At 58.2% G+C, this 93,783-nt stretch carries 63 protein-coding genes and 5 tRNA genes; 42 read left to right on the top strand and 26 right to left on the bottom strand.

The features are described from left to right. The first annotated feature begins 321 nt into the window (after positions 1 to 321). From hydE to LHW45_02905, 13 genes are all read left to right on the top strand, one after another. Positions 322 to 1,377, top strand: a complete 1,056-nt coding sequence (gene hydE, locus LHW45_02965; protein MCB5284536.1) for a [FeFe] hydrogenase H-cluster radical SAM maturase HydE — start codon at positions 322 to 324, stop codon at positions 1,375 to 1,377. 93 nt (positions 1,378 to 1,470) lie between these two features. Continuing rightward, positions 1,471 to 1,719 (top strand): PqqD family protein, encoded by a 249-nt coding sequence (locus tag LHW45_02960; protein MCB5284535.1) that lies wholly within the window; start codon positions 1,471 to 1,473, stop codon positions 1,717 to 1,719. Next, the gene (locus LHW45_02955) at positions 1,719 to 2,798 is read left to right on the top strand and encodes an ATP-grasp domain-containing protein (protein MCB5284534.1); all 1,080 of its coding nucleotides are present in this window, start codon (positions 1,719 to 1,721) and stop codon (positions 2,796 to 2,798) included. Before LHW45_02960 ends, LHW45_02955 begins: the two co-directional genes overlap by 1 nt. Further along, positions 2,795 to 4,144, top strand: coding sequence for an alanine racemase (locus tag LHW45_02950; protein MCB5284533.1), 1,350 nt, complete (start codon positions 2,795 to 2,797; stop codon positions 4,142 to 4,144). Before LHW45_02955 ends, LHW45_02950 begins: the two co-directional genes overlap by 4 nt. After that, positions 4,141 to 6,348, top strand: coding sequence for an urea transporter (locus LHW45_02945; protein ID MCB5284532.1), 2,208 nt, complete (start codon positions 4,141 to 4,143; stop codon positions 6,346 to 6,348). Before LHW45_02950 ends, LHW45_02945 begins: the two co-directional genes overlap by 4 nt. Next, on the top strand, positions 6,341 to 6,943 hold the full coding sequence (locus LHW45_02940) for a hypothetical protein (GenBank protein ID MCB5284531.1): 603 nt from the start codon (positions 6,341 to 6,343) through the stop codon (positions 6,941 to 6,943). The genes LHW45_02945 and LHW45_02940 overlap by 8 nt, the downstream gene beginning before the upstream one ends. Before the next feature lie 4 nt (positions 6,944 to 6,947). Next, entirely contained in the window at positions 6,948 to 8,216 is a 1,269-nt protein-coding gene (locus LHW45_02935; protein MCB5284530.1) for a hypothetical protein, read from the top strand. Next, complete coding sequence (locus tag LHW45_02930; GenBank protein MCB5284529.1) at positions 8,167 to 10,938, top strand: hypothetical protein; 2,772 nt, start codon at positions 8,167 to 8,169, stop codon at positions 10,936 to 10,938. The genes LHW45_02935 and LHW45_02930 overlap by 50 nt, the downstream gene beginning before the upstream one ends. A gap of 701 nt (positions 10,939 to 11,639) precedes the next feature. Then, positions 11,640 to 17,183 carry a C25 family cysteine peptidase gene (locus tag LHW45_02925; protein ID MCB5284528.1) on the top strand — a complete coding sequence of 1,848 codons (5,544 nt, stop codon included), beginning with the start codon at positions 11,640 to 11,642 and terminating at the stop codon, positions 17,181 to 17,183. A 191-nt stretch (positions 17,184 to 17,374) separates the two neighbouring features. After that, positions 17,375 to 17,686 (top strand): YbaB/EbfC family nucleoid-associated protein, encoded by a 312-nt coding sequence (locus LHW45_02920; protein MCB5284527.1) that lies wholly within the window; start codon positions 17,375 to 17,377, stop codon positions 17,684 to 17,686. After that, entirely contained in the window at positions 17,687 to 18,283 is a 597-nt protein-coding gene (gene recR, locus LHW45_02915; protein MCB5284526.1) for a recombination mediator RecR, read from the top strand. Positions 18,284 to 18,287: 4 nt separating this feature from the next. Further along, positions 18,288 to 18,914, top strand: coding sequence for a riboflavin synthase (locus LHW45_02910; protein MCB5284525.1), 627 nt, complete (start codon positions 18,288 to 18,290; stop codon positions 18,912 to 18,914). After that, entirely contained in the window at positions 18,898 to 20,178 is a 1,281-nt protein-coding gene (locus tag LHW45_02905; GenBank protein MCB5284524.1) for an Ig-like domain-containing protein, read from the top strand. The genes LHW45_02910 and LHW45_02905 overlap by 17 nt, the downstream gene beginning before the upstream one ends. 1,055 nt (positions 20,179 to 21,233) lie before the next feature. Here LHW45_02905 and LHW45_02900 read toward each other — a convergent pair. From LHW45_02900 to LHW45_02795, 22 genes are all read right to left on the bottom strand, one after another. Beyond that, positions 21,234 to 22,877: a bifunctional serine/threonine-protein kinase/formylglycine-generating enzyme family protein gene (locus LHW45_02900; GenBank protein ID MCB5284523.1), complete on the bottom strand. Its 1,644-nt coding sequence runs from the start codon at positions 22,875 to 22,877 to the stop codon at positions 21,234 to 21,236. Positions 22,878 to 23,083: 206 nt separating this feature from the next. Next, entirely contained in the window at positions 23,084 to 24,910 is a 1,827-nt protein-coding gene (locus LHW45_02895; protein ID MCB5284522.1) for an SUMF1/EgtB/PvdO family nonheme iron enzyme, read from the bottom strand. 152 nt (positions 24,911 to 25,062) lie between these two features. After that, on the bottom strand, positions 25,063 to 29,070 hold the full coding sequence (locus tag LHW45_02890) for a S8 family serine peptidase (GenBank protein MCB5284521.1): 4,008 nt from the start codon (positions 29,068 to 29,070) through the stop codon (positions 25,063 to 25,065). Positions 29,071 to 29,246: 176 nt separating this feature from the next. Then, a complete protein-coding gene (locus tag LHW45_02885; GenBank protein MCB5284520.1) occupies positions 29,247 to 31,523 on the bottom strand; it encodes a C10 family peptidase in 2,277 nt (758 codons plus the stop codon). Between the two features lie 136 nt (positions 31,524 to 31,659). Further along, a complete protein-coding gene (gene rpsG / locus LHW45_02880; protein ID MCB5284519.1) occupies positions 31,660 to 32,130 on the bottom strand; it encodes a 30S ribosomal protein S7 in 471 nt (156 codons plus the stop codon). A 15-nt stretch (positions 32,131 to 32,145) separates the two neighbouring features. Next, positions 32,146 to 32,526: a 30S ribosomal protein S12 gene (gene rpsL, locus LHW45_02875; GenBank protein ID MCB5284518.1), complete on the bottom strand. Its 381-nt coding sequence runs from the start codon at positions 32,524 to 32,526 to the stop codon at positions 32,146 to 32,148. Between the two features lie 33 nt (positions 32,527 to 32,559). Further along, complete coding sequence (rpoC, locus tag LHW45_02870) at positions 32,560 to 37,041, bottom strand: DNA-directed RNA polymerase subunit beta' (protein MCB5284517.1); 4,482 nt, start codon at positions 37,039 to 37,041, stop codon at positions 32,560 to 32,562. A gap of 2 nt (positions 37,042 to 37,043) precedes the next feature. Then, the gene (gene rpoB, locus LHW45_02865; protein ID MCB5284516.1) at positions 37,044 to 40,832 is read right to left on the bottom strand and encodes a DNA-directed RNA polymerase subunit beta; all 3,789 of its coding nucleotides are present in this window, start codon (positions 40,830 to 40,832) and stop codon (positions 37,044 to 37,046) included. Between the two features lie 206 nt (positions 40,833 to 41,038). Continuing rightward, entirely contained in the window at positions 41,039 to 41,416 is a 378-nt protein-coding gene (rplL, locus tag LHW45_02860; protein MCB5284515.1) for a 50S ribosomal protein L7/L12, read from the bottom strand. A gap of 26 nt (positions 41,417 to 41,442) precedes the next feature. Continuing rightward, positions 41,443 to 41,973, bottom strand: a complete 531-nt coding sequence (gene rplJ, locus LHW45_02855) for a 50S ribosomal protein L10 (GenBank protein MCB5284514.1) — start codon at positions 41,971 to 41,973, stop codon at positions 41,443 to 41,445. Between the two features lie 11 nt (positions 41,974 to 41,984). Then, positions 41,985 to 42,689, bottom strand: a complete 705-nt coding sequence (gene rplA / locus LHW45_02850; GenBank protein MCB5284513.1) for a 50S ribosomal protein L1 — start codon at positions 42,687 to 42,689, stop codon at positions 41,985 to 41,987. A 39-nt stretch (positions 42,690 to 42,728) separates the two neighbouring features. Beyond that, a complete protein-coding gene (gene rplK, locus LHW45_02845; GenBank protein ID MCB5284512.1) occupies positions 42,729 to 43,160 on the bottom strand; it encodes a 50S ribosomal protein L11 in 432 nt (143 codons plus the stop codon). A gap of 12 nt (positions 43,161 to 43,172) precedes the next feature. Next, entirely contained in the window at positions 43,173 to 43,709 is a 537-nt protein-coding gene (gene nusG / locus LHW45_02840; protein MCB5284511.1) for a transcription termination/antitermination protein NusG, read from the bottom strand. 17 nt (positions 43,710 to 43,726) lie between these two features. Then, positions 43,727 to 43,927: a preprotein translocase subunit SecE gene (secE, locus tag LHW45_02835; protein ID MCB5284510.1), complete on the bottom strand. Its 201-nt coding sequence runs from the start codon at positions 43,925 to 43,927 to the stop codon at positions 43,727 to 43,729. A 51-nt stretch (positions 43,928 to 43,978) separates the two neighbouring features. Beyond that, positions 43,979 to 44,054 (bottom strand) — tRNA-Trp (locus tag LHW45_02830). 18 nt (positions 44,055 to 44,072) lie between these two features. Next, a complete protein-coding gene (rpmG, locus tag LHW45_02825; GenBank protein MCB5284509.1) occupies positions 44,073 to 44,219 on the bottom strand; it encodes a 50S ribosomal protein L33 in 147 nt (48 codons plus the stop codon). Positions 44,220 to 44,237: 18 nt separating this feature from the next. Next, complete coding sequence (gene tuf, locus LHW45_02820) at positions 44,238 to 45,422, bottom strand: elongation factor Tu (protein MCB5284508.1); 1,185 nt, start codon at positions 45,420 to 45,422, stop codon at positions 44,238 to 44,240. A 61-nt stretch (positions 45,423 to 45,483) separates the two neighbouring features. After that, positions 45,484 to 45,559, bottom strand: a tRNA-Thr gene (locus LHW45_02815). 34 nt (positions 45,560 to 45,593) lie between these two features. After that, positions 45,594 to 45,669 (bottom strand) — tRNA-Gly (locus LHW45_02810). Positions 45,670 to 45,687: 18 nt separating this feature from the next. Further along, positions 45,688 to 45,773 (bottom strand) — tRNA-Tyr (locus tag LHW45_02805). Between the two features lie 8 nt (positions 45,774 to 45,781). Continuing rightward, a tRNA-Thr gene (locus LHW45_02800) sits at positions 45,782 to 45,856 on the bottom strand. Positions 45,857 to 46,538: 682 nt separating this feature from the next. Continuing rightward, positions 46,539 to 49,241 (bottom strand): OmpA family protein, encoded by a 2,703-nt coding sequence (locus LHW45_02795; protein MCB5284507.1) that lies wholly within the window; start codon positions 49,239 to 49,241, stop codon positions 46,539 to 46,541. A gap of 302 nt (positions 49,242 to 49,543) precedes the next feature. Here LHW45_02795 and LHW45_02790 point away from each other — a divergent pair, with 302 nt between their 5' ends. The 20 genes from LHW45_02790 to LHW45_02695 all read left to right on the top strand — a co-directional run bounded on the left by LHW45_02790 (position 49,544) and on the right by LHW45_02695 (position 73,553). Beyond that, positions 49,544 to 53,758, top strand: a complete 4,215-nt coding sequence (locus LHW45_02790) for an endonuclease (protein MCB5284506.1) — start codon at positions 49,544 to 49,546, stop codon at positions 53,756 to 53,758. Positions 53,759 to 53,978: 220 nt separating this feature from the next. Further along, positions 53,979 to 55,085 carry a sodium ion-translocating decarboxylase subunit beta gene (locus LHW45_02785; protein MCB5284505.1) on the top strand — a complete coding sequence of 369 codons (1,107 nt, stop codon included), beginning with the start codon at positions 53,979 to 53,981 and terminating at the stop codon, positions 55,083 to 55,085. Next, complete coding sequence (locus LHW45_02780; GenBank protein ID MCB5284504.1) at positions 55,082 to 55,474, top strand: cytidine deaminase; 393 nt, start codon at positions 55,082 to 55,084, stop codon at positions 55,472 to 55,474. The genes LHW45_02785 and LHW45_02780 overlap by 4 nt, the downstream gene beginning before the upstream one ends. Beyond that, a complete protein-coding gene (locus tag LHW45_02775) occupies positions 55,471 to 56,418 on the top strand; it encodes a 4Fe-4S cluster-binding domain-containing protein (protein MCB5284503.1) in 948 nt (315 codons plus the stop codon). The genes LHW45_02780 and LHW45_02775 overlap by 4 nt, the downstream gene beginning before the upstream one ends. Next, the gene (locus LHW45_02770) at positions 56,408 to 57,547 is read left to right on the top strand and encodes an N-acetylmuramoyl-L-alanine amidase (protein ID MCB5284502.1); all 1,140 of its coding nucleotides are present in this window, start codon (positions 56,408 to 56,410) and stop codon (positions 57,545 to 57,547) included. The genes LHW45_02775 and LHW45_02770 overlap by 11 nt, the downstream gene beginning before the upstream one ends. A gap of 7 nt (positions 57,548 to 57,554) precedes the next feature. Continuing rightward, positions 57,555 to 58,820: a DUF512 domain-containing protein gene (locus LHW45_02765; GenBank protein ID MCB5284501.1), complete on the top strand. Its 1,266-nt coding sequence runs from the start codon at positions 57,555 to 57,557 to the stop codon at positions 58,818 to 58,820. A 49-nt stretch (positions 58,821 to 58,869) separates the two neighbouring features. Then, positions 58,870 to 59,799, top strand: coding sequence for a phosphate/phosphite/phosphonate ABC transporter substrate-binding protein (locus LHW45_02760; GenBank protein MCB5284500.1), 930 nt, complete (start codon positions 58,870 to 58,872; stop codon positions 59,797 to 59,799). Positions 59,800 to 59,805: 6 nt separating this feature from the next. Then, positions 59,806 to 60,546 carry a phosphonate ABC transporter ATP-binding protein gene (phnC, locus tag LHW45_02755; GenBank protein MCB5284499.1) on the top strand — a complete coding sequence of 247 codons (741 nt, stop codon included), beginning with the start codon at positions 59,806 to 59,808 and terminating at the stop codon, positions 60,544 to 60,546. Positions 60,547 to 60,918: 372 nt separating this feature from the next. Further along, the gene (locus LHW45_02750; GenBank protein MCB5284498.1) at positions 60,919 to 61,188 is read left to right on the top strand and encodes an acylphosphatase; all 270 of its coding nucleotides are present in this window, start codon (positions 60,919 to 60,921) and stop codon (positions 61,186 to 61,188) included. Further along, positions 61,169 to 62,365: a LysM peptidoglycan-binding domain-containing protein gene (locus LHW45_02745; protein MCB5284497.1), complete on the top strand. Its 1,197-nt coding sequence runs from the start codon at positions 61,169 to 61,171 to the stop codon at positions 62,363 to 62,365. The genes LHW45_02750 and LHW45_02745 overlap by 20 nt, the downstream gene beginning before the upstream one ends. Positions 62,366 to 62,387: 22 nt before the next feature. Next, a complete protein-coding gene (locus tag LHW45_02740; GenBank protein MCB5284496.1) occupies positions 62,388 to 63,263 on the top strand; it encodes an RNA polymerase sigma factor RpoD/SigA in 876 nt (291 codons plus the stop codon). A 26-nt stretch (positions 63,264 to 63,289) separates the two neighbouring features. Next, positions 63,290 to 64,192 (top strand): phosphate acetyltransferase, encoded by a 903-nt coding sequence (locus LHW45_02735; protein ID MCB5284495.1) that lies wholly within the window; start codon positions 63,290 to 63,292, stop codon positions 64,190 to 64,192. Then, positions 64,189 to 64,653, top strand: coding sequence for a 23S rRNA (pseudouridine(1915)-N(3))-methyltransferase RlmH (locus tag LHW45_02730; protein MCB5284494.1), 465 nt, complete (start codon positions 64,189 to 64,191; stop codon positions 64,651 to 64,653). The genes LHW45_02735 and LHW45_02730 overlap by 4 nt, the downstream gene beginning before the upstream one ends. An 18-nt stretch (positions 64,654 to 64,671) precedes the next feature. Beyond that, a complete protein-coding gene (locus LHW45_02725) occupies positions 64,672 to 64,827 on the top strand; it encodes a hypothetical protein (GenBank protein ID MCB5284493.1) in 156 nt (51 codons plus the stop codon). Beyond that, complete coding sequence (porU, locus tag LHW45_02720; protein MCB5284492.1) at positions 64,824 to 68,669, top strand: type IX secretion system sortase PorU; 3,846 nt, start codon at positions 64,824 to 64,826, stop codon at positions 68,667 to 68,669. The genes LHW45_02725 and porU overlap by 4 nt, the downstream gene beginning before the upstream one ends. 10 nt (positions 68,670 to 68,679) lie before the next feature. Continuing rightward, positions 68,680 to 70,062 carry a cysteine--tRNA ligase gene (cysS, locus tag LHW45_02715; protein ID MCB5284491.1) on the top strand — a complete coding sequence of 461 codons (1,383 nt, stop codon included), beginning with the start codon at positions 68,680 to 68,682 and terminating at the stop codon, positions 70,060 to 70,062. A 9-nt stretch (positions 70,063 to 70,071) separates the two neighbouring features. Further along, the gene (locus LHW45_02710) at positions 70,072 to 70,893 is read left to right on the top strand and encodes an SMP-30/gluconolactonase/LRE family protein (GenBank protein ID MCB5284490.1); all 822 of its coding nucleotides are present in this window, start codon (positions 70,072 to 70,074) and stop codon (positions 70,891 to 70,893) included. Beyond that, positions 70,890 to 71,534, top strand: coding sequence for a phosphotransferase (locus tag LHW45_02705; GenBank protein ID MCB5284489.1), 645 nt, complete (start codon positions 70,890 to 70,892; stop codon positions 71,532 to 71,534). The genes LHW45_02710 and LHW45_02705 overlap by 4 nt, the downstream gene beginning before the upstream one ends. Before the next feature lie 58 nt (positions 71,535 to 71,592). Continuing rightward, the gene (locus LHW45_02700) at positions 71,593 to 73,308 is read left to right on the top strand and encodes a Na/Pi cotransporter family protein (GenBank protein MCB5284488.1); all 1,716 of its coding nucleotides are present in this window, start codon (positions 71,593 to 71,595) and stop codon (positions 73,306 to 73,308) included. A 14-nt stretch (positions 73,309 to 73,322) separates the two neighbouring features. Continuing rightward, entirely contained in the window at positions 73,323 to 73,553 is a 231-nt protein-coding gene (locus LHW45_02695; protein MCB5284487.1) for a hypothetical protein, read from the top strand. 1,613 nt (positions 73,554 to 75,166) lie between these two features. Here LHW45_02695 and lysS read toward each other — a convergent pair. Genes lysS through LHW45_02680 form a run of 3 tightly spaced genes read right to left on the bottom strand, consistent with a single transcriptional unit; the run spans position 75,167 to position 78,415 of the window. Beyond that, a complete protein-coding gene (gene lysS, locus LHW45_02690) occupies positions 75,167 to 76,663 on the bottom strand; it encodes a lysine--tRNA ligase (GenBank protein MCB5284486.1) in 1,497 nt (498 codons plus the stop codon). An 8-nt stretch (positions 76,664 to 76,671) separates the two neighbouring features. After that, positions 76,672 to 78,189 carry a S1 RNA-binding domain-containing protein gene (locus tag LHW45_02685; protein ID MCB5284485.1) on the bottom strand — a complete coding sequence of 506 codons (1,518 nt, stop codon included), beginning with the start codon at positions 78,187 to 78,189 and terminating at the stop codon, positions 76,672 to 76,674. Continuing rightward, the gene (locus tag LHW45_02680; protein ID MCB5284484.1) at positions 78,170 to 78,415 is read right to left on the bottom strand and encodes a hypothetical protein; all 246 of its coding nucleotides are present in this window, start codon (positions 78,413 to 78,415) and stop codon (positions 78,170 to 78,172) included. Before LHW45_02680 ends, LHW45_02685 begins: the two co-directional genes overlap by 20 nt. Here LHW45_02680 and LHW45_02675 point away from each other — a divergent pair. From LHW45_02675 to LHW45_02650, 6 genes are all read left to right on the top strand, one after another. Then, positions 78,398 to 79,663, top strand: coding sequence for a DUF4147 domain-containing protein (locus tag LHW45_02675; GenBank protein ID MCB5284483.1), 1,266 nt, complete (start codon positions 78,398 to 78,400; stop codon positions 79,661 to 79,663). The two genes, LHW45_02680 and LHW45_02675, sit on opposite strands and share 18 nt — an antisense overlap. A 15-nt stretch (positions 79,664 to 79,678) precedes the next feature. Continuing rightward, positions 79,679 to 82,069, top strand: coding sequence for an LPS-assembly protein LptD (locus LHW45_02670; protein MCB5284482.1), 2,391 nt, complete (start codon positions 79,679 to 79,681; stop codon positions 82,067 to 82,069). Next, positions 82,050 to 82,640: an HAD family hydrolase gene (locus tag LHW45_02665; GenBank protein MCB5284481.1), complete on the top strand. Its 591-nt coding sequence runs from the start codon at positions 82,050 to 82,052 to the stop codon at positions 82,638 to 82,640. The genes LHW45_02670 and LHW45_02665 overlap by 20 nt, the downstream gene beginning before the upstream one ends. Continuing rightward, positions 82,637 to 83,455 carry a TrmH family RNA methyltransferase gene (locus LHW45_02660; protein ID MCB5284480.1) on the top strand — a complete coding sequence of 273 codons (819 nt, stop codon included), beginning with the start codon at positions 82,637 to 82,639 and terminating at the stop codon, positions 83,453 to 83,455. Before LHW45_02665 ends, LHW45_02660 begins: the two co-directional genes overlap by 4 nt. A gap of 10 nt (positions 83,456 to 83,465) precedes the next feature. Next, entirely contained in the window at positions 83,466 to 84,257 is a 792-nt protein-coding gene (locus tag LHW45_02655) for an XdhC family protein (GenBank protein MCB5284479.1), read from the top strand. Between the two features lie 85 nt (positions 84,258 to 84,342). Then, the gene (locus tag LHW45_02650; GenBank protein MCB5284478.1) at positions 84,343 to 84,777 is read left to right on the top strand and encodes a hypothetical protein; all 435 of its coding nucleotides are present in this window, start codon (positions 84,343 to 84,345) and stop codon (positions 84,775 to 84,777) included. A gap of 214 nt (positions 84,778 to 84,991) precedes the next feature. On the opposite strand, the gene LHW45_02645 is transcribed toward LHW45_02650, so the two are convergent. Continuing rightward, complete coding sequence (locus tag LHW45_02645; protein MCB5284477.1) at positions 84,992 to 86,512, bottom strand: Do family serine endopeptidase; 1,521 nt, start codon at positions 86,510 to 86,512, stop codon at positions 84,992 to 84,994. A gap of 239 nt (positions 86,513 to 86,751) precedes the next feature. On the opposite strand from LHW45_02645, the gene recG reads away from it, so the two are divergent. From recG to LHW45_02630, 3 genes are all read left to right on the top strand, one after another. Then, a complete protein-coding gene (gene recG / locus LHW45_02640; GenBank protein ID MCB5284476.1) occupies positions 86,752 to 88,845 on the top strand; it encodes an ATP-dependent DNA helicase RecG in 2,094 nt (697 codons plus the stop codon). An 84-nt stretch (positions 88,846 to 88,929) separates the two neighbouring features. After that, positions 88,930 to 92,208 carry a S8 family serine peptidase gene (locus tag LHW45_02635; GenBank protein ID MCB5284475.1) on the top strand — a complete coding sequence of 1,093 codons (3,279 nt, stop codon included), beginning with the start codon at positions 88,930 to 88,932 and terminating at the stop codon, positions 92,206 to 92,208. Between the two features lie 76 nt (positions 92,209 to 92,284). Continuing rightward, positions 92,285 to 93,292: a radical SAM protein gene (locus LHW45_02630; protein ID MCB5284474.1), complete on the top strand. Its 1,008-nt coding sequence runs from the start codon at positions 92,285 to 92,287 to the stop codon at positions 93,290 to 93,292. The last annotated feature ends 491 nt before the right edge of the window (positions 93,293 to 93,783 follow it).

Raw genomic sequence — 93,783 nt, 5'->3', positions numbered from 1 at the left:
CTTTCGACATCATCCACAACACGCAATTTGAAAGCCATGCTGTAACGATTTACGGGTTTCTTGTCTTCCATTTTTCTCACTCCTTTAAGTTGATGGATGTGTCAACTTTTTTAGGACGAGACATCGCTCCCAATATCAATACGGTATCAATACGGAATCATTACGGATGAAATCCGTATTGATTCCGTATTGATACCGTATTGATATTGGGAGCCAAAGGTGGTTTTTTGCCAAGTATGGTTTATTATGTCATGTTTGGCGGTTGTTCCCTGTCCCAAGATCCGGATGGCTGCCCCATTCAAATGAAAAAGGATGATTTGCATGCGCCCCAACCGTGATGAACTGATAAGAATGCTCACTCTGACCGATCCGGCGGAGATGGAAGAGCTCTATGCACGCGCCTACGAGGTGAAAAAACAGCAGGTGGGAACCAAAGTGTATTTCCGGGGCCTGATCGAGCTGAGCAACATCTGCGCGAAAAACTGTTATTACTGCGGCATTCGCAGCGGCAATCCGCACGTGCGGCGCTACCAGATCAGCAGGGAGGAAGTTATCAGCGAAGCCCGCTGGTGCTGGGAGCAGCGTTACGGCTCGCTGGTGATCCAGGCCGGGGAGCGCGAAGACAAGGCCTGGACGGACTTCATCACAGAGATCCTGATAGCCATCAAAGAACTCAGCCGGGGCGAACTGGGCATCACACTGTCCCTGGGAGAGCAAACGGAAGATGTTTACCGCCAATGGTTTGAGGCTGGCGCTCACAGGTATCTGCTGAGGATAGAAGAATCAAACCCCGTATTATACAAGACCCTGCATCCTGCAGATCACTCTTTTAAGAATCGTCTGGAGTGCCTGCGGACGCTGAGAAGAGTTGGCTACCAAACCGGCACCGGAGTGATGATCGGGCTGCCGGGCCAGACGGCGGAACACCTGGCCGACGACATTCTCTTCTTTTATGATGAGGATATCGACATGATCGGCATGGGGCCTTTCATTCCCCATCACGAAACGCCTTTGGCGCATCTGATCCCCTCATACGATCCCCGGCAGGCGCTGGAGGCAGGGTTGAAGATGATCGCGGCCACCCGCATCGCCCTCAGGGACGTGAACATCGCCTCTACCACGGCGCTGCAGGCCCTGATGTCCAGCGGCAGGGAACTGGGGCTCATGGCCGGCGCGAACATCATCATGCCCAACGTGACCGACACCAGCTACCGGGACGGATACCAGCTCTATGAAGGCAAACCCGGGTTGGACGAAAACGCCCTCACCTCGCGCACCGCGCTGGAAGAGAGCATCCTGTCCATCGGCGAGAGCATCGGCTACGCTGAGTGGGGCGATTCGCAACATTTTAAAGCCAGGAATTGGAACAATTCTTGATGGCAGACACAAGCTTCGCAGTTATTATACCTTTGACGGGTATGAACTGTACGGGCTTGTAAATGAGTTTAAATCTGAACCGAGGAGTTCAACATGAACGTGGAAAACCTCAAACAGCTGGCAATGAACGAGAACGGATTTGTTTTCGATCCCAGCAGCGGCTATAGCTACACCGCCAACGAAACTGGCCTGGCCATCCTCAGGATGCTGGCCGCGGGCCACAGCAAGGACGAGATCCGCGCGGCGATCCTGGAAGATTACGAGGTCAGCGCGGACAATTTTGACAGCGATTTCGACCACTACACCCTGATGCTGGAAGCTTTCACCCTGGTGGAATTCTGATGCCGCGCAATCCTGACCTGAGCGCCCTGGACATTACCATCGCCGTGAGCGGGCTGAAAACCGGCGACAATCCCCAGCCGGGGGTTCCGGTGATCCGCTCGGTCAAAGCCGCCGGCTTCAACGGCAAGGTGGTTGGCTTGGTATATGACGCGCTGGAATCCGGGATCTATCTGCCCGAACTGGCAGACGAGATCTACCAGATGCCCTATCCATCATCCGGCGCCGACGCTTTTCTGGGCCGCATCGACCAGATCCTGGCCCGCACCGGCATCGACGTGATCATCCCCACCCTGGACGCGGAAATGATCCTCTATATCCGGCTGGAAAAGGAACTCGCCAAGCGCGGCATCCGCACCTTCCTGCCCGACGAACGCTGTTTCCTGCTGCGTGACAAGACCTCTTTGGCCACCTTCTTCCCGCCCCGGGGCGTCGAAGTGCCGCAAACCGTGATGGTGAGCGACCCGGGCCAGATCGCCAAACACGGCGAGGAACTGGGCTATCCGCTGATGGTGAAGGGCAAGTATTACGAAGCTTACAAGGCCTGGGACAAAGAGGAAGCGGTGAAATACTTCCACGAGATCGCCGAAAGCTGGGGCCTGCCGCTGCTGCTGCAGAAAGTGGTGCCGGGAGACGAATTCAACGTGGTGATCGTGGGTGACGGCCAGGGCGGCATGCTGGGCATGGTGCCACAGAAAAAGCTGGTGATCACGGACAAGGGCAAGGGTTTCGGCGGCGTTGTGATCCAAAACCCCGGCCTGGACGCCTTCGCGGAGAAAGTGATCTCGCTGCTGAACTGGCGCGGCCCCTGCGAACTGGAAGTGATCAAAGGAAACGACAACAAATACTATCTGATCGAGATAAATCCGCGTTTTCCGGCCTGGGTGCGCCTGGCCGAAGGCGCTGGGCAAAACCTGCCCGCGGTGACCGTGATGAAAGCCCTGGGCCAGGATTGCGAACCCCTTCCACCTTACAGATCCGGCACCCTGTTCATCCGCCACGCGGAAGACATCATCTCCGAGATCGGGGTGATGGGCCAGATCTCCGCCCAAAGCGAACTTATCCGAGGTAAAGAACAATGAAAAAAACATACACAGCGCCCCACATCGAGCGCAACTATTCCGGAACCATGAACAAGTACGGCGCCAAGAGCGTGGTGCGCCATCAGGACAGCATCGACGGCATTCCGGTGAAGAAACTGGTGGAGAGCTACGGCTCGCCGCTGCTGGTGTTTTCCGAAAGCCAGATCCGCAGGCGCTATCAGCGCCTCACCGAAGTGATGCAGATGAACTATCCGCGGCTGGAAATGGCGTGGTCCTACAAAACCAACTATCTGGGAGCGGTCTGCAACATCTACCATCAGGAAGGCGCGAAAGCCGAGGTGGTTTCCGGCATGGAATACACGATGGCGCGGCGTTTGGGCGTGCCGGGCAAGGATATCATTTTCAACGGCCCGGGCAAGCGGAAGGAAGAGCTGGAACTGGCCATCCGTGAAGGCGCGCGCATCCAGATCGACCATCTGGACGAGCTCTACCTGATCGAAAAGATCGCCACGGAACTGGACACCATCCCGGACGTGGCCATCCGGGTGAACATGGACACAGGTGTTTATCCGCTCTGGACGAGGTTTGGCTTCAACTACGAGACCGGCGAGGCTTACCGCGCCATCCAGCGTTTGCTGAGCGGCAAAAAGATGAACATCGTGGCCCTGCACACCCACATCGGCACCTTCATGCTGGACGCGAACGCCTATTACCTGGCGGCCAAAGCCCTCTTGGACCTGGCGCAGAAGGTGCAGGAAGATCTGGGCGTGGCGGTGAAATACATCGACCTCGGCGGCGGCTTTGCCTCGCAGAACACCCTCCACGAGCAGTATACCCCGGGCGAACTTTCCGCCCCCACCTATGACCAGTACGCCTCCGCGATCGGCGCGGCCTTCAACGAATCGCGCTTCGTGAGCGAAAACCTGCCCACCCTGGTGCTGGAAACCGGACGCGCCCTGATCGACGAAGCGGGCTATCTGATCACTTCCGTGATCGGCAAAAAGAACCTGCCCACCGGTGAACGCGCCATCATCCTGGACGCCGGCGTGAACACCGTGATCACCGCCTGGTGGTACAAATTGAAGGTGCTGCCCACCCGTCCCTTCCCCGGGGCATACCAGAACACCGTATTCTACGGCCCGCTGTGCATGAACATCGACGTGATCCGCCAGGCTGTGCCCTTCCCTGACCTCTATACCGGCGAACAGGTGATCGTGCATCCCGTGGGCGCCTACAACAACACCCAGTGGATGCAGTTCATCGAATACAGGCCCCGCGTGGTGCTGATCAGCGAAACCGGCAAACCGGAGCTGATCCGCGAAAAAGAAGAATTAAGCGACATCATCGAGCGTGAATCCATCCCCGAACACCTGAAACAGATATGAGCAAATTCACCGCGGCCGCGCTGCCTTTTCTGAAAGCCATACCTCACAGCTATGCCACCATCATGTTTTCGGACAACCTGTGGCTGGGGCTGGCGTTGCTGGCCCTCACCCTGGTGGCGCCGATCGTGGGGCTGGCCGGCCTGCTGGGACTGCTGGTGGCACTGGTGGTTACGCGGCTGACAGGCTTTGAGGACTGGCAAAGCGGCAGTGGGGTTTTGGCTTTCAACAGCCTGCTGATCTCCCTCACCATCGGCTACTATTATCCTTTGAGCGGGGTGCAGCAGCATCCGCTGGCCTTCGCGGGCATGATCGTGATCGCCTCGCTGGCCACGCTGCTGCTCTATGTGGTGCTCAATTACGTGACCACCAACGCGCTGAAACTGCCTTCCATGAGCCTGGCCTTTTCCATCATGGCCACCCTGGTCTGGTACTATCTGGTGCGCAGCGGCAATTTCAACGGCGAGGGTTTCCTGAAACCGCTGCTCTTCGATCTGAAGCTGGATCTGCCGTGGTTTTGGAAAGATTATTTCCTCTCCCTGGGCAGCATCATGTTTGTGCCGGATATCGCTGTGGGGATAGGCGTGGCGCTGATCCTGCTGCTGATAACCCGCATCGGCTTTCTGCTTTCGCTGCTGGGCTGGGCGATCTGCTGGTGGCTGCTGGGATACGCCAGCATTGGCACCACCTACGGCATGTTCTTTCCCGGCTTCAACCTCATCCTCATCAGCATCAGCGTGGGTTCAGTCTATCTGATCCCCGGCAAATCATCCTATCTGATGGCCGCCATCGCCACTGTCTTTGGCTTCGGGATCGCCTTCGCGCTGGCCGGAAAGTACTTCTACGCCGATTACATGCCCGGGCGCGGCAGCCACCTGACGGTGCCGATGTTTGCCTTTCCCTTCAACCTGGTGGTGCTTACCACCATCTTCGCTTTGCGGCAGCGCGTGGCGCACCGTTCACCGGTGCTCAACGAGGTGGGCATCCTGCATCCGGAAAAAGCGCTGGATGCCTACATGAGCCGTTACAAACGCTTTTCCAGCACCGGCATTCCCCAGCTGCTGCTGCCCGTGACCGGTGAATGGACCGTGACCCAGGGCCATAACGGCGCTTACACCCACCAAAAGGAATGGGCCAACGCCTGGGACTTTGAGATCGAGGATGTGAACGGCAAAAAGTATGCCGAAGACCCCACCAGCCTCAAAGACCACTACGCCTTCGGAAAGCCTGTCCACGCCGCCGCCGCGGGCTATGTGGCCAAGGTGGTGAACGGCATCGCGGACAACCCCGTGGGCATCACCAACACCCAGGACAACTGGGGAAACTACGTTAGCATCTACCACATGGCGGGCTACTACACGCTATACGCGCATCTGAAGGAAGGCTCGATCAAGTTCAGCGAGGGCGACTACGTGAAGCAGGGCGAAAAGATCGGCCAGGTGGGAAATTCCGGCCGTTCACCCCTCCCCCATCTGCATTTTCAGGCCCAATCAGGGGCGGAGGCCGGCACCGGAAGCGTCTATTGCCATCTGCTGAACTACAAGATCCACGCGAACAAAGACGTCCATAAACTCATCGGCAGCGGCATTCCCAAAGAGGGTGAGAAGATCTCGCCCCTGATCGCGGAAAAGGAACTGGCGAACCTGCTGCAGCTGGGATACCACCAGCGGCAGAGTTTCCTGGTGCAAAGCGGCGGGGCCGAATACACCGAAAACTGGGACGTGGAACTCGACCTGCTGGGCATCCACCGCCTCCATTCCGACCGCGGCGGCAGCCTGGAATTCTCCATCTACAACGGCATCTACAACTCCTTAAATCTTTCCAGCCGCCGCCTCAGCGCGCTGAGCGCCTTTGCCTTGGGGGCCTCACGCATTCCCTGGGCGGAAAAAGCTGAACTGGCCTGGGAAGACGAACCCAGCCTCTCCGTGGTGATGAATTCCTTCTGGAAAAACCTGACCCTCTTCCTGATACCTTTTTTCCAACCCATCCGGGTGCGCACCAATTCCAGGCTGGCCCAGGCGGACAAAGACCTCGTCCAGACCAGCGAAACCACCCTTAAAGTGCTGGGTATAACCGTCCGTACCAACCAATCGCGGATCATCCTGTCCCGCCGGGACGGCCTCAAATCCATTGAACTGGCGCAGAACGGCAAAACTTTGCTGACCGCCACCAAGCTCCAAACCCTTGAGGAAACCGACCATGCCTAAAACCATCCTCATCATCCTGGCCCTGCTGATCTCGGCCCTGCCGCTGCTGGCCCAGCGGGACATCACCGCTTCCTACCAGGCCGAGGCCCGCGGCGAATACGAAACCGCCCTGGCCATCTCGCGCGAACTGCTGGCCGCGGCCCCGAACGACGCGTTCTATCAGGTGCGCGTGGCCTGGCTGCTCTATCTGCAGGGAAACTACGGCGATGCCGCCAGCGCCTATGAAGCCGCCATCCGCCTGCAGGACAGCCTGGACGCCCAACTGGGCCGGCTGAATTCCCTGCTGGCGCTGGCCCGCTACACCGAAGCCCTTCAGCACAGCCGCGCCCAGGTCAAACTGCATCCGGAAAACGCGGCCCTGCTGGGCAAAGGGGCCTACGCGGCCTATATGCTCAAGGATTACGGCACCGCCGCGGAATTCTTCGCCCGCATCGCCGCCCTGCAGCCTTGGGACATGGAAAACCGGGGTTACCTGATGAACAACCTCTATCTCAGCGAACAGGAAGATGCCGCCCGCGAGCAGTATCTCTTCCTGAAGAAGTATTATCCCCAATCGCAGCTGCTGCCGAACTACCAGAGGATCTTCGAACCCTGAGCCAATGAAGAAAGCGCTGCCTCTCCTGCTGCTCATGCTGGTGGTGGCTGCCGCCACCGCTCAGGCGCAGGACTATCCGGAGCTGATCCGCAAAACGCAACGCTATCTGAGCGTGTTTCCGGAGAACAACGCCGAGCGGCTGGCCCTGGCTTGGTACTTCATGCAAAACGCCCAGCCGGACAGCGCCCTGGCCCGCTATCAGGAGGTGGCCCTGCGAGATCCGGCCAGCGCTGATGCCGCTTCCGGCAGCCTCTGGGCGCTGAATTCCCTGAACCGCTATCCCGAGACCCTGTACCGGTCCGCTGACCTGATCCGCGCTTTTCCCAAAAACCCCGACATCTTCAACCACCGCGGCCTGGCCCTGTTGCAAACCTACTCGCCGCTTTCAGCCAGAGCCAGCTACCGGTCCGCGCAGAAACTGGCCGCACCCAACAGCGTAAGCGCCGCCATTGCCGCTGACGGCCTGGCCTGGAGTTGTTTAAACTCCGGTGACTACGCCAGCGCGGAAGGCCTTGTCAGAAAGAACCCGGCATCTTTCAGTGTGACACCCTGGCTGGAAAAGACCCGCTCCGCTTTCAGCGCTGGATTCGGCTACAAGCAGAACGGCAACGTCTATTTTTTGGGCAAAGCCTCGCTGCGCCGGAAAACCCTCTCCCTAGCAATGGGTTTCGAGGAATACCGGATCGCCGGACAGCATTTCCGCACCGCCCTGGACCTCGAATTGGGCAAGCAATTCCACCCCCTGGACCTCGAACTGAGCGCCAAACTCCTCAGCGGCGTGGATGCCGGCAGCTATCCGGCCTGGCAGGGCAGCGCTTCCGCCACCGGCAAAGTCTATCTGGCCGGCCTGCGCCTGGGTCCGCTCCTGTCGCTTCGTTACACCTACGCGCCGGTCTTCTCAGCCGCTCAGGCCGACCTTGGGTTCAAAGTTTTGACAGACCGGCTGAACCTCCTGCTGATGTATTCGGCGCTCTACCGCGACTTCCTCTCAGCAAGCACCGACCAAAACGGCCAGGTGTTCACCGGGATCGCGGACCTGCGCCTCTATCGCTCTATGCGCCTGAGCCTCAGTTCCAGCCATGGCGACCTGGCCTGGTGGACCAATCCTTACGGAGTAACCCTCGACACCTTCTATCCCAACGCCACCAATCTCGGCCTGGGCCTCAGCCTTCCCCTCGGAAGCGGGTTTGGCCTCTCACTTTACGGCCAGTTAGGACTAATCGATGCCAGCCAAAACTACCTCCTCCAAAGCGTACTCAGCTACGCGCACTAAGCTTTTGGGAGCGCTGCTCCTGCTTCTGGCGGTGTTCGCGGCCTCCTGCAACCTGCGCGAGAACTCCCTTTTGCCGGAACATCTGGATCCCCTCCAATACGTCACATCAAACACGATCAAGGTTTACAAGGACCATCTGATCGGCTCCGAGAACGACAAGTCCTACCTCTACATCCCCAAGGAGAGCATCCACGATTACAAGCTCTGGTATAACGACGTGGTTCGCCTGCGCCGGGTGGACAGCCTGTTGGAGCGGGACAGCCTGGCTTTCGCGGAAGGCGTGGAGGCGGTCACGCGCTGTTACAGGATCAGCATCGAGCGGTACGGCACCGAGATCATCCTGGATTCCATTCCCGCCTTTGCCACCCTCTACACCGACCTTACCACCTCCGAAAGCGTCGCCGAAGCCTGGGTGGTGCGCAGCCAGTACATGCTCTACGCGGACAAATTGCCGCTGCAAACCTACGGCAACAACCGTGTTTATTTTGAGATCGACGGCAACGGCGACGTGGAGGCGCAGCGTCCCGGAAACGCCAATGTGTTCAACCTCCCAGCGGCCAACACGAACGTGGAGGCACTCCACTACTCCGATTCCGGAAGCCTGCAGATCTGGTTTCCCCAAGCCTACCTGACATCAGCGGGACAAACCAGGCTGGAGCTTCTGCCCCAGCTAGGCGATGCCGACGTGAGCGCTGTCCAGGCGGTTTATCCAGGTTTCGCGCTGAATACCGGGGTGCTTGATGTGCAGACCCAATCCGTCCCGGATGTGGTTTCACCTCCCATCCTGCACTGGTCCCAGCCTCCGGCGCGGAAATTCGTGCAGGAATGGGTGCGGCTGCAGGGCGGCCAGGTGTTCGGCTGGGCTCAGGGCCCGGAAACCTGGGTGGTGCAAAACAATGTTCTGATCAGCTTTCTGCAGGGCAGCGGCAAGTATTTCCTGCTCTCGCCGCTGGGCGAACAGACGGCGCTTGAACTCCCTCTGGACGGCAGTTTCGACCAACTTTACCTGCAGGATTTGTGGATGGATCTGCGCGACACCGCCCTGCCCAACCATTCCCTGCGGCTGGATACCGCTCCCAACCCAGCTTCCGTGATCTCCGCCTATTTCAGCGGCGCGCCCTTCACCCTGGGCGGCGCGCATCAGGCTTTCCAGCTGGATTTCCGCAGCGGCAACAGCACCGTGGAAACCCTGCCCGGAGACAACTGGATCGAGTTCGGCTTCCGCAACCAACTGGCGGAAAGCTCCAACGCCAGGCTGTTCAGGGTCTTCCGCTCCTCCGGCAACGACCACATCGATTTCAAAGCCCGCGGCGACGCTTACGACGCCTCCCACTACAGCCTGAGCGACGGTTTCGTTTACAGCGGCGTGAATTCCTCCGGCACCTATCTGCTGGGTCAGGTGGGCGAATCCGGCCAACAGCAAAGCTTTCCCTTTTTCAAGCCGGAAACCTCGATCCAGACCAGCCGTGGTTATGTTTCCTGGAACGATCCCGACACCGCCTGGGGTTCGCTGCTCCTCGAATACAGCGTGGCCATGCCGACCGGCCATCCCTGGCTGAGCGGGCAGCCCTACGTTTTTTCCGCCCAGAACGCCCTGCTGCGCGTCACGGCCTACACCCGGGGCAAAAAACGCTCCCCCAGCCTGCCGGACAACACCTTCCTGGTTTACAAGCATGCCTCGCCGCTGCAGAACCTGATCAATTTCAGCCCGGACGCGGACCATCCCCGCTTTGCCTGGTACAAAGCCGCGGCCGCGTTCGCGCACAACACCTTCATGTATCAGGACGGCGCCCTGAGCGTTTCTCCGGCCTGGTCCGGCTACCTCTTCAGCGGCGGCTCACTCGATCCCGGCACTGCCAGCAACCTGCGCCTCTATCCGCGCATGAGCTTCGACAATTACGACTGGGAATATTACGCAGATGCCAGCGCCGCGCCCTCCGGCACTCCGGTTTTGCAGATCGCCCGTTTGAACAGCGTTCCGGACACCCATGGCGTGCTGGCCAGCCAATATGACCTCAGCCCGCTTACGCCGGCCTGGTCCCTGTCCGTGAGCGGCTCCAGCGATTTCTACGTTTCTCAGTTGCCCTGGATCAGGTTCCGGCAGAACATCCGGCCTCAAAACCTGCTCTTCTCCGTCTACGAAGGTGAGTTTTACCGCGTTTATCCCTATTATCAAACAACCGGCGCCGATCCCTGGCATTTCACCTATGCCGACGGCCACGTGGGCTTCTTCCTTTCCAGCGACGCCATCTACGCCCCCATGATCGACTCCAACCCTCATCAGAGCGTGTCCACTCAGGTCACCTCCAACGTGGCTGAGCACATCGTTTCCCTCTACCAGGCGCAACTGAATCTGCCATCTTCCCTGATCGGAAACCCCGTGCCGCTCAATTCCAGGATCATCCTCAGCGAAGCTGTGGATTACGCCGTGCCCCACCTCAGCGCTTACTTCCTGGATTTCCGCACTGCCGCTGGAACGCAGTATGACCCCAACTTCTACACGCAGGCCGGAGCCGCAAGCCTGCCCTATATCTACATCCCCATCCCGGATTACGTTCCCGGCCAAAGCCACAGCCTCTTCTTCCGTTCCGTGGAGGGAACCCTGACGGAATTTACCCTGGTGGATGAATTTGGCGACAACGGCCTGGGCGAATACATCCTGGTTGGCAACTGCGCCGTGGCCTTGGTGGACGGCCCCGGCTGGTTCTACACCACCAACTGAGCCAAGCCAGGTTTCGGTAACTAAGTCCAGGGGCCTGTTGGTTTCTGTGGCGGATAAACAAGGTTGTGGAAATTTTGCCACAGCCTGCCCTGGCCCTTAGCTCCAGCTGATACGCGCCCTGTCTGCCTCCCGCATGCCCCTCTCCAAGCAGGCGGGGATCATTCGGGGGATGAAATAGGGCCGAACAGACGGGGACAAAGGACAAAACCACCCAAAGCCCGTTCCAGAAAGGCTTGGTGGCAGAGGGAACCAGACTACCGCAAGCTAGGCTAAGGTAAATGGACGGCAAGCTGAAAAGCGAGACAGGGCATGATCCGGCCCAAATAATACTTGACAACATTAAGCCGGAAGCAAAATAATGGAACCATGAGTTAAGGGCAAGGCTTTGATATGATATCACCGCCTTGGCAGGTTTCCGTCAGGTTCGGATTTAGAGAACCCTGCTGCGATAAGACCGGGCAGGGTTCGGATGTCCGGAAGAAAACGGAAAGGATTTTTTCATCGGCTGAATGGGACGGCAAAACAGGGTCGGGGCAGGGAGAAAAAATGATCGCCAGAGCGTTTCGGGGACGCGGCGATGGCAGGCTGCATATGCTTGGGACAGGAGCGTTCCTGGGAGGGCTTGAGCTGGAGCGGCGTTCAGCGAACAGAGCATTGAAAAACAATCACCCGGCAAGTTCCGCAGGAACAAAGGAGACAATATGCGACGCATGATCCTTCTATCGATGCTTTTGGCCCTCGCGCCTTTTCTGGCCGCAGAAGCGGTTAGCACAGGCACGGGGGTGAATTCTGCCACGGTGCTTTCCTCTACCTTGGCAGAAACAGTCATTCAGTATGAAATTGGCAAATACGAAAAACTTGAACAGGAGATCGACGGAGCCACTTGGTACCAGATCAGTCTGGCCAAGGAAGGCAGGCTCCTGAAACTGGGGTATCCCGACCTGCCGGTCTTCAACCGCAGCATCATCATCGACGGCAAGGCCAGGATGAAGGCGGAGGTTTACGATCTGGAATACATCGACACCGAACTGCCCGTAGCGCCCTCCAAGGGCAGCTTCACCCGCGACATCGATCCCGCCAGCGTGCCTTGGACCTTCGGCGAGATCTACGCCAGCGAAGGATTTTGGCCCGCGGAGGTGGCCACCCTCTCTGAACCCTACATAATGCGGGATTTCCGGGGCAGCGTGGTGCAGGTGGCACCCTTTGCCTATAACCCCAATACCCGCGTCCTGAGGCAATACACCAGCTTCAAGGTCCGGGTTTTCGCGGAAGGGCTGGACACCGTCAACACCCTTACCCGTGCACCGGTTGACATCTCACGCGAGTTCGTGGATGTGTATGCCAACCATTTCCTGAACTGGGGTCCCGACCGCTACACTTCGGTCAGCGAGACTATCGGCTATCTGATGATCATCTATGACCCGGATTTCTACGATCAGGTGCTGCCCCTCTACGAATGGAAAAGGCAAAAAGGCATCTTGACCTATCTGCGCTCCACGGACACGACCGGAGACACCGCGGCGGAAATCCAAACTTATATCCAGGATTTTTACGACGATTACCCTTCGCTCACCTTCGTATTGCTGGTTGGCGATCATGCCGAGGTGCCCGCCCTCATTCACCAAAATGGTGGGGCGGATCCCATTCTGGCTTTGGTGGACGGAACCGACAGCTACCCGGACATCTTTGTGGGCCGGCTTTCCGCCACCACTGACGCAGAGGTGGCCAACCAGGTAAACAAGATCATCCTCTCCGAAAAGAACCTTGGTAGCACCGCCACCTGGATCGACAAGGCCACCGGAGTGGCCTCCAATCAGGGTCCCGGAGATGACGGGGAGTACGATTACCAACATCTGAACAACATCCGCACCGACCTCCTGGGCTACGGCTATTTTACTGTGGACCAGATCTACGATCCCGGCGCCACCGCCGCCCAAGTGGCCACTGCCATCAACGCCGGACGCGGCCTGGTGAACTACACCGGGCACGGCAGCTCCACCGCCTGGAGCACCACCGGTTTCAACAACAACAATGTGGCAGCCCTCACCAACGGCAACAAGATCCCGGTGATCGTCAGCGTGGCTTGCTCCAATGGTTACTTCACCAGCACAACCTGTTTCGCGGAGGCCTGGCAGCGCCACACCAACGGCGGCTCGATAGCCTTTTACGGAAGCTCCATCAGCCAGGACTGGAGTCCGCCGATGGCTGCCCAGGACGAGATCGCGGACCTGCTGGTGGCCGATGCAAAGATCACCCTGGGCGGCCTGCTCTTCAACGGTGCCTGCAAGATGCTGGACGATTATCCCACCGACGGACCGGACATGTACAAAACCTGGAACATCTTCGGCGACCCCTCCCTGCTCTATCGGTCCGACAATCCCACCAACATGACGGTGTCCTTCGACAGCTACAGGGATGTAATCGACACGCCGTCCCTGACCGTGACCACCAACGTTCCCTACGCCTATGTGGGAGTAAGCCGGGGTACTACTATCCACGGACGGGGCTATGCCAACGCGGCCGGCATCGCCACCCTCTCCCTGTCCTCCCTGCCCAGCTTTCCCGCTGAGTTCACCGTAACCGTGACCGCCCACAACAAGGTGACCTATCAGGGCACCCTTTACCAGGGCTACATCTGGGAAGGAGACGTATCCACTGCTTGGAATACAACCGGCAACTGGAACGTGAACAGCTATCCGCAGTCCGACAACGATGTCCTGATCCCGACCGGCTGTCCGCTCTACCCGGTGACCTCAAACTACACCGCTTACTGCAACAACATGACGGTGGAAACCGGTGCCAGCGTGACGATCGGGACCTACGACCTGCTGGTGACAAACAATGCCACCATCAGCGGCCAGATGTTGATGACTTCCGCCACAGACTGGGAAGTGGGCGGCAACATCAGCTGGGAAAACGGCTCCAGTGCCTCCATCACCAGCACCTCGGCTGATATCTACTGTAGCGGAGATATGACCTTCAAGGCGGGTTCGAACGTCCAACTGGCCTTGGGCTATCTGGAATTCAACGGCTCCAGCAGTTGCTACATCTACAACTTCAGCCCCAATACCCGGCTCTATAACCTCCGCTCCGACCTCGACGCTCCCAATGCCGTGATCCTGCACGACTCCTCAACCTACGATTTCATCTTCAACGGCAGCATCTGGTGCTACGACGGCAGCAGCCTCTATTGTTGGTACACTGGCAACGTTACCGTCAAGGGGCCTTATTTCAGGGATTACAACACCGGCAGCAACGGCGTCAAGCTGTACTATGGCACCCTCATCATGGACGGCAGCACCCAGCAGCTCGATCTGCTGGGCAGCTCCTGCTATCTGAACAATCTGGTGATCAGCCCCACGACGAAAGTGAACCTGACCCAAAACCTCACCGTTGTGAATGACCTTGTGATGGAAAGCGGAATATTCGATCCCGGCGCCTGGGGGATCACCCTTGGCGGCGACTGGATCAGGACCGCGGCCACGGACGCCTTTGCCGAAGGAACCTCCACCGTCACCTTCAACGGCAGCGTCCATCAATACTGCAATCACAGCGAAAACTTCAACAACCTGGTGGTGAACAAAAGCGGCGGAGCGCTGAGGATCAACAACAGTAGCGCCGTGGTCACCTGCGCCAGCTACGACTGGATCGCCGGCGCGGTGGACGTCCTGACCGGAACCTTCACCGCCAACAGCCTGGCCGCCAACCTCATCGAAGGGACCTGGTATCTGAATGACACCGGCACCATCAACCTGTACGCCCTTGGCACCGGCAGAAACATCCACCTGAACGGCGAGTTGCACATCTTCGGCGGCAATTTCAACGTTTACGGCGGCTCAATCCGGTCCCGCTGGCCATATACCGATGACGCGTTGATCGAGATGAGCGGCGGCATCCTAGACTTCCATGACCAGGGGGTATGGATCAACAATAACGATCCAACTCTCAGTTTCACGGATACCATCTCCGGCGGCAGGATCAGGATGACCGGGTCCCTGTCCGTCACCCGCAGCGACTTCAACCCCAGCGGAAATATCTTCGAACTCTATGGCAGCGGGGACCATATCATCGCCCACGATCCCGGCTCCAGCCTCTTCACTCTCATCATCAACAAAGCCAGCTCAAAATCGGCCAGCGAAAGCTTGGCGGAAGACCTGGAAACCGGTCTAAGCCTGCGCGCCAATTCCATCACAGCCGAAAGTGACCTGGATATCAACGGCTTTTTCCAGATCCTTGCGGGCACTTTCATCGCCCCCGCGAATATGAACGTGAGAGGCAGCTGGTTTAACTCCCTCGGCGAAGCGGCCTTCACCGAAGGTACCGGGTTGGTAGTTTTTGATGGAAACGCGCTTAGTACTATCTATGCAGACGAGGTTTTCTACTCGCTGGAGTTGGCAAAAAGTACTTCCTTGGGTCTGCAGGTTGCCTCGGGTTATTCAGTGACCTGCTCATCCTATGACTGGACCCTGGGCACCCTGACTGTGAATGGCGGTTCCTTCACCGCCCTGGACCTGGTTGATGCCTACATCCTGGGCGTGATCAACCTTGGCGCCGGCACCATCCACTTCCACCAGGATGCAGGGCAGTATCTGGATATCCAGGCCGAGCTGAACATCAGCGGCGGCGAACTGCATCTCTACGGCGGGACTCCAGGCGCTTACACATATCTCCCCAACGGCGGCAACGCCAGCCTGACCATGTCTGATGGCCTGCTTTACAGGCATGATGACGCGATCTACGTCTATGCCGCTAACGTCCTCACCAGCAACGTCACCGGCGGCATCATCCGCACCGACACGAGTTTCTTCTGCCTTCGCACAGATTTTAATCCCACTGGCGGAACGGTGGAACTCACCGGAACTACAGATGCCTCGCTCGCCATGTATGCCGGCAGCCTGTGGAATGTGAAGATCCGCAAAGGCAGCTTGGCCAAGGCAAATGATGGCGACGGCCAACCTGTGACTGTAATGGATAGAAACGGCGAACCGGTCACCCTCACCCGCAGCCAGACAGCCTCCCTGCTCAGCAACCTTGACTGCAACGGCAATCTTACCGTGGAAAGCGGTACCCTGACCTGCAACACCTGGGACATCACCTGCGATCAGGACATCTTGGTTTACGGCATCTTCAACGTCGATGAGGGGGCCTGCGTCTGGCTGACATCTGCCGACGGGACCTATGTTTATGATGGAGGCAGGCTGGAGGTGCTCGGAACTTCAGCCGCCCCAACCCTGATCAGCACATCGGTGGGCCTGTCATACCTGAATGTGTACGCGGGCGCCACCATCGCGGCGGAATTTGGCATCTTCGAACTTCTCTCATCCAGCGGTGTGAACGTGCATGAATCAGCAAACGTGGACCCCATCCATTCCTTCGCAAACTGTGTGTTTAGAAACGGACCGGCCGGGGGTACCCTGCTGACCCTAAACAATTCTCAGAACCTGTTGATCGCCAACGCCTCCTTCCCCACCAACGCAGGCGGCGGAGCTACCAACGTGCGCAAGACGGTTAACGAGGGCATAGTGAACCTGGCCAACGCCACGGGTGGTTTTGCCGGCGAGACCTATGACAACGACGATTACTTCAGAATCTTCTGGACCACCGCCACGGCCAGCCCGGACCTGCGGGTTCTAAAGGCCGTCTGGTCACCAGCCACCCCTGACCCCTATCTGGGCGACAGCCGCCAGGTTCAGGTCACCGTGGTCAACGCCAGCACCGGCGCCCTGGCTCAGAGCTTCTATCTGGACCTCTATTACAACCAGTCTTCAGCGCCATCTTCTTCAATGGCTGGAGACCGCTGGATGCGGATCCCATCTCTTCCCGCGGGCCTGCCTGTTGACTACATATTCATGGTTGCCAATTATGATGCCGGGCTCACGGGCCAATGGTTTTCCTGGCTGCAGATAGACACCGACCAGGAGGTTGCGGAAGCAATTGAAACCAACAACGTCTACGGCGCTTTCACCATCAACTGGCAGCCCCTGCCTGTCATCGATCCCCTGTCGATCAGCTACAATGCCGGTGATGACGACGTTGTCCTGGGCTGGACCTATCCCATCAGCGTCAACCGCTTCAACGTCTATACCGACACCGATCCCTACGGGCCCTTCACCACTTTGCTGGGCTATTCCTTCACCACCGAGTTCGAGGACACCACTCCCGGCCCATTGCGGCGCTTCTATCGTGTCAAAGCCGAACGCTTTCCTGTAAAAAAGGAGGAAACGCCCATCCGGGAACACAATTAACCCTTCATCCACATCGCACATTACAAGTCCCGCCTTTCACGACGGGACTTTTTTGCTGGTTCGGAGGCTGGGCTGGTGTGTGGCCAGCCATTTCACCCACTAATCGCTTGACGGATTTCTGCCTGTGGGGAGGCTTGTTTTTCCAGGCCGATTTTATACCGGCTTTAACGACAGACAACAAAGGATCAGATATGCAAAACATGAATCAACTGATGAAACAGGCCCAGAAGATGCAGCAGGAGATGCTGAGATCCCAGCAGGAACTGGAATCCAAGGTCTTCGCCATTACCACCGGCGGCGGTGTGGTCAAGCTGGAAATGACCGGCAAATACGAAGTACGATCCCTCACCATCGATCCCGAGGCAGTGAGCCCGGACGACGTGGAGATGCTGCAGGACCTGATCCTGGCGGCACTTAAGGAAGCTCACGCCCAGGTGGCCATGGCCTCGGAAGAGATCATGGGCAAAGTTACCGGCGGCATGAAGATCCCCGGGCTGATGTAGATGCTCGTTTCCCCCGCTCTGGAACGCCTGATCCAGTCCCTGAACCGCTTTCCCGGCATTGGCCGCAAGACCGCGCAGCGCCTGGCCTGGTTTCTGGTGAGCCAAAACAAGGATTTCGCCCTGGAACTGGCCGCCACCATCACCAGCACGGTGGAAAGCTTCACCAGCTGCGGCCTCTGCAACATGCTGGCCGAAAGCGATCCCTGCCCCTTCTGCGCTTCCGGCGAGCGTTCCGACGCCCTCCTCTGTGTGGTGGAAAGCACGGCCGACATCCAGATCATCGAAAACATGAACGACTACAGGGGACGCTATTTCGTGCTGGGCCATCTGCTCTCCCCCATCGACGGCTACGGCCCCGAGCAGATCCGCTCCGAACAATTGCTGGCCCGGATCGCCGCGCTGCGCCCAGAGGAACTGGTGCTGGCCCTCAAACCCTCTCCGGAAGGCGAGGCCACCATCCATTACCTATCCGAATTGCTGAAAGACAAAGGCGTTCAGGTTACCCGCCTCTCCACCGGCATCCCCTTCGGCGGCGACCTGGAATACAGCAGCCAGCTCACCCTCGCCAACGCCTGGAAACGGCGCTATCCGGTTTAAAACCATGTTCACAGGCATCATCCAGGCCACAGCCAAGATCCTCCGCGTGGTTCCCTCCGGCGGCGTTAAGATAGTCGCCATCCAGCGTCCCGCCGTGTTGGCAGAACTCCGGGAGGGCGCCAGCATCGCCTGCGACGGCATTTGCCTCACCGTTATCAGCTTCAACCAAGCCAGCTTCGAGGTGGAGGTGATGGCCGAAACCCTGGCCAAAAGCACCGCCGGGGCCTGGAACACCAACACCCTGCTCAATCTGGAACCCGCGCTCAAGCTTGGTGACCGCCTGGACGGACACTGGGTGCAGGGCCACATCGACCGCGTGGCCAAGCTGCTGGAAACCAGCACGAGAAGCGGCACCACCCGGCTGCGCTTTTCCCTCGACCCCCGCGACCGCGAACTGCTGGTGCCGCAAGGCTCCGTGGCCGTGAACGGCGTCAGCCTCACCCTCGCGGAACTCGGCCCCACATCTTTCAGCGTGGCCCTGATCTCCCACACCCTCCGGAATTCCAATCTCGGCCAGCTGGCGTCCGGGGCGTCCGTCAACCTCGAATACGACGTGTTCGGCAAATATGTGCGCGCGCTGCGCCAAAGCGGCTCTCTGAGCCTGGAAGGACTCAATGAAAAAGGTTTTTGACCTTATCCTGCTGCTGGCGCTGCTTTTGCTGGCTTCCTGCGGCAGCAAAAAAAGCCCCACCGGCGGCCCCGAGGATCTGGACCGTCCCGCCATCCTCAGTTCCCTGCCCGCGCAGTTTGGCCAGATCACGAACGGACGCCTCGAGATCAATTTCTCCAAGCCGCTGGACAAGAGTTCCGTAACCCAGGCGGTGTATATCTATCCTCCGGTGCAGGACAAGAAGATCAGCGTGGACAAGAGCACCCTGCTCATCCGCTTCAACGAGGAGCTTTTGCCGGACACGAACTACTACGTGACCGTGAGCACCAGGCTGAAGGACATCCGCGGCAATTCGCCCCTGGAAAACCAGACCCTCGTCTTTGCCAGCGGCCAGCTCAACCAACTTCAACTGGCCGGCACCGTGAGCTTTGAAGATGAGGCGGACGCGGCCTTGCCGGTGCAGCTGCGGCTGCTTTCCGCCGATTCGCTGAACGTGATCAGCACTGTTTCCCGCGGCCCGGCCTACGCCCTGGAAACCCTCAATCCCGCGTCCTATCTGCTCCGCGCCTACATCGACAAAGACCGCAACAACCGCCACGACCCGGACAGCGAACCCTTCTTTTCCGCCAGCGTGAACCTGCGGCGTTCCCAAAACCTGGACATCACCCTGGCCTATGCCGACAGCACCCGGCCCGTGATGAAACTCGCCCAGGCCCGGCACCAGCGCGAAGTGGAGATACTTTTTTCCGAACCCCTGTCCGGCTACGACTCCGTGAAACTGAACCGCCTGGATAACGGCGGCGAGCTCCCTGTCCTGATCACCAGCCTTGCCGGAGACAAACTCACCCTGCTCACCGGGGTCCAGGAAGCCCAGGAATACCGCGTCGAGGTCCGCGGCGCGCGAGACGCCCGGGGCAACAGCACTCCGGTGGACAAGGCCGATTTCCGCTCCTCCCAGATCGCCGATACCGCCGCGCCTACCGTTTTATCCAGCACCCCCCGCAACGGCACTTCCGTGAATACCCTGGAACCAACTCTGGAAATACGTTTTTCCGAAACCATCCCCGCCTCCGCGCTGAAAGCCACGCTCAAGGCCGCGGAAGCCAACGCGGAAATCGCCATCACCCTTGGCGGCGCCGATACAGCCACCTACACCTTCAAACCCACGCGCGCCCTGCAAAACTACCGCTCCTATGTCCTCACCGTCTCCGCCGCCGATATCAGCGGCAACAAACTGGCCGAGGAATATAAACTGAACTTCCTGCCCCTGCTGAGAACCCCATAGCAGCTCTGTTGTCCCGCGGAAGGTCGACGTCCCCGTCGACCACAAACCCGCGAGGCTTTGCATAACACACATCCACACCTTGGTGGCATCCAGGGTTCCAGCATCAGAGAAAGCTCCTCCGGAGCTTGGTCGACGGGGACGTCGACCTTCCGATCCAGGGCCCGGTCTTCTTCTTTCTCCATTTTTCCCTGGACAAGCGGCTGAATGTTACCCACTATAGATAAAGAGCGGAAAGGGGTATGGGGCGTCAGAAATCTGGCGAATCCTGGGGGTTCGGCCCTTAGCCCCTTCCCCTTCGCCTCCCCTTGACTTCCCGCACACTTCCCGCCTGTTAGGCGGGAAGTGTGCGGGAGGCGGAAGAGGGGTGAACAGGCTGGGGCAAAGGGCGGGTCAAAGGATTTACCGGTGGCTGAAGCCCGCCGGAGATCGTCTATCTTGTTGTAACGCTGGAGGTAACGGTGGCTGAAGCCGCCGCCTGACATGAAAAGTATGGCTCATGTTCAAATAGAGTGGGTGCCGTAATCCCAGCGCAGGCCGGGATCCAGAAAAGCCCCGTGGCGCAAGATCCCGATCCTGCGAAAAGCCAAAACGCAGCATTGGCATGCTGCGCTACGAACCGGACAAAAGACCTGGATTCCAGCCTGCGCTGGAATGACGGATAGGATACTAGAGTTTACCCACCATAAATGAACTTGAGCCATAAGTATGGCTCTCTTTCCAACCGAGTGGCTTAGCCCGGAGGGCGACATACCAAAGCGAGGGTGTGAAGTGACCGGGGACCCCGCGGAGGAGCGCAGCGATGCCGTGGGGCGGGAACGAAACCACTCGTAAGAGTGATAAACGGAGGATCGAGCCCCTTGCGGGCGCCAGAACCGCGGGGATGGATTCCTGTCGCCCACAAGGGGCTTCTCACTTTGTTGTTGCTCTCGTTAAGAGGGGCTTACGCTCCCTCGCTATGATCTGTCGCCCTCCGGGCTGGATAACAACGAATTACCCACCCGGTTGGAAAAAGAGCCGAAGGGGCCAAAAACCAAGTACCAAGAGCCAAGAAGCAATCAATTTATAGTCCTGCAGACACGGAACCCGTAGTAGCTGTAGCCGTCGCACGGATCGCCGTTACCACGGTACGACACCCGGCAGCCAGTTGCACCGTTGTCCCAGAAGCCACCGCGCAACATACGGTATGAGCCCGTACTCGGACCCTGGGGATCATGGCCCGGACTTGTGGCATAGTAAGCGCTGTCATACCAATCCCAGCACCATTCCCAGACGTTGCCGCTCATATCGAAGAGACCCAGTTCATTGGCCTGTTTGGATCCCACCGGATGGGGTTGCCCTCCGGAATTGCCACTATACCAGGCAACCGCGTCAACTTGATCAGAGCCGGAGAATTGGAAACCGCGGCCATATTTCCCGCCCCGGGCCGCGTACTCCCACTCCGCCTCGGTGGGGAGCCTGAAACCGTTGGCCGACCAATCTGCCTCAATGATCTGTGACCGGAGACTGCCGCCTTCTCTCAGGGTTCGATAACAAGGCCGCAAGCCCGACTGGACGCTCAAGCGATTGCAGAATTCGACCGCATCATTCCACGATACTGAATCAACGGGAAGATCGTGGCCTCGAAACCGAGATGGGGAGACTCCCATGATTTTAATCCACTCCGCTTGCGTAACTTGATACATGCAGATATAATATGGCGACAAAGTCACCGCATGGACTGGTTTTTCATCAGTATTGCCCTGCTCTGAGCCCATCATGAAAGTGCCGCCTTCGATGAGGACCAGGTTGGTGTGCAGATTTTCGAATTGTTTAGGAATGGGGATCGTTGACGCTGGAGATAATGGCGGTAAAACTTGTAATGGTACTGATGCCTGAGGTATGGGAGCTACAGCATTTTCGCCAAATCCGGGCGGGCGCAGATTTCTGTCCTTGATGGTGCATGACCTCAGCAGAGCCATGGCCGCTTCGGAGATGTGGGGATAAACGGCCCGCGGGTCGGGGATCTCTTCCGTGACGATCTTGTGCTGGATCACGTATTCGCTGTCGGTGTCGGCATTGAAGGGCAGGCGGCCGCTGAGCATTTCGTAGAGCACCACGCCGGCTGAATAGACGTCGCTGCGGGCATCGATGTCTTTCACCGCCATCACCTGTTCCGGGCTCATGTAGTGCATGGTGCCCAAGCGTGTGCCGGTGCGGGTGAGGTGGCCTTCCGAAAGCAATCTGGCGATGCCGAAATCCATCATCAGCACGTGGTCGGCATTGGCGGGATCGACCATGATGTTGGAGGGTTTCACGTCGCGGTGGATGATGCCCTTGGCGTGGGCGGAGGCCAGGGCGGCGGCGATCTGGTCAAAGATCCGCAGGGCGCGCTGTTCCGGGACGGGGCCCGTGCGGTCGATCAACTCGCGCAGAGTGATGCCGGGAGCGTATTCCAGCACCATATAGTAGTCTCCGGCCTCGGCGAAAAAGGCGAGGATGCCCACGATGTTCGGATGCTTGAGTTTGGCCTGGATGCGGGCCTCGCTTTGGAAGCGGGCGGCGAAATCAGCGTCCTGGGTGAGCAGGTTGTTCAGCCGTTTGATGGCCACCTCGCGGTCCAGCATGTCATCCCGGGCCAGCCACACCTCACCCATGCCGCCGCTGCCGATCAGGCGCACGGCCTCGTAATCGCGAATTTTAACGCCGGGTGACAATTGCATGTCCCCTCCCTTTATGATTGGGGTTGATTATCCGCTGAGCGGAAAACCGTCAAGGAAAATCCCAGTTGGGGCTGCCGGTTGCTGAAGCCGTCGCCTTCCGTCTTGACAGGGAAAGGGATCGACACCCGGACAACTCCTGATGGATCGATCAATCTTTGGTTCCCTCTCAGGCAAATTGCGGATATTCCAGGCCGGACCGACTGGGATCACATCCGCGAACGCACCACCCGCAGCCCGAGATTGTAATATTTGGTGGTGCTAAGGTCCATGTTGCGGAAGGCAACGCGGTTGAGGGTGCTGTCGTAGTTCCAGGAGCCGCCCCGCAGGGTTCTCTGGGTGCCGTGGTCCGGGCCGCGCGGGTCGCTGTAGGCCCCCCAGCTGTAGTAGGCGGGATCATACCAGTCCCAGCACCATTCCCAAACGTTGCCGCTCATGTCGTAAAGGCCCAGCTCGTTGGGATCGCGGGAGCCCACGCGGTGGGACTTTTGGCCGGAATTATGGCTGTACCAGGCCACTTCTGCCAAAGAGTTGGAGCCAGAGAAGCTGAAACCCCGGCCCCGGGCACCTCCGCGGGCGGCATATTCCCACTCGGCCTCGGTGGGCAGGCGGTAGCCGTTGGCGCCGAAATCACAATAGAGATCGTCCATATAGCCTCTGTAACAGGGTTGGAGGCCTTCCCTGATGCTGCGGTTGTTGCAGTAATTGACGGCGTCTTCCCAGCTGATGCGCTCCACGGGATGGTCTGGACCCGCATTGTAAGCGGGATTGTGGCCCAGCACCGAGCTCCATTCGGCCTGGGTGACCTCGTGGCGGCAGATGTAAAAGGGGGAAACCTGCACCTGGTGCACCGGCTGTTCATTGGCGTTGACGCCGTTGGCGCCCATGTGGAAGGTGCCGCCGGCCACATAGATGAAATCCGGGCCCGCGGGCATGTATTTTTCCACCGTTTTGGCAGCCAGCGGCGCCACTTCCACTCCGGCCGTGTCCGTGCCAGCAACAGACCCGGGTTGGACGGGCCAGTCCGTTTGGACGGGTGAGGTGGCGTAACGGTAGAGCAGAAAGGCGATCAGGCCGATCAGGAGGAGGTAGATGTACCAAAAGTCCAGCCAGGTTTTGGCGCGTTTGGGGGGATCCTCCAAAACCAGATCCTCATCCGCGGCGGAGGGGAAATCCTTTCCCGGCGCGGACCCCATAACGCCCTGGGAGCCGTGATCCGCCAGATTCAGCGCGTTGGCGATCCTGGCGAGGCGGAAATCGCGGTTTTTCTGGGTGAGGCGACGCAGCAGAAAGACGGTGGCATCGCTGATGTAAGGATAAACTGAGCGGGGGTCCGGAAGCTCCTGGGATACGATCTTGTTCTGGATGCTGTAGTGGCTTTCGCTGTTCGGATCGAAGGGCAGGCGGCCGCTGAGCATTTCGTAGAGGACCACGCCGGCGGAATAGATGTCCGTGCGCTGATCAAGGTTTTCCTGCGAAAGCACCTGTTCGGGGCTCATGTAGGAAGTGGAACCCACCACCGATCCGGGCCGGGTGAGATGCCCGTCCTCCAGCAGCCGCGCGATACCGAAATCCATCACCTTCACGGCGTCGCTGTTTTGCGTGTCCACCATGATGTTGGCCGGCTTCACGTCCCGGTGGATGATCCCCTTGTTGTGCGCGTAAGCCAGGGCCTCCACCAGCTGGCGGAAAATGCCCAGAGCGCGACGCTCCGGGATGGGTCCGGTGCGTTCTATCAGTTCCCTGAGGGTGATGCCGGGCGCGTATTCCTGCACCATGCAATAATCGCCCCGCTCTTCAAAAAAGGACAGCAGGCCAACGATGTGGGGATGGCTGAGCCGGGCCTGGATGCGGGCCTCATTCTGAAAGCGGGCGGCAAAAGCCTGGTCCTGGGTGAGCCGAACGCTGATCAGCTTCACCGCCACCAGACGGTCCAGCATGGTTTCGCGGGCCAGCCACACTTCGCCCATGCCGCCGCTGCCGATGAGGCGGATGATCTCGTAATCGCGAATTTTGGCGCCGGGTAACAGTTGCATCTCCACTCCTTTCTGACTGGGCGTTGATTATCCATTGAAGGGAAAAGCGTCAAGGGAAAATCCTCAGGGTACTTTTACTGAGACCTTACACACCAGATGGAGAAAGCCCGGAACGAGGGGTCCCGGGCTTTGGGAGTGTCTTATGAGAAGGATTATTTGCAGAGCACCATTTTGCGGAACTGGGAGAACGTCCCCGCGCTCATGCGGTAGAGATAAACCCCGCTGGAGAGCGGCACCCCGTTGCGGTCGCGGCCATCGAAGGCAAGGCTGAATTGGCCGGGGGCACTATGTTCCTTGTGATAAGACCGCACGATCTGGCCGCGCTGGTTGTAGATATCGATCACCACCGGCGCGGGTTCCGCCAGGCTGTAAGACAGCGTGGTGCTGGGATTGAAGGGATTGGGGTAGGCCGGACCGAGCGCCGTGACCAGAGGAATGGAGGGTGTGCCGGAACCCACAGCCGCGTAAGCGATGGAAATGGGGCCGTGGTAGTCCACGGTTCCGTCCAGATCGGAGTTTTGCAGCCAGTAGTAATAGGTTCCGTCCTCTTGGATCTCTGCGTCCGTGAAGATGTAGGTCTGCTGCTGCGAGGTGTTGGTGGCCTGGATCAGTTCGCTGACCGTGGTGGCAGTGGCCAATTCCTCATTGCTGTTGCGCAGCACGTAAAAGCCCTGCACACCAGTCTCGGTCTGGGTTACCCAGGTGAGGTTCACATAGTTGTCCGCGGAGATGGCGGCGGTGAAGGAGGAAAGCTCGATGGGATTAACTGGTTCGTAGTAATCCCCGGCCACAAAGTCATCCACCATGAAAGCAAAGGCATCATTGGAAACACACTGAATGGCGATGTAGGCTGTCGTGTTCGCGCAGGACGGGGGCAGCGCGTATTCGTAGAGGGTCCACTCGGTGGGAGCTTCCACGTAGGTGGTAGCGCTACCGGCAAGATAGTTGGTGAAACTGGTGTAGGCGTTGCCGGTGGTCGAATAAAGCACTTTGAAGCGCTCCAAGCCGTACTGATCCGTGATGGACTTGGCAAAGAAGCTGATACGGGGCGAATCTCCGAAGCTGAGGGCGGGCGAGATCAACCAGTCGTTGTTGGGAGGGGTGGTGGCGGCAAAGCAAGCCGCGTATTTGGTTCCCGAATAGGGTTCGTAGTCTCCAGTCAACGCGGGAGTGGTACTGGCCGGATTGAAGATGATGTAGGATCCTGTGTATCCGGAGTTGGTGAAGGTAACGCCGTCGATGCCGTAGGTGGCGTATCCGTCTCCGTCATATAGAGTCCAAGGAGCAAAGGTCAGCGCGAAATTTGTGTAAGTGTCATAATAATCCTCGTGAACTTCTTCCACAGCAAATCCACGCAAGGGGATCGCGTAAGTCGCCTTGTCTTGCGCGCGGGGTTTCAGGTCTCGCACAAAACAGTCCGCGTGTTTGTGTCCTTCGGCGTGAGACCTTCCGATCCGGGTAGCACCGGTCAGGGTGTTGGTGAAATCGACTTGGGGGATAATCACACTCCCCTTGGCGGTGTTGTCCACGATCTGCAGATTGGCTGTTTTTTCACCGTAGGCCGAGGAGGCCTGAGGTTCGAATTTTACTGTCCAGGAGGCGGTTTGGCCGTGGATCAGGTTGATGGGATAAGTGTTGTCGTCGACGAGAGTAAACTGGCCAGGATCGATGCCGGTCAAAGAAACAGCACCAGAATTGATCGTCAGGGTCGAACCCGCCATGTTTCCCACCTCGAAAAGGTGCGGAGTGCAAACACTGCTGCCCTTAAGCGCCAAGCCGTAATCGAATTCAGTATCGGAGAACCCCATCAGAGGATTAGGCAGGATGCCGGAAATGCTGATGTCGTCCACCGCCGCGGGGGGTTGGTTCGCGGTTGAGTTGTTATTTTTCCAAGAGAATATCAACAACTGGACCGTGTCGGAGACATTGTTGTTCAAGGTGATGGCTGGGGTCTGCCAGGTCGTACCCTGTCCGTTGTATGGCCCCCCGATCCGGTAGGTGGTGCTGAAAGCGGTGCCTGCCGTGGGAAGAATGTTCAGGTCCAGATCCACCAGAAATACTTCCAGCACATCGTAAGTAGCCTGCCCATTGGATTTCCAGGCGAAATTAAGCTGGTAGCTGTTTCCGGGAGGGAAATAAACGGGAGCGTAGAGATGGGAAACAGAAGTGGCGGTGCGGGTGTAGGCATTTACCAACGTGCTGCTGCTGTTAGTGATGTAGGCGCAGTAGGGCGAGCTTCTATAGGTGGCGTTGGCGATGGTCCAGAAATTAGTTTGATTTGCCTGGGCCGCGTACCAGTCATTGAGGTCGCCGTCCCAGTTTTCCGCGAAGAAAGTGATCCGTTCAGTGCCGTCGGCCAAGGTGGTGGCCTGAGCTGTCACTCCTGGGGAATAGGCCACGGCTTTGGCGCTGTCGTCGCCCACGGACCAGGCTTTGTAATAGTAGGTGGTAAAGGGTGAGCGTCCGGTATGGCTGTAGCTGGTGTTACTGCCGTTGTAGAGAACGGTGCCGCCGCCGGTGATGCTGTTGCCGGCCGAATAAGTGGTCCCCGCGATAGGCGCTCCGAAAGTGCCGGTGGCGCTCCAGGCAACCATAACGTTATTATTGGCGGCGTTTTGGGTCCAAGCCAGATCTATCTGGGTAGTGCTGGCGGCTGTGGCCGTGAAAGTGATGGGGTCTTCGACCGATACAAGATTCAGACTGTTCAAAGCGGCTTCAAGATTGATCAATCCGTAGCCGGTGTACATGTCCCAACCCACGGAAGCGCCGATGGTCATGTCGGTGGCAGTGCTGGTGATGATGGTCCTGATCTCGGCCGGAGTGAGGGTGGGATCCTGGGAAAGCAGTAACGCCACGGCGCCGGCGGCATAGGGGCAGGCACAGGAAGTGCCGCCAAAATACCAGTTGTAATCGCCATTCGCCCATCCTGCAGTGCCTTGAATATCCGTGGAGGGAAGTTCAGTTGGGGCCATGATGTCCACAGCTAGCCGGTCGTCCTGGGTGGCGGAACCGTAGCAGGAGCCGTAATATAGCACTCCGTCCGAGGAGGTGAAGCTCTTTCTTTCGCCTTCCGGCGCGGCGGCACCCACGCTGATCACATACTGGTTGTTGGAGGGATAACCTATGGCGTTCTGAGTTTCATTGACTCCTGTACCCATATAGGCAGGATCATAATAGTTGCCTGATGAAGCGAGAATCACCACTCCAGCGTTGTTCGCGTAGGTGAGGGTCGGATCGACTGTGGGGTCGGATGAGATACCCTGGGCGCCCAGGCTCATGCTGATCACGTGGGCTCCGTTGTCCGCCGCGTGGGTTATGGCATTGGCGATTGCTGTAAAGGTCATGCCGCCGGTGGCGCTGGCCACCTTGAGGGGCATGATGCTGCAACCTCCGGCGCTGCCGACCACACCGAGGTTGTTGTTGGCCTTGGCAGCCGCGATTCCGGCTGCCTGGGTGCCATGGCCGGCATCCGGCGCATCGTCCATGGGGTTGTTGTCGCCCACGCCGTAGTCGTAACCCGCCACCAGAGTGAGATCCGGATGGCTGGTGTCCACTCCGGAGTCGATGATGGCGATCACGATACTGGAATTGCCGTATCCATAATTCCAAGCTTCCTCAGCGTGGGTGTCCCAGCCTGGGGTTCCCACCGCGGGACCGGTATAATCGTAGGTGCTTACTTGCCAGGAAGGGAACTGGCCGGTGTTGTTGTGGCCCCAGTTGTCACCGTAATAGGTATCGTTGGGCACGGCCTGAGTGTAGGCGTAGTATTCCAGGCTGGCGTCCTCAACCTCGGGATCGGTCAGGAAATCCGCCAAGGTTGTCTGCACATCCGTGCTGCCGTCCAGCATGATGATGAACCAGCGGTCGAAGCCGGTGGTTTGTTCCCAGGCGGTGTCATTCACCCGGCGGTGGGCCCGTTTGAGTTTGTTCCCGCCGTTGCGGGCCATTTTCTCGTCCAGGCTCCTGATGCCAAAGCTGGTTTTTTCGGTGTTCAGGTCCTGGGGCAGGTCAGCCAGGTTTTTGGCTTGAGTGGTGAGTTTGACCTTGATGCGGTCATTGGCAAAAGCCGGTTGTTCGCCGTCCTTTTGCATCCTTGCAGCAGCCGACAGAATCATACCCATGCAGATAAAAACCGAGAGTAGAAGCAACATCTTACGCATGGCGGTTCTCCTTGATAATCCTGAGGGTAGTGGATCTGGCTGTTTGATATCTGTCAAGGAAAAATTTCCAGCCCGAGGCCATCAAGAGAAATAAAGCAAAGGCGGAAGCCAAGTTCCGCCCTTGCATTGAATGGTGGGAAGCGCGCCAGCCGGGATCCAGTTGACGCTTTGCCATGCTATGGCAGAAGCAATATTTTCTCGCTTCCCGTGTTCTGGCCCTGGACCCAGGCAAGCAGATAGATGCCCGCCGCGAGGCGTTTCCCCGAGCCGTCTTTGAGGTCCCAGCTGTATTCCGTTCCGGATCTCACCTGGATGCTGTCGAGCAGTTGGCCTTTCAGGTTGAAAATCTTGAGTTCGGCTTCCTGTCCGGCTTTGCCGGAGAGGGTGAGCCGGGCCAGGTTCACCGCGGGATTGGGGTGGACCGACAACACCGGCACCGGCACGGCCAGATCGTCCTGAGCCGCGGTGGTGGGTGAGAGGATGAAATTGGCCGAACCGACGGAGTTGACCTGGGTGGCGTTGAAATAGAAGTTGGAGGGCACAACGTTGGTGACGGAGATGGCGGTGGTATTGCCAACAGCGGTGAAAGCCAGCTTCAGCAGGGTTCCGGACCCGGTGAAGCGGGGATCCGCATCGCAGCTGATCGACAGGCTGCCGGGTGAGTTCTGGACCACGCTGGGCTCCAGGCCTTCGCTGAGCGTTCCCGCGGCATCGCTGCCCGCGAATTCAAGCTTGGAGGGATCGTAGGCCAGATCGAACTGATAGTGGCCAACGTTCCAAGAGGGAAGCAAGTAGCTGCTGCGCAGCTCCGTGATGCCGGTCTGCTGATAGCCGAGATGCATCACATTGGTCATGCTGATCTGGCTTTGGGCCAAAGAGGCCACCGGCGCTGCCACCGCCACCATCAGATACTGGGTGTTGGTGACCGCGCTGCTGTTGTATTGCATGCCCAGAATGTCGAAGAGGAAATCTCCCGCGTCCCGGGGCAGGAAGGTGAAGGTGGCCAGATCTCCGCCTCCGACAAGGGCGGCGGCACCATTCCAGCTCACCAGCAAATTGCCCGGTTCCGTTTCGGTGACCGTAAGCGTTCCCTGCTGCGAGATGGTGCTGGCAGTGGAGGATGAGACGAAATCCACGTAAGTGTGGTCGTAAAAGAGGGTGAATTCGTAGTGGTTCACGTTCCAGTCCCCGAGGAGGGGATTGGTGTTTACGGAGAGGGTGAAGGGGTTCCCGACCGTTTCTCCGCCGGGGGTTTCCAGCTTCACGCGGGTATTGGCGATGCTGTAGTTTTCCGGGATGGTGTTCACGATGGCCGAGTTCCAGTCGTTGAAATCGCTGCCACCGGGATTGATGCCGTTCATGTAGTAATAGCCGTTGTACGAGCCGCTCCAGCCGAAGTTGAAGTGGTAATAGGCGGAGCTTTGATATCCGTCGATCACGAAGGCGTGGCCGCCGCTGCCGTGGCCGCTGTAGTAGATGGGGCTGCCGTTATCCAACTGGTCTTGCAGCAAGGAGTTCCACTGATCATCGGAGTAACTCGACCGGTTTTGGATGGTGGCCGCGGGGTAGCGGAAATTGTTGGCCATGGCCCAAGCGGCATCAGCGCTCTGAGCTCCGGAGCCGTCTGGCGCGTAACTCATGTCCACCGCCACTCCGCAGTGATAGAGCAGGGTGGCAACGGGGAGGTTGGAAGCGCCCACGGAATTGGGCATTTCGTCCCAGAGATAGGTGGTGGCACCGAAATTCGCGGTCTGATAGCCGTAGCCCTGTGCGTAATAGGTGTTGCTGCCCACACCGGTCTGAGGATGATTCCAGTATTTCATCACCATGCCCATGGCCGTGGCCACGCAGCCGGCATAAACGTGTCCGCCGGGACCAGCTTGATCCAAGGGGCAGAGCTCGTTGTAGGGCCAACCCTGGTCCCAGTCCGTGGCCATGAGGGGTTCCACAGAGCGATCCCGGTATCCTGAGATGGCAATGTTTCCCGAGGTCAGGTCCTGCCAAAGCTGACGGTTTTCCGGAATGACCAGGCCGCTTGCAGACAAAGCTTCGATCTGCGCGGCGTAGAGCGACGCCCATTCCAGAAAGGCAGGGGGGAATGTGCCGACCGAGGCCTGGGGCGCGCCGGAATAGGCCAGCACCGGAACGGAGTTGTCATCAGCCGCCAGCAGCACAAAACCACCATCGCTAAACTTGGCCAGATAGAGCTGGGGCAGAATTGCTGATTTGCTGTCATAACTCATGGCTGAGGGAGCAAACTCTCCAGCCCTGTAAGCCAGCAATTCAGCGGTCTGAGCAGGGACGCGCGTGCCCCGCATGGTGTTTTCCTGCCATGCCCGGACGGCAATGGCGGCCGTTTCCGGCTGGATGATATCAGCCCTGGCCGGAACGGACAGCAAGCCCGCCAGCAGGCACAGGAGCAGCATTTTGTTTATCTGTGTGAAAACGTTCATCGTTCCTCCATATCCATTATATGCAATTTGGCCGCCATAAAGACCATTAATTTCGGCTCTCTGTCAAACTGGCCATCATGCACAACAAGGCGGAACCGAAATTCCGCCTTGCAGTTTTGACAAGAGTTGAAACGGGTCAGAACCTCAGATGGGCGTAGGCTTTGTTGGCATCGGCCATCTTGTGGGTGTCTTCGCGTTTTTTGATGGAAGCGCCTTCTTTCTTGTAGGCGGCGATGAGCTCGGCGGCCAGGCGTTCGATCATGGTCTTTTCGCTGCGGGCGCGGGAGTAGCTGATCAGCCAGCGGAAAGCCAGGGCACGGCCGTTTTTCTCGTTCACTTCCAGAGGGATCTGGTAGTTTGATCCACCCACGCGGCGGGAAACGACCTTGACCATCGGGCGCACGTTTTCGAGGGCGGTTTTGAAGACTTCCAAAGGTGGCTGCTTGGTCTTTTCCGCGATGATGTCGAAAGCGCCGTAAACGATCTTTTCGGCTATGCTCTTCTTGCCTTGCTTCATCAGGCAATTCATGAACTTGGAGACGATCACGTCGTTATATTTGGGATCCGGAAGCACTACACGGACGACAGCTTTTTTCTTTCTGGGCATGGCTCATTCCTCCGTTTACTTCTTGGCCTTGGGCCGTTTGGTCCCGTATTTGGAACGCGAATTGACGCGTTTTTCGACTCCGGCGGAATCCAGGGCTCCGCGCACGATATGATAGCGAACGCCGGGGAGGTCTTTAACACGGCCCCCGCGAACCAGCACGATGCTGTGTTCCTGCAGGTTGTGGCCTTCTCCGCCGATATAAGCTGTAACTTCAAATCCGTTAACCAGACGGACACGGGCGACTTTGCGCAAGGCCGAGTTCGGTTTTTTGGGCGTCGTCGTGTAAACACGAGTGCATACTCCGCGCCTTTGCGGACATCCCATAAGCGCCCTGTTCTTCTTCTTCTTCTCGATCTCGGTTCTGCCTTTTCGAATCAGTTGATTGATCGTTGGCACTGATTTACCTCCATGGTGGTTGTATGTTTGGGTTTAGAAATTGTAAAAATCATCCGCTTCCTCATCCTGGCTGGGATGGGCAAAGTGATCGATGATCTGGGCGACCGTATCGCCGTTGTTCACGGCTTCCTCGATCTGGGTGTTGTAGATCCTGGTACCGGTTCCCACGGGGATGCGGTGGCCTAAAATGATGCTTTCCTTGAGGCCTTCGAGGCGGTCGATCCTGCCTTCGATGGCGGCTTTGGTGAGAACCTTGGTTGTTTCCTGGAAAGACGCGGCGGAAAGCCAGCTGTCTGTGAGCAGCGAGGTTTTGGTGATGCCCAGCAGCAGCTGTTCAAACTGCGCGGGCGTTTTGCCGAACTGGATGATCTCGCGGTTCTCTTTTTCCACTTGGATCTTGTCCACAATGTCACCTTCAAGGAAGGAAGTGCTGCCACTGTCTGTGATGCGAACTTTCTTGAACATCTGGCGGATGATCACACTGACATGCTTGTCGTCTATCTTCACGCCCTGCTTGCGGTAGATCTCCTGCACTTCGTTGAGGATCATCAGCTGGGCTTCGATGATACCCTTCACCAGCATGTCGTGAGGGTCGAAAGGACCGTCGGACAAGGCATCACCGCTTTCCACGTGGTCACCCTGGTGAACGATGATGCGTTTCCCGGAAGGGATGGAATATTTGCGGCCGGCCAAAGGCTGACCTTTTTTCACCATGTCTCCGTCGTTGACAATGCTTTCCTGCAGCGGTGGGATGGGCATGATCCTGCCACAGAGCGGGGCACCAGCTTTCACGCTGTCCTCGCTGTTCACGATGATCTGCAGTCCTTTGGGGATTTCATACACCGCGGGCTGCTTGGCATTGCGCTTGGCGACCGAGACCAACTTCTTCTTGTTTTCCTCGATGATGGTGACCTTGCCGTCCTTTTCCGTGTAAACGGTCTTGTCGGTGAGGATGACCACCTGATGCAGATAATCGTCGGATTGGACCAGCACCTTGCCGTCCACCGGCGCAACAATGCCGTTGGCCGGGGTCACGAAGATGTCGCGTCCAGTCTTTTTGAGTCCGCCGATGGTAACGATCCCCTCGATGTCAGAGATCTTGGCCTTGTCTTTGGGTACGCGGGCTTCGAAGAGGTCCTGCACGCGGGGCAGGCCACCCGTGATGTCGCGCTGTTTAATGGTCATGCGTGACGTCTGGCCCAAGATATCGCCGGTATGCACGAAACTGCCGTCCTCCACGCGCACCACCAGTCCGGCAGGCAGGGGCACCTGCACCGCGCTGCCGTCTTCGCTCACGATGCGGAACTGCGGTTGTTTCTTGCGGTCCTTGGATTCAATGATGGTGATGTCTCGGGAGAAGGTGATGTCGTTGTATTCCTCCCTGAAGGTGATGTCCTTGATGAAGTTTTCATAGTGGAGCACACCTTTGGCTGTGGAAATGAGAGGATTGTTGAACTGGTCCCAACTGAGCAGCTTGGTGTTGAGGGCTATCTTTTGGCCGTCGCGCACATGCACCGTGGCCGCGTATTCCACTTTGTATTCTTCCAGGACCTTGCTCTCGTTCTCTTCGTCCAGCACCAGGATGCGGCCCAGATGACTGACAGAGATCAGCTGGTTGTCGATGTTCGAAACCGTGTTCATCCTGTCGAATTTCACGATACCGTCGTGGTTGGAGGCCACTTCCGCCATCTCGGTAGCGGTGGAGGCCGCACCACCGATGTGGAAGGTGCGCAGCGTAAGCTGCGTGCCTGGCTCACCGATGCTCTGAGCGGCAATGATGCCCACGGGATCACCGATGGTGGCGGGCTTTTGGGTGGCCAGGTTGCGCCCGTAACATTTGGCGCAGATGCCACGCTCTGCCTCACAGGTGAGCACCGAGCGCACATGCACCGAGATGATGCCGTGGTTTTGAATGGTGCGGGCCATCTTGTTGCTGATCTCCTGGCCGCTGTGAACCAGGATCTTGCCGGTGACGGGATCGACCACGTCATCCACCGCAGTGCGTCCCTGAATGCGGTCGGAGAGAGTGGTCACCACTTCGTTCCCTTCCTTGAGCACGCTCATGTGCACGCCGCGGCCGGTGCCACAGTCGTCCAGGGTGATGATGGCGTTTTGGGCCACGTCCACCAGACGGCGGGTGAGATATCCGGCGTCGGCTGTTTTCAGGGCTGTATCGGCCAATCCCTTGCGGGCGCCGTGAGTGGAAACGAAGTATTCCAGCACGGTCAAGCCATCCCGGAAGTTCGACTTGATGGGGGTTTCGATAACGTCGGCCCCACCGGTGGAACCTATCTTGGAAGGTTTGTCCATCAGTCCGCGCATGCCGCCCAGCTGTTTGATCTGGTCTTTGCTGCCGCGGGCCCCGGACTTGAACATCATGTAGATGGAGTTGAGGCCGTTTCTGCTGTGGGAAAGGTCTTCCATCATTTCATCGGTGACCCGGACGGTGGTCTTTTTCCACAGGTCGACGATCCGGCCAAAGCGCTCGCTTTCCGTGATCCCGCCTTTTTGGTGGAGGTCGAAGACCTTCTTCACGTCTTCCTCGGATTCGGCGATGATCTCGTCCTTGCGCTTGGGCACCACGATGTCGCTGAAACTGAAGGTCACTCCGGCCCGGGTGGCGTAGCCAAATCCAACCTCTTTGAGATGGTCGAGGAACTGGGCGGTGCGCCACTGTCCCACGGCGTCGAAACAAAGCATGGCCAGATCGTTGAGTTTGCCTTTGTCATAGGTGATGTTTTGGAAGCCAACCTCGCGCGGTATCACCTGGTTGAAGATGACCCGTCCCACGGTGGTGACGATGAAATTGCCATCCACTTTGACCCGGATCCAGGTGTGCAGGTCCAGATTGCGCCTGCCGATCACCTCTCCCTTCACGGAGTAGTTTTGCTCCTCGGATTCATAGGCGGCGATCACTTCGTCTGTGTTGTAGAAATGGCGCATGGTGGAGACCTCCGCGGGCGGGGGAAACTCTTCCATGGTGAGGTAGTAGCAACCCAATACAATGTCCTGGTTGGCCGCCATGGCCAGCCTGCCGTTCGAGGGCAGCAGCAGATTGCGGGTGGAAAGCATCAGCACCCTGGCCTCGATCTGCGCTTCATGCGAGAGCGGCACATACACACCCATCTGGTCACCGTCGAAGTCGGCGTTGAAAGGAACGCAGACCATGGGATGCAGCTGGATGGCTTTGTTGTCCGTGAGCACCGGCATGAAGGCCTGGATACCCAGGCGATGCAGAGTGGGCGCGCGGTTCAGCAGCACGGGGTAATCGCGGATCACATCTTCCAGGATGGACCAGATCTCGGGTTGCTTTTTCTCGATGAGTTTCTTGGCGTTTTTGACCTTGTCGACCTCGCCCATTTTTTGCAGGCGTTCGATCAGATAAGGTTTGAAAAGCTCCACGGCCATATCTTTGGGTATGCCGCACTGGTAGAGCTTCAGTTCGGGGCCGACGGTGATCACGGAACGGCCCGAATAGTCCACGCGTTTTCCCAGCAGGTTCTGACGGAAGCGGCCCTGCTTGCCCTTCAACTGGTCGGTGAGCGATTTCAGGGGCCGGTTGCCTCTGCCCCGCACCGGGCGTGGTTTACGGGAATTGTCGATCAGGGCGTCCACCGCTTCCTGCAGCATGCGCTTTTCATTGCGCAGGATAACCTCGGGGGCGCGGATGTCCAGCAGCTGTTTCAGCCGGTTGTTGCGGGTGATCACGCGGCGGTAAAGGTCGTTGAAGTCCGCGGTGGCAAAGCGTCCGCCTTCCAGCGGTACCAACGGCCTGAGCGTCGGCGGCAGCACCGGCAGGGCTTGCAGGATCATATTTTCGGGCTGATTGCCGGATTTGATGAAGGCATCCACGATCTTGAGCTTGTTGATCAGTTTCTGCTTGTGCAGGGTGGCCTTCTCCATTTTCAGCCGGGAGCGGATGTTCAGGGCCTCATTGTGCAGGTCAATGCGGGAAAGCAATTCCCGAACGGCCTCAGCGCCCATCATGGCGATGAAATTATCGCCCACTTTATCCCGGATCTCGTAGTATTCGTCCACTTCGATCAGTTCATACTTTTCATAGGGGCTGTCGCCTGGGTCGATCACAATGAAAGATTCATAATAGAGGATGCGTTCCAGGTCTTTTACCGTCATGTCCAGCAAAGTTCCGATCTTGCTGGGCGCGCTTTTCACGAACCAGATGTGGGCGATCGGCACGGCCAGGGCGATGTGCCCCATGCGGGTGCGGCGCACGCGGGAAGTTGTCACCAGCACGTTGCAGCGGTCACAGACCGTGTTTTGAAAGCGTTTCTTCTTGTATTTGCCGCAGGCGCACTCATAATCCCTTTCCGGGCCGAAGATCCTTTCGCAGAAAAGGCCGTCCTTTTCGGGTTTGAGAGTGCGGTAGTTGAGTGTATCGGGTTTGGTTACCTCGCCATGCGACCATTCGTTTACGATCGTTTCCGGCGATGCCAGCTTGATGCGCACAAAGTCATATTCGTTGGGGCGGATCTCACGTCGGGTGTCTTTTAACATCTTTACCTCACTTCGCCCTTTTCGCTATCCTTGAGGAATTCGATATCGAAGCCCAGGGACTTGAGCTCACTGATGAGCACGTTGAAGGATTCCGGAATGCCCGGAGGGGGCGGGTTTTCACCGCGAGTGATTGCTTTGAAGGCATTGTTGCGGCCATCCACGTCATCGCTCTTGATGGTGAGCATTTCTTCCAGCAGGTGCGCAGCGCCGTAAGCTTCCAGCGCCCAGACTTCCATTTCCCCCAAACGCTGTCCGCCGTGCTGGGCTTTTCCACCCAGGGGCTGCTGCGTGATCAGGGAGTAAGGACCGGTGGAGCGTGCGTGCATCTTGTCCGCCACCAGGTGGTTGAGTTTCATCATGTAGATCACGCCAACGGTGACGCGTTCCTTGAAAGGTTCTCCGGATTTTCCGTCATAGAGGACCTGCTTGCCATCGGTGGGCAATCCTGCCTCCTGCAGCGCGGATTCGATGTCGTCCACCGAAGCGCCGTCAAAGATCGGGGTCTCCACTTCAAAGCCCAAGGCCTGCGCGGCCATGCCAAGATGGGTCTCCATGATCTGGCCGATGTTCATGCGGCTGGGCACACCCAGAGGATTGAGCACGATGTCCACGGGGGATCCGTCTTCCAGGAACGGCATGTCTTCGATGGGAGCCACGATGGAGATCACTCCCTTGTTTCCGTGGCGTCCGGCCATCTTGTCTCCCACCTCGATCTTGCGTTTCTTGGCCACATAGACCTTCACCATCTTGCGCACGCCGTATTGCAACTCATCTCCATGTTTGATGCGTTCGCGGGACTTGCGGTAGATGTTTTCACTCTGCTCCAGGGACTGCTTGACCTTCAGGATGATGTCGCTGTAGATTTGCTCGTTCTTCTCAGTGTCCTGCACCAGTTGGGCGTCCAGGTCCAGCTTCTTGAAGTTGATCCGGGCCACGTCCGTCTTGGTGATCTTTTTACCGGGGGCGATGAAATAGACGTTGGTCTTCTCGTCCCAGATGGTTTGGGCCAGCTGGCCCAGCAAGGCGGCGGAGAGCTTCTCTTCCTTGAATTCCTCCACCTTTTTGCGGCGCAGGTTAAGATCGCTTTTCAGCTTGTTGTATTTTTCGTCCTTGTCCTCTTCCTGTTCCATGCCCTCTTCCAGCCGGGAGAACATCTTTACGTCGATCACCACGCCTTCCATGCCTGGCTTGGCCTTGAGCGAACTGTTGGTGAAGTCTCCGGCCCGGTCGCCAAACAGCGCGCGCATCAGGTTTTCTTCCGGAGAGGGGTCTATCTCGATGCTCTTGGGGGTCACTTTGCCCACGATGATATCGCCGGCCTGGATCACTGAGCCAACGCGGATGATACCGGTCTTGTCCAGATTGCGCAGAGCGTGGGCGGGCACATTGGGTATGTCGTAAGCCAGTTCTTCGCGCCCATTCTTGACGTTGCGCACCAGCACTTCCATCTCTTCGATATAGATCGAAGTGAGGGTGTCCTCGCGGGCCACCTTTTCACTGAGGATGATGGCGTCCTCATAGTTGTAACCGTACCAGGGCATGAAAGCCACCAGCAGATTGGTGCCCAGCGCCAGACGGTTGTCTTCCACGCAGCCACCGTCCGAGATCGGCTGGCCTTTGCGGACCTTGTCGCCGATCCGCACCACGGGACGCTGGTTGTTGCAGGTGTCCTGATTGGTGCGCACGAATTTCTTGAGTTCGATGCGGTTGCCCGTGCTCAGATAAAAAGCTTCGTCCGTTTCGCTGAGGGGCTTGATCTCCACATAGGCCGAGGTTACGTTGGTCACAGTGCCGTCATAGGGGGCCACGGCAATGTTGGAGGTATCCATGGTGGCAATTTTTTCCATGCCGGTTCCCACCACCGGGGCTTTCGGATTGATCAGCGGAACGGCTTGGCGTTGCATGTTTGAGCCCATCAGGGCGCGGTTGGCATCGTCATGCTCGAGGAAGGGGATCATCGCCGCGGAAACCGAAACCATTTGCTGCGGGGCAACATCCATGTACTCCAGCTGTTTGGGACTCACCAGGATGAAATCGCCCTTGTCGCGGGCGAAGACCGCTTCGTCGGTTATCCGGCGCTTGTCGTCCAAGGTCACGTTGCTCTGGGCGATGATGAATTTCTCTTCCTGGGCGGCGTCCAGATATTCATATTCATTGGTGACCACTCCATCCACGATCTTGCGGTAGGGGGTTTCCATGAAACCGAACTTGTTGATCCGGGAATAGATGGAGGGCGACACGATGAGGCCGATGTTCGGTCCTTCCGGGGTTTCCACGGGGCAAACCCGTCCGTAGTGGGACGCGTGCACGTCGCGCACTTCAAAGCCGGCCCTGTCGCGGGTGAGTCCGCCGGGGCCCAAAGCCGAGAACGCGCGTTTGTGCCGCAGCGCAGCCAGGGGATTGGTCTGTTCCATGAACTGGGAAAGCTGTCCGGTAAGGAAGAACGACTGCACCACGGAGATCAGCGCGTTGCTGTTCACCAGATCGTGCACCGTGATCTCGTCGGTGTTGGAGATCGCCATGCGTTCCTGAATGATCCGGGCAACCATGGACAACCCTGTCTTATACTGCTCTTCCAAAAGTTCACCCACCGTGCGCACGCGCCGGTTGGAAAGGTTGTCGATGTCGTCAACCACATCCTGGTCGTGATAGATGTTCACCAGGGTCTTGAAGATGTGAACGAAGTCATCCACGCAGAGGGTGAGGAGGTTGGGGTCCACGTTGATGCCGAGGCGGGTGTTGATCTTGTAGCGTCCCACCTCATCGAGGTTGTAGCGTTTTTCGTTGAAAAACATCCTGTCCACCAAGGCCTTGGCGGTTTCCAAGGTGGCGTCTTCGCCGGGCCGGATCAGGCTGTAGATCTTTTTAAGGGCGTCTTCCTGGTTTTCGGTGGGGTCTTTGGCAATGGTGTTTTCCAGCACCTTGCGGGCGATCTCATACTCGTAGTCGATCACCTCGACCTTCTTGATGCCTTGCTCTTCCAGAATCTTGATCAGGGCGTCGGTCACCTGCTCGTTCACGGTTGCCAGGGGTTCGTCTGAGCCCTTCACTTTGATCTCTTCATAGAGATGGCGGCCCTTCGCCTCTTTCAGCTTCAGGGTCTCGCTGGCGTAAAACACCTTGCGCAGGTCCTGGTTGGTGGAAATGCCGATGGCGCGCAAAATGATGGTGACCGGAAGTTTGCGGCGCTTGTCGATGTGCACATACATCACGTCGTGGATGTCGATGTCGAATTCCAGCCAGGACCCGTTGTAGGGGATCACCTTGGCGGAATACAAAGTTTTACCGCTGGCGTGCTTCTCTTCCGAGAAAAAAACTCCGGGTGAGCGCTGCAACTGCGATATGACCACCCTCTCAGCGCCATTGACGATGAAAGTTCCCTGCTCGGTGATGAGGGGGATCTCACCTAAAAACACATCCTGTTCAATGGTGTCCTTGTGTTCCCGGACCCCTTCGTTCTGTTCGAAGATCGTAAGCCGCAGCTTGGCTTTCAGGGGTGCCTGGTAAGACAGGTTGCGTTCCCGGCACTCGTCGATGGAATACTTCTCCTGCAGGATGTTATACTCCTGAAATTCCAGCAGGAAATTGCCCTTGATGTCCTCGATCGGGAAAATGGCCTCAAAAACTTCCTGAAGCCCTTTTTTCTCCCGGCGCTTGGGATGGATGTCCTTTTGTAAAAAGTCATTGAACGAATCCACTTGCATAGCCAGCAGATTGGGTATTTCCACTTCCGGGATGCCCAGTTCGGCAAATCTTCCGGAGATCTTGGAAAAACTCTTGATCTTTCTCAAAAGCTCACTCCTTTGCGGTCTCTAACCGTTGCATGGTAAATGTGTTGCTTGCGCGGTACCGCCACTTTGCGGTAAAATAAGCCTGCCTTGGATGTGGGGACAGGGATGTCGCTCGGACAATGGATCGGGTTCGGGTTCTGAAACATAACAAGTCCAAAAAAAGTCCCACGGGACTTTTTTTGGACATTGGCTAGGGAGTGGTTACCCTATTTAACTTCGACAGAAGCACCGACTTCTTCGAGTTTCTTCTTAACAGATTCGGCTTCTTCTTTGCTGACTTTTTCCACAACCACCTTGGGGGCGCCGTCAACCAGGTCCTTGGCTTCTTTGAGGCCAAGCTTGGTGATCTCGCGCACGACCTTGATCACGTTGATCTTTTTCTCGCCAGCACTGGCCAGGACGACGTCGAACTCGGTCTTTTCTTCCTGAGCTTCGGCGCCACCGGCAGCCGGGGCGGCAGCCATGGCCACGGGGGCGGCGGCTGACACACCAAATTTCTCTTCCATTGCTTTTACGAGTTCAGAGACCTCAAGCAGGCTCATCTCTGAAACCAGGTCAATAACTTGGGTTATTTTATCGGACATTTTTTCCTCCAGGGATAATATTTTTTTTAGCTTGCCTTGGTTTTGGCAACGGCATCAAGCGCGTATACAAGCTTACGGGCGACACCTTGGGATACATTCATGAAGTTGGACAGAGGAGCGTTCAGGCTGCCCATGATCTTGGCCAGCATTTCTTCGCGGGACGGAAGTTTGGCCAGTTCCTGCAGCTGGGCCTGGTCGAAGACCTGCCCGGCCACCAACCCAGCCTTGAAGCTGGGAAACTGGGCTTCCTCCATCACATCCTTGATGAATTTGACGAGCACCTTGGCCGGGGCAACTTCCTCATCCTTGCAGATGGCGATGGCCGTGGGGCCTTGCAGGTATTCGTCGAGCTCGGTTATGCCCAGGTCATTGAGAGCTATCTTGACCAGGGTGTTTTTCTGGACCAGGTAATCCACTTTCGCTTCCCGGTATTGGTTGCGCAGTTGATTCACCTGCTCCACGCTGATCCCCTTGTAATCCACCAGTACGATCGCTTTGGCGCCTTCCATGCGTTCTTTAAGTTGTGCTACGATGTCATATTTTACACTTTGAACCATTGTTCTCCTCCTCAGCTCTTCGCTTCCAGAGTCGCGCTTGCGATTTGCAGCTTGATGCCGGGTCCCATGGTCGTGCACACGGTGATGCTCTTGATATAGACACCCTTCATGGTCGCCGGGCGGTCTTTGAGAACCGCGGCCAGAACGGCCTTGATGTTGTCCTTGAGCATTTCCGCGGAAAAGCTGATCTTGCCGGTCAGGATGTGCAAATTCGCGAATTTGTCCACCCGGTAGGCGATCTTGCCGCCCTTGGCTTCTTCAACGGCTTTTCCCACGTCCATGGTTACGGTACCAACCTTGGGGTTGGGCATCAGGCCACGCGGGCCCAAAACCCTGCCCAGTTTGCCGATCTTTCCCATCATCGTGGGTGTGGTGATCACGACGTCGAAATCGAACCATCCGCCCGATATCTTTTCCATCAGATCATCCAATCCCACGTGATCGGCACCGGCTTTCCTGGCCTCATCCGCCTTGTCGCCTTCGGCAAAAACCAGCACGCGCGAGACTTTGCCCGTTCCATGGGGCAAAACCAGCGAGTTGCGGATCTGCTGATCGGCTTTGCGGGGGTCGACGCCCAGATTGAAATGGATCTCAACCGTTTCGTCAAACTTGGAAGCCGGGTAAGATTTCAGGATCTTGATGGCTTCGTCGAGATCATAGCGTTTCTGGCGGTCATACATCCCGTAGGCAGTGTTGTACCTTTTGCTATGTTTCATTGACTCTCCTTCTGAATATTATCTCCTGCACAAGGTGGGTCAGTCGTCAACGACCACACCCATGCTCCTTGCAGTGCCAGCGATCATACTCATAGCAGATTCAAGGGTATTGCAGTTCATGTCCTGGATCTTCAGCTGGGCGATGGTGCGCAGCTGGTCCTGATTGATATGGCCAACTTTCACTTTGTTCGGGGTGGCCGAACCTTTGGCCAGACCGGCCTCTTTCTTGATCAGGATGGACGCCGGCGGCGTCTTGATCTCAAAAGTGAAGGATTTATTTTTGGCGACATAGATCACCACGGGGAAAACCATCCCGGGCTGGTCACCTGTTTTTTCGTTGAACTGGCGGCAAAATTCAGGAATGTTCACTCCCACCTGGCCCAACGCGGGGCCGACCGGCGGGGCCGGGGTTGCTTTTCCTGCGGGAAGCTGAAGCTTCAGTATCGCCGCTACGTCTTTCGGTTTTGCCATTTTGTTTACTTCCTATTTCCTTAAAATCTCCACCTGGTTGGAGTTCAGCTCCACCGGTGTGCGCCGGCCAAAGACCGTTACATCGATCACCAGCTTCTGGCCGTCGTCTGCAACCTTTTGCACGAGGCCTTCAAAATCCGTGAAGGGGCCGGCGGTGACCTTCACCATGTCGCCGGGCATGAAAGCGAAAACTTTCCCCGGCTCCTTTTCCCTGTCCGCGATGCCCAAAAGCCGGTTCACCTCTTCCTCATCCAAGGGGATGGGGTCCTTGTGGTCCTTGGTCTGGCCCAAAAATTTAGTGACCCCGGCGATATTCAAAATGTAGCTGCGCAGTTCCGGAGTGAGGTCGGCCTGGATGAACACATAGCTGGTGAACAGCTTGCGCTCCTGCTCGACCCTTTTGCCTTCGCGCACGATGAAGGCTTTTCTCAGCGGCACCAGCAACTGGCCGACGCATTCCTGCAGATCGGTGCCCTCCAGACCCTTTTCAATGGCTGTCTTAACCTTGTTCTCGTGGGACGAGTAGGTATGGATCGCGTACCATTGCATTGCCACTGCGAATATCCTTAGACGAGCTTGAACAGCAGGCCGAACAGCTGGCCAAAGCCGAAATCGACCAGGCTCAGAAACAACGCCACGATGCCAGAGATCACGATCACCACCACCGTGCCTTCCTTGATGTCGGCTTTTGTGGGCCAGGATACGGCTTTCATTTCGCTGAGCACGTCGTGGAAAAAGCGTTTGATTCTATCGAAATTGAGTTTCATGTTTTCACCATTTAACTTTGGGCCTGCAGCATCAGCTGGAGGATGAAAATGTGGCAGGACAGGCAGGAATCGAACCCGCAACCCCCGGTTTTGGAGACCGGTGCTCTACCAGTTGAACTACTGTCCTGCAACATATCGTTCAGCGTTAGCGCTGTTTATGCAGTGTGTGTTTCCGGCAGCTGGGGCAGAATTTCTTCAGCTCCATCCTGTTCGGATTCTTGCGTTTGTTGCGCGTGGTCGTATAATTACGGTTTTTGCACTCTTCGCAAGCAAGGATGATGATGTCTCTCATTGTTCCTTGTCCAGCAGTTTATTCGATGATATCGCCAACCACGCCGCTGCCGATGGTGCGGCCGCCTTCGCGGATGGCGAAGCGCAGTCCCTGCTCCATGGCGATCGGGGTGATGAGCTCACCGGTGATCTGCACGTTGTCGCCGGGCATGACCATCAGTACGCCTTCCGGCAGGGTCAGGGTTCCGGTCACGTCGGTGGTGCGGAAATAGAACTGGGGACGGTAGCCGGTGCGGAAGGGCTTCTGGCGTCCGCCTTCATCAGCGGTGAGGACGTAGGTTTGGCCAGAGAACTTGGTGTGCGGGGTGATGGATTTGGGTTTGGCCAGCACCATGCCGCGCTCCACGTCGGTCTTGGCAAAGCCGCGCAGCAGCACGCCGATGTTGTCGCCTGCCTGGGCTTCGTCCAGAAGTTTGCGGAACATTTCCACGCCGGTGCAGGTGGTTTCCACGGTCTCGCGGATGCCCACGCGCTCTACTTTTTCGCCAACTTTGATGGCGCCACGTTCCACGCGGCCGGTGGCCACGGTGCCGCGTCCCGGAATCGAGAACACGTCTTCGACGGGAAGCAGGAAGGGCTTGTCGGTGGCGCGGTCAGGCTGCGGAATGTAGCTGTCCACGGCGTCCATGAGTTCCTGGATCTGGGCTTCGCCTTCGGCATCGCCATTCAGCGCTTTCAAGGCGGAACCGCGGATCACGGGAAGGTCGCTGCCGGGGAATTCATATTTTTCCAGAAGCTCACGAACTTCCATTTCCACCAGGTCGAGCAATTCGGGATCGTCAACCAGGTCGCACTTGTTCATGAAAACCACGATGGCGGGAACGCCCACCTGACGGGCGAGCAGGATGTGCTCACGGGTCTGGGGCATGGGGCCGTCTGCGGCGCTCACGACGAGGATGGCTCCGTCCATTTGCGCGGCACCGGTGATCATGTTCTTGATGTAGTCGGCATGGCCGGGGCAATCCACGTGCGCGTAGTGGCGCTTGTCGGTTTCGTATTCAACGTGGGCTGTGGCGATGGTTATGCCGCGGGCTTTTTCTTCCGGAGCGTTGTCGATGCTGTCAAAGGAACGGAACGAAGCGCCGCCCTTTTTGCTCAAATACGAAGTGATCGCTGCGGTGAGCGTCGTCTTGCCGTGGTCAATATGACCGATCGTACCAACATTGACATGCGGCTTGTTACGTACGAATTTTTCTTTTGCCATTTTTCCTCCTGGGACCCGCTGGCGGATCCCACGTCGTGTTATTGTTTGTTCGAAAAGAAAGTGGAGCTCAAGATCGGACTCGAACCGATGACCTCCTCCTTACCAAGGAGGTGCTCTACCTGCTGAGCTACTTGAGCTGTTTATTATCTTTATTGGTGCCGGGCTTGAAAATGGAGCGGGAAACGGGGTTCGAACCCGCGACCCTCAGCTTGGAAGGCTGATGCTCTACCAACTGAGCTACTCCCGCTGGCATTCTCTAAAAACGTGGTGGACAGGGAAGGATTTGAACCTCCGTAGACTCGCGTCGCTGGGTTTACAGCCCAGTGCCATTAACCACTCGACCACCTGTCCACAATTCCTGGAGCCGATGAAGGGAGTTGAACCCCCAACCTATTGATTACAAATCAATTGCTCTGCCATTGAGCTACATCGGCGTCAAGTTTTTCCAAGCAATTTCAGCACCTGTTTTTTGTCAATCACTTTTCTTGCGTCACTCTATGTTGTCACCGAAAATCCCGGTTCGGTGCAAAAAATTCTCCACCCCATTTTTTGTCAAGCAGACCTTTGCAACTTTCCCGGATTTTTTCCCGGACGAGCGCGTGCGGATGCGCGCGTCAGCCTTTTTATGAAAACCTGCGCCAGCCCCGTCCGCAGTACTCCGGATTTCAACCCTGCCAACTGCTTTCCAGTTGTTGGGGCACCCCGCGCCGAACAGCCAGGACAGGCCGAAACTGGCCGCAACCACAGGCTGAAACCATTTGCGATTTATCCCATTTTGCCCGGCTCCCTCCCAATATCAATACGGTATCAATACGGAATCAATACGGAATCAATACGGATGAAATCCGTATTGATTCCGTATTGATACCGTATTGATATTGGGAGCTACTCGGGAAAAAGCTTCCTGGAAGATGGCATTTTGGGGATTACGGGGAAGCCTGCTCAAGCGCGCGAAGCCAGGGAATCCAGGCCTGACAGGAACAACCCAGTCCCAGCAGGAGACATCCGCTCTCCGCCAGGCCTGGATGAAAGCCAAACCTGAGCAGTTTCTAAACCTGAAAAAAGGGGCCCGCGTGATGCGGGCCCCGATTGGAGTGTTTATCCAGCAAGTGCTTCTTATTTGATGAGCACCATTTGGGCGCGGCGATTTTCCTGGCGTCCGGCCACGGTGTCGTTGGTGGCGACGGGGACCTTGGAGCCGTAGCCCTTGCTTTCGATCTGTTCCGCGTCCACGCCTCTGGCCACGAGGTAGTCTTTGACCACCTTGGCGCGGTTGTAGGATAGCGGTTCGTTGATCTTGTCATTACCAGTGGAATCCGTGTGTCCCTGGATCTCGATCATCACCTCGGGGAGCTGTTTGAGGGCTTCGGCCACGCGGTCCAGGAAGGGTTTGTCACTGGCGCGAATGGTGTAGAGGTTGGTGTCGAAGTGCACCATGTGCTTCAGCAGGTCTTCCTCCAACTGGTCCAGCAGAGGGTTGCCCGGAAGTTCGTCCGGAACACCGTCGGTATCCTCGAAATCGTTGTAGGTTTCCTTGGTGTTGATGCCCTGGGCCACGGTCTGATCTGTGCCGGGGGCCAGATCGCTCACGTCCGGGATGCCGTCCGCGTCGTTGTCCGGATCGGGGATGCCGTCGGTATCTTCAAATCCATCCTTGTCCTCGGGATCCATGGGGGCGCCGTCAAGTGCATCCGGGATGCCGTCCGCGTCGTTATCCGGATCCGGAATGCCGTCCGCGTCCATGAATCCATCGCGGTCTTCCGGAGCGAAAGGAGCTTTGTCGCGGTCGTCGGGAATGCCGTCGCCGTCGCTGTCCTTGGGTTCTTCGGGTTCTTCGGGTTGCTCGGGTTCTTCGGGTTCTTCAGGTTTAGGGGCTTCCTTAACGGTGCCGCTTACGGGCAGATTGAAGGTTCCTGCGCCAGGACTGGCGTGGGAGACGTTGCCGCTGAAGTTTCCTGCTTTGGCACCGGTGAGGCGCACCCAGATGTCTTTGTCGAATCCGGCCGGAACACGCATTGAGGTGGACCAGTTTTTGCCGCCGTCGAGGGAGAATTCGTAACCCGCGGGAGCGTCGATCACGATGTCACCGGTGAGGTTTTTGCCCACGATCTTGTAGCTTTGGGGCTCGGAGGGGGTTCCCAGATCGGTGGAAAAAGCGTTCAGGCTGCCGGATGTCAGAACGATTTCCGGCATTTCCGGAGCAGGTTCGATCACGGTTCCCGCCACAGGCAGGTTGAAGGTCCCGGCGCCAGGGCTGGCGTGGGAAACATTGCCGTCAAAGTTTCCGGCATCTGCCCCGGTCAGGCGCACCCAGATGTTGTCATTAAATCCTCCGGGCACGGTGACGGAAGGCTTCCAGGTCTTGCCGCCGTCGAGGGAAATCTCGTATCCTTGCGGCGCGTCGATCATGATGTCGCCGGTGAGGTTGTTGCCTTTGATCTTGTAGCTTTGAGGCGCGGAGGGAGTGCCCAGTTCGGTGGTAAAAGCGCTCAAATCGCCCGTCTCCAAACCGATTGAGGGAACTTGCGGCGCGGTTACGATGCCCATCACCGGAACGGTCAGATTTGGCACGCCCGGGCTGACGTGAGAGATGTTACCGCTGAAGTTGCCGGCCTTGGTACCGGGCATGCGGACCAGGATATCCCTGTCGAAGCCAGCCGGCACCCGCATGGATGTGGCATAGGTAGTTCCGCCGTCGAGGGAGAACTCGAAGCCCGCCGGAGCGTCGATCACGATGTCGCCGGTGAGGTCCTTGCCCCTGATCTTGTAGCTTTGGGCGGCTGAGGGCGTTCCCAATTCTGTGGTGAACGTGCCCAAACCGGATGATACCAAGCCCAGAGTTGGCAGGATGGGTTCACGCACCATACCGCTTACGGGCAGGGCGACCGCGGCCGCGCCTTTGCTCTGATGGCCGATGCTGCCGTCATAAGTTCCCACTTTGTCGCCGGTCAGGCGCACCCAGATGTCCCCTGCAAAATCCGCCGGCACGCGCACCGATTTGGCCCAAACCTGGCCGCCGTCAATGGAAAGCACAAAACCTTCGGGAGCCACCAGATCGATGTCGCCCTTGAGGTTTTTTCCCTGCAACTTGTAGGACTGAGCCGCGGAAGGAGTTCCCACCACAGTGCTGAAACCGTTCAGGGTGCCCTGATAGAGCAGCTCCGGCACGGCGATCGGGGTTCCGAAATGCAGGCCCAGTCCGATGTAGGGAGTAATCAGCGCGTCATTTTCCAGAAAATTGCTGGCGGGGCCGGTGAGGTCGAGGCTGTCAGCGTCGAAGTAGTCGAATTTAACGCCCAGATCCAAAGTGGTGTTCCATTTGGAAAGGATGGAAACGCCGGCCGCGGCGTGCGGAAGGGTCAAATGGCCTCTGAATCCAGGCTGTTCGCTGGGATTGCTGGCAACGCCGTTTTCATCTTTGCTGCCGTGGGTGGACCAGCCACCGCCGAGCGCCACGAACGGGGATATCCGTCTGATGAAAGACGCCTCGGGAAAATTGAGCGCGCCGGCCTTGGTGGGGCGCAGTTTCAGATACAAATTGATCCCTTCCAGCGAGGAAAAATACGATTCGGTAGGATCGGCGCCCTGAACTTCCACATTGGCGAACCAGGGGCTGAAACCCACGCCAAGCCAGTCCTTGATCATCCAGGCATCCCAGGTGAGGGCCCAGGCGCCTTTCATCTCGTTGGTTCCCTCAATGTCGTCGAGCGGAATGCCAACTCCCCCTTCTATTAAAAGGGTACTTTCAAAAGCGTGGATTGCCGGCAGCAGCGCCAGCAACAACAGGGTAAGAAGAAGACTTTTTGATAATTTGCTCATGTTCACCTCTATTTTATGTTTCTCCTAATGAAAACAATTTAAACATCCGGACTTATGATGTCAAGAACTAAATTTCCTTTTTCTTGCCAACTGTGTATTATTTTCCACAACATCGGTCAGAGCCTGAATCAGATGAGTTAATGGAACTGAAATTGCATCATCCATATTTTCCTGCTGGTCGCGTGACTGCGGACAATAGTCCTTCACAACGCTCAGCTGGATAATGATTTAACAAACCAGTGAAAGCCGGGCGATCGGATCTCTGAAGAGAGATCAAGGCTCGTCCCGCTTGTGGAGATATCATGAAAATGCTCACGCTCGCTTTGTCCCTCGTGCTGGCAGTGGCCGCCGGGTTCGCGCAAACGACTGTTTTTGCCGACGATTTTTCGGCAAATCAGGACGCAGGCTGGACAACCACAGGCCAGATCGGCTCCAGTGCCTGGTCTGCAAATCGCTCCGGAGATGACTGGGGCGCGCGTCGCAACCTGGACCCCGCCCAGTTGGAACTGACCAATGATGCCAGCGGAACCGCGAATGTTGCAGGCTGGATGTTTGCTTCGGTTCCCACCTCAGGATTTGGCGGCCCCTATAACGCGACCCTGGCCTTGATCGACGGCCTGGTGACCTGGTATGTGAACCTGAGGCAGATCAGGCCCGACCCCGCCGGATTTGGCAGTGGAAACTACGGGCTGGCCTTCATCCTGGCCGGTTCATCGACCTCTGCCTTCAACAGCGGCTCCGGCTACGCCCTGGCCTTGGGCCAAACAGGCTCCACCGACCCGCTCAGGCTGGTAAAGTACAGCGCGGGAATAGGTTCCTTTACGAACTTGATCACCAGCAATACCTCCGGCCTCACGGATTTTGGCAATGAATACCTGAGCGTCAAAGTTACCTACGATCCCTCCACCAACACCTGGGTAATGTTCCTGCGCAACGACGGAACCTCAGCTTTTTCCGATCCCATGTCCGGAACTCTGGTGTCTCAGGGAACCGCTGTGGACAACACCTACACTTTAGACGCGCTGGCCTTTCTGGGCGCTTACTGGCAGGGCTCCACCTCTGCCACCCAGACCGCGTTTTTCGACAACGTTACGGTGCAGGTTACGCCCAACATTGCCGTGTATGCCTATCCCTCAGCTCTGAGCGGTTTTTCCTACATGCAGGACCTGGGGCCTTCTGCCGAGCAGGCTTTCACGGTCAGCGGGGTTGATGTTGTCTCAGACATAAGCATATCAGCCCCAACGCATTATGAAATTTCCGCCAGCTCCGGCAGCGGCTTTGGCCCCACTCTGACGGTCTCACCTACCCGGGGCGACATTCCGCCCACCACGGTTTATGTGAGACTGAAAGCCGGATTAGGCGCGGGAGATTACAACTCGGAAGACATCAGCGTAAGCTCAGGTGGCGCCACCACTGTATATGTAACTTGCAGCGGATCTGTGCTGACGGGCGCTGTTCCGGCAACCCCGGTAGCCACCGCTGCGAGCGCTGTTGATCATTCTAGTTTCACCGCCAACTGGAACGCGGTACCGTACACCAGCAGCTACCGGCTGGATGTTTACACCGGTTCGGATGTCAGTGACCTCTTCTTCTCGGAGTATATTGAGGGAACCAGTTACAACAAGGCGATCGAGATCTACAACGGAACCGGCGCTGCGGTTGACCTGAGCAATTACAAATTGCATCTGTACTCGAATGGAGCTCCCACTGCATCCAACACGCTGGATCTGTCGGGAACTCTAACTAACGCTGATGTTTACGTGATCGCGCACCCAAGTGCCAGTGCCGGAATTCTCGCAGTGGCAGATCAGACCTCATCTGCTGTGATAAACTTTAATGGAGATGACGCGGTTGCTTTGTACAATGTATCCACAGCCAGCCTTGTGGATATCTTCGGAAGAATTGGCGAGGATCCGGGAGATTTCTGGGGTGTATCACCAAACATAACCAAAGACCAAACCATGATCCGCAAAGCCTCTGTCTCTGCTGGAATAAGCCAAAATCCGGATTCCGGCTTTCCCACCCTAACTTCGGAGTGGGATTTTTACCCGGTAGACACTGCTTCCGATCTCGGCTCCCACACCTACGGCAGCAAAGCCATCAGCTACGTGCCTGGCTACCAGGACCTCAATGTGGGCAACGTCACGAGTCACTTGGTGACAGGCCTTGATGAATCGACCGACTACCGCTACCAGGTGCGGGCCGTCAATCTGCACGGGACCAGCGGCAATTCCAACGAGATAGACGTGACCACCACTTCCAGCACGGCGCCGGTTATCTACGCCAGCCACACTTTCAGTCCCTTTTCCACCACCGAAGGAACCCCCTCCGCGTCTCAACACTACTACCTATCTTCATCCAACCTCACAGGCAGCATCAGCATGGCCATTCCCGCAGGGTTTGAGCTTTCCACCGATGGCGGATCGAGCTATCTCAGCAGCAGCACCAGCGTGGCATCATCCTTCAGCGGAAACATCCACGTTCGCCTGGCCGGAACAGCTGGCACCTGGATCGGAAACATCGTCCACTCCAGCCCCGGGGCCATCGACGTGAGCCTTTACGTATCCGGCCTGGTCACCAGCGAAAGCGTTACCACGCCAACGATCCAGGCGTCAGGAATCACCGGATACCCGGCCTTCACCTCCATCACGGCAGAATGGACACCGGGCAACGGAACTTTCCGCCTGGTTAAGGTGAACACCAGCAACAGCTTCAGCAATCCCACGGACGGATCCACATATACAGCAAACACCTATTACCTGGGTTCCGGCGAACAGGTGGTCTATAACGGCGCCACCGAGTACATCGAAGGCGAGCCCTACAACGGAGTTACGGTAACCAACCTGACCCCGGACACTGCTTACTGGTTCCGGGTGTATGAATACAACGGCAGCGGAATCGACACCAAATACCTCACCACCACTGCCGCCAACAACCCCAGATCGGTTTCCACAACCACCTCTTCCGGCAGCGGATACTACGCCGACATCTACGGTTACGGAATCACCATTAAAGGACTGCTGCACAGCCTCTTGCGCACCACCCACACCACAGAGTACTCCTACACAGCGACCACCACCCAACTCAAATACACAGACCAGGACCCGAACAACTCCAACAATGTGCTGGAGATCTACACTGGCTGGAGCATCGACGCAGATTCCTACGGCGGAGACGCCACCGACTGGAACAAGGAACACACCTGGAGCAAGAGCCATGGCGATTTTGGCGACACAGCCCCCGCCGGAACCGACCTCCACCACCTCCGGCCTTGCGACGCCACGGTCAATTCCTCCAAGAGCAACAAGGACTTCGACGACGGCGGAACCGCGGTAACGGACTCCTCTCCCCCGCCCGGATATACCGGCGCCACAGGCTGTTACCAAACCTACAACACCTGGGAACCCCGCCCGGATGACAAAGGCGACGTGGCCCGCATCATCATGTACATGGCGGTGCGCTATGAAGGCACGGACACCAGCTACGACCTGGAACTGGTCGATCACGTATATTCCGACGCAAGCGAAAACCTGCCCTATTACGGAAAGCTGGCCACCCTGCTCCAATGGCACGCAACCGATCCCCCAGACGCCTGGGAAGTCCGCCGCAACAACCGCATCGCCGAGCGCCAGGGCAACCGCAACCCCTTCATCGACCTGCCCGGCTACGCGGCCCGCATCTGGGCGCCCTGTCCGCTGTTCAATTCCGATATCACAACCACAGGTTTCACTGCCAACTGGAGCGTGCCCATCACAGCCACCAACTACTATCTGCAGGTGGCCACCGACAGCCTCTTCACCAATGTCGTGAGCGGCTACTCCAACTTCGACGTGGACCTGCTGACCTCCAAGGTGATCACTGGACTCAGCGCTGGCGGGACCTATTATTACCGGCTCCGTTCATATTTTGAGGACGATTACGGCATGTGGTCGCCCTATCTGCAAGTGGTGCTGGATAACCCCGTGACAGCCACAGCGACCATCACCCCCACGCAAACCCTGGAAGAGGTTAATCTGAACGGAGCCACCGTCACTTACACTCTCTCCGACGCCTCCTTCTCCGACAGCAGTCTGTCGGCATCCAATTTCACGCTTAACAACGCTCCGGCGGGACTCTCGATCCAGAGTGTCAGCCACGTGAACTCCACCACGGCGCTCATCACCCTGGCCTTTACGGGAACGGATTTTGACTCCAACTACGCGGATTTTTCAATTACTGTCGCGACGGCTGAGCTAAGTGTGGATTATCCCGTCACCAGCAATACTGATGTCATCCACGCCCACGTGGAAGGAACCGCCACCATCGCGCTGGAAGGAGCCGACATCAAGCTCACGCTCACGCCGGTGCCGGGAGCTGTTTCCTATGTTGTTTACGGATCTTCCGATCCCTATGGGAGCTATGAATTGATCAGTGACACAACTGGCTCTTTCGATCCCATGGAGCCCAACGTCTGGCGCGTCACTGCAAATTACTTCACAGAAAACAGACTCTTCTTCAAGGTTTCGGCGGTGCTCTGAGCACTGTTTGAATAACATAGGGGCTGCCGGTTGCGAAGCCAGCAGTCCGATTATCTGACTTTCCTGAAAGAGCGGATCGCGCAGTAAAAATAACCCCTGCCGGTAATAACCGGTGAAGAAACCTAACTGACTGCGTGATAGGATTGACGGATATAATCATTGACAAAGAGGACAGCGGCGGAATTAATGGGTTTCTTAGTGAAAACATCTGGAGTATTTGATGCAAGCATTATTTGGCGGTATCCTGGCCTTTGAATGGCAGCAGGCGGTGATGATCCTGATCGGCTTGGTGCTGATCTGGCTGGCGATCGCGAAGAAATATGAGCCGACCCTGCTGCTGCCGATCGGGTTTGGGACCATTCTCACGAACATACCCTTCTCCGCGGCCGTGGGAGAGCACGGTCCGCTGCAGATCCTGTTCAATGCCGGCATCGCCACCGAGCTTTTTCCGCTGCTGATCTTCATCGGCATCGGCGCCATGATCGATTTCTCGCCCCTGCTCAAAAACCCCTTCATGCTACTCTTTGGCGCGGCGGCCCAACTGGGCATTTTCGTAACCTTTGCCGCGGCCACCCTGCTCGGTTTCAGCCTTAAACAAGCTGGCGCGATCGGCATCATCGGCGCGGCGGACGGCCCCACCTCGATCTACGTGGCCAACCGTTTCGCCCAGGACCTGCTGCCGGCGATATCCGTGGCAGCCTATTCCTACATGGCCTTGGTGCCCATCATCCAGCCGCCGGTGATCAAACTGCTCACTTCCAAGGAAGAGCGCAAGATCCGCATGGATTACCACGCCGGCGACGTTCCCAAAGTGGTGAAGATCGTCTTCCCCATCGCCATCACGCTGATCGCAGGGATCTTCGTTCCCGCTTCCGCGGCGCTGATCGGCTTTCTGATGTTCGGAAACCTGATCCGCGAGTGCGGAGTGCTGGAAGGACTGTCCAAATCCGCGCAGAACGAACTGGCCAACCTGGTGACGATCTTTCTGGGCATCAGCATCGCCTCCACGATGCGGGGCGCGGCTTTTCTAAGGCCGCAAACCCTCTTGATCTTTGGCCTGGGTCTGGTGGCCTTCATTTTCGATACCGCCGGCGGAGTGCTTTTTGCCAAATTCCTGAACCTTTTCCGCAAACACAAGATCAACCCCATGATCGGCGCCTGCGGGATCTCGGCCTTTCCGATGTCCGCGCGGGTAGTCCATCAGATGGGGCTGAAAGAGGACCCCTTCAACTTTCTGCTGATGCCAGCCGTGAGCGTGAACGTGGGCGGCCAGATCGGCTCGGTGATCGCCGGAGGCCTCATTCTGGCTCTGTTGGGGAATGTATGAGCATCGATCTGGACATCCTGCTGGAGCAGGCCCAGGCCGCCTCTGAAAAGGCTTACGCGCCCTATTCCGGATTCCGGGTGGGCGCCGCCCTGCTCTGCGCCGATGGCAGCGTGGTCACCGGCTGCAATGTGGAAAACTCCTCCTACTCCCTGACCATCTGTGCCGAGCGCAACGCCCTCTTTGCCGCCGTGAACATGGGCAAGCGGGATTTTCTCGCCCTCGCCATCTATGTGGATTCCGACGAGATCTTTCCTCCCTGCGGGGCCTGCCGTCAGGTTTTGGCCGAATTCAGCCCCCACCTGCAGATCCTCTACGCCAACCGTCTGGGCAGCATTCTCAGCGACTTGGAAACCTTGCTGCCCCAGGCATTTGTTTTGCATGGACAATGAAGCTTAGCCACCCCGAACTGCTGGAATGCCGGATCTGCCCCCAGAACTGCGGGGTGAACCGCCGGGAGACCACTGGTTTCTGCGGCGCGGGGGTTTCCCTGCGCGTGAACGGAGCGCATCTGCACCATGGCGAGGAGCCCGTCCTTAGCGGCACCGGCGGCAGCGGAACCATCTTCTTTTCCCATTGCAACCTGTGCTGCGTTTATTGCCAGAATCACCAGATATCTCATCTGGGCTGGGGCCGGGAGATCAGCGAACAGGATTGCGCCCACATGATGCTGAGTTTGCAGGAAGCCGGGGCCCACAACGTGAATCTGGTCTCGCCGACGCAATTCACGCCCCAGCTGGCCGCAACGCTCAGGCTGGCGCGGGCCCAGGGCCTGAGTGTCCCGGTGGTTTGGAACAGCAACGCCTATGAAAAGCCGGACACGCTGAAAACCCTGTCCGGACTGGTGAACATCTATCTGCCGGACCTCAAATACGCCCATCCGGCCTATGCCTCAAAGTATTCCCAGGCGCTGGATTATCCCGCCCTCGCCTTGAAAGCGGTGCAGGAAATGCACGCGCAGGTGGGAAGGCTGGAGATCTCTGCCGCCGGACTGGCCTTGCGCGGCTTGCTGGTGCGGCATTTGGTGCTGCCAAATCGTCTGGCCGGCACCCGGGACCTGCTCTACCGCCTGCGTGAAATCCTGGGCGAGGGTGTTTGCCTGAGTCTGATGGCCCAATATTACCCCACCACCGCGGCCCGAAAACATTCCGAGCTGGCCCGCGGACTGCGTCCGGAGGAATACGCGGAAGCGCTGGAAGTGGCCCTGAACCTGGGATATGCCGAAGTTTACGCCCAGGAACTGGACCCCTCGCCAAACTGGACCCCCACTTTCTCTTCGGAGGCAACCGAAAATCCCATAACCCATTTTAACGGAAGGAAACACGATGCCATATAACGCAAGAAAAATATTGCTGGGCCTGATCCTGCTATCTTGCTGCGCCTCTTTTCTGAGCGCTGATATCAATCTGCTCTTCATGCCCGCCAAGATACCCAAGAAACTGCCCACCGTCACCCTGGAGAACCGCTCCTATGTGGCCCTGGAACAGATGAACGCGCTGCTGCAATCCATGCTCAGGGTGGAATACAGCGAATACAACGACCACCGCATCAACGTCTGGTACAATGGGCAGCAGTTCACATTCATCACCAACTCACCCTTCTACAGTTTCGCGGAAGGCGTGTTCAACATGCAGCATCCCTTTTTGCAGGTGGGGGCTGAATACTACGTTCCGGAAACCTTTTTCCTGCAAAACCTGCCCTTGCATTTTCCCAAGGATATCACCCTCAAAAACGGGGTTCTGCAGATACCCCGTCCGGTGGACAAAGGCGTGGTCCGCATCGTGCTGGACCCCGGCCACGGCGGCAAGGACCCCGGCGCGGTGGGGAAAAACGGAACCCGGGAAAAGGACATCAACCTCAATGTGGGCCTCCTGCTGAAAGCGATGCTGGAAAAGGAGCTGGGGGTGGAAGTGCTGATGACCCGCTCCGACGACCGCTTCATCCCACTTTCCGGGCGTACCAAATTCGCCATGGACAAAAAAGCCGACCTCTTCGTGAGCCTGCACACCAATGCCTCCCGAAACCGCAGCGCGAAAGGCCTGGAGACCTATTACCTTTCCACCTCCTCCACCTCCGATTCCCGCGCGGTGGAAGCCTTGGAAAACGATGTGGTGGAGCTTTACGAGGGAGCCGAGGCTAAAAGGAACTACGACGCGCTGGATTTCATCCTCAGCGACATGAGCCAGACGGAGTTTCTGGAGTACAGCAACGATCTGGCCACGCTGGTACAGCGCAACATGGTGTCGGGCGCCCAGGGCCAGGACCGGGGTGTGAAACAAGCCAGTTTTTACGTTCTGCGCGGGGCTTTCATGCCCGCCATCCTGATCGAGATGGGCTTCATCTCGAACCTTAACGAGGAAGCGGTGCTGTCCAACAAGCAGTATCAGGAACGCCTGGCCCGCACCATCTTTGAAGGCATCAAGCGCTTCAAATACAGCTACGACAGGATCCGCAAGACCAGTTGAGGCTTCCATGCCGCTGAAGGTGCTCAAAGTTCAACCCCGCAGCCCGGCTGCCAAAGCCGGGATCAGCGGCGGAGACACCATTCTCAGCATCAACGCCATGCCCATCCATGATTTTTTCGATCTCGAATATTACGGCAATGATTACCAGCTCGAGGTGGAACTGCGCGGCCCAGAAGGAGCCAGCAGAACGCTCACCGTGCTGCGGCAACCGAACAAAGCTCTGGGCATCGAGCCCGAACCCCACGAGGTGGCCACCTGCGACAACAGCTGTGTCTTTTGCTTCATCGACCAGTTGCCGTCCGGGCTGCGGCCCACTCTGTATCAAAAGGACGACGACTATCTCTTTTCCTACGTTTTCGGCAACTACATCACGCTGAACAATCTGCGCTCCCCTCAGCTCAAACGCATCGTGGACCAGCATATCAGCCCGCTCTACGTCTCCGTGCACAGCACCGATCCCGCGCTGCGGAAGCAGCTGATGCGCTACCGGGCGGATTTTGACGTGCTGCAAACCCTGCGCCACCTTTCGGACCAGGGGATCAGCTTTCACCTTCAGATCGTCTGCGTGCCGCGATACAACTGCGGCGACCAACTGCGCGCCACCCTCAGCGACCTGCTTGACGGCTCCGTGAACGCTTTGTCCATCGGCGTGGTACCCGTGGGCCTCACCGGTTTCCGGGCCAGACTTGCCGCCCTGGAACCCTTCACTCAGCCTCTCGCGGCGGAAACGATAGCGATCATAGACTCATTCAGGCAGCAGGATGCGGTTGTCCAGGCCGCGGACGAGATCTACGTCCAAGCCGGCCTGCCGGTACCCGGTGAAGATTATTACGGGGAATTTCCCCAGCTGGAAAACGGGATCGGCATGCTCCGTCTCAGCCGGATGAATTTCCGCCGGCGTCGCCGCGCCTTTGGCAAAGAGCTGGACAAGGCCGGGATCCCTTTTTTGATGATCACCTCGCGCTCGGCGGAATCCACCCTTAAAGACCTGGCCTGCGATCTTGGCCCCAGGCTGGATAAAGCCTCCGTGCGTGTCCAGGCCATATCCAACCGCTGGCTGGGAGGCCAGGTGAGCGTGAGCGGACTGCTGGCCGCGCAAGACATCCTGAACCAACAGGCAGCCAAGCCCAACGAAGGCCTGATCGTGCCTTCCAGTATCTTCAACCATGACGGGATCACCCTGGACGATCTTTCCCAGATCGAGCTCCGCGACCGCCTGAGCCGGCCCCTGCTGGTGGTGGACCAGTATTTCGAGGATTGGGAATGGATCTGACCGTTTTAACAACCATTATCAACCCACTTCATTAACGGGAGAATAACCCATGAAACAAGCTGCTCTGATAGTTTTGGCTTTCGCCCTGTTGCTCGCATCATGCATGAGCGAAGCCAACAAACTGGAAAAGGCTAATCTTGAACTCGGATCGAAGAAAAACCCGATCAAGATGTATTTCGTGCCCTCGATGGAGGCCTCCACCGTGGTTACCAGCGGGGAGGCGATCGCCGCCTGGCTGGAACAGGAAACCGGCTACAAATTCAAAGTGGCCGTGCCCACCAGTTACGCCGCCGTGGTGGAAGCCATCGGCGCCTTCCAGGCCGACGTGGCCTGGCTGCCCACCTTCGCCTATGTGCTGGCCGAGGAAAAATATGGCGCCGAGGTGGAGTTCATGACCGTCCGCAACGGTCTGAACAAGTATTGCGGGCAATTCGTGGCCCGCGCGGACAGCGGTATAGACAGCCTGCAGCACATTGAAGGGAAGGTGGTGGCCTACACCGACGCGGCCTCAACCTCAGGCTACATTTACCCTTCCGCCATCTTGAAGCAGAAGGGCATCGTCCCGGCCAGATACACCCTCGCGGGAGGCCATCCGCAGGCCATCACCGCCGTTTACAACGGGACCGCGGATGTTGCCTGCACCTACTGGTCACCTCCGGATGCCAGCGGAAAGCCGATGGACGCCCGGGAAAAGCTGCTTCAGACCTATCCTGACGTGTTTTCCAAGCTCAAGATAGTGGCCCTCACGGATTCCATTCCCAACGACACCGTCACCTTCCGCCGCGGTCTGCCGGCCGAAGTGCAAAACTCTCTGGTTTCCGCTTTGGAAAAGTTTTCCGGATCCAAGGACGGCCAGGCCGTCCTGCGTGAACTTTACGACATTGACGGGCTCACCCGGGCCACCAAAGCCGATTACGACATCGTGCGCCAGACCCTCAAAACCCTGGGCAAGGACCCCGGGCAGTTTTTCAAGAACTGAGGCAGGATGACCCAGCTCGAGATCAAAGACCTGCGCAAAAGCTACGACCAGAAGGTCTGGGCCCTGGACAAAGTATCCTTTGAGGTCCAAAAGGGGGATTTCATCATCCTGCTGGGCCTCTCCGGCAGCGGCAAATCCACCCTCCTGCGCTGCATCAACCGCTTGATCGAGCCGGATGAAGGCGACGTTTTGTACGAAGGCAATTCGGTGCGCGCCCTCTCCCCCACTCAGCTGCGCAGATACCGCCGCAACATCGCCATGGTCTTTCAGCAATTCAACCTGGTGAAAAACCTCAGCGTGCTAACCAACGTGCTCACGGGCCGGCTGGGTTATCACGGACTGGTGGACAAACACAGCGCAGCGGAACTCGAAGCTGCCCACCACAATCTGGGCCGGGTGGGCTTGAAGGACTATGCCAAACGGCAGGTGAAAAACCTCTCCGGCGGCCAGCAGCAAAGGGTGGCCATCGCCCGGGCCCTGATGCAAAACCCAGCCGTGATCCTTGCCGACGAACCCGTGGCCAGCCTCGATCCCGCCACCGCCGATTCCATCATGCAATACCTTGGCGAGATCAATTCCGAAGGCATCACCGTGCTCTGCTCGCTGCACTTCCTGTCCCTCGCCCGCCGCTACGGCAACCGCGTGATCGCGCTCAAGGACGGGCTCAAGGTTTACGAGGGACTGCCCGCGGAGATCGACAACACCCGCTTCAAACAGATCTACGGCCAGGACGCCGAAGAGATCTGAATCCAGCTGTGGAGCGCTCGACCCGCTCCCTGGTTTCCGCGTCCGGCGCCGCCCGATACGGCTCCTGACCAGCGGAGAAATGGTTTTTGTCACCAACCTTATCGGCCCTGAACCTCAACCCGAACGCCCCTTGCCCGCCTCCCGCTGACTTCCCCCCTGTCAGGCGGGAAGTTAGCGGGAAGTCATTGGGAGGCGGACGGGACAGGGATCAGGACGGGGCGACCCTGATTTATCTTGAATCCCAGAATCGCGCCCCCATATATAGTGGGTAACAATCAGGGTCCAAAACGGTCTGGGGAAGCACGGAAAACGAATCCTTGACAAATATCCGGAGTTGAAATATAAAGTTTTCTTCCTGAAATGGAGTAGAAAATGCTTACTTGGGAACTACGAGCCACGGGACGAGTCCAGTTTGTCGGTTTCCGCAGTTTCGCGCGAACCTGCGCGCTGCAGTGTTCTGTTACCGGCTGGGTTAGCAACCGGTCTGACGGCAGCGTGCTGATCGTGGCCAGCGGAGAACGGGACAGGCTGGAGCAATTCTGCGGGCTGCTGCGCTCCGGCAACAGGTTTGTTGACGTGCGGGAGCTGCAAATCAGGGAACAAAATGAAACGGTTGAATACGATGATTTTACGATACGATAAAAAGACCCGAAGCGGGGCCGGCGATCAGAGCCATGGCCACCGGCCGGGCTGGAAGCTTTTCATGGTGGCCTTGGCCTTGCTGCTGCCGGCCTGGCTGGCCGCGGAGCTGGTAACCCACAAGGTGCAAAAGAGTGAAACGCTCTACGGGCTCAGCAAGCAATACCAGGTGTCGATCGAGCAGATCTGGGAACTGAACGGCCTCAGCAGCAACAACATCCAGGTGGGACAGGTCCTGAAGATCAAGGAAGCTGATCCCATTAAACCTGATTTCAAGACACCTCCTGTAACTCCCACCCAGAGCGAAACCCCCACCCCTCCTCCAACTTCACCGGAACCACCTGATCACAGCCAACTCAAGCTTCCGGACGACTACTATTACACCGTGCAGGCAGGGGAAACAGCCTTCCGCATTGCCACGAACCACAAACTGGCTCCCGCAGATTTTCTGCGCTGGAACAACCTCCCCGCCGAAAATCCACCCATCAAACCGGGTGACCGGCTGATCATCAAGGACCCGGCCAGCTTTGATCCCGCGGTGGAAAAACCCGTGGAACAGGGACCCGCCATCCAGGCCGCCGCACCGGCCAAACCCGACACTCTGCTGCTGGAACAGGTTTACGTGGTGAAGAAAAAAGACACCCTGTTCAGCATAGCCAAAGCCCACGGGACCACCGTGGACGACATCAAGACCCGCAACAACCTCACTTCCAACGACATCAGCGTGGGCCAGAAACTATGGCTGACCGGCACTCCGCCCGCGGACCAGGCCTCCGGCTCAAGCAGCGCCAGCTCTTCCACCAAGGTCCGCACCGATTGCGTGATGCCCACCAAGGGCAAGGTGACCTCAGAATTCGGCATGCGCCGGGGACGCCCCCACAAGGGCATCGACATTGCCAACAAATCCGGAACTCCAATCTACGCCGTTTTGGACGGCGTGGTGGTCTTTTCCGGGGTGCAACGCGGCTACGGGAACGTCGTCCTGATCGAGCATCCGAACTTTGTGATGACGGTTTACGCCCATCACGAAAAGAATCTGGTGAAGGTGGGCGACCACGTTAAACGGGGGCAGCAGATCGCCAGAATGGGCTCGACCGGAAATTCCACCGGTCCTCATCTGCATTTTGAATACCGCGTCAAGGGGACGGCGATCAATCCCCGCAAGGTATTGCCATTTTGATGCTTAAAGCCAACGGGGCCGCATGAACCGGGAAAATGTATTTGCAGACCAAGCGCTGCAGAACTACCTAAAGGAAATCTCCAAGTTTCAGGCTTTGAGCCGCGAAGAGGAGCACGAACTGGGCATCCGGGCCCAGGCCGGTGACCACGAAGCGATCAACCGGCTGGTGCAGGCGAACCTCAAATTTGTGGTCAAGATAGCCTCCCGCTACCAAAACCGGGGCCTGTCCCTGTCTGAACTGATCAGCGAAGGCAACATCGGCCTGCTGAAAGCGATCGAAAAGTTCGATCCGGAAAAGGACATCAAACTGATCTCCTACGCCATCTGGTGGATCAAACAGCGCATCATGCTGGCTGTTTCGGAAAAAAGCTCCCTGATCCGTGTGCCGCTGGGGAAATCCAGCTCCGCGCACCGCGTGAAGGCAACCCAGGACCGCATCTACGCCGAGACTGGACTCACGGCCTCCAACGAGGAACTGAGCGAAAAGATGAACGTAACGGAAAAATCCATCGAACAGCTACAGGACCAGATGATCGAAACCACTTCGTTCGACGAACTGATCTCCAGCGGCGACTTCCAGGAGTTTTCCACCCGCGACATGATCGCGGACGAACATTTTGCCGACCCTCAGCAAATGTATCACCGGGAACGCCTGCAGGAAAAGATCAACCGGGCCATCGACAAACTGGACCAGCGGGAAGCGGACATCATCCGCACCTACTATGGCCTGAACGCGGAGCAGGAAACGCAGAACTTTGCCCAGATCGCCGAGACGATGGGGCTTTCGCGGGAAAGGGTGCGCCAGATCCAGAAAGAGGCGCTGAAAAAGATCCTCTCCGACCTCAAGCCGGAAGAAGATGCCCTGGTGGACGAATTCATCGAAAAATACAGCACCTGAGCCTGGCTCGGGAACCGGAGACTGACATGTACAAGAACTTCGACGAAATGGTGAGCGCCGTGAAAGCCAGCCGGCGCGGCACCGTGATCATCTCGGCCGCGCAAACTGAATCCGTGCTCGACGCGGCGATCCTGGCCCAACAGGATAACCTGGCCGACTGCCTGCTGGTGGGCGACAAGCCCCAGATCCTGGCCCTGCTGGAACAAATGGCTCCGCAACATGTGAATTCCTTTGAGATCGTGGATATCGGCCCGGACTCGGTGAAAGCCGCCAAAGTGAGCGTCCAGCTGGCCCGGGAAGGCAGAGGCGACATCATTTTGAAAGGCAAGACCGATTCCGGCCAGCTGCTGCGGGCTGTTCTGGACAAGGAAAACGGCTTGCGCGTGAGCGACGTGATCTCGGACGTGCTGGCCTATGAACATCCTGAAGGCCTGAAACTGCTTAGCGACGGCGGAGTGAATCTGGCCCCCGACCTGAAGGAAAAGGTTGCCATCGTGAAAAACGCCGTTCAGGTGGCCCACAGCCTGGGTTCCCCCGAGCCAAAAGTGGCCATGATCACCGCCGTGGAAACGGTGAATCCCAAGATGCCGGCTACGCTTGACGCGGCCCTCATCTCGCGGATGAACGCCCGCAACCAGATCACCGGCTGCATTGTGGAAGGTCCCCTCGCTTTCGACAACGCGGTCGATATCAATGCCGCGAAGATCAAGGGCATCGAATCCCCCGTAGCCGGGATCGCGGACGTCTTCATCGTGCCCAACATCGAGGCCGGGAACATCTTTGGCAAGATGCTCACCTACTATTGCGGCTGGCGCGTGGCGCACGTGGTGGTGGGCACCAAGGCCCCGATCCTGATCCCCTCCCGGGCCGACCGTGGCGAACTGAAAATGCTCTGCATGGCGATGGCCCTGGCCTGCATGAACAAGTGATCCTGCGCATCCTCCAGGTTGGTAAAACCCGGTCAGGCTGGCTAAAGGAAGGCATCGCCGAATACCTGATGCGCCTGGCCCCGATGGTGAGGCTGGAGGTGGCGGACATCGCGGACGTGAGCCTCAAAACAGCCGGCAGCCCGGACGCCGTGAAAGCCAAAGATGCCGCCCTCTGCCTCAAACGCCTGGCCCCAGATGATTTTGTGATCCTCTTGGACGAACGCGGAGAAGCGAAAACTTCGCTTGAATTTGCCGCGTTTCTGAATAACTTGTCTACAGAGAAGTCGGTTGTTTTCCTGATCGGCGGGGTGTATGGCATCCACGCCAGCCTGAAAAACCGGGCCAATGCCTGCCTCTGCCTGTCGTCGCTGACTTTCACCCATCAGCTGGCGCGGTTGGTTTTGATCGAACAAATCTACCGCGCGCTGATGATCAACCAAGGTAGAAGCTACCACCATTAAAAGTTTCAGAGGCCCCCAATGACCTACATGCTGCTCTCCATGATAGCGCAGAACTTCACACGGTCCCTGCTGATCCTGCTTCAGGGGATGGGAGGGATATTTGTGTTCATGGGCTTGTTTTATGGCCTGATCATTGCCCTGGAGAAGATCTTCAAGGAAAAGAAGGCACAGTGAGAAGGCTCATTTCCGCGCTGGCCTTTCTGCTGTTTGCCACCGCAGCCTTTTCTTCCGTGCGGGTGCTGGAAAGTTCGGCCAACCAACTCCTGCTGGAATTCCGGCTGGACGAATATGAACTGAGCGAGGTGGAGGATATGCTGCGCGTGGACGTGGCCGGGCTGGATTATGAAACCCGCCCCGGAGCTCCGCTGCTGCCGCTGGAAGAGGTCCGGGTGGCCCTGCCTCCTGGAGGCGGGGTCAGCGCCGTGCTGATCAGCTCCAGCCAACGCCAGGCCACTCTGTCCAAACGACTCTTGCCGGTGCCGGAAGTCCGCATGAACGAAGGTCTTTCCGAACACATTTACCTGATCGACGAAAGCCTCTATAACGCTGCAGGCATGCCGTTGCTCACCACCACCGCCGGATCCAGCTTCCGGGGCGTGGATTTCAGCGCTTTGGAGGTCCGTCCTTTCGCCTATGACGGGAGCTTTGGCTTGACCGTCACGGAACAGGCCCTGATCAGGATCGACATTGCCGGCGACACCTCCCACCGGAGCCTGCCCCAGAGCGACGAACTGCTGGACCTGTTCAGTTCCACCCTGCTCAATCCCAGGCAGGCCAGGCAGTGGCAAAACCAGACCCGGAACCCAGTTTACTACGCCGATTTCTCCAGGGCCGACTACTGGCTGCGCCTGGAAACCGACCGGGAGGGCATGTTCCGCATCGGGCCTGAGCAACTCACGGGATTTCCCCTCGCCGACATCGATCCCCGCTCTTTCCGCCTCTTCAGCAACGGCGGCAAGCTGCTGCCCTTCACGATCATCAATCCCGGCAACGAGTTCGCGGAGATCCCCATCCGCGTTATTGGTGAAGAGGACGGCAGTTTTGATCCCGCCGACTACATCGTGTTCCACGGCACCACCCGGGACGGCACGGACAAGAACGTAAGCCTGCAAAACAGCCAGACATATTTCAACCCCTATTCCGGAAACACAGTTTACTGGCTCACCTTTGCCGGTGAGTTCGGCGGAGACCCCCTGCGGATGGAAACGCTGCCCGCGCAGCAAAGCTGGTTCGCTGAGACCTCCAAATTCCGCGAACTGACCCGCCTGGAAACGGAAAGCCAGCGCCGCGAGATCATAGGCTTCGACTGGTACATGACGCGCATGTTCGGCAACGCCAATGCTGATTACGAGTTCGAGCTCCAGTTGCCCGACCTCGACCCCTCCACTTCCCAGGCCCTCAGTTTCACCATCCGCCAGGAAGAGGTGAACGACAGCATCTGGCACAACATCAACGTCTTCGTGAATGGAGTACCGGTACCTTCCGATACCCTGGGCTCAATCACTTTCAGCTGGCGGGGCACAGGCCAGTATCTCTTTTACAAAAACGTTTCCAGCTTCGTAAGCGGCCAAAACACCGTTCGGATAAGGGTTTTGAGAAATTCCACCGACAACCTGTTCCTGAACTGGATCACGGTGGACCACACCCGCGTCATTGCCAAGGGCAGCGTCCAGAGTTTCGTGAACCAAATGGCCCTCAATTATGAAGTCCCCGTCCGCTACAACCTTGCCGGCAGCACCGACACCCGCGTTTACCGGGTGAACGGCCTGACGGACGTGAAGATGGTGCCGCTGCAGAGTTCCGCCGGGCAGAATTACTTTGTGAGCGCGGGCTTTAGCGACACCAAGTATTGGCTCAGCAACGATTCTGAGCTCCACAGCCCGGTGAATTTCAGCTTGGTGGAAACCCCTGACCTCGCCCTCAGCCAAACGCAATGCGACAACGTGATCATCACCGCCGACGAGTTTTCTGCCCAGGCCCAGTCCCTGGCGGACATGTATCTCCAGGACCATGGCAAACGCAGCCTGGTGGTGAAGCAGAGCGACATCTTCAACCAGTTCAACGGCGGCCATCCCGATCCCGCTGCTTTACGCCAGTTCCTGCGCTACGCCTGGCACAACTACCCCTCGCCCCGGATCAGCTCCGTGACCCTGATCGGCCTCGGCACCATCGACTGGCGCAACAATTCCGGCCAGGCCCAGGACAAGAACAAACTGATCATCTATCAACGCAATGTGATCGCCTCGGACGATTACTTCGTGATGCTCACCCAGTCATCCCATCCTGAACTAGCCATCGGACGCTATCCCGTGACCAGTTCCACCGAACTGGCGAACATGCTCTCCAACCGGGAAAACTACGTGCGCAACCCCCAGAACGGCTGGTGGCGCAATTCCACCGTGCTGCTGGGCGACGATCTCTTCAACGGCAGTTCCACCGCCTATGAGAACATCCACACCCGCCAGACCGAGACCGCCGGAAACATCATCCATCCCAGCATCCTCACCGACAAGATCTTTGCCTGGGGATACGAATACGACGAATTTCAAAACAAACCCACGGCCCGGGATGACATGATGGCCGCCATCAATGCCGGCCGCCTGATCTGGCTCTACATAGGCCACGGCGCTTACGACAAGCTGGGCGCGGAGGATTACTTCAACGGCGCTTCGGACATGGGCCGCTTCAACAATCAGGACAAGCTGCCCCTGTTCATGGCCGCCTCCTGCTCGGTTTCCCACTTCGACTACTGGGGCTTTGAAAGCCTGGGCCAGAAGAGCGTGCTGCTGAACAACCTCGGAGCCATCGCCTCCTATTCCGCCAGCCGCACCAGCGCCCCTTACAGCAATGCCCCCATGATGGAGTTTCTGCTGGACAACCTCACCAACGGCCGCAACCCGCTGGGGCAATCCATCATGATGGCCAAGGTCCTCTTCACCCAGAGCAACGACAACGACGCCACCTACGTGCTGCTGGGCGACCCCCTGCTGAACGTGGTCCCACCCCTCAGAGACAGTCTGATGACCGTATCCGGACAGGCTTTGCAGGGGGAAACCCTGCACGCCAGGGACTTGGCCACGGTATCCGGATCCTTCCTCTCCTCGCCGGTTAACGGCACCGCTGAGATCAAGGCCTTTAATACGAAAACGGCATTCGAATTCGACGGACAGACCCACGTGACCCACCGCGGTGCGCCTCTCTTTTCCGGTAGCGTCACCGTGAACGGAGGCGCTTACCAAAGCGGGTTCATCGTTCCGGATGACGTGACCACCGGCAACACAGGCCTGATCGTTTCCTACCTTTGGGACCCCGCGCTGAAACAGGATTACACGAACTACCACCACCCCCTGGCCCTCAGCGACGCTGCCGTGACCGCCGACAACCCCGACGCTCCGGAGATCAAGCTTTATCTGGGCAGCTACGATTTCCGCCCCGGCGACACCGTTGGCACCCAAACCACACTCTACGCCAGGATCTCGGACAGCAACGGGATAAACGTGACAGGCAGCTCCGGACACAATCTGCTGCTGATCTTGGACAACGCGCTCCAGCCGGTGCCGGTTACGGATAATTTCAGCTACGACCTCGATTCCCACACTGCCGGCCTGCTCACCTATCCCTTGGCCGGGCTCAGCGAAGGCCCCCACACCCTGCAAGTGATCGCTTTTGACAACTTCAACCTCCCCTCCGTGGCCTCCACCGAGTTCAACGTGAAGGAGAGCGGCGAGCTCGCCATCGAGCGCTTCCTCATCTACCCGAACCCCATGCAAAGCTCCACCAGCTTCACTTTCATGCTCTCCCGCGATTGCGACCTCAGCCTGGACATCTATTCCGTCACCGGTAAAAAGATCCACAGCTTCCAGGCCAGCGGACGCCAGGGTTTCAACGCCATTCCCTGGGACGGCAGGGACAAGCGTGGCGACCGTTTCGCGAACAACACCTATTTCGTGAAGCTGCGCGCCTCCGCCGACGGCCTCAAAGCCGAGGCCACCGAACGCCTGGTGATCTATAAATAAGGACAGGACCATGCTTTTGTACAACACCGCCAAGCGCGCCAAAGAGGAATTTGTTCCCCTCACCCCGGGCCGGGTGAAAATGTATGCCTGCGGCCCCACTGTTTACAACTATTTTCACATCGGCAACGCCCGCGCCTTCCTCACCTTCGACGTCCTCCGCCGCTACTTTGAATTCCGCGGCTACAAGGTGGATTACGTGCAAAACATCACCGACATCGAGGACAAGATCATCGCCCAGGCGCTGGAGGAGGAGGTGCCCTTCAAGGAAGTCGCCGACAAATATGCCAAAGCCTTTCTGGAGGACAGCGCCGCCCTCGGCATCCGCAAGCCCACCCATCAGCCCCGGGCCACGGAAGTGCTGCCGGAGATCACCGCCGCCATCGCCGCCCTGGTGAAAAGCGGCCACGCCTACGAGGTGAACGGAGACGTCTATTTCGACACAGCCTCCCTGCCTGAATACGGCCAGCTTTCAGGCAAAAAGACCGAAGAACAGCTTCCCGGCGCCAGAGTGCTGGAAAACCACCAGAAACGCAATCCAGCCGATTTCACCCTCTGGAAAGCCGGAAAACCCGGAGAGCCAGTCTGGAACAGTCCCTGGGGCGAAGGACGGCCAGGCTGGCACACCGAATGCGTGGTGATGGGCCAGAAATATCTGGGCGAAACCTTCGACATCCACGGCGGCGGCACCGACCTCGTTTTCCCCCATCACGAGAATGAGCTCGCCCAGGCCCTCGCCCTCACCGGCAAACCCCTGGCCAGATACTGGATGCACAACGGCTTTCTGAACATCGACGGCGACAAGATGAGCAAAAGCCTGAACAATTTCTTCACCGCGCGCGACATCCTGGCCCAGCACAGCGCCGAGGCCATCCGCTTCTTCTTCCTCTCGAAGCACTACCGCTCCCCCATCGATTTCAACCGCGGGATCATCAAGGAATCCGAACGCGCCGTGAACAACTTTTATGCCGCCCTCCGCGCAGTCGACTACAAGAACATCATCTGTTCCCGCGACGGCAGCTTCGACGCCTCCGAACAGGCCTTCACCGAGACCATGGACGACGACATGAACACCGCCAAAGCCCTCGCCGTGCTCTTCGATCTCGCCCGCCACTGCAAAAACGGGCAATTGCCGAGGGCTCAACGGGAGCAGGCCGCGTTGATGCTGGTGCGGCTGGGAGAGGTGCTGGGCTTCTTCTCCGATCTGTGCGGGAAGCTGAGCAAAGACCTGCCGGACCTGTCCCGCCAGCTGGTGGAACTGCTGCTAAGCTATCGCCGCGAAGCCCGCGAGAACAAGGATTGGAAGCTTTCGGACCGGATCCGGGACGACCTGTCCTCGCTGGGCGTGGAACTGCGTGACACCCCCGGCGGCTGCACCTGGAAACTAAAAGATTAGGAGGCCAAAATGGCCATAAGTAAACGCAGGATCATCCTGATCCTCATCATAGCCGTGCTGGCGTTGGCCACCGCGTTCATCCTGCTGAGGCATCTCTTCCCCGCCAGCCTGAACCGCCCGGAAAGCATCGCCTGGAATGATTCCACCCGTACTTTCATGGTCTCCAATGTGGGCAGCGGCCAGATCCTCAGCCTTGATGAGGAAGGGCACTACTCCGTGTTTGCCAAAGGGCTGGAGGCCCCCCGCGGCCTCAGGGTGGTGGATGAACTGCTCTATGTGACGGACAACACCCGCATCGTGGCCCTGGACCTGGCCTCCGGCGATCAGAAAGCCAGCATCCCCATCAAGGGCGCGATGATGCTCAACGACATCGAGAAAGACCACCTTGGCCGAATCTACATCACCGATACCAAAGCCAACTGCGTCCATGTTTTCGACCCTGGCACCAAACTCACCACCCAGCTCAGCTCACCCCTGCTGAAAGCGCCCAACGGCATCGTGTACGACGGTCCCCGCCGCCAGATGTTCATCGTGGGCCTCACCGAAGAATCGCCCATCCTGGCCCTGAACGTGAACACCCAGGCCTTCAGCGTCTTCCAGGACACCCTTTACAACAAGCTGGACGGCATCGCCATCGACGAGCTGGGCCGCATCTATTACAGCTCCTGGGGCGAACAGTGCATCTTCATGATCCCTCAGGAACAGAACCGCACCGAGATCTGGCAAGCGGAACTCCAGTCCCCGGCTGACATCTATTACCACCAGCCCGGCAACGAGATCCTTGTGCCGCTGATGGAAAAAAACGAGATCCGGCGCTTCAAGGTGGATTGAGCCAGGCTTTGTACAGCTCCGCCAAAGCCACTGTGGAACTCCTGCCCCGCTCGGTGGTAAAACGCTTCAACGATCCGGAGGATTTTTACCGCGAACTGCGGGTCTATCAGGCCGGATTGCCGATGGTGCCGAAGCTGCTGCGCTTTGGAGAGCGGGAATGGATCGAGATGGAGCGGGTCATGGGCCAGCCCCATCTGGACGCGGATTTCGGGCCTGAAGCCGCCAGCCGCCTCGCCATTGCGCTCGCCGGCTTCCACCGTGCCTGGTTTAGCGAAGGCGTCTGCCTTTGCCACTGGGACAACCAACCCAAAAACATCCTCCGCGCCGGAGATGATTTCTGGTTCATCGACTTCAGCGAATCCCGCCTCGCCCCGCCGGAAGCGGACCTCACCCACCTTCTTCTCTTCTGGGCGGCGGAGTACCACGCAGAGGCATTCAGAACGCTCTGTGGCGCGTTTCTGGAGGCTTACGCGAAAGTCATCCCCCTGCCCCCCAACCCCTGGCAAACGGCCCTCCAGCGCAGCCTGGAGCGCTTTTCAGCCCGCCGCCGAAACCACTCCCGCCGGCGCCATCACGTTGGCCAGGGCGATTTCGCGGCCAACCTTCAGTTTCTCTCCTCCCTGGGCAATGAAACTCCTTGACCGATTCCCCCTTGCCTGTAAAATGTCCGCAAATCTTGCTATGGAGTAGCCCCCTGCCATGACATTCCTCGACCTTCTGAACCTTTTGGGCGGCCTCGCGCTCTTCATCTTCGGCATGAACAAGATGAGCGACAACCTGCAGGCCGTGGCCGGAAACGAGATGCGCCGCACCCTCAAGAAGATCACCAACACCCCGTTCAAGGGCGTTTTGGTGGGCCTCGGCATCACCGCCATCATCCAAAGTTCCTCCGCCACCTCGGTGATGATCATCGGCCTGGTGAACGCCGGGATCATGACCCTGCAGCAAGCTGTGGGCGTGGTGATGGGGGCCAATATCGGCACCACGGTCACCGCCCAGCTGATCGCCTTCAACATCGGCGAGATCGCCTATCTTTTCGTGATCGTGGGCGTGGTGGGGATGTTCGTGAAGCGCAGCCGCAAGATGGAGCACTGGAGCCAGATCATCCTCGGTTTCGGCCTCCTCTTCGTGGGGCTCAGCGTGATGTCCCACTCCGTGAGCGGCCTCAAGGAATCCCAAACGGCCATCAACATCCTCAGCCAGGCCGCGGAATACCCGCTGCTGGCGATCCTGGCCGGGATGCTCTTCACCATGGCGATCCAGAGTTCCTCCGCCTCCGTGGGGATCGTGATCGTGCTGGCCAATGCCGGCCTGATCTCCTTTGAAGGAGCGCTCTACCTGGTTTACGGCGACAACATCGGCACCACCGTCACCGCCTGGCTGGCCGGATTGGGAGCGAACAACACCGCCAAGCGCGTGGCTTTGGTCCACACTCTCTTCAACGTGTTCGGAACCGCCATTTTCGCCGCCCTCACCTGGCTGGGCTATTACAAGGCCTTCGTGAACCTCATCACCCCCGGAAACGTTTACTCCGCCATCCTGGCCGAGCGCAACATCGCCCGCCACATTGCCAACGCCCACACCTTCTTCAACGTTCTGAACACTTTCATGATGCTGCCTCTGGCGGGATTTCTGGCCAGGATCGCCACCCGGGTGATTCCCAAGGACCCCGAGGACATTATCTCCCTGGGCGAGCCCAAACACCTGAACTACCATCTGATCAACGATTCCCAGCTCGCCATCGACCAATCACTGAAGGAAATGCGGGAAATGCTGCGCCTCGTGCGCCTTGGCCTCTTCGTTTCCTATGAGGCTTTCCGCGACAAGAATTACAAGAAACAGATCCGCGTTTCCCGCATCGAAAATGCCATCGACCACCTCCAGCGCGAGATCACCCGCTACCTGGTGGCCGTCAACGAGCGCACCAACGCCCAAACCATCATCCAGAAGATCCCCGCCCTCCTCCACAGCGTGAACGACATCGAAAAAATCGGCGACTTCACCGAAGAGGTGAACCGCATCCTGAACTACCAGATCCCCGCCCAGAAAAACCCCCTCTGCTCCGATTTCCGCGCCATGATCGACGACCTGCACGCCCGCGTGACCGAGATGCTCGACCTTTCCATCGAATACATCGAGGAATTCAAACCCATCTACACCTTCCAGATCATCGAGCTCGAAGGCCGCATCAACGAAATGCACCGCAGCCTCCGCGCCCGGATCATGGACCAGATCCAAAACGCCGAATGCGACCCCGTGGGCGGCCTTAATACCATCGACTACATCGATGCCATGGAACTCATCGCCGACAAACTCAAAAACCTCGTCAAGGCTGGCACGCACGACTTCATCTACAAGCTGGACGTCTTGAAAACCGACGGGGATAACCATCCGGATGAACCCAGCGGAAGCTGACAGGTGATGCCGTCATGGCCGCGGCCGGTTCCCTTCCCGTGTTCATCCTGATCATCGCCCTCGCCTTGCTGGCGGCGGTGCTGGCCTATGGCCATGCCATCCGCTGCAAAGCCTGCCAGCGCTGGTTCGCCCTGAAGAAAGTGGAGAAGAAGCTGCTCTACGCCACCCAGACCGGGAAACGGACCCGCCACGTGTTCGAGTGCCGCTTCTGCCATCGCAGGCAGGGGTATGAGAGAAATGCATGAGAGCTAAGCTCCGGTAAACATTAGCTGTAGTGTCCAGGATGGCACGCTGCCGTTGAACGCGCGTAAACTCCAATAAAGCACAAGCCGTATTTTCTGTGGATTTAATCAACCTCTTGTGGGAGAACAAGATACGCTAATAAAGCACCAAAATCACGCTCTGCCCCACCCCCAACCTGATGGCTGGCAATAAGGTGCTCTTGGATACATGCCATAACCTATATGCATATATAGATATAAGATATATAGATAATATATTATATAATTATATATTTTATTATTACTATAAAGATACTCTTTCTCTACAGCACCCCTTCTTCCCACTTTCTTTCATCCTGGACCTGGACCTCCTGGACCTGGATCTCCTGGACCGTAACTCTTGGCATGGCGGCGGGGAAGGAGAAGCCATATTTGGTGCTTTATTAGCGTATCTTGTTCTCCCACAAGAGGTTGATTAAATCCACGCTTTTGTGCGCCTGTGTTTTTATTCGGCAAATCGGAGCCGTGGATCTGAGCAAGGGAGTATATGATTGGAATATGTCACTCAAAAGATCTGGAGGTTGAAGACGGAAGGTCGACGTCCCCGTCGACCACAAAATGGAGTGGCAGACGTCGCCGTCTGCCAAGGCCCGGAGGGCCTTTCAGAACCCAAAACCAAGCCCCCGCGGGAGAAGACGGAAGGCGTTGGCTTCAGCCACCGTTCCCGGGCATCAGCGGCAAGGGAGAGACGATCTCCGGCGGTTTCAACCGCCGGCTGACGCCCATGCCTGTATCCGGTGAAAAGGCCGTAAACGCGACCTCCGGAGGCTGTGGAGGACCAACCACCGTGTGTTATGCCGGTGATTGAAAGCACCGGACATCGTCTTTTTGTGGGTCGGTCACCGGGCGGTTAACGGTGGCTGAAGCCACCGCCTTCCGTCTGCTGTCCTCCGGAAAACGAACCTTGATCCGCTGCGTCATTCCGGGGAAATGGGGTCCCACGGACAGGAGCAGCGAGTTCGTGGGGTGTGGATGGGGCCCGACAGTAATCCTCCTGACCCCGTCCCGAAATGTCATTCCGGAGTAGGGGCCCCGGAATCCAGGCAAAACCATAGCAGCTCCCCCAAACCCGCGTCATTCCGGAACGGAGCGCCTGGGCGCGAAGTGACGGAATCCAGCCCTTGCGGGAATAGCCAAACCGATCCCAAAAAACAGTGTCGATCCAGACGCAGTCTGCATCGAAACCCTCAAAGGGGCATTACCCATAACCGTCTGGATTCCGGGATCCCGCGTGCTGGCGCACGCTTCCCCGTAATGACAGCGCAACTCAAGGCTTAGCGCAGGATTCCGATCCTGCGAAAAGACCAAACGCAGCATTGGAATGCTGCGCCACGGCCACGCCACTCCGTCACCAAGCCTCCCCGTCCCACGCCTGCCCCCAAGCCGCCTCCCGCTCGCCTCCCGTATGCCTCTCGTTAACTTCCCGCTGAACAGGCGGGAACTCAAGGGGAGGCGGATAGGAGGCAGAGGGGAAAGGGAAAAGTGGGAAACCAGACAATTTCTCTCATTAGTTGAGGGCGGGTAAGGGAATTACTGGTAAATGAAGAATGGTAAAGGGTAAAAGGCGAAGTCGGAGCTTATTCCGGCTTCATTTGGGGGAAGAGGATGACCTCTTTGATGGAGTCGTTTTCGGTGAGCAGCATCACCAGGCGGTCGATCCCGATCCCGAGCCCGCCCATGGGGGGCATCCCGTATTCGAGGGCTTCGAGGAAGTCCTCATCAACGCTTTGGGCCTCTTCGTCGCCGAGGGCGCGGAGGGCGGCCTGGGCTTCGAGGCGGGCGCGCTGGTCGAGGGGATCGTTAAGCTCGCTGAAGGCGTTGGCAAATTCGTGTCCGGCGATCATCAGTTCAAAGCGGTCGGCGAGGAGGGGGTTGTCGCTTTTTGCTTTGGCCAGCGGCGAGATCTCCTTGGGGAAATCGGTCACGAAGGTGGGTTGGACCAGCTTTGACTCCACGCATTCCTCGTAGATGACGGCGATCAGTTTGCCCACGCCGGCCCCGGGCGGGATCTCGATCTTCCGTTCCCGGCAGAAGGCGGTGGCTTGGGCCAGGTCCATGTCGGCGAGGTCGATCCCGGCGTATTGGGCCACCAGCTCGGTCATGGAGGCGCGGGTGAAGGGCTTGGCCAGGTCGATCCGATGCCCCCGGAAGGTGAATTCCTGTTGGCCGAGGATGTCGATCGCCAGGTGGCGGATGAGGCTTTCCGTGAGGTCCAGCATGCCTTCGAGGTCGGAATAGGCCTCGTAGAGCTCGAGCATGGTGAATTCGGGATTGTGAACGCGGTCCATGCCCTCGTTGCGGAAATCCTTGCCCAGTTCGTAAACGCTCTCAAAGCCGCCCACGATCAGGCGTTTGAGATAGAGTTCGGTGGCGATCCGCAGGTAGAGGTCCGTGTCCAAAGTGTTGTGGTGGGTGATGAAGGGACGGGCGTTCGCGCCGCCGTAGAGGGGCTGGAGCACGGGTGTTTCCACCTCGGTGAAGCCGCGGGCATCCAGGAAGGCGCGGATGGCTGTGATGATCCGCGCGCGGCGGATGAAGACCTCGCGGTGGGAGGGGTTGAGCAGCAAATCCAGATAGCGTTTGCGGTAGCGGAGCTCGATGTCCGCGAATTCGTCGTAGCGAATGGTTTTGCCGTCCACCACCTTTTCCTTCACGGCAGGCAGGGGGCGGATGTTCTTGGAGAGCAGCGTCACCCGGGCGGCCTTGAGGGAATATTCGCCGGACTGGGTGTGGAAGAGGGTCCCGCTGATCTGCACGAAATCGCCCGGATCGCAGAGTTTGAAGAGCTCGTAGTTCTCTTCGCCCACGAGGTTTTGGGCCACGTAGACCTGGATCCTCCCGCTGGCGTCCTCAAGGTTGCCAAAGCCCAGTTTGCCTTGGCGGCGCATGGCCACCAGGCGTCCCGCGAGCGTTACTTCACGCGCCTCGGCGATCCATTCGTCCCGGCCTTCCAGCACGGCGGAGACGGGGTGGGAGCGTTCGGACTTCACTGGATAGGGGTTTATCCCGGCTTCCAGCAGTTTGGCCAGTTTCTGCTTGCGCAGCTGGATGAACTGGTTGTCCTTTGGCTGCATCTTATGGTTTAAAGGTCTTTGAAGGGATTGTCGTCCGCGGGATTGGGCTTCTGGCTGGCATAGCGGCGCCATTCCTCATCGGAACGGGAGCGTCCGCCCCGGCGGGGACGGGTGGGATCGTAGGGTTCGCGGGAATCGCGCCGGTCGTCGGAACGGCGGTCATCAGGGCGGCGGCGCTGTTCCACGATCTCGCCCGGCTGGCGGTCGGTGTAGTCCAGGGTGAGGCGGTGGCTGTCGCGGTCGATGGCGGTGACCATCAGCTCAACCTCGTCGCCGGGCTTGAAATTGTCCTTGTCGCGCACTCGGGAGCGGGGCAGGAGGCCGGTGATGCCTTCGGCGATGGTAACGAAGACGCCGAAATTGGTGGCGCTTTCAACCTTGCCGGTGAAGGGTGTTTCCAGCTTCACCACGTCGTCGATCTGGTCCCAGGGATCGGCCTGCAGGGCGCGCAGGGAAAGGGATATCTTCTGGGTGTCGGGATCGATGCGCAGCACCTGGACCTCCACGAAATCGCCTTCCTTGAGCACTTCACGGGGATGGGAGACGTTGCGGTTGCGGCTCATTTCGGAAACCGGAATGAGGCCTTCCACGCCGGGCTTGATCTCGGCAAAGGCGCCAAAGTTGTGGAGGCGGAGGATGCGGCAGTTGATGGTGTCGCCCTCCCTGATCTCCTTGACGAGCTGTTCAAAGGGATTTTCCATCAGGGCTTTCATCGAAAGGGAGAGCTTTTCGCCCTTGATGTCCAGGATCTTCACGTCGATTTCCTGGCCCTGTTTCAGGGCGTCCTGAGGCTTCACGACGTGTTGCCACGAGATCTCCGAAACGTGCATCAGGCCTTCGATGCCGCCCAGATCGACAAAGGCGCCGAAGCTGGTCATGCGAGCCACCTTGCCGGTGACCGTCGCGCCGATCTGGAGATTCTTCAGGGCCTCGGCCCTCTTCTCGGATTCCTCGGCTTCCAGCAGCTGGCGGTGGGAAACCACCACGCGGCGGCAATTTTCGGAACACTCGATCACCACGAAATCCATGGTCTTGCCGATGTAGTCAACGTTTCCATCACCGCCCCGCAGCGAGATCTGGGAAAGGGGGCAAAAAGCGCGGGCGCCGAGAACATCGACGTTGAACCCGCCCTTGGTGACGGCGTAGACCTTGCCGGAAACCGGGATCTTGCGCTCGAAAGCGTCGAGCAGTGACTGTTTGTCCACATATTGCTTGGTGAGGCTTTTGCCGATGACGAATCCCTGGTCGTTGCTGTCAACGATGTAACCCTTGAGGGTGTCGCCGACGGCATAGGGCAGCTCGCCCTTGTCATCGGCAAATTCGCCGTTTTCGGCATAGGCGTCGAACTTCCCGCCCAGGCTCAGGATCATGTGATGATCTCCAATACTGATGATCGGGGCTTCAACGACGTCGCCTTTCTTGAATTCCGCAGTGGCCTGGAAAGACTCTTCGAGCAAACGAAGATACTCTTCCCGCATTTCTTTCAGCGCAGCTTTGCTGCTGGTTTCACGCACCTTGTCTGACATAACTATCTCCTAAGGACATTTCAGAAAGACCACGTTTTCCGTGAGGCTTTTTTTGTAAAGGATTTTTATTGCGGCAGAGGGCCAAAGCAAGGCGCAGAGAGGAGCGGTCCGGGCGGAAAAGTGGCGTTGGCTGGGCAGCTGAAAAATGGACTTGACTAAATTCTTTCCTGCATTTTAAATGTTTGGAAATACGTTTTAGGTAGTGAAATTGAGCAGTCTTCACCATCTGGTTTACCAGAGCTACATCCAGTTGATGCACCGCTACTGCCAGTATCCGGTGCTGGCCGCAGGCCTCCGGGAGGCGCAGTTTGGGGCGCGCGTGCGGGTGCTGGCCATCGGCAAGGCGGCCTGGAAAATGGCCGCGGTGAGCGTGAACGCCCTGGCCGGGCGGGGCATCAGGGCAGAGGGCCTGGTGCTCACGAAACCCAGCCTCAGCCACGGTCCCATCCCCGGTTTGGACATCCTGTCCGGCGGCCACCCTTTGCCGGACGGGAACAGTCTGGCCTCCAGCGCGCTCATCGCCGCCTGGCTGAAGCAACTGCGGGCCGGGGACGACCTCCTCATCCTGCTCTCCGGAGGCAGTTCCGCGCTCTTTGAGCTGCTTCCCGAAGGCAGCGACCTGGCCACCCTGGCGGCACAGCACAAACGCCTGCTGAGAAGCGGAAAGGACATCGCCGCGATCAACCGCGAACGGGCCGAGCTGTCCCTGGTGAAGGGCGGCAAGGCGCTGGAATTCACCAAGGCCCGCCGGATCAGGATCTTCGCCGTTTCCGACGTGGAGGGCAACGATCCCTGGGTGCTTGGCTCCGGGCCATTCACGCCGCTGGAGCCGGGCGAGCAAGCGGGCGTGGGCTGGCGCTTCAAACTGGGGGCCAAACACATCGAGTACCGCTTTGTGGCCGACAACAAGAGCTTTCGCGAGCTGCTGGCCGCGGACCTGCGTGAGCAGGGTTTCCGGGTGCTGGTGGAAGACGCTTTTCAAAGCTGCCCCCTGCCCAAACTGGCCGACGGGATCAAGGAGACCCTGCGCCAGGCCAACAGCCCGCACTATCGGCTGCATCCGCCCTTCATGAAGGTTTGGGGCGGCGAATCACCGCTGAAGGTGAGCGGCAAAGGCCTGGGCGGCCGCTGCAGCCATCTGGCGCTGCTGCTGGCCCGCTATCTGGCCAAACAGGAGGAAACGGCCCTGTTCTGCTTCGCCACCGACGGCTGTGACAACGTTCCCGGCAATGGCGGCGCCTGGGCCGACAGCAACACCCTGGCCCTGCTCCAGGCGGCCGGGATCGACCCCGTGGCCGCCAAAAGGAACTGCGACAGCTTTTCCGCCCTCAAAGGCATCAACCACCTCCTCCCCGCCCCGCTGTTGGCCAGCAACGTGAACGACATCCAGGTCCTGAGCGTGGGCTACAACCTGGCCAGCCCCTGTCCCTCCAAGGACCGGGAAGCTTTGGACATCTTTGACGACCTGGCCTGAACCGCCCCTGCCGCGATGAGAAGATCCGCCCTGCTCCTGATTCTGCTTCTGGCTTTTGGCCGGATGCCGCTTCCGGCGCAGGCGGCCCAGGAAATTCCCCCGGCCCTGGCTCCCGCCGACTCGCTGCCGGAGGCCCCGGCCCCGGAGGATTCGCTTGCCTACGCGGCCGACAGCCTGGCCTACAACCACGCGCTGGAGCAGATCCGCCTTTACGGCAACACCAGCATCAGCTACCAGAGCTTCGAGATCAGCAGCGATTCGCTGCTGGTGGACCTGAAAAACAACCGCGCCTTCAGCCAGGGCAACACCGTGATGCGCGACGGCGACCAGATCATCCTCGGCGACGACGTGGCCTACGACATCGACAGCCAGACGGGATCGCTTTCCGGCGGGATCAGCCGGATGGAGAAAAGCTACTACACCGGGGACGAGATCCGCAAGATCAGCGCCGAGGCCTACGACGTGGACAACGGCAGCTTCACCACCTGCGAGAACGAAGAGCCGGATTTCTGGTTCACGGCCAAAAAGCTGCGCATCTACCGGGGGGACAAGATCGTGGGCAAGCCCGTGATCGCCTATGTGAACCACCTGCCCGTCTTCTACTTCCCCTTCATCGTGGTGCCGCTGCAGAGCGGGCGCAAGCCGGGTTTTCTGATCCCCCAGCCGGGTTACAACACCATCGACGGCAAGTTTTTCCGCGACATCGCCTGGTATTATCCCTACAAGGACTACGCGGACCTGATCCTGAGCCTGGACCTTTACGAGCGGACGGGCTGGCGCGCCGAACTGCAGCTGGACTATCTGCGCCGCTATCTGCTGAACGGCAACCTCAACGCCGCTTTCCAAAGGAGATCAGGCGGCAGCCAGTCCTTCAACGACTGGTCGCTGCGCGCCACTCACCACCAGGAACTGGGCAACCGGGCCACCTTCGACGCCAACGTGGATTTCGTGAGCAACAAACGCATCTGGGAGGGGAGCTCGGATATCGACGAAAGCCTGGCCCAGACGGTCACTTCCTCGCTTTCCTACCGCCGGCCGCTGCTGGGCTCGTATCTGAACGTGGGTGCCTCCTACACCGAAGATCTGATCAACAACCGCGGCACGGTCTCGCTGCCCTCGGCCTCCTTCGCCCTGCCCACCCGGCCGCTCTATGAACTGTTTTACAAGCCCGAGCGCAGCCCGGACGCCTGGTGGAGCAACCTCAACTACAGCTACAACCTGCGCCTGGACCACAGCGGCAGCCTCTACTCCAGCGACCGCCAGTTCATGGATTACGTCTGGAACAACCGCTACGCCGAAGCGGATTCGGTGTGGCACAATTTCGGGATCAAGCAGCAGCTGGGCCTTTCTTACAGCTGGAAAGCCTTCGGCTGGCTGGGCCTGCAGCACGGCGCCCGCTACAACGAGGCCTGGTTCGACCGCGACAAAAACGGCGCCACCCTGGTGCGGGGCAACGACTACAACGCCTATACGAACGCCAGTTTCAACGTCTACGGCATCCGCAACTTCAAGCAAGGCTGGCTCAAATCCCTGCGCCACATCCTCACTCCCAACGCGGGGATCAGCTTCAATCCGGATTTTTCCGCCAATTCCCGCTTCTACAGCTTCGGCGGGATCGGGCTGCTCAATTCCGCCCGCTCGGCGAACCTGAACCTCTCTCTGGACCAGAAGTGGCAGATCAAATTCGGCAAGGACGACCGCAAGATCAACGACGTGCTCAGCCTCAGCAGCCGCAGCTCGGCGAATCTGCTGAACCCGGACGTCAGGCCCTTTCAAACAATCTCCCACACGGCGGCGTTCCGTCCCGGCAGCTTCAGCCTGGGCAGCCTCAAACTGCCAGGCACCAAAACAAGGCTGGAAGGCCTTTCGCTGGCCTATTCCGCCCAGTACAGCCTGAGCCACAGCCCCTACGGGATGAGCTGGAACGACTGGCAGATCGGCAGCCAGTATTTCTCTCAGGGCTTCACCCTCACGGGCTCCGCGCCCTATCAGGACTATTTCCAGAAGGCCAAGAACCGCATCTTTGACCCCTACCAGCAGGCGGACAGCCTTCAGATGCCATCCCAGCCCCTGTCCGCAGCCGAATCCAGCAATACCTGGCGGGTGGCGGTCTCCCACGATCTGAGCGCCACCACGAACCTCTTCGATCCCAGCTCCCAAAACCTGCGCCTGGACAGCTCACTGCGCCTCACCAAGAACTGGAGCGTGGCCTACGGCAGCTATTTCAGCTTGAAAACCGGCGAACAGCTTTCCCAGACCATCCGCGTTACCCGCGATCTGCATTGCTGGAAACTGGAGCTGAGCTACACCCGCCGCAACGATTACTGGGAGTACAAGGTGGCGCTGTTCAACCTGGCCCTGCCGGACGCCCTGAGGTTTCAAACCAGTGACAGCAAAAGCTTCTAAACGCGCCGTGTTCCTGGACCGCGACGGCTGCATCAGCCCCGACAGGTTCGGCTACATCGGCGATCCCGCCGCTTACGAACTCTATCCCTGGACCGGTGAGGCGCTGCGGCTGCTGCAGTCGCTGGGCTATCTGCTCATCCTGGTCACCAACCAGTCCGGCATCGCCAGGGGGTGTTTCGACATCCCCTCCCTGAATCGCGTGCACGCAAGGCTGCGCAAGCTTTTGGCCGCCGAGAAGGTGAAGCTGGACGGACTCCACTTCTCCCCCTATTTCGCCAGCGGCAGCGTTGCCCCCTACAACATCGAGCACGAGGACCGCAAACCCGGCCTGGGCATGTTCCACAAAGCCCGGCGCGCCCACCGGATCGATCCCGGCCGCTCCTGGATGATCGGTGACCGCCAGACGGACATCACCTTTGGCAAAAACGCCGGCCTCCGTTCCATCCTGCTGCTCACGGGCAACGGCGCTCAGGAAATGCTCTCCGGCCTGCAAGACTGGCCGCGGCAGCCGGACTACATCGCCGAAACCCTGCTCACGGCGGCCAAATTGATCGAACTGATCCACTCATGAAGACCCGCGGCAGTTTCAGCCCAGGCAAGTTCCAAAGCCTCCCCCCCGCTGCCCAGATCAAGGCCCTGGATAAGCTGGCAGCCTCCCTGGAAAGGATCTTGTCCGCCGGGGAACCAGCTTCAGAACTGACCGCGCATCTGGGTGAATGCGTGGCCTGGATGGCGGGACCAATTCCAGACAACGTTCTCAGGCTTTCCCAAGACCTGGCCACGGCGGCCACCCCCCGGGCCGCCCTCCTGGCCATCGCCCGCTTTAAAAGTTCGCTGGGCCAGTCTTTCAAGGACACCCAGTTTTCCCTGAAACAGACTGATGGCCCCCGCTTCGCCGGTCTCAAGTCGCTCGAACGGGCCGGACACGTGATCCTGATCCTGGACAACCTCCGCTCCGCCTTCAACGTGGGCTCCATCTTCCGCAGCGCCGAATGCCTGGGGCTGGGCGCGATCTGGTTGTGCGGAGTAACCGCCACGCCTTCTGACCCCGCTTTGGTAAAAACCGCCCGGGGAACCGCCGCCCGGGTGGACTGGCGCCAGTTTGAGGAAACACCAGAGGCGGTGCGGGAAGCCAAAGCCAAAGGCTACCAGGTTTATGCCCTGGAAACCTCGCCCCAGGCGGGATCAGTCTTCACAGAGGATTTTCAGCTGCCCCTGGCCCTGGTTTTGGGGAACGAAAGCCTGGGCATATCGGATGAAGTTCTGGCCCTGTGCGACCGGACGATCTGTCTGCCTGTGCAGGGCTGGAAAAACTCGCTCAACGTGGCCGTCGCCTGTGCCGCCTGCGCCTACCAGATCGTGTTCGGCACACCTTCCGGCCAATGACGGAGGAAAGATGGACCCCCGGCAATACTACAGCTCTTTGAACGAATTGGTCAGCGCCGGACAGGCCGCCTGGCAGGTTACCATTGTTGAGGTGGAAGGTTCCACCCCCGCCAAACCGGGCATGAAAATGCTGATTCCCGCGCAGGGAAGGGAACAGGGCAACCTCGGCGGCGGAGAACTGGAACATGGCGTGATCGCCTGGGTGCAGGCCTCGCGGCCGGAAAAGCCGGTGCTGAGGACCTACAACCTCTCCGCAGCCGGCGAGAGCACTCATTCCGACGAGGCCATTCCCACCGCGATGAACTGCGGAGGCCAGGTGCGGCTGTTCATCGAGCCGCTGAACCCTGGCAAACTTCTCCAGATCATCGGCGCCGGGCATTGCGGCCGGGCTTTGGCCCACCTGGCCGGGCTCTGCGGTTTTCAAACCCGCCTCATCGACAACCGCGCCGAGATTTTGGAGCGCGTACCGCCGGAGATTTGTTCCGACAAGCGTTTGAGCGATTTTAGCACGCTTGACGGCGGGGTCAGCTTTTCACCCGCGGCCCTGATCGTGATCATGACCCACGGCCACACTCACGACCAGCATGTGCTAGAGCTCTGCCTCAACAAGCCTTTCGCGTATCTGGGCATGATCGGCAGCCAGAAAAAAGTTCAGGCCACCTTCACGGAGTTGTGGAAAAAAGGCCACAGCCAAAAGCAACTGGACCGGGTCACCGCGCCGGTCGGATTGCCCATCGGATCGCAGACCCCATACGAGATTGCCGTTTCCATCCTGGCCCAGATCATTTCCCTCGATCGCTGAGCAATGTTTGCCCAATCCAAAAATAGGGTTTGGCAGGCCTTCCTTAGCCATTATACTGTCCTGCAAAATTAACAGGAGTTTAATCATGAACAAGACTCTTTTGACATTTATCCTGCTGGTCTTCGCCCTCTCCCTGAGTGCCCAGACCGGCCTTTTCGATATCCGCTACGGCATGACCAAAGAGCAGGCCGTTGAGCATCTGGAAGACGAAGGCTTTTCCGTAACCTCCGACATTGACAACTCGGTGGAAATGAGCCCGGAAGACAACTACTACGTGAGTAGCATCGAGCTGGAATTCACCGACGGCGTGCTGCAGGACTGGTATATAGTATATCTGCTCCAGGAGGATGAGGACATCGAGGACCTGGTGATGGAAGCCCTGGTGGAACGCCATGGTGATGAGTATGATATTGACGAAGACATGGAAATGTACTACTGGTACCTGGGTGAAGGTCACTGGGTTTACGCCGGCTGGGACTGGGCCTGGGAAGATTTCTGGGTGGAATATACGACCGAATAGCCCCGGCCTCCTTTCCTGAGTTTAAACGCCCCCGTTCCCCCCGGCCAGTTTGGAACGGGGTTTTTCTGCCCGAAAACCACTTTTGGCCTTTAATCCCGGGATCTCTGAGCTGAGCTCGGACTGAAGCAACGGGAGCGGAACGGGCAGAGCTTGATCCCAACGAAAAAACCCCGCCGGCTGACGGGGTTTTTCCATGTATGCGTTTTATAATGTATCAGTTGAATTTGAGCACCACGAACTGCTCTGTCTTGTTGCGGTCCTGCACATAGAGGATCAAGGTGTTGCGCCCGTCCTCCCGCATTTTGGCAATGGCCGCGTCGATGGCGGTTCTATACTCATCCGGGCTGTTCACCTCGGTGTTGCCAACCTTCAGTACCACGAAGCCAACCTGGATGCCGGCTTTGGAGGCGGGGGAATTGGATTCGATGGCGCTCACGATCACGCCCTTGTCCGCTTTGATGTTGTTGCGCTGGGCGTAGGCGCTGTCGATGGCCTCCACGCTGATCCCGGCGCCGCTTTCCGGAGTGGGGGTTGCTTCAGCCTCGGCCACCTTGTCCTCGGGGAAATTGTCGAGCTGGATGTAGAGGGTCTTGGTCTCATCTTCGCGTACTATCTTCACAGGAACCTTGGTGCCCACCCTGGAAGTGGCCACCGCGATGCGGAATTTGGAAACGTTGGGAACCTTCTCGCCGTTGAATTCCAGGATCACATCGCCCACGGAGAGACCGGCCTTGTGCGCGGGGGAATCGATCTCAACTTTGGCCACCAGCACTCCCGAGACCTCGGACAGGTTCAGGGCCTCCATCAGGTCGGAAGTGATCTCCTGAGGCGAGATGCCGATGTAGGCGCGGGTCACCTTGCCATTGGCCACTAGGTCTTCCACCACGCGTTTGGCCAGGTTCACGGGAATGGCGAAACCGATGCCGATGTTGCCGCCGGAAGTGCTGGTGATGGCGGAATTGATGCCGATCACCTCACCGTGGATGTTGAGCAGGGGGCCGCCGCTGTTGCCGGGATTGATGGCCGCGTCGGTTTGGATGTAGTCCTGATAGATGGGGGAATTGTTGCCAAAGTTTAGGTTGCTTCTGCCGATGGCGGAGATCACGCCGAGGGTCACGGTGCGGTCCAGGCCCACGTCACCAAAGGGATTGCCGATGGCGATGGCCCAGGAGCCGATCTCGAGGTTAGAGGAGTCGCCCAACGGAGCGATGGTGATCTTTTCCCCTTCCTTGAGGGTGATCTTGATCACGGCCACATCGGTGTTCGGATCCAGCCCCACCACGGTGGCGGTGTAGTTCACCTTGTCGGCCAGGGTCACGGTGATGGTGCCTTCCCGGCCTTTTTCCACCACGTGGTTGTTGGTCATGATGAAGGCCTCGCGGGTCTGGGGATTGTATTCATAAATGAAGCCGCTGCCCATCGAGGTTACCGGGCGCTGCATCTCACGGGGCTGCTGGGGAAAGAAATAGCGGAAGAAATCGTCGTCGAAGAAGGGATTGTTGAAATTCTGGACGGTGACCTTGGCCTCGACCTTGATCTGCACCACGGATTCGCGCACCTGGCGCACCACGTTGACCACCGGGTTGGGCTCGCTGCCCCAAACGGGCGCGCTGCCGCCGGCAGTGGGGCGGAACCGCGGAATATCGTCGGCCTGGAAGTCGTTGGTCTGGGCCACGGCGCAGGACATCAGGCTGAGGGCCACCAACAGGGGGAATATGCGTTTGAACACTTTCATCGTTTTCTCCTGAAACCGGGAGCCACTGGCCCCGGGAATATTGTTGTATTGAAAATATAAAACCAATCACATAGCGCTTCAACTGCTGTTCCGAAACATAATAATCCACCCCCTACCCGCGGTCAAGGAAAAAATGCCGTGGCCCGCGGCCGTTGGTTCAGCCAGCTCGCGGCCGGGACAGGCGATGCCTTGTACACGGATGTTGACAACATTTTGCCATCCGCGAGAATGTCCTCCAAATGGAAAAGGCTGAATTCGTAAAAGACACTCGCACCCCGGTTAAATTTCTCAAGGGGGTGGGGGATTTCCGCGCGCGCCAACTGGCCAAACTGGGCATCGACACGGTCATCGACCTGATGGAGCATTTTCCCCGGGCCTACATCAACCGCAAGCTCAACCCCTCGCTGCGCGAGCTGAAACCCGGCGACAACCTCGCTCTCACGGCGATGATCAGCTGGGTGGACGAACGCAGCACCAGAAAAGGGAAAAACCTGCTCAGCGTGGGCATCAGCGACGGCCGCGCCACCATCGTCTGCTCCTGGTTCAGCTATCCCCAAAAGTTCCCGGGGCTGTTCAAGCCGGGAGCCATGCTCTGGGTGGCCGGGAACCTTACGGAATACAACGGCCAGCTGCAGCTGATGCACCCGGAAGTGGAGTTTGTGGACGACAGCGAGGAACTGGATTTTTGGAAAACACGCGAGTATCTGCCGGTTTACGGGCTCAGCGGCGACCTCACCCAGAATTTCCTCCGCCGCGTTATCTACGGCGCGTTCGAGCTCTACGCCGCCCAGATCGAGGAAAACCTGCCCGTGGATCTGATCGCCAAACGCGGGTTCCTGCCCCGCAAGGTGGCTCTGCAAAAGATGCACTTCAGCCTGCGACCCGAAGAACTGGACCAGGTGCGCAAACGCTTTGTCTATGAGGAATTCTTTTATTCCCAGTTGCTCTGGGCCCGCCACAAACGCTTTCACGCCCATGAAGTGCGGGGCATCCGGTTCGAAAACAAGCGGGAACTGACCTCCAGGCTCTACCGCGAGCTGCCTTTCCGGCTCACCCAGGCCCAGAAACGCGTGATCAATGAGATCTTCGCGGACATGGGTTCCGAGCGGCAGATGTCGCGGCTGCTGCAGGGGGACGTGGGTTCCGGCAAGACGATCGTGACCCTCTTCGCGATGCTGCTGGCGGTGGAAAACGGCTTCCAGGCCGCGCTGATGGCTCCCACGGAGATCCTGGCGGACCAGCATCATGCCAACATCACCCGCCTGCTGAAGGATTTCCCCGTCCAAGTGGCGCTGCTCAAAGGCGGGTCCTACAAGGGCAAAGCCCAAACCAAGGCCGACATCTCCGCGGGCTCGGCCAACCTGATCATCGGCACCCATGCCCTGTTGCAGGGCGACATCTCCTTCGAGAAGCTGGGCTTCGTGGCCGTGGACGAGCAGCACCGTTTCGGCGTGCAGCAGCGCGCCACCCTGGCCAGAAAGGACAAGCATCCGGACCTGCTCTACCTCAGCGCCACGCCCATCCCCAGATCGCTTTCCCTCACAGTCTTTGGCGATCTCGAAGTGAGCACCCTCAACGAACTTCCACCGGACAGGGTCCCAGTGAAAACCCTCGTGCGCTCGAACCAGAAGATCGACCTCGTTTACCGCGAAGTGGCCAGGGAACTGGCCGCCGGGAGCCAGGTCTATGTGGTCTGCCCCCTGATCGAGGAATCCGACAAACTCGACCTCCTGGATGCCCAGAGGATGCATATCCATCTTTCCACCAAGGTTTTCCCCCAATACAGTTGCGTGCTGCTGCACGGCAAAATGCTTTCCAAAGAGAAAGACGCCATCATGCTGCGTTTCAAGGCCGGCGAGATCCGGATCCTGGTTTCCACCACCGTGATCGAGGTGGGGCTGGACATTCCCAACGCCTCGGTGATGATCGTGGAGCACGCGGAACGCTTTGGCCTGGCCCAGCTTCATCAGCTGCGAGGCCGGGTGGGACGCGGCGGACAGCAGGCCTGGTGTTATCTGATCGAACATTTTCCGCTCAGCAAAGTGGCCCGCGAACGCCTGGACACCATGGCCAAGACCACGGACGGCTTCCTGATCGCGGAAAAGGACCTCCAGCTGCGGGGACCCGGGGAATTCTTCGGAACCGAGCAGAGCGGCCTGCCCCAGTTCAACTTCGCGAACCTGGTGGCGGACCAGCCGGTGCTGAAGGAAGCCCGGGAAGACGCCTTTGCCATCATCGCCGCGGACCCGGACCTCGAGCAGGTAAGCAACGCCCTGATCAAAAAATTCTACACACGCCAATTCGCTGACAAGGAAAAACTTATCCTCTACTGATGTCCACCCCGGCGGATTAAAGTATTGACTAAATCGCCCCCCTGAGATTTAAGGAAAAAAAACAAAAACCAACCCGAGGTGCCAATGAAAAAGCTGATCCTCCTGAGCCTGCTGATCGTCGCGGTGAGCGCGATGTTCGCGGTTAAATTCGACCCCGACTACTTTTACTCCCGGTCCGTGATCGTTTGTTTCACCAAAGACGCGGTGGGCAACGACACCGGAAAGATAGACTGGTCCGTGCAAAACGGACGTGCCTGCACCGGCCTGGGTTCCTTCGACGAACTGGCCGCGGAATACGGGATCGTGGAACTGCAGCAGATGCATCCATACGTGAAAGTTCCCACCTGGAACGACAACGGGATCTACCTGCAAAACACCTATCGCCTGATCCTGGATTCCGACGACCGCATCGACGCCGCCGTGGAGGCCCTGGCCAAGGACCACAACCTCATCTACGCGGAGCTGGAAGGCATCGCGCGCAGCAAATTCGTACCCAATGACCCCATGGTAACCCAGCAATACACCCACACCCGCATCCAAAGCTTTGACGCCTGGGACTACATCCAGGGCTCATTCGACGTCAAGGTGGCCATCACAGATTCCGGCGTGAAATGGAACCACCCGGACCTGCGGGGCAACATCTGGGTCAATCCCGCCGAATCACCCGGCATGACCATCAACTGGGATGCCGGCACCATCACCGGCGGCAATGGCGTTGACGCCGGAGAAGGCGGAAACAAGATAGATGACCTGGTGGGCTGGGATTTTTACAACAGCGACAACAACCCGATCCAAACCTACGCCTCGAACGACCACGGCACCCACGTGGCCGGTTGCGCCGGCGCCGTTGGCAACAACGCCATCGGCCTGGTGGGCACCTCGCCCATCGTCTCCCTCATTTCCTGCAAGGGCGCTTCCAATACCTCGCCCTCCCAGGGAATTTCCTACGCTTACGACCAGATCAAATACTCCGCCGAAGTTGGCGCCCACATCATCAACGCCAGCTGGGGCAGTCCCGGAACAGGCGCCTACCCCAATTCCATAGTGAATTACGCCACCGCCCTTGGCGCCCTGGTGGTCTCCGCCGCCGGCAACGAAAACACGGAACACAACGCCAGCTATCAGGATTACCCGGCCGACTGCACCAACGCCCTCTGCGTGGCTTCCACCGGCCAGAATGACGTTAAATCCAGCTTTTCAGACTACGGCACCCCCATCGACATCTGCGCCCCCGGCGAAGGCATTCTCTCCACCATCATTGCTGGAAACGGTTACGACGCCTATGACGGCACCTCGATGGCCTCGCCCGTGGCTGCCGGCGTCTGCGCCCTGGTGAAGGCCCTGCATCCGGAACTCACCCCCGCCCAGCTGATGCAGCGAGTGATGATGACCGCCGACTACATCTACGAAGCCAATCCCACCTATGTGGACAAGCTTGGCGCCGGACGCATCAACGCTTTCACCGCCACCATGTTTGACAAGATCCCCAACATCACCATCGACGCCACCGCTGTGGAAGAGTTCGACGGCGACGGCGACGGCATCCCCAATCCCGGCGAAACCATCCGGCTGAAAGTTTCCCTGAACAACTACCTGGATCCCTTCACCGGCCTGGCCTGGCTCACCGCCACCGGTCTCAGCGCCACCCTCACCACCAGCTATCCCGGCATCACCATCATCGACAACACAGCCAGCTACGGCAACCTGACCCCTGGCAGCACGATGTGGAACAACAGCCAGCCCTTCAAGTTCCAGGCCATCTCCGCTTTGCCTTCGGAACCCATCCCCTTTGAACTGGTGGTCACTGCCAACCCCGGAGCGGCGTTCCCCTACACCAAAACCATTCCCTTCCAGGTGAACCTTTCCCTCATCCAATCCGGCTGGCCGGTGGCCCTCGGCGGTGCCTCCACCTCCAGCGCCATCATCCACAGCATCGACGCCAACCCGGACCAGGAGATCATTTTCGGCGATCCCTCAGGAAACATCCACGCCGTGAAGGAAGGCGGAGCATCTGTTGCCGGCTTCCCCATCAACGTGGGCTGCGCCGTGGTGGGATCGATCGCCATGGGCGACGTTGACAACAACGGCGTGAAAGACTTTGCCGCCAGCCTTCAAAACAACAACATCATGCTGTTCGGCCCTGCCGGAAACACCCTCTGGACGGCACCCGCGGGCGGAACCCTGCGCAACGGGCCCGTGATCGCCGATCTGGCCAACAACAACCAAAGCAAGGTGATCGCCGTCACCCAGACCGGCAGCCTGGTGGTGCTCAATGGCGACAGCACCCCCTATCCCAATTTCCCCGTGGCCCTGGGCGGCGCCTGCCTTGGCACCCCGGCCGTGGCCGACCTAAACGGTGACGGCATCCACGAGATCCTCGTGGCCACCCTCAATGGCGCCCTCCACGCCATCAACAGCGCCACCGGACAGAACATCGCCGGCTTCCCCGTGACCATGCAGGGCGGCTCCCAGAATCCCATCACCATCGCCAACCTCGATTCCGACAACCACCCCGAGATCATCGTCACCACCAGCACCGCCGGCTATGTGCTGGCCTACAACCACGACGGAACCGTGCTCTTCCAGAAAAACGTGGGTGGACAGTTCAAGACCGGGGCCGTGGTGGCCGATGTGAACGGCGACGGCAACCAGGAGATCATCGTGATCGGTGCCACCGGCATGGTGAACGTGCTCACTCCCACCGGGACCGACCTGCCCGGAACCCCCATCAACGTTGGCCAGGCCGTGGAATGCACACCCACCGTGGCCTATTTTGACGGCGACAACCAAGCCGGCATCATCTTCGGCGACACCAACGGCTACGTGCACAGCGTCAGGCTCGACGGCACCGAATCCGCCAATTTCCCCATCCGCATCAACGGCAACGTGAAAACTTCCGCCGCCCTCAGCGACATCGATCTGGACGGCGATCTGGACATCGTGATCCCGAACGACGCCTCCTTCTACGTGATCGACGTGAAACGCCCCGCCCAAAGCATTGCCTGGCCCTGCTACCTGGGAGGCTACAACCGCGCCGGGAACTCTTTCCAACACACTCCCGCGGCGGACAACACCACTCCCGGCCTGACCACCGGGCTCAAGGGCAATTTCCCCAATCCCTTCAATCCCAGCACCCAGATCAGCTTCGAGCTGGCCTCACCCGGTGCCGTGAACCTCGAGATCTACAACCAGAAGGGCCAACTGGTGAAAACACTGCTTGACGCTGAGCTGCCAGCTGGTGCCCACACCACGGAATGGAACGGACTTGACGCCAACAATTCCCCCGTGAGCAGCGGAGTCTATTTCTACCGTATGCGCTCCGGCAAATTCAGCTCCACCCGTAAAATGGTGTTGATGAAGTAATCCCACCCCAAATATGGTCTGAAACACCGGAGACCGACCTGGTTTCCGGTGTTTCAGCAAAAAAAGAGAGGATAGCTTGCCCGACAAACAATATGGATCGAACAAATTTCAAGACCTGGCCTGGATTGCCGCCCACTGGGGCTACTATCTGCGCCTGAACGGCCACGTGCTGATGCAGCGAGTGCCCCTGCGCGAGCTGATCGAACTCAAATATCCGCTCCGCCTGCCCGATCCGCCCAAACCACCCCTGCTCTCTGTCGATTTCACCGACGCCTGCGACCTCGCCTGCGTGTATTGCAACAATCCGCTTTTCCCCCACCCCCGCACCATGATGAGCGATGAGGTTTTCGGCTGCCTGTTGGAAAACCTCCGCGCCGCCAAGATCAACCGCGTGCGCATCGGTGGCGGCGAGCCCATGTTGCATCCCAAATGCGCGGAAATGCTCACCAAGCTGGCCCCCCTCACCAGATACCTCTCCGTGATCACCAACGGCCAGTGGCAGGACCCTCACCACATCGACGAGATCCTGCTTTCCGGCGTGAACCTGATCGAGATCTCCATCGATGCCGGTGGCGCCAAGGTCTATGAAGCCTCCCGCAAAAACGCCAGCTACCTGCGCCTGATCCGCAACCTGCGGCACATGCGCGCGTTGCGGGACAGGCTGAACAGCAGGACCCTCATCAAAGCCCGCCTGATGCTGCGCCCTTCCACCCGGCACCTGGAACGCTCTGAAACCCTCTTCTGGAAACGCTATGCCGACACCGTGCTGCCCCAGCTGCTGCTCAAGCATCCGGATTCGGAATACGACACCGACGTTTTCTACGCCCCGGTTTACGACCAGCACACAGCTCCCGTCTGCACCCTGCCCTTCAAGGACCTGGAAGTTAGGCCCGACGGACGCGTCCCCATCTGCCCCGCCAAAGGCTGCGCCATCGATCCCGCCAAACAGCAGTTCCTCGGCCACATCTGCCAGGATGCCCTGCTGGACATCTGGAACGGCCCGGAGTTCAAAGCCATGCGCCAGGCCCACCGCGACAGACGCGGAGACATCCTGGAAGGCTGCAAGGGCTGCAACTACAGCTGAATATGGGGATAATGGCATAAAGAGAAAAGGCTTCTTCATCTTATCCCACGTTTGAGCGCCCTGTTCCTTCCACCTGATAAAACTCCGCATTGAGACGATTCCCGTGTTACGGAATGAATTCCGGACACCCACCAAGCTGAAGTATTGGTTCTTCTTCCAGCCGATTTGGTAACCTGCTGCTGCTGTTTGAAGCGCCGGATATCTTCTGCGGCACTCTTCATCGCCATAAGGTTTTGAAACTAATATCGCTCCCAATATCAATACGGTATCAATACGGAATCAATACGGATTTCATCTGTAATGATTCCGTATTGATACCGTATTGATATTGGGAGCGAACGGTAGCGTCTCAAAGGTTGGTGTCAAATAGGTAACGGCAGATGAAGAAAAAGGTTGAGCCAGATCCCGCTCTTTGTTTTGATGGTTTTGACAAAACTAACAGACAAGGAGACGATCATGACTCAACCGAAGCGAAAGAAAGATGAACAGGC

This window comes from Candidatus Cloacimonadota bacterium, from assembly GCA_020532085.1.
GTDB lineage: Bacteria > Cloacimonadota > Cloacimonadia > Cloacimonadales > Cloacimonadaceae > Syntrophosphaera.
This window is presented reverse-complemented; position numbering and strand designations above follow the sequence as displayed.

What these genes read in the sequence shown, in the direction of transcription:
- hydE (MCB5284536.1), top strand. Translation starts at nt 322, where the DNA reads ATGCGCCCCAACCGTGATGAACTGATAAGAATGCTCACTCTGACCGAT.
- LHW45_02960 (MCB5284535.1), top strand. Translation starts at nt 1,471, where the DNA reads ATGAACGTGGAAAACCTCAAACAGCTGGCAATGAACGAGAACGGATTT.
- LHW45_02955 (MCB5284534.1), top strand. Translation starts at nt 1,719, where the DNA reads ATGCCGCGCAATCCTGACCTGAGCGCCCTGGACATTACCATCGCCGTG.
- LHW45_02950 (MCB5284533.1), top strand. Translation starts at nt 2,795, where the DNA reads ATGAAAAAAACATACACAGCGCCCCACATCGAGCGCAACTATTCCGGA.
- LHW45_02945 (MCB5284532.1), top strand. Translation starts at nt 4,141, where the DNA reads ATGAGCAAATTCACCGCGGCCGCGCTGCCTTTTCTGAAAGCCATACCT.
- LHW45_02940 (MCB5284531.1), top strand. Translation starts at nt 6,341, where the DNA reads ATGCCTAAAACCATCCTCATCATCCTGGCCCTGCTGATCTCGGCCCTG.
- LHW45_02935 (MCB5284530.1), top strand. Translation starts at nt 6,948, where the DNA reads ATGAAGAAAGCGCTGCCTCTCCTGCTGCTCATGCTGGTGGTGGCTGCC.
- LHW45_02930 (MCB5284529.1), top strand. Translation starts at nt 8,167, where the DNA reads ATGCCAGCCAAAACTACCTCCTCCAAAGCGTACTCAGCTACGCGCACT.
- LHW45_02925 (MCB5284528.1), top strand. Translation starts at nt 11,640, where the DNA reads ATGCGACGCATGATCCTTCTATCGATGCTTTTGGCCCTCGCGCCTTTT.
- LHW45_02920 (MCB5284527.1), top strand. Translation starts at nt 17,375, where the DNA reads ATGCAAAACATGAATCAACTGATGAAACAGGCCCAGAAGATGCAGCAG.
- recR (MCB5284526.1), top strand. Translation starts at nt 17,687, where the DNA reads ATGCTCGTTTCCCCCGCTCTGGAACGCCTGATCCAGTCCCTGAACCGC.
- LHW45_02910 (MCB5284525.1), top strand. Translation starts at nt 18,288, where the DNA reads ATGTTCACAGGCATCATCCAGGCCACAGCCAAGATCCTCCGCGTGGTT.
- LHW45_02905 (MCB5284524.1), top strand. Translation starts at nt 18,898, where the DNA reads ATGAAAAAGGTTTTTGACCTTATCCTGCTGCTGGCGCTGCTTTTGCTG.
- LHW45_02900 (MCB5284523.1), bottom strand. Translation starts at nt 22,877, where the DNA reads ATGCAATTGTCACCCGGCGTTAAAATTCGCGATTACGAGGCCGTGCGC.
- LHW45_02895 (MCB5284522.1), bottom strand. Translation starts at nt 24,910, where the DNA reads ATGCAACTGTTACCCGGCGCCAAAATTCGCGATTACGAGATCATCCGC.
- LHW45_02890 (MCB5284521.1), bottom strand. Translation starts at nt 29,070, where the DNA reads ATGCGTAAGATGTTGCTTCTACTCTCGGTTTTTATCTGCATGGGTATG.
- LHW45_02885 (MCB5284520.1), bottom strand. Translation starts at nt 31,523, where the DNA reads ATGAACGTTTTCACACAGATAAACAAAATGCTGCTCCTGTGCCTGCTG.
- rpsG (MCB5284519.1), bottom strand. Translation starts at nt 32,130, where the DNA reads ATGCCCAGAAAGAAAAAAGCTGTCGTCCGTGTAGTGCTTCCGGATCCC.
- rpoC (MCB5284517.1), bottom strand. Translation starts at nt 37,041, where the DNA reads ATGTTAAAAGACACCCGACGTGAGATCCGCCCCAACGAATATGACTTT.
- rplL (MCB5284515.1), bottom strand. Translation starts at nt 41,416, where the DNA reads ATGTCCGATAAAATAACCCAAGTTATTGACCTGGTTTCAGAGATGAGC.
- rplJ (MCB5284514.1), bottom strand. Translation starts at nt 41,973, where the DNA reads ATGGTTCAAAGTGTAAAATATGACATCGTAGCACAACTTAAAGAACGC.
- rplA (MCB5284513.1), bottom strand. Translation starts at nt 42,689, where the DNA reads ATGAAACATAGCAAAAGGTACAACACTGCCTACGGGATGTATGACCGC.
- rplK (MCB5284512.1), bottom strand. Translation starts at nt 43,160, where the DNA reads ATGGCAAAACCGAAAGACGTAGCGGCGATACTGAAGCTTCAGCTTCCC.
- nusG (MCB5284511.1), bottom strand. Translation starts at nt 43,709, where the DNA reads ATGCAATGGTACGCGATCCATACCTACTCGTCCCACGAGAACAAGGTT.
- secE (MCB5284510.1), bottom strand. Translation starts at nt 43,927, where the DNA reads ATGAAACTCAATTTCGATAGAATCAAACGCTTTTTCCACGACGTGCTC.
- rpmG (MCB5284509.1), bottom strand. Translation starts at nt 44,219, where the DNA reads ATGAGAGACATCATCATCCTTGCTTGCGAAGAGTGCAAAAACCGTAAT.
- tuf (MCB5284508.1), bottom strand. Translation starts at nt 45,422, where the DNA reads ATGGCAAAAGAAAAATTCGTACGTAACAAGCCGCATGTCAATGTTGGT.
- LHW45_02795 (MCB5284507.1), bottom strand. Translation starts at nt 49,241, where the DNA reads ATGAGCAAATTATCAAAAAGTCTTCTTCTTACCCTGTTGTTGCTGGCG.
- LHW45_02790 (MCB5284506.1), top strand. Translation starts at nt 49,544, where the DNA reads ATGAAAATGCTCACGCTCGCTTTGTCCCTCGTGCTGGCAGTGGCCGCC.
- LHW45_02785 (MCB5284505.1), top strand. Translation starts at nt 53,979, where the DNA reads ATGCAAGCATTATTTGGCGGTATCCTGGCCTTTGAATGGCAGCAGGCG.
- LHW45_02780 (MCB5284504.1), top strand. Translation starts at nt 55,082, where the DNA reads ATGAGCATCGATCTGGACATCCTGCTGGAGCAGGCCCAGGCCGCCTCT.
- LHW45_02775 (MCB5284503.1), top strand. Translation starts at nt 55,471, where the DNA reads ATGAAGCTTAGCCACCCCGAACTGCTGGAATGCCGGATCTGCCCCCAG.
- LHW45_02770 (MCB5284502.1), top strand. Translation starts at nt 56,408, where the DNA reads ATGCCATATAACGCAAGAAAAATATTGCTGGGCCTGATCCTGCTATCT.
- LHW45_02765 (MCB5284501.1), top strand. Translation starts at nt 57,555, where the DNA reads ATGCCGCTGAAGGTGCTCAAAGTTCAACCCCGCAGCCCGGCTGCCAAA.
- LHW45_02760 (MCB5284500.1), top strand. Translation starts at nt 58,870, where the DNA reads ATGAAACAAGCTGCTCTGATAGTTTTGGCTTTCGCCCTGTTGCTCGCA.
- phnC (MCB5284499.1), top strand. Translation starts at nt 59,806, where the DNA reads ATGACCCAGCTCGAGATCAAAGACCTGCGCAAAAGCTACGACCAGAAG.
- LHW45_02750 (MCB5284498.1), top strand. Translation starts at nt 60,919, where the DNA reads ATGCTTACTTGGGAACTACGAGCCACGGGACGAGTCCAGTTTGTCGGT.
- LHW45_02745 (MCB5284497.1), top strand. Translation starts at nt 61,169, where the DNA reads ATGATTTTACGATACGATAAAAAGACCCGAAGCGGGGCCGGCGATCAG.
- LHW45_02740 (MCB5284496.1), top strand. Translation starts at nt 62,388, where the DNA reads ATGAACCGGGAAAATGTATTTGCAGACCAAGCGCTGCAGAACTACCTA.
- LHW45_02735 (MCB5284495.1), top strand. Translation starts at nt 63,290, where the DNA reads ATGTACAAGAACTTCGACGAAATGGTGAGCGCCGTGAAAGCCAGCCGG.
- LHW45_02725 (MCB5284493.1), top strand. Translation starts at nt 64,672, where the DNA reads ATGACCTACATGCTGCTCTCCATGATAGCGCAGAACTTCACACGGTCC.
- cysS (MCB5284491.1), top strand. Translation starts at nt 68,680, where the DNA reads ATGCTTTTGTACAACACCGCCAAGCGCGCCAAAGAGGAATTTGTTCCC.
- LHW45_02710 (MCB5284490.1), top strand. Translation starts at nt 70,072, where the DNA reads ATGGCCATAAGTAAACGCAGGATCATCCTGATCCTCATCATAGCCGTG.
- LHW45_02700 (MCB5284488.1), top strand. Translation starts at nt 71,593, where the DNA reads ATGACATTCCTCGACCTTCTGAACCTTTTGGGCGGCCTCGCGCTCTTC.
- LHW45_02695 (MCB5284487.1), top strand. Translation starts at nt 73,323, where the DNA reads ATGGCCGCGGCCGGTTCCCTTCCCGTGTTCATCCTGATCATCGCCCTC.
- lysS (MCB5284486.1), bottom strand. Translation starts at nt 76,663, where the DNA reads ATGCAGCCAAAGGACAACCAGTTCATCCAGCTGCGCAAGCAGAAACTG.
- LHW45_02685 (MCB5284485.1), bottom strand. Translation starts at nt 78,189, where the DNA reads ATGTCAGACAAGGTGCGTGAAACCAGCAGCAAAGCTGCGCTGAAAGAA.
- LHW45_02680 (MCB5284484.1), bottom strand. Translation starts at nt 78,415, where the DNA reads ATGGTGAAGACTGCTCAATTTCACTACCTAAAACGTATTTCCAAACAT.
- LHW45_02670 (MCB5284482.1), top strand. Translation starts at nt 79,679, where the DNA reads ATGAGAAGATCCGCCCTGCTCCTGATTCTGCTTCTGGCTTTTGGCCGG.
- LHW45_02660 (MCB5284480.1), top strand. Translation starts at nt 82,637, where the DNA reads ATGAAGACCCGCGGCAGTTTCAGCCCAGGCAAGTTCCAAAGCCTCCCC.
- LHW45_02655 (MCB5284479.1), top strand. Translation starts at nt 83,466, where the DNA reads ATGGACCCCCGGCAATACTACAGCTCTTTGAACGAATTGGTCAGCGCC.
- LHW45_02650 (MCB5284478.1), top strand. Translation starts at nt 84,343, where the DNA reads ATGAACAAGACTCTTTTGACATTTATCCTGCTGGTCTTCGCCCTCTCC.
- LHW45_02645 (MCB5284477.1), bottom strand. Translation starts at nt 86,512, where the DNA reads ATGAAAGTGTTCAAACGCATATTCCCCCTGTTGGTGGCCCTCAGCCTG.
- recG (MCB5284476.1), top strand. Translation starts at nt 86,752, where the DNA reads ATGGAAAAGGCTGAATTCGTAAAAGACACTCGCACCCCGGTTAAATTT.
- LHW45_02635 (MCB5284475.1), top strand. Translation starts at nt 88,930, where the DNA reads ATGAAAAAGCTGATCCTCCTGAGCCTGCTGATCGTCGCGGTGAGCGCG.